This is a genomic window from Pseudaminobacter soli (ex Li et al. 2025) (genome assembly GCF_003012705.1).
GTDB classification, from domain to species: Bacteria; Pseudomonadota; Alphaproteobacteria; order Rhizobiales; family Rhizobiaceae; genus Pseudaminobacter; species Pseudaminobacter soli.
Window position 1 is genome coordinate 447,543 of sequence record NZ_PXYL01000001.1, and the last position, 115,343, is coordinate 562,885.

Consider the following 115,343-nt stretch of genomic DNA (forward strand, 5'->3'; position numbering starts at 1 on the left):
CGACATCATCGTCTGGCCCGAGCATCGCGGGCAGGGGCTTGGCCGCAAGCTGGTCAGTGCGTTCCTCGATCATCCGGACCTCGGCGGCATCCTGCATTGGGGCCTGTCAACATCGGACGCCCATGGCGTCTATGAAAAGCTCGGCTTCGTCAGGTCGACCGACGGGCAGTATATGCGCCTGTCGCGCACGCCATCGCCCTGACCGGATTACGTCGATCTAAAGTTCTCATTGCTAATTTGTTGCAGCTTTACCGCACCGTTTGATCCAAAGCGGCTTTCTCGGCCTGGCCGGCTTGGCGAACACAATTGCCTATTCTATAAGCAACTTCCCGCGTTTCCCCGCTTCGGGAGGGCACGAATGGCAGAATTTGACATCGTTATGCGAGGTTCCGAGGCCTAGCTCTCAAGCAGGGTGCCGAAGAGGTTTGTCCTCATTCGGCCAAGCTTTGGGTTAGGTCTGCTGCCTCGGTCGCCGCCGGAAACATTCTGGACCGGTCGCCAAATTCGTTTTCGTACCGCGCATCTCCCGGTCGGCTTTGCCGTCCTTTCGCGGTGTTTCCATAACTGACTTCTTATTGGGATCGGGCGGCTCTTTGCCCCCGAATGACATTATGGCTCGTTTTCGTATCGACTGGCGCGGCGGGGCTTTCCGCAGCGTCTTCGGCTTCACTGCCAAACATTGGCGTCGCCAGCCCGTTCGGCTGACGGTGATCGGCATTGCAGTGCTTCTGTCGACCATGGCCGACGTTTTGACGCCGCTTTATTCCGGGCGGCTGGTCGATGCTGTCGCCTCCGGCGCGGCAAGCGACGTCGTGGCCTGGAATGCTGCGCTCTCGGCCTTCTTCACGCTCTTGGCGCTGGCGCTGGGCGCGATCGTCATGCGCTACGTCACCTTCATGGGTATCGTGAAGCTGACGCTCGACATGATGTCCGACATCGCGTCCGATGCCTTCTTCCGCATCCAGCGCTTTTCGACCGACTGGCACGCGAATGCCTTTGCTGGCTCGACCGTGCGCAAGGTGACGCGCGGCATGTGGGCGCTCGACCTCTTGAACGACACGATCCTGATCGCTCTTCTGCCGTCGCTGGTGATGCTGGTCGGCTCCACCGTTCTGCTGGCCTGGTACTGGCCGATGATGGGTCTGATCGTGGCGGTCGGCTCGCTGCTCTACATCGCGCTCACAGTGTCGCTGTCGCTTGCCTATGTCGCGCCGGCGGCGAGCCTCGCCAACCGCTGGGACACCAAGCTCGGCGGCGCGCTGGCCGATGCGGTGAGCTGCAACTCCGTCGTCAAGGCTTTCGGCGCCGAGCATCGCGAGGATGCTATCCTGTCGAAGGTCCTGGGCAAGTGGCAGCATCGCACCGACCGCACCTGGTCGCGCGGAACGATCAACGGCACAGCACAGGGCGTGACGCTGATTGTCCTGCGCGCTGCGGTCATCGGCTTTGCGCTGCTGCTATGGGCGAATGGTCAGGCGAGCGCCGGCGACATCGCCTTCGTGCTGACCTCGTTCTTCGTGCTGCAGGGCTATCTGCGCGACGTCGGCATGCATGTGCGCAACCTGCAGCGCTCGGTCAACGACATGGAGGAACTGGTCGACATCCACGGCCAACCCCTGGGCATCGAGGACAAGCCGCATGCGAGGCCGATCGAGATCACCGATGGCGATATCAAGTTCGACAAGGTGACCTTCCACTATGGCAGCCACCATTCGCCGCTCTATCGCGACTTCTCCGTCACGATCAAAGCGGGCGAGCGGGTGGGGCTGGTCGGGCACTCGGGTTCCGGCAAGACGACCTTCGTCAAGCTCATCCAGCGGCTCTACGATGTCAGCGGCGGGCGTGTCCTGATCGACGGGCAGGACATCTCGCAGGCGCGGCAGGCCTCGCTGCGTTCGCAGATCGCCATCGTGCAGCAGGAGCCCATCCTGTTCCACCGATCGCTGGCCGAGAACATCGCCTATGCGCGGCCCGGCGCCACGCAGGCGGAGATCGAGAAGGCGGCGAAGCTTGCCAGCGCGCACGACTTCATCACCCGCCTGCCGAAGGGCTACGGCACGCTTGTGGGCGAGCGCGGCGTAAAGCTGTCGGGCGGCGAGCGTCAGCGTGTGGCGATCGCCCGTGCCTTCCTGGCCGACGCACCGATCCTGATCCTCGACGAGGCAACCTCGAGCCTGGATTCGGAATCGGAGGTGCTGATCCAGCAGGCGATGGAGCGGCTGATGGTCGGGCGCACCACGCTCGTCATCGCGCACCGGCTTTCGACCGTGCAGGCGCTCGACCGGCTTCTGGTGTTCGATCGCGGCCGCATCGTGGAAGAGGGCGACCATGCTGCTCTCATCCGGCTGAACAACGGCATCTATCGCCGTCTGTTCGAGCGGCAGGCGCTGGAACTGACGAAGGGGCTTGTCTGAAAAGAGTATCATGGGCCACGCTTGGCCGTGGCCCATGACCCGCATGGCAGCCTTGCCAATATCATAAGCATCCGTTAACCGGTGCAAATGACCGTAACTGTACGCTTCGCTCCGTCGCCGACAGGCCGCATCCACATCGGCAATGCGCGCACCGCGCTGTTCAACTGGCTGTTTGCCATGAAGAATGGCGGCCGCTTCGTCCAACGCTTCGACGACACCGACATCGCGCGTTCGAAGCAGGAATATGCCGACGCCATCCTCTATGACCTGCACTGGCTGGGCATTTTCCCGGATGCCACCGAAATTCAGTCGCGTCGCTTCGGCCGCTATGACGAAGTCACGGAATGGATGAAGGCAGCCGGGCTGCTTTACGCCTGCTACGAGACGCAGGAAGAGCTCGAACTGCGCCGCAAGATCCGCCTGTCGCGAAAACTGCCGCCAGTCTATGGCCGTGAGGCGCTGAAGCTGACGCCTGAGGAGCGCGAGGCTCTGGAGGCCGAAGGCCGCAAGCCGCACTGGCGCTTCCTGCTGCCCAATTTCAAGCACGACCCGTTCGACACCGAACGCACCGAGATCCATTGGAACGATCTCGTGCGCGGCGAGGAGACCGTCGATCTCGCTTCGCTCTCAGACCCGGTTCTGGTGCGTGAGGACGGGACCTATCTCTACACGCTGCCTTCGGTGGTCGACGATATCGACATGGGCATCACCCATATCATCCGTGGCGACGACCACGTCACCAACACCGGCGTGCAGATCGCGCTGTTCCGCGCCCTTGGCGCCGAGGCGCCGATCTTCGGTCACCACAACATGCTGACCACGAGCGGAGGCGAGGGGCTGTCGAAGCGCACTGGTGCGCTGTCGATTTCTGGCTTGCGCGAATCCGGCATCGAGCCGATGGCGGTCGCCTCGCTGGCGGTGCTGATCGGCTCATCCGAAAACGTCGCCGCCATGCCGAGCATGTCGGAGCTCGCTTCCCATTTCGATCCGGCAGCGACGTCCAAGTCGGCGTCGAAATTCGATCCGGACGAACTCATCGTCCTCAACCGCACGCTGCTTCACAAGATGCCGTTCGAGCAGGCCCAGGACCGGCTTTCGGCTCTCGGCGTTTCCGGCGATCAGGCTGAGGCCTTCTGGCTCGCCGTGCGCGGCAACCTCGACAAGCTGGCGGATGCCGCAGGCTGGTGGCGAATCGTGCGCCAGGGGCCGGAGCAGACGGATGAACTGTCCGAACAGGATGCGGAATTCGTCCGTGAGGCGCTGGAACTTCTGCCCGAAGAACCCTGGGATCGCGAAACCTGGAAGTCGTGGACCAATGCGGTGAAGGAAGCCACCGGCCGAAAGGGCAAGGCCCTTTTCATGCCGCTGCGCCTGGCTCTTACTGGCCTGGCTTCCGGCCCGGAGCTCGCAGATCTATTGCCCCTTCTGGGTCGGGAAGGAACACTGGCCCGACGACCCTGACCTTGCGGTTGGGGTCGAGATCGCGCTCGACCGGCGGCTGGCGTGTCGCGGTAGAACTGGCCGTCTCGACTTTAGTGGGCGCTGCGGGCGGCTCCGGCTTCACGATCGATGATGAATGGGTCCGATCGGATCCCGTCGCCGGGCTATCGGCTCGCGGGGGATTGCCGGCGATGATTTCGTAATCGGAAGGCTGGCCCGTATTGTCGACCGGATCCAGCGACTGTCGTTCGATCGCCTGATTGTCGTCGAGCGAGGCGGTGTTGCCTTGTTCGCCAGCAAGATCCACGTCGCTCTGCTCGCTGACCGCGGGGTCGCTGAGGATCTGCTCGATCGTGCGTCCGTTTCGGTCAGCGGCTTCGGTGCTGGAATCCAGCGGATAGGAGTCCGTTTGCTCACGGCAGCCATTCGCGTCCAGCGCCGCGATGATTTCTTCCGGCGACCTTGCGGGGGCGACGTAGGCGGCCTGAGCACGCGCCTGTTGCAGGCTGTCGAGATTGCTCTCCATCTTCGCCAGGGTGGCGTTCAGGCTGGCACAGTTTTCCGTGCCGCGGCCAGTCGAGGAAAAGCCACAGCCGGTCACTTGCGCACGATTGCGCAACTTGACGATCTGATCGCGCTGCTTGGCGATCGCAGTGTCGTATTTGGCGGTATTGGGCGCCTGGCGAGGCGCGATGCCAACCAGCTCGGCTTCGAGCTGGTCGCACAGGCGAGCATCGGCAGGGGCTTGCGCGACAGCGGCGAGGACGCCCGAGGAGGTGCCGGCAACGATTGCGATTGCCTTGAGGAACCTTTTCGACCCGGCCGTCATCTTCACTCCGATATCACTTTTGCCCCCCGCCGCGCCGCCTAGCACATGCGGGGTTAACTGCCGATTTACTGAAATCCGGTCTGCAGGATTTCGTTCCGTTTCCCTCAGTCCGGCTTGGCCAGCGTAGCCTGCGCCCTATGCCCGGCTTCGACGACGGCCAGTGCGGTCATGTTGACCACGCCGCGCGACGTCACCGAAGGCGTCAGGATGTGGGCAGGCTGCGCCGTGCCGAGCAGGATCGGGCCGACATGGAGCGCATCCATCATCATCTTGACGGTGTTCAAGGTGATGTTGGCCGCGTCGAGGTTCGGGAAGACGAGAAGATTGGCCTCGCCCTTCAGCGTCGAGTGCGGATAGACCCTCTGCCGCAGGTGCTCCGAGAGGGCCGAATCGGCATGCATTTCGCCGTCGCACTGCAGGTCGGGCGCCACGCGCTTCAGGATCTCGGCTGCCTCGCGCATTTTCACCGCGCTCGGCGCGTCGCGCGAACCGAAATTCGAGAAGGATAGAAGTGCCGCCTTGGGCTCGATGCCGAAGCGGCGGATTTCCTCGGCCGCCAGGATCGTCATTTCGGCGATCTCTTCGGCGGTCGGATCAACCGAGACGTAGGTGTCGGTCAGGAAGATGACGCCACGGCTCGTGATCAGCATGGAAAGCGCTGACAGATCGTGATCGCGAACGCCTTCACGCGCGCCGATGAGCAGCCTCACATTGCGCAGGTGGCGGGCGAATCGCCCTTCAAGCCCGCAGATCATGGCGTCGGCCTCGCCGCGGCGTACCGCCAGGCCCGCGATCACCGTGCTCTCGGTGCGGACCATGGTGCGCGCAGCTTCCTGCGTGATGCCGCGCCGGCCGCCGAGTTCGATCAAAAGCTCGACGTAGTCGCGATAGCGCGGATCGTCCTCGGGATTGATCAGCTCGAAGTCTGTGCCCGGCCGGATGCGCAAGCCGTAGCGGCGCAGGCGCACGTCCACGACATTGGGGCGGCCGATGAGGATCGGCTGGGCGATGCCTTCCTCCAGCACCACCTGCGCCGCGCGCAGCACGCGCTCGTCCTCGCCATCGGCGTAGATGACGCGCTTTGCGCTTGAGGATTTGGCAGAGGAGAACACCGGCTTCATGACGAGGCCGGAGCGGAAGACGAAGCGGTTGAGCCGGTCGAGATAGGCCGGGAAGTCGGTGATCGGGCGCGTGGCGACGCCGCTTTCGCAGGCTGCCTTGGCGACAGCCGGGGCGATGCGCAGGATGAGGCGCGGATCGAACGGCGACGGAATCAGGAAGTCGGGGCCGAAGGTCGGCGTCTCGCCCGAATAGGCTTTTGCGGCGACATCCGAAGGTTCCTCGCGCGCCAGCGAGGCGATCGCGCGGACTGCCGCGAGCTTCATCTCCTCGTTGATTGCGCTTGCGCCGCAATCCAGCGCGCCGCGGAAAATGTAGGGGAAGCAGAGGACGTTGTTGACCTGGTTGGGGAAGTCCGAGCGTCCGGTGCAGATCATGGCGTCGGGACGCGCGGCGCGCGCCACTTCCGGCATGATTTCCGGCACGGGGTTGGCCAGCGCCAGGATCAGCGGCTTTTCGGCCATGTCCTTGAGCAGTTCGGGCCGCAGCACGCCGGCGGCGGAGAGGCCGAGGAACACGTCGGTGCCGCCGATGACGTCGTCCAGCGTCCGCGCATTGGTCTCCTTGACGTAAGGGTCCTTCCAGCGGTCCATCTCCTCGACGCGGCCCTTATAGGCGACGCCATAGCGGTCCGTGACCCAGATGTTCTCGACCTTGGCGCCGAGCGAGACGAGCAGATTGAGGCAAGCCAGCGCCGCTGCACCCGCTCCCGAGGTGACGATCTTGACGTCCTCGATCTTCTTGCCGGCAAGCTCCAGCCCGTTGAGGATGGCGGCGGCGACGATGATGGCGGTGCCATGCTGGTCGTCGTGGAAGACGGGGATCTTCATCCGCGCCTTGAGCTGCTCCTCGACCTCGAAGCATTCCGGCGCCTTGATGTCTTCAAGGTTGATGCCGCCGAAGGTCGGTTCCAGCGCGGCGATGGTCTCGACCATGCGCTCGATTTCTGGCGCCTCGATCTCGATGTCGAACACGTCGATGCCGGCGAATTTCTTGAACAGGACGGCTTTGCCCTCCATCACCGGCTTGGAAGCGAGTGGGCCGATATTGCCGAGGCCGAGAACCGCGGTGCCGTTGGAGATGACGGCCACGAGATTGGCGCGCGCCGTATAGTCGGCTGCGGTCGCCGGCTCGTCGCGGATCGCCAGGCATGGGGCAGCAACGCCGGGCGAATAGGCTAGCGCCAGGTCGCGCTGATTGCCGAGCGGCTTCGTCGCCTGGATCTCGAGTTTTCCCGCAACGGGATATTTGTGGAAGAACAGCGCCGCCTCGTTGAGGTCGGAGCGTGCCGCGTTGTCTTTTTCGGTGTCCATATCAGCCGCTTTATTCCGCATAGGTCGTCAGGGCCTGGCCCTGGACCATGATTTAACACGCAACGCCGCGTTTTCGAGATCGTTCACCGACCGAAAACGCGGGCAATCACCAAGTTTTCGTGATTCCAAATAGTTGGAACCACTAATTCACAAATTGAGTCCGATCTGTGATCGGCTCAGAAAGCGCTCACATAGAGCCCGCCATCCACCGGTATGTTCTGACCGGTAAGATAACCCGCATGCGCCGAGCACAGGAAGGCACAAATCTGGCCGAATTCCTCCGGCGTGCCGAGCCGCTTGGCCGGAATGTCGGCGCTCAGGCGCTCCTTGCGCTCCCGTGCCGCTTCCGGCGTCTCGACCTCGCCGCTGCCGTGCGTGGTGCGCAGGCGGTCGGTGTCCAGCTTGCCGGGCAGCAGGTTGTTGATGGTGACGTTGCGGCTGATGACGGTGCGCGCCACGCCGGCGAGGAACGAGGTGAGGCCCGCTCGTGCGCCCGATGACAGGTCCAGCCCGGGAATCGGCACATAGACCGACAGCGACGTGATGTTGACGATGCGGCCGAAGCCGCGCTCGGCCATGCCGTTGATGACGGCCTGAACAAGCTCGATCGGCGTGATCATGTTGTTGGTGACGCCGTCGATCAATTTCTTGCGATCGAGTTCGCCCAGCGGGCGCGGGGGCGGCCCGCCATTGTTGTTGACGAGGATGTCGGGAGCCGGCGCCGCCGCCAGCAGGGCCTTCTGCACGGCCGGGTCGGCAACGTCGCCCACCACCTCGATGACGTTGACGCCGAAGCGGTCGCGGATTTCCTGGGCGGTCTTCGCCAGGATCGCTTCGTCGCGGCCGTTCACGACCAGATTGCAGCCTGCCTCGGCCAGGGCCATGGCGCATCCGCGCCCGAGCCCCCGGCTCGATGCGCATATGATTGCCGTCTTTCCCCGAATGCCGAGATCCATGATTTGCTTCTCCGATTTGCAGGCCGATAACCTATCCCTTGGCGCGGAAACCGCAACCGTCATACGCCTGTTGCATGAATCTGGGCATAGGCAGCGCAACCGTTAACGGAACGAATGCCATGTCCGGTCAAGCGCCCCGCACATTCCGCACCCTGTTCATTTCGGATGTCCATCTTGGCTCCAAGCCTGCCAAGGCGGAGTTCCTGATCGATTTCCTGCGCCACCACGAGGCCGAGACGATCTATCTCGTCGGCGATATCGTTGACGGCTGGCGGCTGCGTCGCTCCTGGCACTGGCCGCAAACCCACAATGACGTGGTCCAGAAACTGCTGCGGCAGGCGCGCAAGGGCACCAAGATCATCTACATCGCCGGGAATCACGACGAATTCCTGCGAATGTTCCAGGGCACGCATTTCGGCGGCATCGAAGTGGCCGACCGTGCGATCCACGAGGCGGCCGATGGCAAGCGCTATCTGGTCATCCATGGCGACCAGTTCGACGCCATCGTCCACAATGCGCGCTGGCTGGCCTATCTGGGCGACAAGGCCTATGACCTCGCCATCATCGTCAACCGCTTGGTGTCGCGGCTGCGCCGCATGTTCGGCATGCCTTACTGGTCGTTCTCTTCCTGGGCCAAGGTGAAGGTGAAGAAGGCGGTGAACTTCATCGGCGCCTTCCAGGACGTTCTGGCCGAAGAGGCGCGGCGTTCGGCCGTCGATGGCGTGATCTGCGGCCATATCCACCACGCGACGATCGAGGATTTCGGCGACGTGCGCTACGTCAACACCGGCGACTGGGTGGAAAGCTGTACCGCAGTGGTCGAGCATTTCGACGGCACGATGGAAATCCTGTGCTGGCCGCAAGTGCTCGCGACGAACCCGGTTCCGGAGACTGTCTTCGTGCCGACGGTCATCGAAGGGGGTGCCGTCAAGGCGGCATGATGGGCATTCGCCATGAATTGGGAGCCTGCCAATCAGCGCGCCCGCATCGATAGGGCGACGCGTACTGCCTCGGCCGCTCCTGCCGCGCAGCAGCCGGCAGCAAGGCACACACAAAAGCTTGGCGTGCTCGGCACGGTGGATGCGAGGCTTCCAACGGCCGCCCGATCCGGGAATGCCTTGTCGCTGGAGACACCGCGCGTGGCAGTCCAGCCAAATAGGCCCGCGGATTTGCTTTGTTTCCCGGCAATCGGGGGCATGTTAATGGAGCCGTTAGCGCGGCCGGGGATTTTCGCATGAGTCGCGCTCGGACCCGCGCTCCCTCATGCCACTACCGTCGACGCTTTCACCCGACCAGCTCGTCAAGCCGCGCCATTTCGAACTGCGCATATCGCTGATCTTCCTCGCGATCTTTATCCCGCTTGGCGTGCATCTGCCGTACTTCCCGCTCTGGCTTGAGTCGAAGGGTTTCGCGGCCGAGCAGATAGCGCTGATCCTTTCGGCGCCGATGTTCCTGCGCGTGGTCACGACGCCCTTCATCACGGCAATGGCCGATCGGGCGAGGGACCGTGCCAATGTGCTGATCCTGATGGTTGCGGCGGCGCTGTTGCTCTCGGCCGGCTACTTCCTTGAACCGACCTATGTCACCGTTCTGGGCGTTTCGCTGGTGCTGGCGGTGTTCTGGACACCGCAGACGCCGCTGACCGATTCGCTGGCGCTTTCGGGCGTGCGGCGCTTCGGGTCGGTCTATGCGCGGATGCGGATCTGGGGTTCGATCTCGTTTCTGGCAGCCAATCTGGTGGGCGGCGCCGTTCTGGCGGTCTACAGCGCAAATGCCGTGCCGGTCATGATCTCCCTCGGCCTCGTTGGCGCGCTGGCCGTTTCGTTCCTGGCGCCGCGCCTGGGGCGCCCGAGACGCGCTTCGCCGCTGTCGGCCACGGAACTGCAGGAGGAGGCGCCAAAGCTCCTCAACGCCTACTTCCTGTTCTTCGTCATCGGAGCCGGGGTGATCATTTCCAGCCACGGTTTCCTCTATAGTTTCGTCTCGATCTACTGGAAGTCGATCCAACTCAGCGAAACGCTTGTCGGGCTTCTGTGGGCCTGGGCCGTGGTAGCCGAAGTTGGCATGTTCATGATCTTCACGCGCGTCTTCAGCCATATGCGCGCGCCCACGCTTCTGGTCATGGCAGGCCTCGCGGCGATCCTGCGCTGGCTCATGTATCCGCTCATCTGGCCGCTTGGGCTTGGCGCCTTCGGCTTCTTCGTCGCGCAGACGCTGCACGCGTTCTCAACCGGCCTGATCCTGATCGGCGTGCAGAAGATGATCGGCGAAACGGTGGCCGAGGAACGAATGGGCGCGGCGCAGGGAATCGCCTTCTTCGCCAACGGTTTTGCCATGGCCAGCGTGACGCTGATTTCCGGCGCGCTCTACGATCGCCTCGGCGTCGACGGCTTCTTCGTCATGGCGGGCGTGGCGCTGGTCGGCCTGCTCTTCATCGGGCTCGCCGCCCGCTCAGCCCCAAAGCGCCTGCTGGGGCGGCGAGACGAGCGAGCCGTTGTAGACGAGGCCGGGTGAGCGGTCGCGCGCCAGAAGCAGCGGCCCATCCAGATCGACGAACTCGGCATCCTGCGCGAGCAGCACAGCCGGCGCCATCGCCAGCGACGTGCCGACCATGCAGCCGACCATGATCGAGAATCCGAGTTCGCGTGCGCGGTCGCGCAGCAGCAGGGCAGCCGTAAGCCCGCCGGTCTTGTCGAGCTTGATGTTGATCGAGTCGTAGAGCCCAAGCAGCGAGGTGAGGTCCTCGACGCCGTGTCCGCTTTCGTCGGCACAGATCGGCACCGGGTGAGGAATGTTTCGCAAAATGCCGTCCTTGCCGGCGGGCAGGGGCTGTTCGATCAGCGCGATTCCCAGATCCGCCGCCACTGCCATGTTTTCGCGGATGTTCTCGTCGGTCCAACCTTCATTGGCGTCGAGAATGATACGGCTGTTGGGGGCTGCGTCAGCCACAGCCCGGATACGGGCGATGTCGCCGTCGCCGCCGATCTTGACCTTCAGCAAGGGCCGGGACGCGTTTTCGCGAGCCTGCGCGGCCATCGCCTCGGGCGTGCCGAGGGAGAGGGTATAGGCCGTCTCCAGCGGCTTGGGGGCCGAATCAGAAAGGCGCTGCCATGCTGGGGTGCCGGAAATCTTGGCCTCCAGGTCCCAGAGGGCGCAATCGACCGCGTTGCGGGCTGCACCGGCAGGCATCGCGTCCATCAGGGCTTGCCGGTCAAGGCCGGCGGCAATCTTCGGTGCAATCGATTCGATCGCCGCCTGCACGCCCTCCATGGTTTCGCCGTAGCGCTTATAGGGAACGCATTCGCCGCGCCCCGTGTAAACGCCGTCCGAAATCGTGCAAGTTATGACTTCCGCTTCGGTTTTCGAGCCGCGCGAGATCGTGAAGGTACCGGCTATGGGGAACCGCTCAGCATTGACCGAAAGGACACGCGCCATATTTTTCTTCTCCACTCTTCGCTGCTGCTTGGCCGACAAAGTGACAGACCCGATATGACGGGATAAAACAGGCAGCTATGTTGATCAATGCCAACAACAGGCGGCCGAGCACCGCCACCGAGAATCTTCCTCTCGTCACAGAGGTGGAGCGGGATGGCGTGCGTGTCTATGCCCTGTCAGGGGCCTGGATAACCCGCACCGTGGCGCAGGTCGATTTAGAGATGCGGCGACTTGAGACTCGGCACAGCGGCGAAGTGCTGACGCTCGATCTTTCGGGCATAGACAAGATCGATACCGCAGGCGCCTGGCTGATCGACAGGGTCCGGACCGTCAATGAAGGTCACGGCTCGCAGGTCACGCTGCTGGCGCAGAGCCGCGAGGCGTCGATCCTGCTCGACGCGGTTCGCGAAGCATCGCGCCGGGGCGTGGACACGCACCGGCCCAGGGGGCCCAGCTTCCTCATCATGGCGCTCGAAACCATCGGTCGCACAGTCTACACGATCCGCGACGACTTCCTCGCCTCGATGAACATACTGGGCTCGACGATCCGCGGCGCGCAATTGAAGCTCGGGCGCGGGCACGCCATCAACCTGGCTGCTATCTTCAATCAGATCGACCGCATGGGCGTCGGGGCGGTCCCCGTGGTGGTGCTGATGTCCACCATCGTCGGCGCGATCGTGGCCCAGCAGGGCGCCTACCAGCTCCGCTATTTCGGTGCGGACATCTTCGTCGTGGACTTGGTCGGCATCCTGATCCTGCGCGAACTGGGCGTGCTGATGACTGCCATCATGGTGGCAGGCCGATCCGGCAGCGCGATAACGGCCGAGATCGGGTCGATGAAGATGCGCGAGGAAGTGGACGCGCTGAAGGTCATCGGCCTCAACCCGGTGGGCGTCCTGGTGTTCCCGCGACTGGTCGCGCTTGTGATCGCGCTGCCTTGCCTGACGGTTGCCGCCAATTTCGCGGCGTTGGGCGGCGCCATCGTGATTTCCTACTACTATTCGAACATCAGCCCGACGGCATTCGTCGACCGGCTGCGCGTGGGCATCGATCTCAGCACCATCTTCTCCGGACTGATCAAGGCGCCGTTCATGGCGATGATCATCGGCATTCTGGCGTCCGTCGAAGGGCTGAAGGTCGGCGGCAGCGCCGAATCGCTTGGCCGTCATGTGACGGCTTCGGTGGTCAAATCGATCTTCGTGGTCATCATCCTGGATGGCGCCTTCGCCATCTTCTTTGCGTCCATCGGCTTCTAGAGGCGAAGATGACCCAGGACGCCACGATAACCCGGAAGGCAAGCGACACGGCGGACGATTCTGACATCGTGCTTGCCGCCCATAACATCACGGTCGGTTTCGAGGACAACATCGTGCTCGAAAACCTCTCGCTGGATATCCGTCGCGGCGAGATCCTCGGTTTCGTCGGTGCCTCCGGCGCCGGCAAATCAGTGCTGCTCAGGACCGTACTTGGGCTGACCAAGAAGCGCTCGGGCACGATCAAGATATTCGGGCTCGACGTCGACAAGGCCAGCGAGGTCGAGCGCATGCGACTCGACATGCGGCTCGGCGTGCTGTTTCAGCACGGCGCCCTATTTTCGGCGCTAACAGTGCTTGAAAACGTCCAGGTGCCGATGCGGGAGTATCTCGATCTGCCGAAACGGCTGATGGACGAGCTCGCGCTGCTCAAGGTCGAACTTGTCGGCCTGCCGCGGGATGCGGCCCAGAAATTTCCGTCGGAACTGTCGGGCGGCATGATCAAGCGCGCTGCCCTCGCACGCGCGCTTGCGCTCGATCCTGACATCGTCTTCCTCGACGAGCCGACCTCCGGCCTGGACCCGATCGGCGCGGCCGATTTCGACGAACTGGTCGCGAAGCTGCGCGACACTATGGGTTTGACCGTCTACATGGTAACCCATGACCTAGACAGCCTTTTTGCGGTATGCGACCGAATTGCAGTCCTCGGCAAGAAAAGGGTACTGATAGAGGGCACGATTGAAGACATGCTTGCCAGCGAAGAGCCGTGGGTGAAATCTTACTTCCGGGGTAAGCGCGCGCGTCAGATCGACCTGGCCGCAAGGGGATAGAACCAAGCCACGAATGGAAACCAGAGCCAACTACGTCATCGTCGGAATTTTCACTCTCCTAGCGATCCTTTCTGCCTTTGCCTTCGTCTACTGGACGGCGGCAATCGGGGAGCGCGGCGAGACAGCGTTGCTGCGCGTGCGTATCCCGGGATCCGCTGCAGGTCTCGCGCGAGGCAGCGCGGTGCTGTTCAACGGCGTGAAGGTTGGCGATGTGCGTCGCGTTTTCATCGACGTGCAGAATCCCACGGTCGCGATCGCCGATACGGAGATCGATCGTCTGACCCCGATCACCAAGTCGACTACGGCCGATATCGGCATCGCCGGCCTTACCGGCCAGGCCAATATCGAGCTCAAGGGTGGCAATCCGCAGGAAGTGAACCTGTTCGACGAGGCGGAGGCGAATGGCAAAGTCGCAGAGATCACGGCCAATCCGTCTGCGGTGACCAATCTTCTCCAGACCGCGCAAGCGCTGTTCAAGCGGGCCGACAACGTGCTCTCCCAGGTCGAGGGTTTCGTCGGCGAGGTGCGCGAGCCGCTCACCCGCACGGTCGGCAACTTCGAGAAGTTCTCGGAAGCGCTCGGCCACAACGCCGAAGGCGTCGACAAGTTTCTTGCTAATGTGAGCAAGCTGTCGGAAACGCTGGCTGGCGTTTCCGGCAAGATCGAGGGAACGCTTACGGCTGCCGACGAACTTTTGAGGTCCGTCGACAAGGACAAGGTGTCGGAAATCGTCACCAATCTGCAGAAGTTCACCAGCAATCTGAACGAGAACACCAAGGATCTCGACAAGATCATTGCCGGTGTCCAGAAGGCGGTCGGCAACATCAATGGCTTTGCTGAGAAGGGCAGTGACACGCTGACCAAGGTCGACGGTATCCTCAATAGCGTCAATCCCGAGTCCGTGCGCACCACGCTCAACAACTTCCAGGATGCCAGCCGCGACGCGAAGACTGCCGCGGCCGACGTGGCAAAGGTCACCGAGAAAATCGGCAACCGGTCTCACGACATCGACCGTATGATCAGCGATGCGACCGAACTCGCCCACCGACTCAACGCGGCCTCGGTGCGCATCGACGGCATATTGACGAGGGTCGACCAGTTGCTCGGCTCCGGCCAGGCGGGAGGCTTGATGACCGAGGCGAGTGCGACGCTGAAGTCGTTCCGCGAGGTTGCGGACAAGCTCAATGCTCGCATCGACACGATCCTGAACGGGATACAGCAGTTCACCGGGCCCGGCCTGCGTGACGTCGAGGCGTTCGTCCGCGATGGCCGCCGCTCGATCAATCGCATCGAACAGGCCATTACCGACCTGGAGCGCAATCCGCAGCGCATCATTACCGGTGGAGAGGGTACCGTCCGGGAGTATGACGGGCGGGCACGACGTTGACATTGCCGGACGCGCATTCGAAGAAAGTGTTCGTAGCGAAATAGATTTGCCGCCTCTTGGCGGAAGAAGCTGTAATCTTGGGGACGGGATTAGCGGTGAAGACGTTTAAGGTCATGGCAGGCGTTGCGGCTGTCACGCTGACGCTTTCGGGATGCGCGCTGTTCAAAAGCCCGACCCCGCTCGACACCTATGAGTTGTCGGCGCCCTCGGGCACGGCAAAGCAGATGCGAAAGCGCCTGCAGATCCTGATTGCCGAGCCGCCGGCGCTGAAGTCGCTGGACGGCCAGAACATCGTCATCAGGCGTCCGTCCGGCGTCATCGAGTTCCTCAAGGGCGCCCAGTGGTCGGACCGCCTGCCGCGTATCGTGCAGGCGCGCCTTGCCGAAACCTTCCAGCGCTCCGGCGCCTTTGCCGGCGTCGGCCTGCCTGGCGAAGGCCTGGCGATCGACTATCAGGTGATCGCGGAACTGCGCACTTTCGAGGTCCATGTCGACGGCGACCGCAATGCGCATATCGAACTGTTCGTCCGCCTGCTCAACGACCGCAACGGCGAAGTGCGAGCTTCCCGCGATTTCAAGGCCAGCGCGGCCGTGAGCGGTAGCGGCAATGACGCCTATGCGCAGGCGCTCAACCGGGCATTCGAGACGATAGCCTCCGAAATCGTCGAGTGGACGGATTCGGTCATCTGACCGTAGCTGCGCGGTCTTCTGTGGCCGCGCGGTTCTTCTCACTGTTTCATTGAGCTTTTGGCACCGCCTGATGAGGGGCAGGCAGCCGTCCGCTGCGTCGGCCGCTTGGCCGATGACCTGCATCGACCTTTGTCATCCTCCTGATGGATCGGACAAACGGAACCGGTTCAATCCAAACGTAAAGAGCAAAGAAAAAGGCGGGAGAAAACTCCCGCCTTTTTTGTTTTGCCTATGGGCTGCTTGCCTTACCGCAGGCGCCCGCTCGCGTGGGCCAGCATGGTGTAGACCTTGCCGGTGTCGGACGAGAGGTAGGTCTGCGTCATGACGTTGTCGTGGTCATTGCGCGAGACGTCCTTCAGCAGCTTTTCGAAGTCGTCGCAGTAGCGGTCCACCGCGGCGCGGAATTCGCCGTCGGCCTGGAACTTGCGGCGAATCTCGTCGAAAGTCTGCTGGCCCTTGAGGGTGTAGAGCCGGCGCGTGAACACATCGCGCTCGCCACGGCGATAGCGGTTCCACAGCTCGATCGAGGCCTCATGGTCGATCGCGCGAGCGATGTCGACCGAGAGCGAGTTGAGCGATTCGACCACGTGAGCCGGCGAACGGGCGGCGGTTGCCGCGCGGGGCGCCTCGGCAGCCGTCGGCCGTGCGTTCTCGTCGCGCGAGGCGCCGCTCAGCAGATCACGCACCCAGCCGCCGGGCTGCGGGCGGGCATTGCCCTGGGCCCGTGCGGGCGCTGCCGCCGCAGGGCGCTCGACGTCGAGGCTACCGCGTAGCGCGACGTCGCCCGCCGGTGCACGTGGCGCCTGCGGAGCGGGCGAGGGTGCCTGAGCGGGTGCCGGCGCTTCAGTACGCGGCGCGGGTGCACGGGCGGCCGGGGCGTTGTCGCCCACGTCGATCGTGCGGCCGGATTTGGCCACGATCTCGGACAGTTCCTTCAGAGCCTTGATCTGCTCGGTCACGGCGCGGCGCATGGCGGTCGTCGACTGCTTGGCCTCTTCGGGCATGTCGAGCACGCCCTTCTTCAGCTCGGCGCGTGTATCGTCGAGTTCGCTCTTGATCGAGCTTGCCGTGCGGCGCATGTCCTCGGTCGCGTCGGCAAAGCGCTTGGTCGCGGATTCCACCACTTCCGTGATCGCGCCGCGGATCTTGTCGGTCGAGGCGAGGGTGCGGCTTTCGGCCTTTTCCAGAGCCTTGCCGACCAGGTCTTCGAACGACTTCATGACGCGCTCGAGATCTTCCGACTTCTTCACCAGGCCGACCGCGAGGTCTTCCAGCGAGGACTGGCGCTCAAGCGTATGCTCGAGATTGTTCTGGGCAGAGCTCAGAAGTTCGGATGCGCTCGACAGAAGGCGGCTGTGGTCGTCGAAGCGGGTCGCGATGGATGCCACTTCCTTGAGCGTGGTGGACGACATCTCGGTGAGGCGGGTGGCGTTGGAGTCCACCAGCCGGGCCGAGCTTGCAAAGGTCTGCGCAGCCTTCTCGGTCGTCGCGGCAAAGCTCTGCGTGCTGCCGACGAGACGTTCGTCCACATTCGAGAGGTTGGTCGCGGCCTTCTCGATCAGGTCGTTGAGCTGTGCGCTCGACATCGACAGCCGGTCGATAAGGCTGCTGACGCCTTCCGCGAGGTTCGAACGGGCGCCTTCGACTGCCGAAAGCGTTTCGGCGGTGCGGGTGGCGAGTGCGTTGACCAGCGCGGCATTTTCGGTGCGCATGCGCTCGGTGGCGCGCTGCGTTGCCTGCTCCAGGCCGCGCTGCAGGTCGGTGCCGGTCTCGGCGAAGCGATCGACCAGCGGGCGGGCGTTTTCGTCGAGGATCTTGGTGATCTCGGCGGAACGCTCGGCCAGCATCGCGTTGAGTTCGCGGGTGTTGGCGCCGATGGTGCGTGCAGCCTCGTTCGTGCTCTGGCCGATATGCTGGCCCACAGCGGTGAAGGTGTCGGCGATCGTGTTGGCACGCGCGACCAGCTGCGATTCGGCCTGGGCAATATGCTCGCCGAGCTTCTGGCCGACCGAGTCGGCGCTGGCGGCGAGGCGGCTTTCGGCCTGGGTCACATGCTCGTTCACGCGAGCCGCAACGGCATCGACACCCGCCGCAAAGCGCTCGTCGGCACCGGTGAGTGTGTCCTCGATCGCCTTGGCGCGAGCATCAAGCTGCTCGGCGGTCTGCTTGGCGCGGACGATGACCCGCTGCTCGGTTGCGGCAACGGTGCTGGCGATGCCCGAGACATGCGCGCTGATGATCGATGAGCCTTCGGCGACGCGGGCTGCAATGCGCTGGTCCGCGGTTTCGAACACCTGTCCGATCTCTGCGGCACGACCGGCGAGCGAGTCTGCGCTTTCGCTGGCGCGGGCGACGATGCGCTGGTTGGTGTCCTCGAACATCTGGCCGATTTCGGCGGCCCGGCCGGTGAGTGCGTCGGCGCTCTGGTTGATGCGCGCGGCGATCCGCTGGTCCGCGGTTTCGAAGACCTGGCCGATCTGAGCAGCGCGGCCGGAGAGCACTTCGGCGCTTTCGTCGACGCGTGCGGCGATCCGCTGGTCCGCGGCTTCGAAGACCTGGCCGATCTCGGCGGCGCGACCGGAGAGTGCCTCGGCGCTTTCGTTGACGCGGGCGGCGATGCGCTGGTCCGCGGCTTCGAAGACCTGGCCGATTTCGGCAGCACGGCCGGCAAGCGCCTCGGCGCTTTCATTGACGCGAGCTGCAAGGCGTTCGTCGGCGGCCTCGAAGTTGCGGACGATTTCGACGGCACGTGCGCCAAGGGTGGTGGCACCGTCGGCGATGCGCGAGACGAACTGGCGATCGGCGGCATCGAAGATGCTTCCGAGCTCGGCCGCGCGAGCGGCAAGCGCCTCGGCGGATTCGCCGATACGCTGGCCGAGCCGCTGGTCGGCGTCCTCGAAGTTGCGCAGGATGTCGCCTGCACGGACCGCAAGCGAGTTCGCGGTCTCGATGGCGCGCGCAACCAGCTTCTGGTCGGCGTCGTCGAAGGTGCGGACGAGATCGCCGGCACGGGCCGCGATCGCGTTTGCGGTGTCCTCGGCCTGGGCGATAAGCGAACCCGAGGTTTCCTGGGCGCGGGCGGCGAGGCGGCTGTCGGCTTCCTCGAAGGCGCGCGTAATGTCGTCGGCGCGGGCGAGGAGGGCGGCGGATGTCTGTTCGGCGCGCGCGGCGATCTGGCGGTCGGCCTCGCTGAAGGCGCTTCCGGCTGCCTCGTTGAGCGCGGCAGTGACTTCGAGCACCTTTTCGCGCAGTGCGCCGGCAACGACGACAGCGCTGCCTTCAAGCGCCATGCGCACATTGTCGACGCCCAGCGTCAGGGCGCGTTCCATCGTGGTGGTGCGCTCTTCGATGACGCCGGTCTGGCGACGGAAGGCTTCCTCGATCTTCTCGACGTCGGAGGCGAGGGCATCCGAAATGTCGATGCGCTTGTCGGCGATGAGCTGGATGTGCGTCGAAACGGCGTCGTCGATCTCACGGCGGGTTTCCGCCAGCCGGGTGAGGTCGTCGTCGAGCGCGCGGGTCAGCATGTCGCGACCTTCGGACAGCCTGCCGATATGTGCAGCGATGATCTCGTCGACGCCTGAACGGCTGCCGGCGATCTTCTGCATGTCGGCTTCGAGAGCCTGCGAGAGAACCTCGCGGCCTTCGGCGATCTTGGTGACCTGATCGGCGACGAGGCCATCGATCTGTGAGCGCGCGACGGTCAGCTTCTGGAGGTCGGCTTCGAGAGCGCGGCGTAGGATGTCGCGGCCTTCGGCCAGCTTCTCGACCTGGCCAGCCACGAGGCCGTCGATGCCCGAGCGGCTGTCGGCGAGCTTGGCGAGATCCTCTTCGAGGGTGCGGGCCAGCATGGCGCGGCCTTCTTCGAGGCGGCGGCTCTGGCTTGCGATGAGGCCTTCTATGTTGGCGATGTCGGCTTCAAGCGCTCGGGTGAGCACGCCGCGGTTTTCGCCGACCTTCTCGGCCTGACCGGCCACGAGGCCTTCCATGCTGGCGACGTCGGCTTCAAGCGCCTGCGACAGGAGCTTGCGGCCTTCGACGAGCTTGTCGGCCTGGGCCGCGATCAGCCCCTCGATGTTGGCGATGTCGGCTTCGAGGGCGCGGGTCAGCACGTCGCGGCCATGCGCAAGGCGCTCGACCTGGGTGGTGACGACGCCTTCGAGAGTGCCATGGCTCTCGGCCAGCTTGTTCAGATCGTCTTCCAGCGACCTGGTCAGCATGCGGCGGCTCTCGTTGAACTTCTCCGCATGGCGGTTGACCATGTCGTCGATGCTGGCGAGGTCGGCTTCGAGGGCGCGACGCAGGATGTCACGGCCTTCGGCCAGCTTCTCGACCTGTCCGGCAACCAGGCCATCGATGCTCGAGCGGCTCTCAGCCAGCTTGGCAAGGTCGGCCTCGAGGGCGCGCTTCAGGATGTCGCGGCCTTCCGCCAGCTTCTCGACCTGGCCGGCAACCAGGCCGTCGATGCTCGAACGGCTCTCGGCCAGCTTGGCAAGGTCGGCCTCGAGGGCGCGCTTGAGGATGTCGCGGCCTTCGGCGAGCTTCTCGACCTGGCCGGCAACGAGGCCGTCGATGCTGGAGCGGCTGTCGGCGAGCTTGGCGAGGTCGTCTTCGAGGGCGCGCTTGAGGATGTCACGACCCTGGGCAAGCTTCTCGACCTGACCTGCAACGAGGCCGTCGATGCTGGCGCGGCTGTCGGCAAGCTTGGCGAGATCGTCTTCCAGGGCGCGCGTCAGGCGCTCGCGGCCCTGATCGAGCTTTTCGAGCTGCCCGTCGACCAGCTGATCGATGCTCGAACGACCTTCGGCAATCTTGTTGAGGTCGGCTTCGAGGGCACGCGAAAGAACGTCGCGGCCTTCGGCGATCTTCTCGACCTGGCCGGCCACGAGCTTGTCGATGTCGGAGCGGCTGTCGGCGATCTTACCGAGATCGGCCTCAAGGGCACGCGAGAGGATGTTGCGGCCTTCGGCGAGCTTGCCGATGTGGCCGGAGACCATTTCGTCAATGCCGGCCTGGGTTTGGGTCAGCTTCTGCGAGTCTTCGGTCAGCGCGCGGGCAAGGTTTGCACGGCTTTCGGCCAGGCGCTCCAGATGGTCGCCGAGCGAAGCGTCGAGCGTGGCGCGCGTCTCGTTGATCTTGCGCAGATCCTCGTCGAGCGCATGCGAGATCATGGTGCGGCCTTCGGCGAGCTTCAGCACCTGCAGGCTGACGGCTTCGTCGATACCGGCGCGGCTTTCCTCGAACTTGGCGAGGTCCGCATGCAACGACGAGGCGATGCGATCGCTGGTTTCCGCAAACTTTGCGGCATGCGTGTCGATAGCCTCGTCGATGCCCTTGCGGGCCTCCGTAAGCTTCTGCAGGTCGGAGTCGAAGGCACCGGAAACGGTGTGCCGTGCCGCTTCGAGACGGTCGGCGAAGTCGCCGGCGCGGGCCTCGAGCATGGAAGACGTGGACGTGACCATGTCGGCCATCTGCGTGCCGATGCGGGCGCGGCCTTCGTCGATCATGGCCGAAAGGTTCTGATTGCCTTCCGTGAAGGTGGTGGCGATCTCGCGAGCGCGCTCGACCAGCGTTTCGTTGATCTGGCGGGCGCGGGCCTCAAGCGCCGCATTCAGCTTTTGCGTACCGGTATCAAGCGCTTCGGCGCGGATCTGGAACTCGCTGATCAGGGCCTGGCCGCGTTCGGCCAGGGTGCGCTCGATGTCCTTGAGGCTTGTTTCGAAGTCGGCGTTCAGCGTGCGAGCGGCGCCGCCCAGCAGCGACACCATGCCGGCGGTGCGGTCGTCCAGCAGGTCGGACAGCGAACGCGTCATCTGGTCCGTGCTCTGCGTGAGCTTGGCAATACGCGTGTCGAGCAGGCTGGCGAAGGCCTCGCCCGAGGTCGTGATGCGGTCGCCGATTGTATCGAGGCGCTGGTCGATCGACTCGAAGATGGACGAGCCGCTTTCGTTGATGCGGTCGATCAGCGAGTCACCGGAATTGGTGATCGTCATCGACAGGCGGGTCGATGCGTTGAGGATGTTCTGGCGAATGATGTCGCCCGCCGAATCCAGTTCGTCGCGCAGCGTTTCGTGCGCGCCGGCAATCGAGCTGCGCACGCGCTCGGCATGGGTGACGACAGCTTCGCGTTCGCTGCCCAGCCCGTCCACCAGCGCACGGATGCGGGATTCGTTTTCGGAGTAGGAGCGCTCGATCTGGTTCACCTCGGTGTGCACCAGCGTTTCCAGCTCGACGGCGCGGGCAAGCGTGCGCTCGATACCTTCGCCCATGGCGGCGACTTCGCGGCGCACGGCCTGACCGACGGTCATGACGCGATCCTGGGCGAGGTTTTCCGGCTCGGCGAGACGGAAGGCGACTTCGGTCATCGACTGGGCGGCAAGGCGCATGTCCTGCGCCCGCCGAATCATCAGGGCAAAGGCCCAGAAGAGAATGATCGGCGTGATCGTGGCGACGCCGAGCAGGATCAGATAAGGCTGGGCGGCAATCTCCTGGAACGAGCGAATCTGGAACAGAGGCGGCGTGAACAGCGTATTGGCGAGCAGGACGCCGCCGCCGATCCACATGAGCGACAGAACGGCAACCAGCCAATAGATGCCGCTGGACGACCGGCGGTTGATGCTGTGCAGCAGGGCGCGATAGTCCTTCTGCTGGTCATCATTAGCGGCAGCAAAGCCACTGCCGCGGGTGGCGGCCGGTTCGGCTGCTGCTTTTGGCTCCGGCTGATTGGCCGGCTTGGCGGGAGCGGGCTTGGGAGCGGCATTGCGGGCAGCGGCCTGAGCAGCCTTCTCGGCGCGGCTTTCGCGGGCGAGCTCATCGGCTGCCTGCGATATCTGCGCCTCCAGGTCCTGCATCGAGGCGGCGATGTCGAGCTCGTCGGCACCAGCCGCTAGGTCGAAATCCAGCGCGTCCTCAAGTTCCTTAGCGACGTCGGTGTCGATATTCTTGTTTGTCGAGCTATTTTTCGCCATGTCGCCGTTACCCTGTACTCGTGCCGCGAGACCGACAAATTCCGGCCCTTATATGTTCGCGAGCGAGGCTTTTTATGGACTCGTCGTATCGTACTGGCACAGGCGGGTAAAGGAAACTTGAATCCCGACTAATGCGTAAAACTTTAAATATGTGGTTAACAACGGCGTGAAACCGGCGGATTTGCGGACGTTTTCGGGGTTTTGCCCGTTAACCCGTTATCCACATGATTGAAGCAGTTTGACCGCTCATGAGGGCTCTGCCCGAGAAGGTAAAAATGGCACCGCAGGATACCAGCGCCGTCGCATTTTCGATGCCGGGCGGCGAGAGTTGCGATCAAGCACGATCGCGCCCCATCGACCTCATCCACCTTGGCAGGCAGACCATGGGCGACCGCACCCTCGAAGAGGAGGTGCTGGCGCTGTTCGTACACCAGGCGTTGCAGGTGCGCGACCAGATCGTCGGCGCTAGCGTCGACGAGCGTCTGCGCCTCGCCCACGGGCTGAAAGGCTCGGCCCAAGGGGTAGGGGCGTTTGCCATTGCCGACTGTGCCGCCGATATCGAGAAGCAGCCGCATGACGGAACTGTGCTGGAGCGTCTGGCGGCGCTTGTCGACGAGGCGCACGACTTCATCGCGGCGATCAGCCGCTAGCCGATTTTCCCGAAGATGCCGATTGCGTCATTTGAGGACGCTTTTGCGCGGTGTTGACATGCGCGCCGGAGTGATTATCTCGGCTGAGTATTCGTTTTAGGGGCAGTAATGACCAAGCTTTCCTTCGTTGCATTCGATGGCACACGTTTCGACGTAGAGGCCGAGAACGGCTCGACCGTCATGGAGAACGCAATCCGCAATGCCGTGCCTGGCATCGAAGCCGAATGCGGGGGCGCTTGCGCCTGTGCCACGTGCCACGTCTATGTCGATGAGGAGTGGACCGGTATCGTCGGCGAGCCGGAGGCCATGGAAGAAGACATGCTCGACTTCGCCTACGACGTGCGGCCGAACTCGCGGCTGTCGTGCCAGATCAAGGTGCGCGACGAGCTCGACGGCCTGGTCGTGCGGGTTCCTGAGCGACAGGGATAGCCGAACTCCCTTCCATCGACGGGTGCGGTCGGCGATCCTCTATTGAGGATGATATCGGCGATGCATCCGGGGCGGGAGATGGAAAGCGGCAAGACAGATGTATTGATCGTAGGCGCCGGGCCGGTCGCGCTATTCGCGGTGTTCGAGCTCGGCCTGCTCGACATGAAATGTCATCTCGTAGACATACTCGACCGCCCGGGCGGGCAATGCGCCGAACTCTACCCCGAAAAGCCGATCTACGACATTCCGGGCTGGCCGGTGATTTCGGCCCAGGGGCTGGTCGACCAGCTGCTGAAGCAGATCGCACCCTTCAAGCCGACATTCAGCTTCAACCGCATGGTCAGCGGGCTCGAAAAGCTCGATGATGGCGGTTTCCGCGTTACTCTGGACGATGGCGAGACCATCGAGGCCAAGGTCATCGTGATCGCCGCCGGCGGCGGTTCGTTCCAGCCCAAGCGTCCGCCGATCCCGGGCATCGAAGCCTATGAGGGAACGAGCGTCTTCTATTCAGTCAGGCGAATGGAGGCGTTCCGGGGCCAGGATCTGGTGATCGTCGGCGGCGGCGATTCGGCGCTCGACTGGACGCTCAACCTTCAGCCCCTCGCGCGGCGCGTGGCACTGGTGCATCGCCGGCCCGAATTTCGGGCTGCGCCCGACAGCGTCAACAAGATGCTGGCCATGCAGCAGCGTGGCGAGATCGATTTCTGGATCGGTCAGATCGTCCGTCTGACGGGAAACGCTGGCCAGCTGTCTTCCGTGACCGTGAAAGGGCCCGATGGCGAAATAGAAGTCGCCTGCACCCGAATGCTGCCGTTCTTCGGGCTGACCATGAAACTGGGCCCGATCGCGGACTGGGGGCTGGAGCTGCATGAGAACCAGATTCCGGTCGATACCGAAAAGTTCGAGACCTCGACGCCCGGCATCTTCGCCATCGGCGACATCAGTTGGTATCCGGGAAAACTGAAGCTGATCCTCTCGGGCTTTCACGAAGCCGCATTGATGGCGCAGGCGGCCAAGCGGATCGTCAGTCCCGGCGAGCGTGTGGTGTTCCAGTACACCACGTCATCCACGAGCATACATCGGAAGCTTGGAGTGCCTGACTAGGACAGCCGACCGGCGATCAGATCGGCCGATCCATCTTGGCCTTCCGGTGGGAGGTGTGGCCGGCCATCTGTTCCAGGCGATATTGAAGCAGGCGCACGATCCGGCTCTCAAAATTCTTGCCTTCGACGCGGTCGAATTCGGCCTGCGCCTTTTCGTGCTTGGCGAGGACATTGGAGGTGATCGTCTTGGCCTTGTCGGAGACCGCCTCGCAATTTTTCTGGCGTCCCATCGCCTTCAGCGACTGCTCCAGCTCGCGCCCATAGTTCTTGGCGATGACCACATGGCTTTCCTCGTGGCGCTTGATGTCTGACGCAAGCACGTCCCAGACCAGGCGCACGTCGTTGTCCGCCTTGTGCGGGCGGCGCCACTTCGGAAGGATGACCTTGACGCCCACGGTCGTCTTCGCATCGACGATCTGGCAAAAGTCCTTTCCCTGAGTGAAGGCGAGCTGAGTGGTGAACTGCATCTGCGTGGCGCCGGGATGCCTGCTGTTTGAAGCACTCACGTGAGGTCCGCGCTTCGAAAGTTCGGCTTCGATCTCCTCCAGCGTGCTGCCGCCGATGTAGAAGTAGCTGTAGCTCTTCGAGAGAGTCGCCGCTCCGGCCGGTGAGCCAACGCATGCAATCGTGGTTGCTATCAGCATGGCTCGTTTCATCATATTGCCTCTTGAATTAGCTTGAAGTACGGGCGACTTGCGCAACCCTGGTTGTTGCTGCCCGTCGCATCCTCTACGGATGCATAGTTATTTGGGAGCCCGGCTCCGTCCGTAAAGAGCAGTCGACAATGACGACACGATGGCAACTGGCCCACGGGCGCTTTCTCGATATCGGCGACAAGGCGCTGGTGATGGGAATTCTGAACGTAACGCCGGACAGTTTTTCCGATGGCGGACAGTTCATGGATGCGGATCGCGCGATAGAGCAGGCGCGCCGGATGATATCCGAAGGCGCCTCGATCATCGACGTCGGCGGCGAATCGACCCGGCCGGGTGCGACGCCGGTTTCGCCCGGGGAAGAGCAGCGGCGCATCCTGCCGGTCATTGCCGCACTGGCCAAGGCCACCGACATCCTGATCTCGGTCGACACCTATCGCGAGGAGACGGCCCGGCTGGCGGTTGCCGCCGGCGCGCATATCGTCAACGATGTCTGGGGGCTGCAGCGCGAACCGGACATCGCCAGACTGGCGGCCGAAACCGGGGCAGGGCTCGTCATCATGCACACCGGGCGCGAGCGCGAGAAGAACCCGGACGTCATTGCCGACCAGTTCGAATTCTTGGGCAAATCCCTGAAGATCGCGCGGGAAGCCGGCATTGCCGATGCGCAGATCCTGCTCGATCCGGGCTTCGGCTTTGCCAAGGATGCCGAAGAGAACCTGCAACTGATGGCGCGTTTTGACGAGCTGCACGGCTTGGGCTTCCCCTGGCTCGTGGGCACGTCGCGCAAGCGCTTCGTGGGCTATGTCTCGGGCAAGGACTCCGAAGCGCGCGATGCGGCAACCGCTGCGACCAGCGTTGCCCTGCGCCTGAAAGGGGCGGCCCTGTTTCGGGTGCACAATGTCGCAATCAATGCAGACGCGTTGGCGGTGGCAGATGCTATTCTTGCCCGTGAAACCGCCAAGCCAGGCATGTGATTGCCGGTTAGGCCAAATCAGCCAGATTATTCGAGGTGGCGCTTGTCCAATCCCAGCAAAGAGCGCGTCTATTTGAGCCTCGGCGGCAATCTCGGCGAGCCGCAAAAGTCCATGGCCGCGGCGTTGCGCATGATCGATGCGGAGGCGGGCACGTCGGTGGTGGCTGTGTCCTCGCTCTACCGCACGCCGCCCTGGGGCAAGCTCGACCAGCCCGATTTTCTCAATGCGGCCGCTGAACTCGCGACCGAGCTGTCGCCGCGAGAGCTGCTGGAGCTTTGCCTGGAGGCAGAGCGCACGCTCAAGCGTGTGCGCATCGAGCGCTGGGGGCCTCGGCTGATCGACATCGATATCCTGGCCTACGGCGACCGCGTCATTCATGAGGCCGGGCTGGAGGTGCCGCACCCGCGCATGTTCGAGCGGGCCTTCGTGCTGGAGCCGCTGACCGAGATCGCGCCAGATTTCACGTTTGGCGGCGTAAGTGCGTCCGAGCGCCTGCCTCATGTCGACCGCGCGGGCATCGAAAAGCTGCCTTCTGGCCAGGACTGGTGGAAGGAATAGTCCCCACCGTCCTCGCCTCGAGCGCCTCTTGTCAAACCGCATACGCCTCGATTTAGTCGAGACGGTTTTGGCGGCGAAGCTCGGGAGCTGGTCGGATGGCCGAGTCCAAAAGGGTTCTTGGGTCCAAACATGATCTGGCTCGCGCCCGGACGGGCGAGGAGGCCAAGGTCGAGTACGTCGAACTGTTCTTCGACCTGGTATTCGTCTTTGCCGTCACGCAGATCTCCCACACGCTGCTCAAGCACCTGACCGTGCTGGGAGCCTTTCATGCGGCCTTTCTCTTGATGGCCGTCTGGTGGGTGTGGGTCTACACCTCCTGGGTCACCAACTGGATGGATCCCCGCCACGGCCCGGTGAGGCTTCTGCTTTTCGTCCTCATGCTGGCTGGCCTGCTGTTATCCACCTCGATCCCCGAGGCTTTCGACAGTCGCGGCCTGGTCTTTGCGGGGGCCTATGTCTTCATGCAGGTCGGCCGCTCGATCTTCATGCTCTGGGCGCTGCGCCTGCACAACAAGGTGAACTACCTGAATTTCTGGCGCATTACGGCATGGTTGAGCCTGTCCGGCGTATTCTGGATTGCAGGCGCGTTTGCGGAAGGCGAGACCCGCTTTGCAATATGGATCGTTGCCTTGCTCATCGAATACACCGCGCCGGCAGCGGCGTTCTGGACCCCGCGGCTCGGGGCCAGCAAAACCGCCGAATGGGATGTCGAAGGCGGCCACATGGCCGAGCGCAGCGCGCTGTTCATCATCATCGCGCTTGGCGAATCGGTCCTGGTAACCGGGGCAACCTTCGCCGAACTCGAGCTTACGACCGGCGTCATGGTCGCCTTCCTGGCGTCTTTCGGCGCGTCGGTCGCCATGTGGTGGATATATTTCAACATCGGCGCGGAAACCGCCAAGCACCACATCGAAACGTCCAGCGATCCGGGCAGGGTGGCACGCATCGCCTACACTTATTCACCGCTGCTGCTCGTCGCTGGCATCATCGTAACAGCCGTCGGAGACGAACTCACGCTCGCGCATCCCAGCGGCCACCACGCCGACATGGCGAGCATCCTGACGATCGTCGGAGGGCCGGCTCTCTATGTCTTCGGCAATCTCGTCTTCAAACGGATCGCCATGAACATCGTGCCGCTTTCGCACATGATCGGCCTGGCATTGCTGCTTGTGGTCGGGCTGAGCGGGCCGCTTCTCAACCCGATGACGCTGAGCGTGCTGACGACAGTCATCCTGTTCAGCGTCGCCTATTGGGAATACAGGCTGCACAGCAGAAGGCTGGCTGCCAGCCACTGATGTCGTTCACCCGGCAAAGCCACCTGAATCGAGGAAAGCCTGCTCCTCAGGAGTGGTTTCTCGCCCCAGCATCGGGTTTCGATGCGGGAAGCGGCCGAAACGCTGGATGATGTCGCGATGCTCGAGCGCATATTTCATGTACGATTCATCGAGCAACAGGTTGAGCTCGACCGAGCGGTATTGATCCGCAAGGTTTTCCGAGTGCTCGAACGGCAGATACATGAAGACGCGCAGGTCGGGGTCGACCTGTTCGTCGTGCCCGGCTTCGATCGCCTTGGAGGCGAAATGCCGCGCGAGTGGATCGGTGGCATACATATGCGCGCTGCCACGGAAGCAATTGCGGGGAAACTGGTCGAGCAGGATTATCAGCGCGAGCGATCCGTCGGCATGTTCGGACCAATGGTCGAGCTCGCGGCGTGCGGCCGAAAGGTGCAGTTCGCGGAAGTTGTCGTGAAAATGCTCGTCAAAGGCTGCATCCGTGGTGAACCATCTGTCAGGACCTGCCTTGCGCCAGAATTCCACCACTTCGGCAGCATCCCCCTCACACTTGTTCATTTGTCCCTTCCTTCCTCTGCTCCGACGGCCTTGCTCAAAGCCGTTGCCGTTTCCTGATCCATGGCACGGCCAGGGTGCCTTGGCGTCGTCAGCGGTGCCGGCACTGGCGCATTGCCTTTCGGAATATTGCCCTTCATGTAGCCGCGGCCGGCCTGCAGGCCTCCGGCAAGCTGGGCATCGAGCCGCGCGGCATCGCGCTCGCGCACATCCTCGATGATGTCCGCCGCCTCGTCCCGATCCACGCCCAGTGTCTCCAGCGTGCTCTGGCCGAAGACGAGTGCCGATTCGAACGTCTCGCGTATCTGATATTCGACGCCGACCTGGATCAGGTCCATGGCAATGCCGCGGTCGTAGGCGCGTGCCAGCACGGGCACCAGCGGGAACTCGTTGCGCATGTGCTCGGCGATCCTGACCGCCGTTTCGCCCTTGTCGACGCAGATCAGTACGGCACGGGCGCGACCCGCGCCGGCGGTATGCAATATGTCGAGGCGGGTGCCGTCGCCGTAATAAATCTTGAAGCCGAAATTCGCGGCTGCCTGAATCATCTCGACATCGTTGTCGATGATGGTGACGTCTATGCCGCGCAGCAGGAGTGGCTGGCTGGCAATCTGGCCGAAGCGTCCGAAGCCGATGACCAGCACGGAGCCGCTCAGGTCCTCGGCGATGTCGACCCCGTCCAGGCTTTGCTCGGGAGCGGGCATGAAGAAGCGCAGGCATGCCATGGCAAGCGGCGTCAGGATCATCGACAGGATGATGATGGCTGTCAGGATTGCATTTGCCTCGCCGTCGATGATGCCGACGGCCAATGCCGAGGAATAGAGCACGAAGGCAAATTCGCCACCCTGGGCCATTATGACGGCCCGCTCCAGCGCATATTGGTGCGGCGCCCGCATCATGCGGGCAACCAGATAGATGCCGATGCCCTTCACCAGCATGTAGGCGACCACGTAGAAGGCGACCATCCGCCAGTTGGCGGCGACGATCGGTAGATCGAGCGACATGCCGACAGCAAGGAAGAAAAGACCAAGCAGTACGCCGCGGAAGGGCTCGATGTCGGCCTCGAGCTGGTGACGGAAAGTCGATTCGGACAGAAGCACGCCGGCCAGGAACGCGCCCATCGCCATGGACAACCCGCTGAGCTCCATGGTGAGCGCCGAACCGAGCACCACCAGAAGCGCTGCGGCCGTCATCACCTCTCGTGCATGTGAATCAGCGAGGATGCGGAAAAACGGGTTGAGCAGGTAGCGACCGGCAACCACCAGGCCGAGGATCGCGCCGATGCCGATGCCGACCGACAGCAGCCTGTTCGCCCAACCGATGTCTTCATGCACTGCGGGGGCAAGAAAGGCGACCAGCGCCAGCAGTGGCACGATGGCCAAATCTTCCAACAGCAGGATCGAGATGATGCGCTGGCCGCCGGGTGTGGTGAGTTCCCCGCGCTCCTCCAGAATCTGCATGACGACTGCCGTGGAGGTCAGCACGAAGCCGGCGCCGGCGATGAAGGATTGCGTGGCGGGAAAGCCGGTCAAGAGGCCGACGCCGGTCAGCAGCGCGGCGCAAACACCGACCTGCGCGACGCCAAGGCCGAAAATCTGCTTACGCATGCTCCATAGCCGCGTGGGCTGCATTTCGAGGCCGATGATGAACAGGAACATCACCACGCCAAGTTCGGCGACATGGAGGATGGCGGCAGGATCATAAAAAATCCCAACCCCGAAAGGGCCGATGATGACGCCCGCGGCGAGGTAGCCGAGGATCGATCCCAGGCCGAGCCGCCTGAATATGGGAACGGCGATAACGCCAGCGGCAAGCAGCGCCACCACCTGAGTGAGATCGCTGCTGGAAGCCTCTACGGCCATGCTTGTTGTCCTGATCTTGTGCGCCTTTGCGGGCGGGATGGCGAATGCGAGCGATGAAATGCAAGATAGGCGCTTGCACCGCGCGCGAAAAGGCCGGAATGCCAATTGCTTGTGCAGCGGCAAGCGTGGAAAATCGCATGTTTACATCGGCTTGAGGGGCGAGCCTCAGCCAAAGCGGCTTAGGGATGCGTCACAAACAAGAAAGCCGGGCGTTGCCCGGCTTCTGTCGTACAGCCCCAACGAAGGGATTATTTGCGGGCGATGGCGCCCACCGCAGTGCCGTCGACCCGCTTCAGGTTCATGCCGATGACGGGAACCAGCTGATCGTCGACGCGGACGGAAACCGTGACCGTCATCGTGCTGTCGTCGGGGATGCGGGCCTGCATGACGCCCTTCAGCTGGTTGCGGTTGAGCGAGAAAACGACCTTGTGGGCGTCCACGACATTGCCCGCGATGATATCCAGGCCCTTGCCGGCTGCGCCGTCGAGGAACATGCCGCGGTAGCCCTTGTTGCCGCTGTGCTCGACCGTCGCAGACATCTTCTGCGTAAAGACGCCGACCCGGCAGCCGCCATCCAGTGTCATGCCGACCTTGCCAGAGGGAGTGCTGCCGGTGAAGGAGCAGTTGAACTTCGTGCCCTTGTACTTGCCGGCCACGATCTCACCAGGGCCGACCCATTCGCCCTCGACGCTCTCGAAGAATTTTTTGTCGCGCTCGGTGCCGCCACGGATCGCGTCCGCCTTGCTGGCTGTGGTCGATGCAAGCGCCATGACAGGCAGCATGGCAAGCAGGAATGCGCGTTTCATAAGGGAACACCCGGCGACAAACAAAAGGGAGGCATGTTTACGATGTCTTCGGACCATGAACAAGATTGGTTAATGCTTCGCTACGCCGGACGGCAATTGCGGGTCGCGAAAGGGGCAGCCTAGCATCAATCCTGAGCGGCGTCCTTGCCGTTCTGCTTGCGCGCAGCGAAGGAGCTCAGCGCGGCAAGGAAATCGCCCATGCCGGGCCGGCCCAGTGCGGTAAAGGGCAGCGGCCGCACGGTGTCCATGGCGGCAATGCCTATCCTGGCCGTCATCATGCCGTTGACGACACCTTCGCCGAGTTTGGCCGAGAGGCGCGCTGCCAGTCCGTGACCCACAATCTGCTGCACGAAGCTGTCGCCGACGGCGATGGAGCCGGTGACGGCCAGATGCGCCAAAACGCTTCGCGTCAGCCGGAAGAAGCCGAGCGTGCCGGGCCGGCCGCCGTAAAGCTCCGACAGCCTGCGGATCAGCCGGCCGGCCTCGAACACCACATAGGCGATGTCGACCAGTGCGCGGGGGCTGACCGCGGTCACCAGCGAAACGCGCTTCGCTGCGTCGAGCACCAGCACTTTGGCCCGCGCATCGAGCGGCCCTAGGATTTCAGTCTCCGCGAGCTTCACGAGGTCCCTGCCGTCGATGATGTCGTCGCGCAGGTCTGCCAGCATGCGCCGCCCGGCGGCCGTATCGGGTTTTCCGGAAACCAGGGCCGTTAGCTCGTCGACGACGCCGCGCGCAGCTTTCGGGTCGTTGCTGGCGATTGCGCCGAGCGCCCGGTTGCGCAGCTTCTCGACCGAGGCGAGGCGGATCAATGCCAGCATTTCGCGCAGCAGGATGAGCACCAGCGCAACAGCCGCAATCGCCGCCACGCCGGCGGCAAGCCAGCCGAGCCATGGGGCGCGCTCGAACAGGTCGCGGATCAGCCGGTCGATCCACAGGCCGACAGCGAGCGAAACCAGGACGCCAAGTGCGCTGAGAAACACCGCGCCGATCTTCGAACGCCGGCGCGGCGCCGTGGCCGGGGGCGGTTCGGCGACAACGATATCCGGCTCGCCGAAAACGTCGATTTCCGAAGGCGTGACGATTGCCGCCTCTGCCTTCAGCGCGCGGGGCTTTCTCGGCGTCTCCGGGTGCTTTCGCTTGGCGGCCGGTTCGTTGCGTTCAGGCTCCGGTTCCAGCCGAAAGGCTGCGGGTTTGCGAGGCTCTGTCATGCCAGCCGGTCTCCGATCAGGAATTGCAGAGCGCGGTCCAGCCTAATATGGGGCAGGGAAAGGGTGACGCCCTCTGCGGTGCGCTCGAGCTTCGGCGGGCGGAAGCGCACGATGCGGATCGCCGGATCGTTCCGGTCTTGTTGATGGTTTGCATTACCGACCTTGAAAACTGAATCCGCTTTTGCCGGTAAGTCACCGGGAAATATGGCGGTTTCGGTTTCACCGTCAAAAGTCACGCCGCCGATCGTCTCGCCCTTGAGAGGCGTCCCGATGATCACCGGCAGCGTCTCGCGCCCCTGCTTGACGGTGCCTTCGCGCGTGGCGCGCACGGCCGCCATGGCCAGAACATCGACCTCGGCGCCCGACAAATTGGCGCGTGCCGCTGCCCTTTCGGTCAGGCGGCGCACGATGGCCTGCAGGCGATCATGGCTTTCGTGATGCAGGTGGTCGGCCTTGGTGGCTGCCACCAAGATACGGTCGATGCGGCGCGCAAAAAGACCGGTGAGGAGGCTTCCGCGACCTGGTCGGAAACAGGCCAGGATCTCGGTGACGGCGCGTTCCAGGTCCGCCATGGCGCCGGGGCCAGAGTTCAGCGCCTGCATGGCGTCGATCAGCACGATCTGCCGGTCGAGCTTGGCAATGTGCTCGCGGAAGAACGGTTTGACCACATGCGTCTTGTAGGCCTCATAGCGCCGTTCCATCATCGCATGCAGCGAGCCTGGGCGAGGGCGGCTGTCTTCCAGTCCTGGCAGTGGGGCGAAAGTCAGGGCAGGCGATCCGTCGAGGTCGCCCGGCATAAGAAAACGCCCCGGCGGCAGGGTCGACAAGGCCCGTTCGTCGAACTTGCAGGCCTGCAGGTAAGCGGCGAAGCTCTCGAAAAGCCGGCGCGCGGTCATTTCGTCGGCGTCGGCATCGGGGTCTGCGGTGAGCGCGAGCCTGCGCCATTCCTCGGAGAGGTCGACCCGCACCGGCAAAGCCGCCATCTCGAAGGCGTCATGCGAGAATTCTTGATACGACTTGCCCAGAAGCGGCAGGTCAAGCAGCCATTCGCCCGGATAGTCGACGATGTCGACCGACAGCCGGCCGCTCGAGAACATGCGGTTCCAGCCAGAGGCGGATTCATACTCGATCGTCAGCCTCAACTCGGAAATGGCGCGGGTGGAGTCGGGCCACGTGCGGGCATTCACCAGCGCTTCGATATGGTCCTCATATTGAAAGCGCGGCACGGCATCGTCGGGCTGCTCTTCGAGGAGGGCGCGCGAGATGCGTCCGGATTTCTGCGCCTCGAAAAGCGGCAGCCGCCCGCCATGGATGAGATTGTGCACGAAGGCCGAGATGAAGACTGTCTTGCCTGCCCTCGAAAGCCCCGTGACGCCGACACGGACCGTTGGCGAAAAAAGATCGCTCGCCCGGCTCGAAAGCGTGTCCAGCGCAATGCGCGCCTCGTCGGTCAGATTGGTTAGAGACGCCAAAGGCTGCACCCCACTCCATGGATGCCTCCCGATATAGGCAATGGCTTTGCGATTTGAAATGGTTAGGCGGAGGCGGGCGGCCTACAAGCCCGGCGGCATCAGGATGTCTTCAAGATAGCCGGTGCCGGGCACGGCCTCCGACAGATTGCCCGGGAAGCGGAGAACGGCAAGGCCGGAGGTGGGAAAGCCGGCATGCAGGGTTGCCCGCGCGTCTTCGTCGCCCTGGGGCGCCAGGGCAAGGGCAAGGTCTTCCATCATCGGGTTGTGGCCGATGACGAGCAGTGCGCTGACATTGCCGGATTTGCGGATGATCGAGAGATAGCCGGAGGCATCCTCGCGGTAGAGGTCGTCGAAATAAAGCACACGCCCGGTGTCGGTGTTGGCGGCGATGCCTTCCAGCGTCTGGCGGGCCCGGACGGCGTTGGAACAAAGGGTCAGCTCTGGAATGTATCCGTGCGCCTGCATCGCAATGCCGGTCGCCTCGGCGTCGGTAATCCCTGCTGCATCGAGCGGCCGGTCGAAGTCGCGCATCCCCGGCAGGGCCCACGCGGCCTTTGCGTGCCTGAGAAGAAAAAGTCTGCTCACCGCGCCAACCCTCTCCCTTGGAACGGCAAACTGCACTACCGATCCTGAAAGACGGTTTAGTGGCCGCAAAGACTTCGCGCAACTGAGCTTGCGGGCATCTGGGTGTGCGCCAAGCTACAAAGTTCGGAGACTTGCAGGACTTAGTGAACTGCTCTGCCGCTGGTCGCTGACAATTGCTTGAGCGATGTCGATTGCGCTTGTGTGCTCCGCGGACGGTGAATATATAGGCGCAAAAATTGGAATGACGGGTAATGGGGTGAGTCGAATGAACGATCTCGTTGATGCCGCTTACGTTCCCTCGGAGGATGAGCCGTTCATGAATGAACGGCAGAAAGCATACTTCCGCCAGAAGCTCCTTGCATGGAAGAATGACATTCTTCGCGAGGCGCGTGAGACCCTCGAAATTCTCCAGCAGGAAAACGCCAACCATCCCGATCTTGCAGACCGGGCATCTTCCGAAACCGACCGAGCCATCGAGCTTCGCGCACGTGACAGACAGAGGAAGCTGATCTCCAAGATCGATTCGGCCCTTCAGCGCATTGATGAAGGCACCTACGGTTTCTGTGAGGAAACGGGTGAGCCGATCTCGCTGAAGCGCCTGGACGCAAGGCCGATCGCCACCCTGTCCATCGAGGCGCAGGAACGGCACGAGCGCCGGGAAAAGGTCTATCGCGACGACTGAGCTTCGTCGCGCTGAATGGCGAAAAAGGCGGCCGAGGCCGCCTTTTTTATTGCCTGCATTTGTCTCGCCGCCGCACGCAGGCTCTCAGCGATGCGTGCATATTGCTGCACGAAATTCCGCGCGTTCGGGCCTTTCTACGAAAGGCGCGAGGTTCCGATTACCGCTTCTGGTTGGAAAGCTCACCCAGAAGCTTGGTCATCTCGTCGTCCAGCGAAACCTCGGGCGCGCTGGGTTCGGGCTGAGCCGGCGTTTCTTCCAGCGAAATCTCGAGTTCGCGCAGGAGCGAGTCGTCTACCTCATCGCGTTGCGGAGAAGGAACGATGGGAGCGGGCGCCTGCTGCACCGGCGGAGTCGAGATGACGGGCTCCTGGCGCACCGGCGCGGTCGCGGCGGGCCCCACGGGCATCCTCGGCTCGGGCCGCGGAGCGGAAACCGGAGCGGGGGCAGGCCTTGGTGCCGCCATGGGTGCGGGTTGCTGGGGAACTGCGGCAGGGATCGGCTGCTGGACGGGCATGGGCCGTGGCGCCGGCTCAGGCGCGCGCGGCTGCGGCGCCGGGCGCGGCGCGGGCTGTGGCTCGAGGGCGCGAGGCCGTGCAGGGGGCTCGTGATTGAGTTCGCCGGCCAGCGAGGGACGCCGCTGCTGGTTCAGCCTGATGTCCTGCTCGACCACGACATCGGTCGGCCCGCCGATAAGCAGCAGATGCTCGACATCGTCGCGTCGTACGAGAACGAGCCGCCTATGGCTGTCGACCGCCGCGGCATCCATGACGGCAAGGCGCGTCTTGCGATTGCGGCCCCCGGAGACGAAGGTCCCGAATGTCAGGCTGCGGAACAGCTTGATGATGACAAGGACGATGACGAGCAGGATGAGCGCCGCGAACGTCCAAAGGAGTGCTGCGGTGTATCCCGGTCCTGCAACGCTATCCAACCATTCCATCTTCAAGTTCCCCGGCTCTTTTTCTGTACTGCGCGCGACACTAAACCTTTGACCGCGATATTCGCAAGTTGCACTCACGCTTCATAAACGACGGAAATTTGCCCAGCTATGCCGAGCCCGGTTTTTCTCGGAACTTTTTCAGGCTAGGCCTATGCGCATCTGACAGAATGTGATTCAACCGTTTCGGTGTCAGGGCACCGTGGAACCGGGGAATTTAGGCAAAAGACGCATGGCCAAGGAAACGCGCGGCGATTTTTATCCCGTACCGATCGTCGACCAGCGCACGCGCCCGGGCGCGATCACGCGTCTTGTCATTTTCATTGTGGTGCTGACGGTTGCTGCGATCGTGTTCGGCATTTTCCGCGAGCGCCTGGGCGATCCGTTCTTGCTGGGCATGCTCGGCGTGCTGGCGATGATCGGCGTTGGCTATCTCTTTGCCACTGCGATCGGCTTCGTGCAGATCGCGCCGCGCTCCACCGCCGATGAGCTTTCCAAGGCCTTTGTCGATTCGATGTCGCAGGGGCTGGTCGTTACCGACACCAAGGGCCGCGTCGTCTATGCCAACCGGGCCTATGCCGACATGACCGGCGCGAACACGGTTGCTGACGTCAAGACTGTCGAGGGGCTGCTGTCGGATGTTCCGGAAGCTGCGCCCACGATCTATCGGGTCGCCTCGGGCCTGCGTGACGGGCAGGCCGGCGACGGCGAGTTTCGCCTGTCGCAGTCGGTGCGCCCGGGCGCTGAGCCGGGTGCCCGCTGGTATCGCGTGCGCGGCCGCGCCTTCAATGTTCCGGGGCAGCGGCAGCCGCTGCTCTCCTGGCAACTGGCCGACATTTCCAAGGAGCGGGCCGAGCAGGAGCGCTTCTTCCTCGACCTGCAGAAGGCCATTGATCATCTCGATCATGCGCCGGCCGGCTTCTTCTCCGCCGATCAGGAAGGGCGCGTCACTTATATCAATGCGACGCTGGCCGAATGGCTGGGAATCGATCTTGCCAGCTTCACGCCCGGTGCCATCACCCTCCGGGAGATCATCGCAGGCGACGGCATGGCGCTTATCCGTTCGGTCAAGGCCGATCCCGGCACGACGCGCAACGCCATTATCGACCTCGACCTGGCAACGGTCACGGGCGAGGCGCTGCCGGTGCGCTTCATGCACCGCGTGGCGGCCAGCCGCGAGGGCATCAGCGGCCCCAGTCGCACCATCGTGCTCAATCGCACGCAAGGCGAGGACGCTTCCGCCGACCTGAGGGCTGCGGAGGTTCGGTTCACCCGCTTCTTCAACTCGACGCCCATGGCGATTGCGGGTGTGGATCAGGATGGCCGCATCCTGCGCACCAATGCGCCGTTCCTGTCCTTGTTCTCTTCGGTGGTGGATCGCGACGCCGTCGACCGCCGCGTGCGGCTCGAATCGGTCGTCCATGAGCGCGATCGCTCGGCATTGGCTGCGGCCCTGGAGAAGGCCCGCCAGCGTCAGGCCGATATCGAGCCAATCGAGACCGTGCTGCCGAACAATGAGGAGCGACACCTGCGCTTCTACGTCAATGCCATCGCCGACGGCGCCGGTGGCGAGGGTGCGGAAGAGGCGGCGATCGTCTACGCCGTCGAGACCACCGAGCAGAAGGCGCTCGAAAGCCAGATGGCCCAGAGCCAGAAAATGCAGGCGGTTGGGCAGCTTGCGGGCGGCATCGCGCACGATTTCAACAATGTGCTGACCGCCATCATCATGTCGTCGGATCTGCTGCTGACCAACCACCGGCCGTCGGATCCTTCCTTCCCCGACATCATGAACATCAAGCAGAACGCCAACCGCGCCGCCTCGCTGGTGCGTCAGCTGCTGGCCTTCTCGCGCAAGCAGACGCTGCGGCCGGAAGTGCTGAACCTGACGGACGTGCTGGCGGATCTGCGCATGCTGCTTGCCCGCCTCGTCGGCAATCTGGTCAAGCTGAAGGTCGACCATGGGCGCGATCTCTGGCCGGTGAAGGCCGATGTGGGTCAGTTCGAGCAGGTCATCGTCAACCTTACGGTTAATGCCCGCGATGCCATGCCGGACGGTGGCGAGCTGACCGTCCGAACGAAGAATGTGGGCGCGGACGAGAGCGCGGCCTTTGCGTATCGCGAACTCGTGCCGGCGGACTATGTCCTGGTCGAGGTGGAAGACACTGGCACCGGCATTCCGGCGGACATCATGAAGAAGGTGTTCGAGCCGTTCTTCACCACAAAGGAAGTGGGCAAGGGCACCGGTCTTGGCTTGTCTATGGTCTATGGTATCGTCAAGCAGACGGGCGGTTTCATCTACTGCGATTCCGAGGTTGGCAGGGGCACGGTCTTCCGCATCTTCCTGCCGCGCCACATCGCCGAAGCGAAGCCGGTCCTGGAGCTGGTGGCGGGGCAGCCTGCTGCGGCCGCCGAAGCGGGCGGCGCGCCGGTTGCGAAAGCCCCCGAAGTCTCGCGCGATCTCTCCGGCTCGGCGACGGTTCTGCTCGTTGAGGACGAGGATGCCGTGCGTATGGGCGGCGTTCGTGCGCTGACGTCTCGCGGCTATACCGTGCACGAGGCGTCGTCCGGCGTGGAGGCGCTGGAGGTCTATCGCGAGCTGGACGGCAAGGTCGACATCGTCGTGTCCGATGTGGTCATGCCGGAGATGGATGGCCCGACCTTGCTTGGCGAGCTGCGCAAGCTGCAGCCCGATATCAAGTTCATCTTCGTGTCCGGCTATGCGGAGGACGCATTCGCCAAGAATCTGCCGGCCGACGCACAGTTCGGCTTCCTGCCGAAACCGTTCTCGCTCAAGCAGCTTGCCACCGTCGTGAAGGAAGTGCTGGAAAAATAACGGCCGCACGCTACTTCGTCGCGGATCGGCCGCCAGTTTGCCCGGCCTTGCGCAATGGTGAGGCGGCATCCTATCTATCGGAAGAAACTTATAATCGCTGATTCTGCCGTTGGGCGCCGGAATCCAATCCTGACAAAGGGACTGTTTATGAAGAACCCCGTGGAAACCGCAATGAACCTCGTGCCGATGGTCGTTGAACAGACCAATCGCGGCGAGCGCGCCTATGACATTTTCTCGCGGCTTCTCAAAGAGCGCATCATCTTCATCACCGGCCCGGTGGAAGACGGCATGGCCACGCTGGTCTGCGCGCAGCTGCTGTTCCTCGAGGCGGAAAATCCGAAGAAGGAGATTTCGCTCTACATCAACTCGCCGGGCGGCGTCGTCACCTCCGGCATGGCGATCTACGACACGATGCAGTTCATCAAGCCGGCGGTTTCGACGCTCTGCATCGGCCAGGCTGCCTCCATGGGCTCGCTGCTGCTTTGCGCCGGTCATAAGGACATGCGCTTTGCCACGCCGAATGCGCGCATCATGGTGCACCAGCCTTCGGGCGGCTTCCAGGGCCAGGCATCGGACATCGAGCGCCACGCCCAGGACATCATCAAGCTGAAGCGCCGGCTGAACGAGGTCTACGTCAAGCACACCGGCAAGGACTATGAAACGATCGAGCGCACGCTCGACCGCGATCATTTCATGTCGGCCGACGAAGCCCAGGCATTCGGCCTGATCGACAAGGTCATCACCTCCCGCGACGTGATCGAGGCGCCGGAGCCCGTTCTGACGAAGTGACGGTTTTTGTGGCCGGTGCTGTGGGTATGACGCATTTTTGACTCAGCTTGCGGCATTTCGGTCACAATTTACTGTTTCCTCGACGGGGACCGCGACCTACGTTAAATCTATGTTGAGCTTCGACGGCTTAGCTTTCAGCGGGGCGTCACGAGTGATTTGCATTCCCTTCCGTCGCAAGATGTGCGGAAATTAATGCAGGTGCCAGGACGTTGGCAGGCGGTTTCCGCCAAGAATAGCTTTTGGGTTCAGCCAGAATACCGGCCGAGCAGCACTGAAAGGACTTGGATAACATGAGCAAGGTCAGCAACGGCGGCGATTCCAAGAACACGCTCTACTGTTCGTTCTGCGGCAAGAGCCAGCACGAAGTACGCAAGCTGATCGCCGGTCCGACGGTTTTCATCTGCGACGAGTGCGTCGAGCTGTGCATGGACATCATCCGCGAGGAGAACAAAACCTCGATGGTGAAGTCGCGCGAAGGCGTGCCGACGCCGCAGGAGATCCTCAAGGTTCTGGACGATTATGTGATCGGCCAGCCTTACGCGAAGCGCGTTCTGTCGGTGGCCGTTCATAACCACTACAAGCGCCTGGCGCATGCGTCGAAGAACAACGACGTCGAACTGGCGAAGTCGAACATCCTGCTGATCGGCCCCACCGGCTGCGGCAAGACGCTGCTGGCGCAGACGCTCGCCCGCATCATCGACGTGCCGTTCACCATGGCCGACGCCACGACGCTCACCGAAGCGGGTTATGTCGGCGAGGATGTCGAGAACATCATCCTGAAGCTGCTTCAGGCCGCCGACTACAATGTCGAGCGTGCGCAGCGCGGCATCGTCTACATCGACGAAATCGACAAGATTTCGCGCAAGTCCGACAATCCGTCGATCACCCGCGACGTGTCGGGTGAGGGCGTGCAGCAGGCACTGTTGAAGATCATGGAAGGCACGGTCGCTTCCGTGCCGCCGCAGGGCGGCCGCAAGCATCCGCAGCAGGAGTTCCTGCAGGTGGATACGGCCAACATCCTGTTCATCTGCGGCGGCGCCTTCGCGGGCCTCGACAAGATCATTTCGGACCGCGGCCGCAAGACCTCGATCGGTTTTGGTGCGTTGGTGGCATCGCCGGAGGATCGTCGCACGGGCGAGCTCTTCCGTCAGGTCGAGCCGGAAGATTTGCTGAAGTTCGGCCTGATCCCCGAATTCGTCGGCCGTCTGCCGGTTCTGGCGACGCTTGAGGATCTCGACGAGCCTGCGCTGATCCAGATCCTGACCGAGCCGAAGAACGCTCTGGTCAAGCAGTATCAGCGCCTGTTCGAGATGGAGAATGTCGGACTGACGTTCCATGAGAACGCGCTCTCGGCCATCGCCAAGCGCGCCATCGAGCGCAAGACCGGCGCTCGCGGCCTGCGTTCGATCATGGAAGCGATCCTGCTCGACACCATGTTCGAGCTGCCTGCGCTCGAAGGCGTGCAGGAAGTCGTGATCTCCGAGGAAGTGGTGACCGGCAGTGCCCGGCCGCTCTACATCTATTCGGAGCAGAAGGAAAAGAAGGGCAACGTCAGCGCCTGACCGCTGATTTGATCCTGAACAGTCGAACGGCGCCGAAAAGGCGCCGTTTTCCTGTAGTAAGGCCTTGTATCGACAAGGAAAGATCGTCCGAGACCATTCAAAGATCGTGCACGGTTTCGTGCTTGCCCTTGATCTTTGTTAGCCGTGCATCCAACTAACAGCATTGAAGGCCGTGTCTGCATTCCGTGCTGAAGCCCCGGTGTGAAACGGTGGTAGGCGGAACGGTGCACGGCCGTTAATATGAGATTCGTGGCTGGCCAATGTGCGGCTGCGAAATGAAAGGTTGGAAAATGGCCAAAACAACAAGGTCTTCCGGCGATGGTGTCTTCGCAGTTCTACCACTGCGCGACATCGTTGTGTTTCCGCACATGATCGTGCCGCTCTTCGTGGGGCGCGAGAAGTCCATTAAGGCGCTGGAAGAGGTAATGGGCGCGGAGAAGCAGATCCTGCTCGCGACCCAGAAAAATGCTGCCGACGACGATCCGGAGCCGGATGCCATCTATGAGATCGGCACGCTCGCGAACGTCCTGCAGCTTCTGAAGCTGCCGGATGGCACGGTGAAGGTATTGGTCGAGGGTGCAACGCGCGCCCAGATCACCAGTTTCACCGATCGCGCAGAGTTCCATGAGGCCAACGCCGTCGTGCTCACCGAGCCGGTGGAAGAGGAGATCGAGATCGAGGCGCTTGCCCGCTCGGTCGTGGCCGACTTCGAAAACTACGTGAAGCTGAACAAGAAGATTTCGCCTGAGGTGGTCGGTGCGGCCAGCCAGATCGACGACTATTCCAAGCTCGCCGATACGGTTGCCTCGCATCTCGCGATCAAGATCCCCGAGAAGCAGGAAATGCTCGGCACCCTTTCGGTGCGCGAGCGGCTCGAGAAGGCCATGGGCTTCATGGAAGCCGAGATTTCCGTTCTGCAGGTGGAGAAGCGCATCCGCAGCCGCGTCAAGCGGCAGATGGAGAAGACGCAGCGCGAGTACTACCTCAACGAGCAGATGAAGGCGATCCAGAAGGAGCTCGGCGAGGGCGAGGATGGCCGCGACGAGGCCGCCGAACTCGAGGCGCGCATCAAGAAGACGAAGCTTTCCAAGGAGGCCCGCGAAAAGGCGGATGCCGAACTGAAGAAGCTGCGTTCGATGTCGCCGATGTCGGCCGAGTCCACGGTTGTCCGCAACTATCTCGACTGGCTGCTGTCGATCCCGTGGGGCAAGAACTCCAAGGTCAAGCATGACCTGAAGCTCGCCCAGGAGGTGCTGGACCACGACCACTACGGTCTCGACAAGGTCAAGGACCGCATCGTCGAGTATCTGGCCGTCCAGAGCCGGCAGAAGAAGCTGAAGGGTCCGATCCTGTGCCTCGTCGGCCCTCCCGGCGTCGGCAAGACCTCGCTCGGCAAGTCGATCGCCAAGGCGACCGGCCGTGAGTTCGTGCGCATGGCGCTCGGCGGCGTCCGTGACGAGGCCGAGATCCGCGGTCACCGCAGGACCTATATCGGCTCGATGCCCGGCAAGGTCATCCAGTCGATGAAGAAGGCCAAGAAGTCCAATCCGCTCTTCCTGCTCGACGAGATCGACAAGATGGGCCAGGACTTCCGTGGTGATCCGTCGTCGGCGCTGCTCGAGGTGCTGGATCCGGAACAGAACTCGTCCTTCATGGATCACTACCTGGAGGTCGAATACGATCTGTCGAGCGTCATGTTCGTGACGACCGCAAATACGCTGAACATCCCTGCGCCCCTTATGGACCGCATGGAGATCATCCGTATCGCCGGTTACACGGAAGACGAGAAGGTCGAGATCGCCAAGCGGCATCTGCTGTCCAAGGTGGTTCGCGATCACGCGCTGCAGCCGAAAGAGTTCTCGGTCAGCGAGGACGCTATCCGCGCGGTCATCCAGACCTACACGCGGGAAGCCGGCGTCCGTAGCCTGGAGCGCGAGTTGATGAAGCTCGGGCGCAAGGCCGTGACCGAGATCATCCGGACTAAGAAGAAGTCGATCAAGGTCACGTCCGAAAACCTCTCGGACTATCTCGGCGTGCCGCGCTTCCGCTTCGGCCAGGTTGAGGCGGACGATCAGGTCGGTGTCGTCACCGGTCTCGCTTGGACCGAGGTCGGCGGCGAGTTGCTGACGATCGAAGGCGTCATGATGCCCGGCAAGGGCAGGATGACCGTCACCGGCAACCTGCGTGACGTGATGAAGGAGTCGATCTCCGCTGCTGCCTCCTATGTCCGCAGCCGGGCCATCGATTTCGGCATCGAGCCTCCGCTGTTCGACAAGCGCGACATCCACGTGCACGTGCCGGAAGGCGCGACGCCGAAGGATGGTCCGTCGGCCGGCACGGCGATGGCAACGGCAATCGTCTCGGTTCTGACCGGCATTCCGGTACGGGCCGATGTGGCGATGACCGGCGAGATCACGCTGCGCGGCAGGGTGTTGCCGATCGGCGGCCTCAAGGAGAAGCTGCTTGCGGCTCTTCGCGGCGGGATCAAGAAGGTGCTGATCCCGGAAGAAAACGCCAAGGATCTGGCGGAGATTCCGGACAATGTGAAGAGCGGCATGGAGATCATTCCGGTCAGCCGGGTCGGTGAAGTGCTGCGCCACGCGCTGGTGCGGATGCCCGAGCCGATCGAATGGGTCGAGCCCGTGGAAACCCCGGCTTCCAAGGCGGAAGCGGTGGACGAGGCGGGCAAGTCACTCGCTCATTGAGCGCCGCAAGCTCCAATTGTGGCAAGAATGTAGAAAGCCGGGCCTCGCGCCCGGCTTTTTCGTTGAAAAACCGCGGAAAACCAAGGGATTTCGGTGTTTTCTGACTTGGTTGAGCCGCAGGTTCTTTCTAAAGTCCGAGCCCTGCCGGTTGAGTCTATTGTCCCGGTTTTCTCATGGAAGGAAGTTTTTATGAACAAGAACGAATTGGTGTCTGCTGTCGCGGAAGCTGCGAAGCTCTCCAAGGCCGACGCACAGTCCGCCGTTGAAGCGGTGTTCTCCGTCATCACCGGCGAATTGAAGAGTGGCGGCGACGTTCGTCTCGTCGGCTTCGGAAATTTCTCCGTGTCTAAACGGGCTGCTTCGACCGGTCGTAACCCGCAGACCGGCGCGGAAGTGCAGATTCCTGCCCGCACGGTGCCGAAGTTCACCGCCGGCAAGGGCCTCAAGGACGCCGTCAACTAAGTTGACGACGACCGACGTTGACCGAAAGGCCGGGCCACGCGCCCGGCTTTTCTTTTTGGAACTCTTGCATATGCGGTGCGAGTGGACCGGCGTATCGGAATTCTGCGACTACCAGCCATAGCCGCGTGGGCAATGTGCGACATAGCGGTTGCCGTAGCGGTCGCGGTAGAAGCAGCGGCCCCGCTCGCTTGCGCGGCCGATAAGGGCGCCGGCCGTCGCACCGATGGCACCGCCTACCAAGGCGCCGCCGACGTCGTTGGAAACGGCTCCTCCAATGGCAGCACCCGTTGCGCCGCCGACGAAAGCTCCGCGTTCCGTCGGGGTGCAGCCGGCCAGTGCTGCCACTGCTGCAACTGCAATCAAAGTATTGCGCATAACTATGCTCCCTCTGTGCGATCAATTGGCGATCAACAGTTTGGGAGGCGATTTGTTCCACTTTTGCCCGGCGCCGGCCGGGATGTGAGACGTCTCAGCGGCGGAAATTGGCCGAAAGAACAAGGCTTTCGTACAAGTGGTGGCTTCGCCATCACGTATGGCGACGCCACCGAGGCGAAAGTTGAGAACCCCGGAGACGGCTCTTTTCGCGTCAGACCGTGAGCCCCGCGAGGTTCATCACGAAGCGGAAGGCGAGCGCCACCAGCCCCAGGCTAAGCACGCTCGCAGCCCAGATCAGGATCAGCCAGCCGATCCGCTTCGGCCAGCTGGGCAGGGAGGATGGCGCGGCCATCAGTGGTAGCCTTCTCCGACCTTCACCTTGCCGCGGAAGACGTAATAGGACCACGCGGTGTAGGCGAGGATGATGGGAATGATGAACAGCGCGCCCACCAGCGTGAAGCCCATGCTCTGCGGCGGAGCTGCCGCCGCGCGGATCGAGATGTCCGGCGGGATGATGTTCGGCCACAGGCTGATGCCGAGCCCGCTATAGCCCAGGAACAGCAGGAACAGGGCCAGCAAAAACGGCCCCGCATGCGGCTCGCCCTGCAGGCTGCGCAGGATCAGCCACGTGCTGATCAGAACCAGCACCGGCACCGGCGAGAACAGGACGATGTTGGGGAAGCTGAACCACCGCTCGGCGATCGCCGGATGGGCGAATGGCGTCCATAGGCTGACGATGCCGATGACCACCAGCAAAAGCAGCGTGATCGGCCTGGCAAGCGTCACCATGCGTGCCTGCAGCGCGCCTTCGGTCTTGATGATCAGCCAGGTGCTGCCGAGCAGCGAATAGGCGACGAGCAGCCCGACGCCGGTGAACAGGCTGAACGGTGTGATCCAGTCGAGCGTGCCGCCGGCATAGGCGTTGTTCTCGACTGCAAAGCCGTTGAGGAAGGCGCCCAGCGACACGCCCTGGAAGAAGGTGGCGATATAGGAGCCCCAGGCAAAGGCCTGGTCCCAGAATGCCCGGTGGTGCGGGTCGGCCTTGAAGCGGAATTCGAAGGCGACGCCACGCCAGATGAGCCCCAGCAGCATCAGCACCAGCGGCAAATAGAGCGCGCTGAGGATGATCGAATAGGCAAGCGGGAAGGCGGCCATGAGTGCTGCGCCGCCCAGCACGAGCCAGGTCTCGTTGCCGTCCCAGACGGGCGCCACGGTGTTGACCATCACGTCGCGGTCCTCGCGGTTGCGCACGAAGGGGAACAGGATGCCGATGCCAAGATCAAAACCATCCATGACGACATACATCATGAGGCCGAAGGCGATGATGACGGCCCAGACTACGGGAAGGTCGATGCCCATGGTGTCAGCCTTTCGTGTGGCGGTTGGTCGGCACGAACAGTTCCATCTGGTCCGGTGCGGCCGAAAGCGGGCGGGACGGCCGGCCGGCGACGTATTCGTCCTCCGTCGGCTCGTGGTCCTCGGGGCCCTTGGCGACCAGCTTCAGCATGTAGCGGGTGCCGATGCCAAAGACGATGAAATAGACCACGACGAACGCGATGAGCGTGGAGCTCATGGCCAGTGCCGAATGGTTCGAGACGCCATCCTTGGTACGCATCACGCCATAGACGACCCAGGGCTGGCGGCCGATCTCGGTGGTGAACCAGCCCGCGAGAAGGGCGATCAGGCCTGTGGGGCCCATCAGCGTGGCAAAGCGCAGGAATTGCCTGGACTGGTACAGGTGGCCTTTCCAGCGCAGCCAGAGCGCCCAGAGGCCGAGCACCAGCATCAACACGCCGAGCCCCACCATGACGCGGAAGCTCCAGAACACCACGGTCGAATTCGGCCGGTCTTCCGGGGCGAATTCCTTGAGGCCGGGGAACTGGCCGCTCCATGTGTGGGTCAGGATGATGCTGCCCAAGCGCGGCACCTGCAGCGCATAGAGCGTTTCTTCCTTTTTCATGTCGGGCCAGCCGAACAGGGTGAGCGGCACGGGCTCGCCCGGCTTGTTCTCCCAATGACCTTCCACGGCGGCGATCTTGGCTGGCTGGTATTTCAGCGTGTTGAGGCCATGCAGGTCGCCGATGAATATCTGCACCGGCGCCGAGAACAGCAGCATCCACATGGCCATGGAAAGCATGGTGCGCACGCGGTCATTGTCATTGCCGCGCAGAAGGTGCCAGGCGGCCGACGCGCCGACGAAAAGCGCCGTCGCCAGATAGGCGGCAACGGTCATATGGGCGAGGCGATAGGGGAAGGAGGGGTTCAGCACGACCTCCAGCCAGTTCACCGGCACCACCACGCCATTGACGATTTCGAATCCCTGCGGGGTCTGCATCCAGCTGTTGGAGGCGAGGATCCAGGTGGCCGAGATCAGCGTGCCCGCCGCCACCATTATAGTGGAGAAGAAGTGCAGGCCCGGCCCGACCTTGTTCCAGCCGAAAAGCATCACACCCAGGAAACCGGCCTCGAGGAAGAAGGCGGTCAGCACCTCATAAGCGAGCAGGGGACCCGTGACGCTGCCGGCGAAGGAGGAAAAATAACTCCAGTTGGTGCCGAACTGGTAAGCCATGACCAGGCCCGAGACGACCCCCATGGCGAAATTGACGGCAAAGATCTTCGACCAGAAAAGGTAGAGGTCGCGATAGACGGTATCGCGCTTCCACAGCCAGAGCCCTTCCAGCACCACGAGATAGCTCGCCATGCCGATGGTGATCGCCGGGAAGATGATGTGGAAGGAGACGGTGAAGCCAAACTGAATGCGGGCCAGTTCAAGCGCTGTCAGGCCGAACATCGAATCTCTCCTAAATGCACAGCCGCTAATTGCGGCTTGCTGCCGGGTAACGAACGCAAATCAGCCTTCGGCGATCCCGATCAGCATCAAATATGTGCATCTTGATCCTCTGCACGGAGAAAGTCGACGCGGGTGGTGCTGGACATTTTGACCAACGGATCGGCCTCAGCCGCTGATTCCAGGGCAAAGGTTCGTCCGTGCGGCAGTCCGACACAGATGAGGCTCGTCAGGCCGCGGGCCTGGGAGGCCTGCGCTTCGGAGGGAGGTTCTTGCGTACCGCAGGAGCGGTAAACATCAAAGGCGAGGGCGGCCGAAGTCGCTCGACGGAAGGAACTGATTTTATGGGGATCCGGCACTAAGCCTTTGGAAAGAATGGCGCGAGTGACGGGGCTCGAACCCGCGACCTCCGGCGTGACAGGCCGGCACTCTAACCGACTGAGCTACACCCGCGCTTCTGACGTGGGGCAGTTCGTCCCGCGTCGATGGCGTGGGATTACGGTGTTCGCGTGAGACTGTCAACACGCCTCAGCCGCTTATTCCAACGCGAAAGATTCAGCCGTGCGGCGGTGCGGCGCCGGCTTATCCCGGAGGGCTTCGGGCTTGGGTGGACTTGCGCTTCGGAGGGAGGTTTTTGCGTGCCGCGGGTGCGACCAATATCAGAGGCGTAGAGCGGCAGAACCAGCTCGGCGGAAGGATCTGATTTTTGGAGAGCCGGCGCTAAGCCTTTGAAAAGAATGGCGCGAGTGACGGGGCTCGAACCCGCGACCTCCGGCGTGACAGGCCGGCACTCTAACCGACTGAGCTACACCCGCGCTTCTGACGTGGGGCAGTTCGTCCCGCGTCGATGGGCGTGGAATTACGGTGTTCGGGTGGGAGTGTCAACACCCGATCGCACCAAAAGAACATGCGCCGGATGTTTTTTTGTGAGACGGCTATGAGAGCGCCGGAAACGGCGGACATCTCGTCATGGCGACGAATTTTCCTTGCGGTTCGGAAGCGAACCGCTTAAACAGCGCCTCGCGTGGGGGCGATTAGCTCAGTTGGTAGAGCGCTTCGTTTACACCGAAGATGTCGGGAGTTCGAGTCTCTCATCGCCCACCATTTTTTCTAAGAATTTCATACACATACAAGGTCGCTTCGGCGGCCTTTATTTTTGCCGCCGTAAAAGCCCGCTGAGCCTGAGGCGGTTTTCGTGGTGGCCGCGAATCCTGAAAATGAAAAGCCATAGCCGGAGCAGATCGGTCTTGAGCCGTTCCTCGGCCTTGTCGCGAATTACCCGATTTCTGAATCGGTTTTGCACGTGATCTTTGCAAGAAGCCGCTACGACGACCCTCGCCCCCTTGCGAACCGTTTGTTAGGTCGATGACGTCATTGTTAAGCATGCTGGATGCAGCCGGCCGACGCGGCCTTGCCAGTGCTGTCCGGCTGGTTGGTGCCGTGGACGCGGCTATAAATGCCCTTGCCGTCCATTCTGAAAGCGGTCATCCGAACGGCACGATAGGGATGTTAGCCGTTACGGGCGCCAAGACCCTGGTTGGTTGGCGGCATCGGCCTCGTTCGCGAGAACATGGATCGAGAACCAGCCGTCGCTATCTGTCCAGACACTGATGGGCCGCCAACCGGCCTCACGCGCGAGCGCCCGAAAGGCGTCCACGGTATATTTATAGCTGTTCTCCGTGTGGATCGTCTCGCCTTCCGCGAAATCAAACGAGTAGCCGTCGATCGACACGCGCTGAGCTGCGCGGCTTACGAGATGCATCTCGATGCGCGAGTGCCTGCGGTCGAAAGACGCCCGATGCTCGAATGAATCGAGATCGAAATTGCCGTCGAGCTCCCGGTTGATACGGGCAAGCAGGTTGAGGTTGAAACGGGCGGTCACACCGGCAGCGTCGTTATAGGCGGCGTGGAGGACGGCCTCGTTCTTTACGAGGTCAACCCCGACGACCATCACCGCGTCCGTGCCGAGGCTCTGGCCGGCATGATGAAGAAAACCAGCGGCGTCCAGCGGCTCGAAATTGCCGATCGTGGAACCGGGAAAGAAGCCGACCCGCGGCATCGTGCGAACGCTCGCCGGCAGGTCGAAGGCTCTCGTGAAGTCGGCGGCGACCGGCAGCACATTCAGGGACGGAAATTCGAGTCGCAAGGCTTCGGCCTGTTCCTGCAGAAACTCGGCGGCGATATCGACGGGCACATAGGTAGAGAGCTCTCTTGCCGCACGCAGGACAATGCGCGTCTTGGCACTCGAACCGTTACCGAATTCAACGAGCGCCCTGCCTGCCGGCAACAGCTTGGCGATTGCCTCGGCGTTCTCGGCGAGGATGCCGCGCTCCACTCGGGTCGGGTAATACTCCGGGAGCTGCGTGATCTCCTCGAAAAGACGCGAGCCGGCCATGTCATAAAAGTATTTCGAGGGGATGCGCTTCGGCCTTGCCTGGAGGCCCGCCATGACATCGGCCGCGAAATCGAAGCTCGCCCCGCCCTCCATTTCGGCAGGGCGGGCTTTTTGTACAGGGGCAGCCATCAGTGCCGCCTTGTCGGGATGATCGACGAGGCGCAGCCCGGTGAATTGCCAGCGCGCCTGGGGGACGAAGAAGTTGCGATAGCTATTTCGGGCGTGCCCTTCCGGCGTGGCAAGCGAACTGCCGCGCAGCACCATCTGGTTGACCATGAACTTGCCGTTATATTCGCCGAGTGCACCGGGCGCCGCACCGTAGCCGGGGTAGGGCAGATAGGCGCTGCGCGTCCACTGCCACACCTGGCCGAAGGCATCGTCGAGCATACCGCTCCGCGCCGCCACCTCCCATTCCGCTTCGCTCGGGAGATGCTTGCCGGCCCAGCGGGCAAATGCGTCAGCTTCATAATAGCTGATGTGGCAGACCGGCAGGTCGGGATCGACGGGCTCGAGACCGGCGAACGTCAATCTGAAACGGGCGCCGTCTACCTCGCGCCAATAGCCAGGCGCCTTCCACCCCTCCGTCTGGACCGTCGCCCAGCCGTCGGAGAGCCAGAGCGTCGGCGTCTCGTAGCCGCCATCGGCCATGAAGTGCATCCACTCACCATTCGTGACAAGCTGACGGGCGATCCGCACCGGACCGACCAGCACCCGATGCGCAGGACCTTCATTGTCATAGGAAAAGCCGTCGCCGCCGTATCCGATTGTGTGAACTCCTTCCGCGAGTTCGGCGAACGCGCTGACCTTGCCCGCAGTCACAGGCCAGCGCCAGCCGGAATCATATGTGGGCAGCACGGGATTTTGCGCGAAGGCATGCAGGATGTCGGTCAGCATCAGTTCCTGATGCTGCTGCTCATGATGAAGCCCGATCTCCAGAATCGGATGTACCGTTGCAAACAACTCATCGTCGGCCGCGGTGATGAGGGCGCGGACAGCCGCGTCGACATGCTGTCGGTAAGCGGTGACCCTCTCGACATCCGGCCGGGTGATTAGTCCTCGTCTCGGCCGCTCGTGACGCGGCCCGGCGCTGACGTAATAGGAATTGAACAGGAAGGGGAAGCGCTCATCGAAAACGCGGTAGTTTGCCGAGTATGGCACGAGCAGAAACTGCTCGAAGAACCAGGTGACATGGGCGCGATGCCACTTGATCGGACTTGCATCGGGCATGGACTGAACGACTTGGTCCTCGGCGGAAAGCGGCGCGGCGCGCCGCTCGGTCTCGCCCCGAACGGCCTCATAGGCTGCCAGCCAGGCGGCGCGCGACGCGGACGCTGACAGCTGCAGGATGGGCGCCGATGTGCCCGGTGGATCGGATCTCTTCAGTGCGCGAGACGTGGGGGCAGACATCAACACCTCCGAGCCGGACGAACGCTTCGGTGGTCAGCGGGATTACCATGGCTCCCGACAACATCTTGTCAGGAGATAGGCCGCCGGGCCGGTGTACGCGGCCACGCCAGCGGGATTATATTAGGGCAGCCGGCCAATCTGTCAGCACTATGGCCGTTCCCCTCACGAGAGCGTGAGAGGTCAGGTGATTTGCCCTAAAGGTTGGCGCCGCCATGGCGATCCTCGCCCGCGCGCGGGGTCGTCGCTCACAATGCGCATGCCGATTCCCCTGACATGACCGACAGTTCTGTCAGAGCTAAACTACATTTGCGAATGACCCATTTTTGCCAATGCACGGCTCGCCTAGCTCTCCGGGGTGGGCGGTACCGTCATGAAGCGCCTCGGGAACATCCGGTTCCGGGGAACCTTTCTATTCGCGATGCGTTCGCTTGGGACGTCCGATTTAGGACCAGCCCTCACGGTCATCGCGCAGAGGCCCATCTTCCCCACGATCATCGCAGGCCTTGTCCGATCGGACAGTTTCCGTTGGAGAAGGACAATGAAACGCTATCTCTCAACACTTGCATGTTCGGGGATGCTGACCATTGGGGCGCTGTTGGGATTCTCAGCGTCAGCGATGGCCGTTCCAGCCTCCATTCCAAACATGGCTCCGAAAGTAGCTGCGACCGACGAGGCGTTCCGTACGCCTCCAGCGCAACCGACGACCGATGGCACCATTTGGAATCTCACCTGCACCGCTGGAAGTTGCGACCAGGGTGGCCTGCAGTCGGCCGTTCTGTTGCGCAAGCCCGGAGATATTGGCGGTAGCGTGCAGCTTATCCGCGGCGGCGATAGCGGCGGCGGCGATCGTGCCACCTACCTGCGTGGCGGCGGCCGGTACGGTATCGGCGGAGCCGGCTGGCGCGGCAATACTTGGCGTGGCGGCCGGTACGGTATCGGTGGCGTCGGCTGGCGCGGCAACTACTGGCGTGGCGGCCGGTACGGTATCGGTGGTGTCGGCTGGCGTGGCAACTACTGGCGTGGCGGCTGGCACGGCATCGGTCGCGTCGGCTGGCGCGGCAACTATTGGCGTGGCGGCTGGCGCGGTATCCGTCCCGTCGGCTGGCGCGGCAACTACTGGCGCGGCGGCTTCCACGGCTTCGGTGGCAGCGGTGCCATCCACAGCTTTGGCGGCGGCGGCGGCTTCTACGGCATGGGTGGCCCCAACTACACTGGCGGCTGGTACGGCATCGGTACCGGCTGGGGCAACAATTACTGGAACAACAACTGGAACAACAACTGGGGCAGTGGCTTCTTTGGCTTTGGCGCGCCGCTCTTCGGCGCGACCACTACCTATGCGGCGGCGCCGGTTGCGGCGACCCCGGTGCTGACGACTGCGCATGTCGCCTGGTGCTTCGGTCGCTATCGGTCGTATAGCGCTGCCTCCAACACATTCCAGCCCAGGTTTGGACCGCGTGTTCAATGCGTTTCGCCCTTCTGATGTACGGGCTTGACGGTTCAACGGAATAAAGGCGGCGCCGCTTGCGGCGCCGCTTCCTTTAGGCCCTCTACTTTTTTACTTCCATTACGTTTCGGATGTGCTCGACCGCTTGTCCGGCTTGCCAGCTTTGGTGACTTCAGATGCAACACGGCGCAAATCACGGTGCAGTGGCCGGACGCCTCTCAGATCCGTTGCCGGCCTCCCTTAGATCGTAAGCTGCCGCCCTGCCTCATCGACCCGGGAAGCGTACGCGGCTATTTGGGGGTTAAGGTTCCGGGGGGCTCGGCAGGAGTGTGAATGGTCGACATGGCCGGCCTTGCCACGTCGACGCTTGCTGCCTTTGCGCTGCTGGGCAGGATCGTTGGGCAAGCGGAGGGCGGTCGATCTCAAACCTGGGTGAAGCTCACAGGTTCGGCAACTGAGGCGAAAACTTGCCCCAGCGACTGAAAGCATATCCACCCATCGGCTAAGCGCTTATCAACAGTCCCCAAAATTGCGGGTGTCGACCGTCGGGCGAGACCGCCCTTCGCCGCCTACCTGGCGGCCTTGGCCAGAGGCGTGTCGGACTCGTTCTGGCGGATCGCTTCGGCCAGATCGTTGACCGTCCTGAGATAGTGTTCGCGCAAGAGCGCGACTGCCTTGTCAGCATCTCGCTCGAGCGTCGCCTGCGCAAGCGCGCTGTGCTCGGCCTGGACGTCGCGTCCTGCCGGAAGTGCTGCAGTCAGCAGAATCGGAATGCGATAGCGCTCGGTCGCGACATAGAGGCGTTCGACGAATTCAAGCGTCCAGGGCGAGTTGCAAGCGGCGAGCAGCGCGCGGTGGAAGGCATGGTGTCGTGCCTCCAGCTCCCAGATGTCCGCTTCGGGGCCCGTGCGGCCTGCCTGGAGGTTGAGAGCGTAGAGGGCCGAGACGATTCCCGCTTCCCAGGAATCATCGCCAAGCCGGATCGAAGCGCGCAGCGCTTCCGTCTCGATCAGGATGCGCAGCGACGTCGCGTCGTGCAACTCGTCCAGCGAAAGCGGCGCGACTCTGAAGCCGCGCAGCGACTCGGCCGTAACCAGCCGTTCGGCTTGCAGGCGGTTCAGTGCCTCGCGGAGCGGAGAAAAACCCATGTCGTAGCGTTCGCTCAGATCGGCAAGGCGCAGCGGGCGCCCCGGCGCAAGCTCGCCCCGGATGATGTCGTGACGCAAAGCGTCATAGGCTTTTTCGGCAAGAGTCATGCGGCTTTCCTCTGCTCCTGGAATTATCCCATAGCCCGGCCTGTCGGCAAATCCAAAGATTTTCGAAAATTATTGTTGCTATCGAAAAGCCGTTGCCCCATTTTTCCGGCAACGGGAACAGCGGAACGGGAGGGCCGCATGGCAAAGCCGCGTGAGAATCATCGCGAGGATGTCGCCGGGCGGGCGAATGTCGAGGATACGCCCGAGCTTCTGGCTTACTATGACGAGTTGGACCGCTTCAGCGCCGGTGCGCTGTGGACGGTGGCGAACAAGATCGAGCCCTGGGAGCCGAAATCGCAATCGGTGCCGGTGATCTGGCGCTACCGCGACCTGCGCGAGCACGTTTTGCGCTCGATGGAGTTGGTGACGCCGGAAAAGGCGGGGCGGCGAGTCATCTATCTGAACAACCCCGGCCGCAGCGACGTGGCAGCTGCCGTGGGCTGGCTATACGCCGGGCTTCAGGTGATGAACCCGGGCGAGGTGGCGAGTGCCCACCGCCATTCGGCATCGGCTATCCGCTTCATCATGGAGGGCTCGGGCGCCTATACGGTCGTCGACGGCCACAAGATGACGCTGGGCGCGAACGATTTCGTGCTGACACCGAACGGCACCTGGCACGAGCATGGGGTCGAGGCGACGGGCAGCCCTTGCATCTGGCAGGACGGGCTGGACATCCCCTTCGTCAATGCGATGGAGGCCAACTTCTACGAGGTTCATCCGGACCTCCGGCAGGCCGTCGGCTACGAGGTCGACGACATGACCAAGACCTGGGGCAATCCGGGCCTGAAGCCGATGGGGCAGAGCTGGAGCAAGGGCTACAGCCCGATGTTCAAATACGAATGGCTGCCGACATACGAGTCGCTGCTGAAATATGCGAGCTGCACCGAAGGCTCGCCCTTCGACGGCGTGCTGATGGAATATGTGAACCCGGTCACGCAAGGGCCGGTGATGCAGACCATGGGCGCGAGCATGCAGATGCTGCGCCCCGGCGAGCATACCAAGGCGCACCGCCACACCGGCAGCGGGCTTTACCATGTCGCCAAGGGCAGCGGCCATTCGATCATCAACGGCAAGCGCTACGACTGGCAGGAGCATGACATCTTCTGCGTGCCCTCCTGGGCGTGGCACGAACATGTCAACGGCTCGGACCGGGATGACGCCTGCCTCTTCTGCCTTTCGGACCTGCCGGTAATGCGGGCGCTTGGTCTCTATCGCGAGCAGGCTTTTGCCGAGAACGGCGGCTTCCAGCCGCCACTTTAAAGGAAAGACATATGAAACTTGTGACTTATCGCGCCTCGGTCGAGGCTGCGGCGCGGCTCGGCGTGATCGTCGACGATCTGGTGGTGGATGTGGCGGAACTGGCCGCGACGCAGGGCGAGGATCTGCCCGATACGATGCTGGAGTTGATCGATGCCGGCCGGCCAGGGCTCGAGACACTGCGCGACTGCCTGGATCGGGCCGAAGGGCGGTTTCCGGCTGGCACGGCCACAGCGCTCGCCAATGTAAGGCTGCTGGCGCCGATCCCGCGGCCGCGCAAGAACATTTTTGGCATCGGGCTCAACTATGTCGAGCATGTCGCTGAAAGCGCGAAGACGCTGGATACGTCGAAGGACCTGCCGAAGCAGCCGGTGATTTTTTCAAAGCCGCCGACGACGGTGATCGGACCGGGCGAGGGCATCGAGCATAACAAGAAGATCACCCAGCAGCTCGACTGGGAGGTGGAGCTGGCGGTGATCATCGGCACCACCGCACGGCGGGTGCGCAAGGAAGACGCGCTCCGTCATGTGTTCGGCTATTCGGTGATGATCGACGTCTCAGCCCGCGACAACCGCCGCGCCGGCCAGTGGATTTTCTCCAAGGGCCAGGACACCTACGCCCCCTTCGGCCCCTGCATCGTCACCGCCGACGAGATCCCTGATCCGCAGGTTCTCGACCTCTGGTTGACGGTGAACGGGGTGGAAAAGCAGCGGTCGAACACGCGCCACATGCTGTTCAAAGTGGACGACCTGATCTCCGACATTTCGTCCGGCATCACGCTGGAGCCGGGCGACATCATCGCCAGCGGAACCCCGGAAGGCGTGGGCGCCGGGCGCAATCCGCAGGAATGGATGTGGCCGGGCGATGTGGTCGTCGCCTGCGTGGAAGCTATCGGCACGCTCCGGCACCCGGTGGTGGACGCCACGCCGCAATAAGGCCTGAACATTGATATGGCCGCCGCGCGCTTGCGTGGCGGGATCTTGCATGGGCTTGCGCTTCTTTCCGGAGGCGCAGGCCCTATGCGTAGCTATTCGCGAGGTTTGATGCGCTTCGATCTGGAAGAGGTCGGCACCCAGAATGCCTACAAGCTTCTGGCGGCCACGGTGATGCCCCGGCCAATCGCCTGGGTGGTGACGCAGGACGCCGAAGGCCGACTCAACGCCGCGCCCTACAGCTTCTTCAACGTGATGGGATCGGCGCCGCCGACGATCGCACTCGGAATTATGGGCGACCCCGAACCGGGTTTTAAGGACACGGCCCGCAACATCCTCGATACCGGTGAGTTCGTGGTGAACCTGGTGCCCGAGCGGCTGGTGCGGGCAATGAATGTCACCGCCGTCGATGCGCCGCGCGGCGTGAACGAGCTCGCGCTAGCGAACCTGGCCACGGAGCCCTCGGCTCGTGTCAGGCCGCCCCGAATCGCCGAAAGCCCGGTCGCCTTCGAATGCGTCTCGCTGTCCTCGGTCGTCACAGGTCCTGCGCAGGTGGTGGTCATCGGGCGGGTGCTCACCGTGCACGTCGCTGACGACTGCGTACTGAACCCTGAACGCGCCCATATCGATACGCCCAAGCTCGATCTCGTCGCCCGGTCCTATGGCAGCGATTATGTGCGCAGCCGCGACACCTTCAGCCTGGCGCGCCCGACATGGCGGGAATGGTCGGATCACCACGACACGGGATCATCGAATAATCCATAATCTTCGAAAATCCCGATTGACAACATCGCTGAAAGCAGGAAACTTAACTCCCAAGTAAAGAAATTCACTTGCCCTACGGGGAAGTGTCAAGGGGGGAGTTGCGATGCTGCAAGAGCGCATCGAAGGGCGGTGGCTTGATTGCTTCCGCCGCGTCTTCAGGCTGAACGGAATCGGCCAAGGCACCAAGGTTGCCATCTTGTCCGAAACGCAGTCGCGGCCGGTGCTGGTGCATCTGTCCGACCTGGCGCTGCACGATCTCGGCGCCGAATACTGCATGATCCAGATGCCCACTCCGCGCCAGACCGCGCCGGTGCCGGTGAAATCGACCGGAACCTCATGGGCGATCCAGCACAACCGCGCGGTCATCGAGGCGTTGAAGCGCGTCGAAGTGATCGTGGACTGCACCGTTGAAGGGCTGATCCACGCTCCCGAATGGCCGGAGATCGAGGAGGCGGGCAACACGCGTCTTCTGGTGGTCTGCAACGAGCATCCGGAAATCCTCGAGCGCACCGAGCCGACGGCGGAGCTTGGCCCGAAGGTGGCGCTGGGTGTCCAGATGCTGCGCGAGGCGAGCGAAATGCGTGTCACCTCGGCCGCCGGCACCGATCTCGTCATCGATCTGCGCGGCGCGCCCTGCGGCGGCACGCCCGGCTTCGGCACCCAGCCCGGCGCGGTGGCGCACTGGCCGGGCGGGCTGTGCCTGGCTTTCCCCGGTCAGAACGCCGTCAACGGCCGCATCGTCATGGACGTCGGCGACATGAACCTGACGTTCAAGAGCACGCTCACCAGCCGCATCGATTTCACGGTCGAGAACGACTTCGTCACCGCCATCAAGGGCGACGGCATCGATGCCATCCATTTCCGCGAATACATGGAGGCCTGGGACGACCGCAACGCCTACGGCATGAGCCATGTCGGCTGGGGCATGAACCCGCGTGCCCGGTGGGTCTCGGCGGCAATGTACGACAAGCGCGACATGCAGGCGGTCGAGTTCCGCGCACTGGCGGGGTCGTTCCTGTGGTCCACGGGGGCCAACCAATATGCCGGGCGCTACACGCTCGGCCATTTCGACCTGCCGATGCGCAACTGCACCATCGCACTGGACAATAAGATCGTCGTCAAGAACGGCGTCCTGCAAGGGGAGCTGGCGCTCTGACGCCTTCGGAGAAATAGCATGAGCGAAATTGCCGATTACTACGACCTGTCCCGCATCCGGCCGGAGGTCCAGAACGTCCTCAACCGGGTGAACGAACTGGGCCGCGAGCGCTTTGCCGGTCGCGCCAAGGCGGTCGACGACGACGCCTCCTTCCCGGTCGAAAACTACAGGGATCTCGCTGATGAAGGCTTTTTGGGCCTTTGCATCCCCGAGGAATTCGGCGGCTGGGGCTTTTCGATGTCGGAATACGCCATGGTCGGCGCCGAGATCGGAAAATATTGCGGTGCCACCGCGCTGACCTTCAACATGCACAACTCGTCCATGGCCTGGTCGCGCTTCATGTTCGACATGCCGAACCTGACGCCGGAGGAGAAGGCCACCTTCGCCCCGCTGCGCGAGCGCCAGTTCCGCCGCGCCGTCGCCAAGAAGGCGATCTTCTCGCAGCCGATTTCCGAGGGCGGCCAGAACTGGACCTCAAAACCCAACCAGACCCAGTGCCGCAAGGTCGAGGGCGGCTGGAAGATCAACGGTTTCAAGAAGTTCGCCTCGCTGGCGGGCTATTGCGATTACTACACGATCGTCTGCACCGAGGTGTTCGAAGGCCAGGAGCCGCGCCACGAGGACACGATGCTCTTCGTCGTCCACAAGGACACGCCGGGCCTCAGCGTGAAGGGCGAGTGGGACCCCCTCGGCATGCGCGGCACCAACAGCCGCGACCTGATCCTGAAGGATGTCTTCGTCACCGCTGACGACCTTCTGATGCCGCGCGGCATCTTCAACAAGACGCTGCCCAACTGGCCGCACATGATGATCACGCTGTCGCCCACCTATATGGGCGTGGCGCAGGGCGCCTATGACTTCATGGTGGACTACCTGAAGGGCAAGATCCCCGGCCAACCGCCGATCGACCGGCGCATGTACGCCACCAAGCGCATCGCCGTCGGCAAGATGTATGCGCGCCTCGCCAACATGCGCGCGCTCTGGTGGCAGGCTTTTGGCGAAGCCAAGGGCTTTCCCACCAAGGCCGAAGTCCTGCGCATGTATGCGGCGCAGTACAATGTCATGGAGGGCGCTGCCGAGATGACCTCGATGGCGATCCGCACCTGCGGCGGCCAGTCGATGCTGCGCTCGCTGCCGCTGGAGCGCATGTATCGCGACAGCCGCTGCGGCGCGCTGATGCTGCCCTTCACTTCGGAGATCATGGAGGACTATCTCGGCGTGCTCGCCCTCTACGAGATGGACGAGCTCGACCACGCTCCCGGCGACGAGGGCGGTGCCCGCAACTCGCTGTGGCGGGGCGATGCCGGCAGCGGCGCTCGCGCGGTCCGGTAGCTCCCATGCCGCTCGACCAAGTCCAGGTCATCGGTCATTGCCCAGCCTCTCCCGAGGCGGTCTGGGCAATTGCCGGCGACTTTTGCGGGCACTGGCATCCGGGCATCGTCGCGATCCGCGAGGAGCGCGATGAACGCGGATCGCTGATCCGCGCCTTCACCGTCCACGGCGAAGACACGCTTTACCGCGAGCAGCTCACCTGGTTCAGCGACAGCGACAGGTCGCTCGGCTACACGCATCTGGACGGCATCGCCGGCATCGAGCGTTACGACGCCCGTATGACCGTCTCCGCCGGCGAGGGCGGCGGCAGCGTCATCGAATGGACCGCCACGGTGGAGGCACCGGATGCGGTGCGGGCCGCGGCGGTCTGTGCAGGCACCAGGCCCGTCTTTGAGGCCGGCATCGCAGCGCTTTCGGAGCGTGCGCAACTCGGCGCGGCGACCATCCAAGAGGGGCCGCCCGAGCCGGTGGCCACAGAGGATTTCAGCTTCGGCGAACAGCCTCGGTTGTCCCTGACCGTGACGCCGCCAAGAGATGGGCCGCTTTGCCTGTTCCTGCACGGCATCGGCGGGGCGCGCTGGAACTGGCGGGCGCAACTTGCCGCCGCGGGCAATGTGATGCGCGCGGCCGCGGTCGATTTGCGAGGATATGGCGGCAGCACGTTGGGCGCGAACCAGTCCACAATTGACGATTATTGCGCTGACATCCTGCGTATTCGCGACGCCCTCGGTGCCGACAAGCTGGTTCTGGTGGGCCTGTCCTACGGCTCCTGGATCGCCACCTCCTTTGCCATGCGCCATCCCGAACTGCTGGCGGGGCTCGTCCTTTCGGGCGGCTGCACCGGCATGTCGGAGGCAGGGCCGGAGGAGCGGGAAGCTTTCCGCGTCAGCCGCGAAGTGCCGCTCGATGCCGGCCAGACACCGGCGGATTTCGCGCCGGCGGTGGTGAAAGTACTGGCTGGACCGAATGCCTCGGATGAGGTGAAGAGGCAGCTCTTCGACTCGATGGCCGCGATCCCGGCCCAGACCTACCGCGATGCGCTGGTTTGTTTCACCAACCCGCCCGAGCGGTTCGACTTTTCGCGGCTGACCATGCCGGTGCTGATGACGACGGGCGAACACGATCGGCTAGCATCGCCCGCCGAAATCCGGGGCGTTGCGGGCCGCATATTGGCTGAGGCGCCAATGGCCGACGTGCGCTACGAGACCATCGCAGATGCGGGCCACGTCTGCAATGTCGAGCAGCCCGAAGCCTACAGCCGCATCCTTCTGGATTTCCTGAGAAAGCTTCCGCAATGACCGCTCTTCCGCGCCGCCAGCAGAACCGAATTGAACGCGAGCGGCGCATTCTGGAGGCTGCGCTGAAGGTCTTTTCCGAGACCGGCTATTCCGGCGCGACGATGGATGCCGTGGCCATCGAGGCGGGCCTGTCGAAGCCGACGCTCTACCAGTATTTCGCGTCCAAGGAAGCGCTCTTCTCGGCAATGATGCTGGGCGAGCGCGACCAGATGCTGGAGTTCTTCCAGCATCCCTCCGGCAAGGGCATTGTGGCCGATCTCCACGGCTTTGCCTGGGACTATGCCGATACGGTGATGCGCCCCGACCTCCTGTCGCTCGCGCGCCTGATCATCGGCGAGGTGCAGCGTTTCCCCGAAATCGGCCGCGCCTATCAGGAATCCGGTCCCGACCGTCTTCTGCGCGGGATCATGGACTATCTGGAAGGCCGCAGGGCTGCCGGACAGCTCGCCTTCGAGGATGCGGAACTGGCCGCGCAGGACCTTTGGGGCCTGATCCTTTCGGCCCCGCGAACCCAGGCTCTTTACATGCCCGACCATCTCCCCAACCGCGCGGAGGTCGCGCGATATCTGAACAACGGCCTCAGGGTATTCCTAAAAGCCTATTCGACCCGGCCAGAGGAGGATCTGGCCAAATTAGAGGCGCTGATAAGCGCCCACTCCCTTCAGCAGGTGGAACATGACGATTGACGACTACCTGGCCGATCCGGCCAGCCGATTTGCCACGGTCGCGATGACCGACACCAACGGGCTTCTACGCGGGCAGATGGTTTCCGTGGGTAGCCTGAAAGGGATCGCGAAAAGCGGCATGGGCATGTCGCCGGTGACCCTGGCGCTGGACCCCACAGATGTGGTTCAGACGATCCCCGGCGTCTCCGACGGCAGCTCCGACTTCCACGACGACCCGCTGGTCGTCGACCCCGCTACCATTCGTCGTCTGCCATGGTCGAAGCCAGGGCACGACCTGCTAGTGCTCTCCAACTATTCCGGCGATACGGCCGAACTCTGCCCGCGCTCAATCCTCAAGCGCGTGCTCGACCGCGTGGCCAAGGCCGGATACCTGCCACGCTACGGCATGGAGCTCGAATACACGTTGTTCGACGAGACGCCGGAAAGCGCGCGCGCCAAGGGCTATCGCAATCTCAAGACCGCGACCCAGCACAACAGCCACGACCTGGTGCTCTATCAAGTCGAGCAGACGGAATGGTACGAAGCAGTTGCCGCAATGTGCGAGCCGCTGCGCATCGACCTAGCCAAGATGCATGAGGAGATCGGCGGCGGCTTCCTCGAAGCCTGCATCGCCGCTGGGGAGGGGCTTGAGCCCGCCGACCAACTGGTGCTCCTGAAGAATTTTCTGCGCGCCCTGGCCCAGAGGCAGGGCAAGTGCGTCACCTTCATGCCACGCTGGACAGAAGCGGCTGACAGTCAGTCGATCCATGTCCATGTCTCGTTGAAGAACCGAGAAGGCAACTCGATCTTCCACGACTCTTCGCAGAAGAACGCCGTGTCGCAGACCTTCCGCCACTTCATCGGCGGCCTGCAGACCTATATCGGCGACCTTACACTCCTCTTCCAACCGACGGTCAATTCCTACCGCCGCTTCGCGCCGGGAACATTCGCGCCTCCCGGCCTGACCTGGGGTTTTGAGAACCGCACGACCTGCTTCCGCATCGTCGGCCACGATGCCGGCTCGCTGCGCGTAGAAAACCGGCTGCCGGGCGCGGACACCAACCCCTACCTTACTGTCGCCGCCACGGTGGCGGCAGGCGTGGCCGGTATTCTGGAACAGATCGAACCCGAGCCAGAGACCATCGGCAACGGATACACGCAGGAGGCGCCCCGCGATTTCGCGCGCTCCATGCCCGAGGCGATCGACCGGCTGCGTCAATCGGAATTCGCGAAGGACTGGTTTGGACCGCGTTTCGTCGAAGCTTTCACCTCCACCCGCGAAAGCCAGCACAACGAATTCCGCCGCAAGGTTCCCGATGTGGAACTGGAACGCTTCTTCGATCTGGGGTGAACCAAGATGGATGTAGACCTGCGCGCCCGTTTTCTGGAAGGCATGAGCCGCGCCGCCACCTTCGTGGCAGTCGCCACGACCGATGGCGAAGCTGGCCGCTACGGGGTGACGATCAGTTCGCTCACCTCGGTTTCGGCCGATGGTGACCAGCCCTCGCTGCTGGCCTGCATCCACCAGCTCAGCCCGGCCGCGCCGGCCATACTGAAGAACCGGGCGTTCTGCGCGAACCTTCTGCAGGAGGACCAGCAGGACGTATCGGACCTCTTTGCCGGTCGTATCGGGGCAGGCGAGCATGCAGCTCGTTTCGACCGGGCGGCCTGGGTGCCGAGCCCGCTGGGCCAGCCGATGATCGACGGGGCGACGGCGGCGTTCGAGTGCCGCGTGGCGACGTCGCTTCTATGGGAGACCCATCACATCATCGTCGGGCGCGTCACGTCCGTGCGGCTTTCGGAAAGCCCGGCGGCGCTGCTCTATGGCCAGCGCACCTATCGGCGCGCCGTGCGACTGCCCCCCGGCAACTGAGGAGCTTTCAAAACATCACGGGCAGTCGGCGGCAAGACCGGCGCCAACAAATCAAAGAGAGAGGAACGACAACTATGACAGATATAACGGGAGTAGGAGCGGGGGTCGGTACAAACCAGCTCCGCAAGAATTCGCTCGGCCTGATCGCCGTGACATTCATGGTGATTTCGGCCGCTGCGCCACTGACCGGCGTGGCGGGCGCAATGCCGCTGGCCTTCATGCTGGGCAACGGCGCCGGCATTCCGGCCACGTTCATTTTCGTGACCCTCGTCATGCTGGCTTTCGCGGTCGGCTATGTCGCGATGTCGCGGCACGTCACCAATGCAGGCGCCTTCTACGCCTATGCCGCGCGCGGCCTGGGCGGTCGTGCTGCCGGCGCGGTAGCGATCACGGCGCTGGTCGCTTACAACGCCATGCAGTTCGGCCTGATCGGCCTTTTCGGCGGCATCGCGTCCGGCGTCTTCGCTGATTTCGGCCTGACGCTGCCCTGGTGGGGATGGAGCCTGATGGCCATAGCGCTAGTCGGCTTCCTCGGCTACCGGCAGGTGGACCTGTCGGCCAAGGTGCTCGTCTTCGTGGTGGCGCTGGAATATCTGGTCGTGCTGATCGTCGACTTCGCCATTCTAGGCAAGGGCGGTGCCGGCGGTCTGTCGTTCAATCTCTTCGACACGAACGCCATGTTCTCGGGCTCGCTGACGGCGGCGATTCTGTTCTGCCTGGGCTGCTTCATCGGCTTCGAGGCGACGACCATCTATGCCGAGGAGGCGCGCGAGCCGGAAAAGACCATTCCGCGCGCCACCTATCTCTCGGTGCTGATGATCGGCATTTTCTTCGTTTTCACGACCTGGCTGATGATCGTGGGCGTGGGTGCCGACAAGCTGGTGCCGACGATACAGGGCCTCCCCGACCCGTCGATGTTCTTCTTCGACCTTGCCGGCCAATATGTCGGCGGCCCGGTGCCGGCGATCGCGGGCATCCTTCTGGTGTCGAGCCTGTTCGCAGCCCTTTCGGCCTTCCACAACTACATCGCGCGCTACAGCTATGTGGCGGGGCGCGAAGGGCTTTTGCCGGCTGCCTTCGGCCGCACGCATGACGCCCACCAGAGCCCGCATATCGGCTCCGTGGTCCAGACCATCGGCGCGCTCATCGTTCTGGCATTCTTTGCCGGTCTGGGGCTCGACCCGGTGCTGAACATGTTCACCTGGATCAGCCAGGTCGGCACGCTGGGCGTGCTCGGCATGATGACCGTCACCTCTGTTTCGGTGATCGTCTTCTTCCGCCGGCACGGCGTTGCGGGTTCGCCGCTGTCCACCCTGATCCTGCCCCTGGTTTCAGGGGTGATCATGGCGGCGCTGTTCGTCTACATCTTCATGAACTTCGGCGATCTGACCGGCACCACCGGTGGCGCGCTCGGCATCATCCTGCCGTCGCTGATCCCGGCTGCCGCTGTGGTTGGCTACTTTCTGGCACGGCGACTGGAAAAGACCAATCCGGCACGCTTCGCCCGGATGGGCCACAACCACGTCTGATCTGCTGCACTAATGCCTAGGCCCCCGGCGCGGAGATTTCCGCGCCGTTTTTCTAGTGCCCGCCACCACCGGCAGCCCCTTCGGGCGGCTTGCGGATGACCATGGTGAAGAGTGCCAGGGAGGCAAACAGCATGGTCAGCAGATAGAAGACGTCCATGAAGGACATCAGCGCCGCCTGCTGGTGCACCATGCCGGAAAGTTTTGAAAGCGCGAGCCTGGATGCGTCGAGGCCGCCATGCGCCTCGAAATTCAGCGTCATGTTTCGGAGCTTGGTGTTCGCCTCCGCGCTGCCCCACTGCACATGCTCGGCGAGACGGGCATAGTGGAAATCGTTGCGGTGCGTCAGCACCGTGTTGATGATGGCGAGCCCGACAGCGCCGCCGAGATTGCGGGTCAGGTTGAACAGGCCCGACGCATTCTTCAGCCGTTCCGGCGGCAGCGTGCCCAGCGCGATGTTGTTGATCGGCACCATGCACAGCATCATCGAAGTGCCGCGCAGGATTTGCGGCAGGAACAGCTCCCAGAAATCCCAATCGGCGGTCAGATGCGTCATCCGCCAGGTGCCGGCGGCAAATCCCAGGAAGCCGATCATCATCATCAGGCGCGGGTCCATCTTGCGCGACAGGATGCCGGAGATGGGCGCCGTGGCGAACATCGCCAGACCCGAGACGAACAGCGCCTCGCCGATCATCATGGAATCGTAGCCACGGATGCGGCCGAGATAGACCGGATAGAGATAGGTTAGCCCGTAGAGGCCGATGCCGATGACGAAGGAGAACAGCGAGCCGAAGGCGAAGTTGACGTTGCTGAAGGCCTTCAAATCGACGATCGGCTCTTCCGCGGTGAAGGCACGCCAAAAGAACATCACCGCGCCGACCACCATCACGATCGTGAAGATGAACACGGTCTGGTCCTGCATCCAGTCGTTAGTCGGGCCTTCCTCCAGCACATATTCGAGCGAGCCGAGGAAAGCCGCCATGCCGGCCAAGCCCCACCAGTCGAACTTCTTCATGAGGGAGTGATCCGGCTTGTCGAAATCGATCAACGCCCAGGCCGCGGCCGCGACCAGAATGCCCGGAACGACATTGACCAGGAACAGCCAGTGCCAGGACATTGCGTGGCTGATGTAGCCGCCGACCGTCGGCCCGATGGTGGGCGCCAGCGTTGCCACCAGGCCAATCATCGGCGACACGACTGCGCGGCGCGAGGGCGGAAAGATGGTGAAGGCAGCGGCGAAGACGCTGGGAATCATGCCGCCGCCGATAAAACCCTGGATCGCCCGGTAGACGATCATCTGGTCGATATTGGTGGCCGTGGCCGCCAAGGCGCTTGCCGCAGTGAAACCGGCCGCGGCAGCGGTGAACAAGACCCGTGTCGACAGCATTCGCGACAGGAAGCCAGACAGCGGGATCATGATGACCTCCGCGATCAGGTAGGAGGTCTGCACCCAGGGGATTTCGTCGGAACTGGCGCTCAGGCCCGCCTGGATCTCGGACAGTGAAGCCGAGACGATCTGGATGTCCAAAATGGCCATGAACATGCCGAACACCATCGCCAGGAAGGCGATGATGCGTCGTGCCTCGATGTGGTCCGAAGGCGCGGCTCCGGCTGTCGCGGCGGTGCTCGACATGATGACGGTCCCCCGGCGGTGCCGTTGCTAGAGTGCCGGGCCCGTGCGGCTGTCCACGTCCACGACGACGCTCAGGCCGGCGCGCAGTTTGCCGCTGTTCAGCACATCGGCTGGCACATCGATGCGCACCGGCACGCGCTGGACCACCTTCGTGAAGTTGCCGGTGGCGTTTTCCGGCGGCAGCAGCGAGAACACCGCGCCCGAGGCCGGCGCGAGCGAGGAAACCGCTCCCTCGAACTCCTGGGCGTCCATGGCGTCGACCTTGATCTTGACCTTCTGGCCGGGCAGCAGCTTGGCAAGCTGCGTCTCCTTGAAGTTGGCGACGATGTAGAGCTTATCCATCGGCACGACCACGGCGAGTTTCTGGCCGGGATTGACGAGGTCGCCCTGTTCGACGGACCGGTTGCCGACGACGCCGTCATAAGGCGCGCGCAGGACGGTGAAGGAGAGGTCGCGCTCGGCCTTGTCCTTCGAAAGCTTCAACGAATCCAGCGTGCTGGCCGTCTCTGCCTTCTGGGCCTCCAGCACGCCGATATTGGCTTGGGCCGCTGCGATCTGCGCATCGGCGCCGGCAACGGCTGCATTGGCCTGCACGGCAGCGCTGTGGGCGTCGTCCAGCTGGGCCTGCGTCGAGACATTGGTCTTGAGCAGTTGGGCAATGCGGTCCTCGGTGCGGGCAGCGTTTGTGGCGGCAGCCTTGGCCGCGCCCTTCTGCGCCTCGGCCTGCAACAGAGAGGCCCTGGCGGCCGTCGTCTGGGCGTCAATGCGGTCGAGCGTCTTGGCCAAGGTGGCGATCTGTGCCTCGGTCTGGGCGAGGGCGATCCTGTAGTCGCCATCGTCCACGACCAAGAGCGGGTCCCCCGCCTTTACATGCTGGTTGTCGGCGACCTTAACCTCGGCGACATAGCCGGAAATCTTGGGCGAAACGAACGCCATGTCGGCCTGGACATAGGCGTCGTCGGTGGAGATCATGAAACGGCCGTCGGCCCAGTAGTCGTAGCCATACCAGGCACCCGTGCCGAGCAGGGCGACGGCAATGGTTGGCAGCAGGAACGAGCGCGGCGAGCGCTTGCGCTTTGCGGGAGCAGGCGCAACTCCGGGGTCGGCCGGGCGAGGGGCCTCGATCGTCGGCGCCGTCTTGGCATGCGGGAACGGATGCACTTCGGCTTCGGTCGACGCGGACGAAGAAGACATGGTGTATCTCTTATGTGATTGAACTGAACCGTTCGGTTTGGCGTTGACTTAACGTGGCGGAACGAGCATATCAAGAGTAAATCGAACCGATTGGTTCGAAATATTTTTGGGGTTTGAAATGACTGAGCTAGCTACCGGATCGGCAGCCAAGCAGGAAAAGCGACAGCGCCCTGCGGCCGGTCACGACCCCGCAAAACGCCAGCAGATCATCGATGGCGCGCGGCGCGTCTTCATGAACATGGGCTTCGACGCCGCCTCCATGAACGACATCACCCGCGAGGCGGGCGTGTCCAAAGGTACGATCTACGTCTACTTCGCCAGCAAGGAAGAGCTTTTCGAGGCGCTGATCGAGGTGGAGCGCTGCGCCATCTTCAAGAATCTCTATGAGACGCTGGGGCAGGCCGACGACCTGCGCGCCACGCTTGAAAATTTCGGCATTGCACTGTCGGTCAAGATCACGTCGGAGAAGGTCGTCCTTGCGCAGCGCATCGTGATCGGCGCTTCCGAGAGGATCCCCGAACTTGGCAGGCGCTTTTATGAGCGCGGCCCGAAGCTCGGGCATGACCGCGTCGCGGCTTTTCTCGAGACAATGGTCGAGCGTGGCCTGCTGGAGATTCCGGACATCCACCTTGCCGCCTACCAGTTCACGGATCTTTGCACGGCCGGGCTTTTCAGGCAGTGCATGTTCGCCTACCGCACCGAAACCCCGACGCAAGCCGAAATCGAATATATTGTGAAGGCCGGAGTGGATGTATTCCTGAAAGCCTACGGCGCCGGCAAGCTGGCAGCGCAGGAGCGCGAGCGAGCCAAGAGCGGCTGACGCCGTGACCTGGCGTGTCCCGGTCTTTGCTCGATGATCACATTGCGCAAAAGCCGAGCGACTGTAACCAAAACGGCTTTCGATTCAGCGAGTTGTGATGTCAATTAGGACATCACTGCCGCATATCCATTGATTCGACCTGAAGGTGAAGATGGGGTTCGACAGGACGGCCCTTTAGCCTTTGGGAGGAGCGCTTTGGACTTTGTTGCCTTGCGAGCGGCGCGGGAATACGCGGCAGAGGATTGCTTTCCAACCAAAGTGATTGACGTGCTGCTCCTTGTTTGAGCGGCCGATTGTCTTTTCGGAATGTGATTTCCAGGTCAGCGATTGAGCGAATTTGGGCGGCTCGGAAAAGAGTCGCCAACAGAGAATTGCGAATGTTTTTGAATAGATTTTTTGTTGAATTCTTAAATTACTTCGGTTCGGCGGCGCGAGTATTTTCAACGTCGGCTGCGTATCAGTCGGTGACGTCCTTGCGGGCGCGTTGCACGCCGGCTTTGCATCGAATTCGTTTCTTATTGTTGACCGTCTTCTTGCAGCTTGGGTTGGGAGTGCCAGCTGCGTATGCGCTGTCGCCAGCATGTACCTCGCTTAGTTCGCTCGACACCACCTCGTATACCGATACCTTTCTTGCAGGTTCATTCGACAGTGGCGAATCGGTGACGGTGTCCTACACCGACGATGGCGGCGATGACGCCAACAACCCGATTTCTGCTGACCACGTATTGGTCCAGGATGCTGATTTTTCCGACGCCTATGGCTACAACTATGACAGTAGCAAGAGGAAGGTTGGCCTGCATTCCTTGGCTGTTACGTCGAGCCAGCTTACCTCCACCGGCCTGAGCCTTAATATCAAGACAGGAACCCATATCGGCACGGTGTCAATTCGCTGCACGGGTTCGGTCTCGGCTCCCTCCATCACCGCGCAGCCGTCCAGCTCCACCATCAGCGCCGGCGCGAACACGATCTTCAGTGTGACCGCTTCGAACGCCACGGGCTACCAGTGGCAGGTCGATCAAGGCGCCGGCTTCACCAATATCACCAACGGCGCTCCCTATTCTGGCGCGACCGCGTCGACGCTAACGATCACTGGCGCGACCGCCGGCATGAACGGCTATCTGTATCGCGTTATCGTTAGCGGCTCGACCGCGCCTGTCGCCACCTCGAACACAGCCGCGCTGACCGTTAATGCAGCCCCCGTGCCGACGATCACCGCGGCCAGCCCGAACTCGGGCAGCACCGCCGGTGGCACGACCGTCACGCTCACAGGAACGAACCTGACGGGCGCGACCGCCGTTACCTTCGGTGGCACGGCGGCGACTGGCGTCACCGTCAACAGCGCCACCCAAATCACGGCCACCACACCGGCCCACGCCGCTGGCGCTGTCAATGTCGTCGTGACCACCCCTGGCGGCAGCGCTACGTTGTCGAATGGTTATACCTACGTTGTTCCCGCGCCGATTGCTGGCGCGGTCTCCGCAACGGTCGACGCGAACTCTTCCGGCAATCCGATCACCCTCAGCCTAAGCGGCGGGCCGGCGACCTCCGTTGCAGTCGCCACCCAAGCCACTCACGGCACGGCGACCGCTTCCGGCACGTCGATCACATATACGCCGACGGCCAACTATGCCGGCGCCGACACCTTCACCTACACGGCAACCAATGCCGGCGGCACCAGTTCGCCCGCTACCGTGAGCATCACCGTCAATGCCATTGTGCCCGGTTCCCCGCTGATTGGTTCAGCCACCGCCGGCAATGCACAGGCGAGCGTTTCCTTCACGGCACCGGCGAGCAATGGTGGCTCGGCGATCACCAACTACACCGTGACCTCCAATCCTGACGGCATCACTGCAACAGGCGCGGCTAGCCCGATTACTGTCACCGGCCTCACCAACGGCACCGCCTATACCTTCACCGTCACCGCGACCAACGCCGTCGGAACCGGCAGTGCCTCTGCCGCATCCAATGCCGTCACCCCGACGGGCACGCCGACGCTCACCGCGACCAGCCCCAACACCGGCACGACTGCGGGCGGCACGATCGTCACGCTCACGGGATCGAACCTGACAGGCGCAACCGCCGTTACCTTCGGCGGGACGGCGGCGACCGGCTTCACCGTCAACAGCGCCACCCAAATCACGGCCACCACACCGGCCCACGCCGCTGGCGCTGTCAATGTCAGCGTGACTACTCTCGGTGGCAGCGCGACGCTGACGAATGGTTATATCTACGCACCGACAATTACGCTGTCGCCCTCCGCCGATGGGTTGACGGGCGCGACGGCCGGTGCGGCCTATAGCCAGACGATTACGGCATCGGGCGGCACCGCACCCTACGCCTATGCCATCACATCCGGCTCGCTGCCGTCCGGACTGACCCTCAGCGCTGCAGGGGTTATCTCTGGCACGCCGAGAGAGGCCGGACCCTTCAATTTCACCATCACGGCCACAGACGCTGGGAGCTCGACGGGCTCGCAGGCCTACGGCCTGTATGTTTCAGGGCCCACGTTTTCGGTTTCTCCGACATCGCTGCCGTCACCCACTATTGATGTGGCGTATTCCCAGACGATATTGTTCTCGGGTGGCACCGCCCCTTACGCTTATGCCTTTACCGGCACACTTCCGACGGGCCTTTCGCTAAATGCCACCACCGGCGAGCTCTCGGGCACGCCAACTGCCGGGGGAACCTTCGAATTCTCCATTGTGGCCAAAGACAGTACGACGGGTAGTGGTAGTCCGTATTATGCAAGCGGAACATACACAGTCGTGGTCGATGCCGTTGCGCCAACGCTCAGTTCGGTCAGTCCGAGCTCAGGCAACATCGCGGGCGGCACGGCCGTCGTGCTCACGGGATCGAACCTGACGGGCGCAACCGCCGTTACCTTCGGCGGGACGGCGGCGACCGGCTTCACCGTCAACAGCGCCACCCAAATCACGGCCACCACACCGGCCCACTCGGTTGGCGCTGTCGATGTCGTCGTGATCACGTCGGGCGGCGCCGCGACGCGGACGAATGGTTATACCTACGCGCAATCGAGCGACGCTACTCTCTTCAATCTCACGATCAGCAGCGGTACGCTTTCGCCGTCCTTTGCATCCGGCACCGACAGCTACACGGCTTCCGTTGCAAACGGCGTCTCCTCCGTCAGCGTCACGCCGACAGTGAGCGAGAGCCACGCCACGGTCGTTGTGAATGGCAGCGCTGCCACCTCGGGTAGCCCAAGTTCGATCCCGCTCAACGTCGGCGACACCACGATCACGATTTTGGTGACCGCCCAGGACGGTAGCACCAAGACCTACACGCTCGAGGTCACCCGTGCAGAGGCCGCGCCGATCGCCGACAACTTCCAGACAATGGTTGCCGCAAATTCTTCCGGCAACCCGATCACCCTCAGCCTAAGCGGCGGGGCGGCGACCTCGGTGGCCGTCGCCACCCAAGCCAACCATGGCACGGCGACGGCTTCGGGCACGACCATCAGCTACACGCCAGCGGCCGGCTATTCCGGCTCCGACAGCTTCACCTACACGGCTAGCAATGAGTCCGGCACCTCTGCGCCGGCTACGGTGACGATCACGGTCACCGCGCCAACCCTGTCGTTCACGCCGTATTCCGGCGCGCTAGCAAGCGGCGTGGTGGGCACAGCCTACAGTCAGGCCGTGACTGCCTCCGGCGGAGTTGGGCCTTACACTTACGTGGTAATTGGCTCACTGCCGGCCAATCTGTCGCTGAACTCCTCGACCGGTGTGATCTCCGGCACGCCGACTGCAACGGGCAATGCCAGCTTTATGCTACAGGCGACGGATAGATACGGCTATTCAGTTGCTGCGACCTACTCGATTGACATTGGAGCGGCCGCGCCAACGGTCATTTCGCTCCGCCCGAACTCGGGCAGCACCGCCGGCGGCACGACGGTTACGCTCATGGGATCGGACCTGGCTGGCGCGACCGCAGTTTCCTTCGGCGGAACGCCGGCGACGAGCTTCACCGTTATCGGCAACGCTCTGATCACTGCCACCACACCGGCTCATGCCGCTGGGAAAGTCGATGTCGTCGTTACCACTCCTGGCGGCACCGTAACGATGGTGACTGCTTATACCTACACTGTACCGGCGTTGGCATTGTCTCCCGCTTCTGGAGCCTTGACCAGCGGCACGACGGGCGTCGCCTATGCGGGCGTGACGATCTCGGCTTCTGGCGGCACGGCTCCCTACAGCTATGCCGTCACCTCCGGTTCGCTGCCGGCCGGGCTGGCGCTCGGCAGTGCAGGGGATATCTCCGGCACGCCGACGACGACCGAAAGCGCCAGATTCACCGTCACCGTCACCGACGCCAACGGCACGGCGGGATCGGCCAGCTACACGCTGGCGGTAGCGACGGGCAGCCCAACGGTGGAAGACAAGACGGTACCGGCGGGCACGACGCCAGCGGATGTACGGCTTGACGCCGGCGCCACTGGCGGGCCGTTCGACGGTGCCGAGCTGGTCTCGGTGGAGCCGGCCAATGCCGGCCGGGCCGAGATCACCTGGGGCGACTATGCCGCGGCCGGCCCAGTCACCCCGGTCGGCTGGTATCTGAAGTTCACGCCCAATCCCGCCTATTCGGGGCAGGTGCGCGTCCGGTTCCGCCTGACCAACGCGCTCGGCAGCTCCAACACCGGCACCGTGACCTATACGCTCGGCTTCGACGAGGCCGAGGTGAAGCAGGACATCGACACCCGGGTGCGCGGCTTCGTGCAGACGAGGCAGAATATGATCGCCTCGACCATCGAGGTTCCGGGCCTCATGGAGCGCCGCCGCATGCAAACGGCGAGCGATCCCGTCGCGGCGCGGATGTCGTCCTCGGCCGACGGCGTCACCCTCGGCTTCGGCACCAGCCTGGCGCAGATGCAGGCGGCACGCGACGGCGCTGACGGCGCCACCACCGCACTCTCCTTGCCCTTCAACGTCTGGGTCGACGGCACCTTGCTGGCCCATAACCGCAAGGAGAATGGCGGCAAGTGGGGCAGCTTCGGCATGGTCTCGCTCGGCGCCGACTATCTCTTGTCGGAAAAGGCGCTGGTCGGCCTGTCCTTCCACTACGACCGGATGACAGATCCGACTGACGCGGACGCCAAGCTGACCGGCAATGGCTGGCTGGCCGGACCCTATGCCTCGTTCGAGATCGGCAAGAACGTGTTCTGGGACGCGAGCCTGCTCTATGGCGGTTCGTCGAACGACATTGGCACCGAGTTCTGGGACGGCAGCTTCGACACAAGGCGCTGGCTGTTCGACAGCGCGATCAAGGGGCAGTGGCAGCTCGACGACGTCACCGTGCTGACGCCAAAACTGCGGGCGGTCTACTTCTCCGAAAGGGTCGAGGACTATGCGGTCCGCAACGGCGCCGGCGATACGATCGAGCTCGACGGTTTCGCGCAGGAGCAACTGCGCGTCAGCCTCGGGGCCGAAATCGCGCGCTCCTTCACGCTGGCGGACGGCTCGACGCTGACGCCGAAGCTCGGCGCCACTGCCGGCTACTCCGGCCTCGACGGTTCGGGCCTGTTCGGCTCGGTCTCGACCGGCCTGTCGCTGCAAGCGGTGAATGGCTGGTCCGTCGACGGCGGACTGCTCTTCAACATCGAGCGCCACGGCGAAAAATCCGTCGGCGCGAAGGCAGGTGTAAGCTCGCGATTCTGATCGACTTGAAAGGCCGCCTGCGGCCCGTCCTCCCGAGGACGGGCACCGTAAGCGCGGTCGGGCGTTATCCGATCGAGATAAGTCAGGACCGGAGTTGTGTCATGACTGCGCAGAAGGAAAAATATTGGTCTGCCGAGGTCACAGCACATAGCAATGCGCTCGATCTCGAGCCGGGCGTCTTCGATTTGGATGACCCGCGGCAGATCGCCCAATCGCTGAAGCGTTCAGCCGAGGCCAGCACCCACCGCAAGGCGGGACCGTTCCAGTCGGCCATGTCGATGTTGAATTTCTACATCAACCGGGCAGGGCGGAACCTGTCGCCGGAGCGCAAAGAGGTGCTCGAAGCGGCCAAGGACGAATTGCGAAAGGCGTTCGGCAAGGAGCGGATGTAATCATCTCAGCGGCTTGATGCCCCGAGTATTTCGTCCCGTAGCCACGCCTTGACGGTCGCCACGTCGGGCAGGATGTGTCGTGCGGCCGTCTCGGCCTTGGGGCGTACCCGGATCGAAACGCCGTCCAGCCGGTTGACCAATTCGAAGCCGCTTTCGTCGGACGTGTCGTCACCTATGAAGATCGGCCGCCTGCCAGAAAATGGCTCCAGTGCCAGGAAGCGGCGGATCGCGGCGCTTTTCATGGCTTGCAGGGGGATGAGCTCGAGCCCGGCTTCGCCGACGACGACGCGGTATTCGGCCGAAAGACGCGGCAGGGCCAATTCCGCTGCCTTTTGCACGGCTGCAAGGGCATCGGGTGCCGCTCTTGTATGGATTGCCAGCACCGGCCCCTTGCGCTCGAAATAGACACCGACTGTGGAGCCGAACTCCGCTTCCATTTCCGTGGCCAGTGCCGCAATGTCCGCAGGCTCGGTAGCTTCGACTACGGGTCCGTTCTGGCTAAGACGATGCTCCAGGCCGTAAAGACCGGCAGCGCACAGCCGGAGCGGTGCAAAAAGCCTGTCGATCGCGGCGATCGAGCGGCCGCTGACGAAGGCCAACGCCCCATCGAGGCGGGCTTCGAGGGCGGCCAGCAGATCCAGCAATTCCCCGTCGACCGACACGGAATCGGGATGGTCCGCGTGTTCCAGAAGCGTGCCGTCTATATCGAGGAAAAGTGCATGCGGTCCGGGCTGCAGGCGTGGCGACTGGAAGCCTGATCCGGTCACCGCAGCGCTCCCTTTTTCTTCCCCATCAGCGGCACGACATTGGTCGACGTTTCGGCCCTCGCGGCAGGTTCGGTAGCTTCATAGGCTTCGTTGCGCTTGCGCAGACGTGCGGCATCCAGGAGCATGCTGCCGGCCCAGCGGTAGACATTGTTGCTGCGCACCACCTCGCGCATGCGGCGCATGCGATCCCGTTGCTCCTCTGCAGGCATGTTGAGGCCGCGCAACAGGGCCTCGCCCACAGCGCTTGGATCGTAGGGGTTGACGATCAGTGCATCGAGAAGCTCGCGCGAAGCACCGGCAAAGGTGCTGAGTATCAGGACGCCTTGCTCGTCGTCGCGGGTTGCCACGAATTCCTTGGCGACAAGGTTCATGCCATCGTGCAGGCTGCTGACCACGCAGATGTCGGCAGCGCGGTAGACCCGGCAGATATCTTCCTGGTTGTGATATTCATCAAGCAGGATGATGGGCTTGTACCGGTCGTTCCCGTAGCGCCGGTTGAATTCGTCGACATAGTCGAGGCACTGCCGGTGCAGTTGCTGATAAGCGGCCAAGGTGCCTCGGCTGGGTGCCGCGATCTGCAGGAACACCAGGCGCCCAACCCAATCCGGATTTTTTTGGAAGAACTGGTCCAGCGCCATGAAGCGATCGAGAATGCCCTTGGTGTAGTCCAGCCGCTCGACACCCGCGCAGAGCCACATGTCTTCTGCAAGGCCGTATTTTTCGAATATCTGCCGGCGGCATTCGGATGCCTTGGGCTGGTTTTGGAAGCCGACCGGAGGCCACTCGATCGAGATCGGGTAGGGGTGAACCAGCGTCGTGCTGCCGCGATAGGTGATCGAAGGGTCTTCCCGCTCGATGCGGCTTTCGAGGAAGCGGTCGACGCTCTCCGTGAAATTGTTGCAGTGGAACTGGATGTGGAAGCCGATGATCGAGCTGCCGAGCAGGCCGTCCAGGATCTTTTCGCGCCACGGGCAGATGCTGAACACCTCGGAGTTCGGCCAAGGTATGTGCCAGAAGGTGATGATGGTCGCATCCGGCAGGCGCTGGCGGATCATCCGCGGCAGCAGGGCAAAGTGGTAGTCCTGCACGAGCACGATCGGCCGCTCGTTCCGCGCTTCCTCCACCACGACATCGGCGAACTTCTGGTTCACCGCCTGGTACATTTCGAAATCCGAGGCGCGGAATATCGGCCGCGTGAAGGCAATGTGGCAGAGCGGCCAAAGGCCGTCATTGGCAAAGCCACAATAATAGCCCTGCAGCTCCTCATCGCTCAGCCAGACCCGGCGCAGCATGTAGCTCGGCCTGTCCGGCGGCACCTGGACGCGGTCGTTGTCGTCGACGGTCAAACGGTCGGCGGAGCCGCCGCCATAGGCGATCCAGGTTCCCGAGCAAGTGCGGGTGACCGGCTCCAGCGCCGACACCAGGCCGCTGGCCGGAACCAGGAGCTTCACCTTTCCGTCGACGAGGTTGTGGATGTAGGGCTCGCGGTTCGAAACGACGATCACCTGGGCATCCGGCAGTTCGCTTGCCAGAAGCTGGCGCAGCGTTTCCGGCGACCAGTTGACGAGAACGTCGTCGGCCGCCCTGCCGTTCTTTTCGAACTCATGCAGCAGCTTGGAGGCCTGGTCGAGGTTGGGTGGGTCGTTGGCAGCGGCGGGCGCCGAACGGGTCGAGCGCAGCCGCCACCATAGAAAGGCGGCCAGAACGACTGCCGAGACGGACAGCAGAAGGCTGACGGCCAGAACCGCCAGCACATTGATGTCGAGGCTGAGCAGATTGGATTGGGCGTTCATCTCCTTCGTCCTCCTGGGCGGAAGAGCGTGCCGGCAAGACGGTGTGGCCCGCAGCGGGGGCGAAGCCGGCGCAGTCACAAAGCGGTAGGCCGATCCTCAGGGAAAGCCCGGAGGCTCGACGAAGCGCTATGTGACGATGGTTCCGAACGCCGCGCAGCCGCTAGGGTTCCGCAATTTTTGCAGGTAGGACGAATAGGTGCCGCGCTAAGAGCGCATGATGACGGGCGTGGGACTGTGATCGTAGGTCTGTAGATCGGCGATCACCCGATCGCCGAAGCGCTGGAATGTCAGGTCGTACACCGCCTTACCAACGCCGAGATGGCGAACGGTGAGGCTGTCGATACCGATCGGCAGCATTGAGTTTTCGATCTGCACTTCGCCGCGCCAACCGTCGATCTGCACGCCCAGGCATGCCTGCAGGAGCATGAAAACGGCACCGGAAGACCAGGCTTGCGGCAGGCAGGCCACCGGATAGGCAATCGGCGCCTCGCCGACCGCACGCCCGAAGCCGCAGAACAGCTCCGGCAGCCGCATGTCGAAATGCACCGCCGCCTCGAAGGTGTTGCTCAACAGCCGGACGACGTGTTCGCGATAACCATAGCGCGCCAGGCCCGCCGCACAGATCGCAGTGTCATGCGGCCAGATCGAGCCGTTGTGATAAGACATCGGGTTGAAGAAGATCTCATCCTCGGCCAGCGTTCGAATGCCCCAGCCGGTGTGGAACGGCGCCGACAGCAGCTGCTCAGCGACATGGTGGGCTCGATCCGCCGCAGGCAGCCCGGTAGAGAGTAGATGGCCGACATTCGAGGTCCGCACGCGGGTTGGTTCGTTGTCGCCATCGATCGCCATGGCGTAGAACTTGCGGTCCTCCATCCAGAACCGGTTCTCGACGGCCTGCCGCATCTTTTCCGCGCGCGCTTTCCAGGCTTCTGCGCGCAGCACATCGCCACGCCTGCTTGCCAGGGACGCCAAGCGGTTATAGGCGGCAAAGGCGTAGCCCTGTACCTCCACTAGGGCAATCGGCCCGTTGGGAACGCGACCGTCCTCGTGAAAGACCGAGTCGTAGCTGTCTTTCCAGCCCTGGTTGGTGAGGCCGGTGTCGGCCGCGCGTTGGTAGGTGATAAAGCCGTTCGGGTCGCGGTCGATCGCACGATCCATCCATTCGGCTGCGGCCTGGATCGACGGCCACAGCTGGTCGATGAATTCCATGTCGCCTGTACGGTCGGCATAGGCGCAGGCGAGATACACATAGAGCGGTGTGGTATCGACCCCGCCGTAATATCGGCCGAAGGGGAGTTCCTTCAGGATAGCCATCTCGCCCTTGCGGGTCTCGTGCATGATCTTGCCGGGCTCGGCATCGCTGAAGGGCGAGATTTCCGTGGCCTGATGTTGCGCGAGGAATGCAAGCACGCCGCGCGCGAGCCTGGGATCCACCCAGAGCATCTGCAGGGCCGAGATAACTCCGTCACGCCCGAAGGCGGTGGAGAACCATGGAATGCCCGCATAGGGGTAGGGGCCCGTCGCAAGGTCGGTGGTGAGCAGGGCGATGTCAGCGCGGGCGCGCGCTATCCAGTCGTTGAACACGCGGCCGGAGCTGTGGATCGTCGCGCCATGGCGCCTCTTGGAGCGCATCACGAAGCGTGCACGCGCCGCCGCTGCGCGAAAGCGCATTCGATTTGGGGATGTTGGGCCCCTTCCGATCTCGACGAACAATGTCTCGCGCACGCGCCTTGGCAGGCGGAGCACGAACTCGGCATGGTTTGCCCTGAGGTGCGTCGGAATCTGGGAAAACGAAATCGTCGCCTCGCGAACCACATCGTCCAGGCCGTGATAGCGCATGGTCACGCTGTCGCCGAACGGTTGCGCCTCGAAGGCCAGGCCGCGACGGCTGCGTTGCGAACCGCGCACTTCGAACATGTCGCGGAAATCGGCCTCGAAATGCAGCTTCAGCGGCAACTCGACTTCGCTTTCGCCGTAGTTGGACAGCGCGATGCGCTCATACATCCGGTCGTTCCAGATCAGCCGCGTGCGCTCGATATGGATGATGCCCTGCCGGGTTCTCCCGCCTTCACCGGAGGGCAGCGGCAGGTTGGTAAGGTTCGTCCGAAACAGGACGTTGTCCTGGCTCAGCGATGCGCCAAGCAATGATGGCGGCCGGTCGCCGATGGTGAGGCGGTAAAGGGAGAGTATCCTGGTGTCGTCAAGAAACAGGCCGTCGCCGCCGCCATGGATGTCGCCATAGGAGTCCGCGACGACGAAGCAATCGCCGTGCTTGAGCGCATACTGGCGCGCCGGTTCCCTTGGCGCTTCTTCGTCCAGTGACGCCAATGCTATTGCCGGGTCCAGCTGTCTTTCATCGAGTTGTGTCATGGCTTACCTCGTCCGAGCCTAACGCAGGATGAGGCCAAAATTGGACTGCCTGACATATCCGATTCAGCTGGCAACCTGACTTGCGCGGCTGCGGGACATGTCGAGCAATCGTGCGTATACCCTCATATAGTCACTTGTCATCCGCGAGACCGAAAAGCGGCGTTCGAAAACGGCGCGGACCCGGTCGCGGTCGAGTTCCCCGAGCTTCGCTACGGCCTGGACCGCGTCATCCACCGAGTTGACGACGAAGCCGGTCACGCCTTGGTCGACGACTTCAGGCAAGGCGCCGTTGTCCCAAGCGACGACTGGCGTTCCGAAAGCCATGGCCTCGATGGCGACGAGGCCGAACGGTTCCGGCCAGTCGATGGGGAAGATCAGGGCTGCGGCATTACCCAGGAACGCTTGCTTCTCGGCCTCGCCGATCTCACCGAGATATTCCACCTGCTGCCCGTCTATCAGCGGCTCGACCGTCTCGCGGAAATAGGTGCGGTCATCGTCCCCGATCTTGGCGGCCATCTTCAACCTCATGCCGGTGCGACGGGCGATTTCGATGGCCCTGTCGGGTCGCTTGTCGCGGGAAAGCCGGCCTAAGAAAGCGAGATAGCCGGCGTCGACGCTCATCTCCTCCAGCGGACGGTAGATATCGAGCGGCATGCCGTGATGAATCGTGCCCACCCAGTTGGCCTCCTCGAGCGGCCGCCGCTGGCTGTGCGAGATCGAGACCATCGGGAAAGACGGCCACCGGCGATAGGCGGGCTGCAGGTCCCTGTAATCGAGGCGCCCGTGGGGCGTCGTAACGGTGCGTTCCGGCATGTGCTCGAAGAACGGGAAATGCAGGAAGTGGCTGAGATGGAAATGCAGGATGTCGAACTCGCCGGCGCGGCGGCGCACTTCATCCAGCATGGAATAGTGAGCAGCGGTGGCCGACTTCAGAGGGTGAGGATCAAGCCGCAGAGCTTGATCGCGAACCGCGGCCAGGCGCGCGCTTGTCTTGGAGTCGGCACTGGAGAACAAGGTGACCTCGTGCCCCATCCGCACCAGCTCATCGACGAGATAGCAGATGATGCGTTCGGTTCCGCCGTAGAACTTCGGGGGCACGGATTCATAAAGCGGAGCGATGTGGGCAATTCTCATGAACGCATTCCGGTAAGCATCGACAGGCGTGCAACGCTCCAGCCAAGCGCTTGTTGCATCGGAAATTTTCGGCGGTCCAGATTTTCAGTCACAGCGTGAAAGCTGCATGAGGGGAAATGCCTGTCAGGCCTATGTCGCTTCTTCGCGATTAAATACCTGACATCGCGGATGTAAATCACCGATCATTTCTACTGGTATTTCATGAAGTCGCGTCAGGAATATTGCTTTCCAATTTAAGGTATAATTTCAATATTGTGGAATTGTACCTATCAAAATTTGGCGTTTATCCTGATTTGTTATTGTCTGCCCCGCCCGGTAAAAATACTTTTGCGATACTTTCTTCAAAATTTGAGTTTCGCGGAAACCGAAAAGTTATTTTTCGACGGATCCATTCAGCGAAAGGAACGGGAAATGAAGAAGATTCTCTCGACCGCCATTGTGCTTTTTGCCACGACGGCTCTTGCCATCGCGGGGGGCAACATGGGTGGTGGCACCGGCGGCAGCGGTAATGGCAACGGTAACGGCAACGGCAACGCCGGGAGCAACAACGGCAACGGCAACGGCAACAGCAATACCGGGTCGAACAACGGCAACGGCAACGGCAACAGCAATACCGGGTCGAATAACGGTAGCGGCAACGGAAACAGCAATTCCGGAAACAACAACGGTAACGGAAACGGAAACAGCAATTCCGGGTCGAATAACGGCAACGGCAACGGCAACAACAACTCGGGCAACAACAACGGCAATGGCAACGGCAACAACAACAAGGTGCCGAAGTCCGGTGGCGGCCACCATCATCATAAGAACCATAAGTCCGGCTACTGATGCCGATTTGTGAATAGGCGGATCGCCGGCGCTCCATGGCGTCGGCCCGCATTAACGACTCCTTGACCAAGGGCTGCCATAGTCCAGCTTCTACGGTTGTGTATTGAGTACCGTGGCGGTCAACCGCCCAGGCAATAGCCCGCCATCCCCCAAGGGATTGGCGGGCTTCTGGTTTTAAGGAGGCCGCAAGCGGCCGCGCCGGCGAGCCGCGGTGTTTCTCAAAGCCGGATGATTCCCGACATATAGCCGCCAGCTTTGTTGCGAATGCTTCGTTCCATCGAGGTGCGCGTTGAATTAGTTTCGGGCTTCCGCGGCAGAAACGAGCGATTCGATGGAACGGACAGTTTATGTGAACGGCGATTACGTCCCCGAGCGTGAGGCCAAGATATCGGTCTTCGACAGGGGCTTTCTCTTTGCCGACGGTGTCTATGAGGTCACCTCGGTCCTGAACGGCAAGCTGGTCGATTTCGCCGGTCATATGCGCCGACTGCGCCGCTCGCTGGACGAGCTTCAAATGCGAATGCCGTGCTCCGAGGAAGAGTTGCTGCAAATCCACCGCAAGCTGGTGGAGGTCAATGCGGTGGCTGAGGGCCTCGTCTATATGCAGATCACGCGCGGCGCTGCCGATCGCGATTTCACCTATCCGGAATCGGCCACGCCGACGCTGGTTCTGTTCACGCAAGCCCGCCCCGTGATCGCAAGCCCGGTGGCCGAGCGGGGCGCGCGCGTCGTCACCGTCGAGGATCTGCGCTGGGGCAGGCGCGACATCAAGACGGTGCAGCTTCTCTATCCGTCCATGGCCAAGATGATTGCCAAGGGGCAGGGCGTCGATGACGCCTGGCTGGTGCAGGACGGCAAGATCACCGAAGGCACGTCCAACAACACCTATATCGTCACCGCGGACGGCACGATCGTGACACGGGATCTGTCGCACGACATTCTTCCCGGCATCACGCGCGCAGCGGTGCTGAACTGCGTGCGCGAGCTGCAGATGAAGGTGGAGGAGCGCGCCTTTTCAGTCGAGGAAGCGCTCTCCGCGCGCGAGGCCTTCTCGACCTCCGCGACCGGCTTCGTCTGCCCGGTGGTGGAGATCGACGGCACCGTGTTGGGCGACGGCAAGCCAGGTCCGGTGGCGCGGCGGCTGCGTCAGATCTATATCGAGGAAAGCCTCAAAAGCGCGATTTGACGGTTGGATCGCGGCGCTATCGAGTTTCACAGATAGCGCCCGATCTCCTTGCCTAGCTTGAGAAACCGCAGCGGGTTCACGGCTTCGCCATTCTGGCGAACCTCATAGTGAAGATGAGGACCGGTAGAGCGCCCGGTGGTGCCCACTTCGCCGACGACATCACCGAGGGAGACCTTTTGGCCTTCCTTGACGTCGATCCTGCTCAGATGGGCATAGCGTGTGGAAAAGCCGAAACCATGGTCGATCTCGACCATGCGCCCATAGCCGCCGTTCCATCCGGCCTTCACGACCGTTCCCGGCGCGGTTGCCCGCGCAGTGGAACCCGAAGGAGCGCGAAAGTCCATTCCCGAATGCAGGGCCGGCATGCCCAGAATAGGGTCCGTGCGCACGCCGAAAGTGCTGGAAACCGGACGCCCGGGGGCAGGGTTGGCTATCGGCAGACGACGCGCCGTTTCCTTCATCTTGTCCAGCCGATCCAGGCTTTCGTCGAGTTCCTGGACCTTGGCGTCGAACATGTGCGGATTGTCGAGGGCAATCAGCGGGCCGCCGACATCGCTCTTGCCATAGTCAGAATCGACCTTCACGCCGGAGGCCTCCAGCGCTTCGGAGATGGTGTCGGCCGTCTGGTAGGCGTTTTCGGTCAACGAATCTATTCGAGCGATTTGATCGCTTTCGATCGTCTTCAGCGACTGTTTTATCGAGGCGAAGAGCTTGTCGGCGTGGTCGGCCGCCGTTTCGCTCTCCTGCGGGCTTTTGAGCAAAGACCAGAAGGCGCTTGATTTCGTTGGCGCCGTGGCGGCGAAGGCTGATGCCAGACTTGGCGCCGACGTGCCGTCGTCCGACAGGCTTGCGCGGATTTCGGGCTTGATGTCAGGTGGCGTCGCCGCGCTTGCTTGAGGTGTTTCGGCCGCGGCGGCACGGTCGAGCAGCGGGGCAAGGCGGCCGTGACGGCTGCTGAGCTGCGCCTGCTGTTCAAGCAGTTCACTGACCTTGGTTTCGACGAGTTGCTGGTCGAGCAGCTGTCGGCTCGTGATGCGGTCGACCTGCGCACGCAGGGCGGAAATGCGGTCCTCATAGGCCTGCTGCAGGCGCGCCTGGCGCGCAGCCATCGCGCCGATGAGATCGTCGCGCAGGACCAGATAGGAGGTCGCGAGCAGATAGCCGATGACGATGGTCGCCAGCGTCGAGCCCAGGAAAGCCATTATCCAGGGCCGCACGGTGAAGTGCCTGATTTCATCGCCGCGCGCGATGATGACGGTGTGCGGTTCCTTGCGCCTGCCGAAACCAGTCGTCTGACCAGGGTGTTTCACGGGTTCGAACTTTCACAGCTGCGAAGCAACGACTGTCCCGATTACACATTGTTAGGGTTAATAAAGCTTTGCCTTGCCGACGGCCGGCTGGAACATTCGTGAGAAAGAACGGCAATACAAACAAAACGCCCGCCGATCACAGCGGCGGGCGGGTCGTGAAGGGGAGGTGGCTGGACCCTGGGCCCTATAGCGCGCGGGCGGCTTCCAGAACTTGCTGGGCGTGTCCGGGAACCTTCACCTTGCGCCAGATCCGCGCGATCCGTCCGTCGGGTCCGATCAGGAAGGTGCTGCGCTCGACGCCCATATATTTGCGGCCATACATGCTCTTTTCGACCCAGACGCCATAGTCTTCGAGGGTCTTTCGCTCTTCATCCGCAACCAGATCCACTGCCAGCTCATGTTTCGCCTTGAATTTGTCATGGCTCTTTATACTGTCGGGGGAAATGCCGACCACGACTGTACCGGCCCTCTCGAACTCCGCCTTTAGTGCCGAGAAATCAATCGCTTCGGCCGTGCACCCGCTCGTGTCGTCCTTGGGGTAGAAGTAAAGCGCGACCTTCCGTCCGCTAAGGGCGGAAAGTGACAACGCGCCGCCCCCGTCGCGCGGAAGATCGAAATCTGGAGCCTTCTGTCCGGTCTCTAGTTCGGTCATATGAATGCCCTTGTTTAAGGTTACGCGCGAAGCGCCAGAGATATAATGTTGTTCGCGGATTCGTCCACGGCTGAATGATGCAACCGGAGTCCGTGTGCAGCACGAGCTACCCAAACACCAGAAGATACGTTTTCGACGTGACGAGATCGCGGATCTCGGCGCCTATCCATCGGCAATAAAGCACCATTTCACCAGCCGGCATAAGCGCTTGGGGCGGCGCGCCGGAAAGATGGCGCTGTGGGCGTTGATCTCCACGGCGGCAGTGGTGGGGCTGGTTGCCGTCCTGCTCTATCTGGTCGGCCTATCCGGCATCGGCACGGGCCCATTACGCGGGGAAGCCGAACGGGCGATTTCCGCATTTGCCGGCGTCGATGTCGCCGCCTCCCTGGGGCCGGCCAGCCTGTCGATCGACGGCTCGCGGCTCATCGCGCTCGGCGTGGACGATGTCAGCATCAAGACGAAGCAGGGAATACCCATTGTGGAAGCGGGCATGGTCCGCTTCGGCCTTCGCTTCGTGCCCCTCCTGAGCGGCAATGTCCGGCTTGGCAGCGTGAAGATTTCGAATGCTCGGATCAATGCCGGCGCAATGCCTATGGCTGCGCAGGGCGACTGGACGGCAATCCTCCGGAACGATCGGGGCCTGATCGATGCGGACAAGGTGACCAAGGCAATCTTCGCCGAGGTCCACCGCGCCTTCGATGCATTGCAGATTGGCTCCACCCGGCAGATCGAACTGGAAAAGGTGGAATTCGTCCTTCCCGAGGACGGACATGTCCGCATCGTGCGTATCGACTACGCGCAGTTCAAGGTGGTCGGAGGCGGCGAACTGATCTTCTCTGCCGATCTCGATATCGACGGCCGGAAACTGCAACTTGCGGGGACTTCGTCGCGGGACGAGGTCTCCAAACGCATCAGCGCGCTGCAGATCACGGCCAATAGTGCGAGCGGAGCGCCTTCGTGGCCGGCGAGCGCGCCACCGGAAGACGCAAATTCGCTTGGTGACCTGGATCTGGAGATTTCCGGACAGGAAGGGATAGGCACGGATGCCGACACGCTGAAGGCGGCGCTGACCCTTGGCAATTCCACGGTCAACCTGGGCAAGGACGGCACGTTCACGGGTGGGGTCGATCTCAATGCCACCTTGCTCGCCGGCTCCGACAAGCTGGAGATCGACCGGCTTCGCGTGACGAGCGGGCGGAGCAACCTCGAATTCAACGGAGCGGTCGGCCCGCGCCCGGCGAACGGCGAGCCCGGCGACAAGCCCGTCTATCGCTACGAACTCGTCAGCACCAGCACGACGGCTGCGCCGGTCGATTCGCCCGAGCCGGCGCTAGACTTCCTTGCGCGGATCGTCGGAACCTTCGACGGCGATAGCAAGCTGCTGGCCGCCAATGTAATTGGCATCAACAGTGGTGAGGGCGAGGCAATCGGAGAGGCGTCGCTTGATCTGAGCGGCGGCACGCCGGGCATATCCCTGGCGCTCAACGTGCACGACATGCCGGTCGCGCATGTCAAACAGCTCTGGCCCTGGTTTGCCGCCAAAGGCGCACGACACTGGGTCATGGACCATCTTTTCGGCGGGCGGGTTGTCGACGGCAGGATCGACTTCAAGGTCCCGCCCGACCGGCTTGGCAATGGCATCCCGCTGACCGCTGACGAAGTGTCGGGGCGCTTCCAGGTGGAAGGTGCGCGCTTCGACACGACCGGCGTCATTCCGCCCGTCCGCGATGCCATAGGCAAGGTCCAGTTCCACGGCAACGACGTCGACATCTCGCTGTCCTCGGGAACCGTCTATCTGACCAGTGGCCGCAGCGTCGAAGCCAGCAACGGAACGCTGCGGATCGAGCACGCCAACCGGCCGCCGCTGATCGGCATGCTGGACATGAATGTTGCGGGCGACGCCGCGGCCATTACCGAACTGGCAACCTACGAGCCGATCAATGCGATGCGCTTCGTGGGCATGAAGCCCGAAGAGTTCGCCGGCAAGGTCACCGGCAACGTCAAGGCCGACATCCCCCTGCAAAAGGGCATAGACACGGATCGTCTCGACTGGCGTGTCGTGCTCGACTACGAGGGATTGTCTCTGGCAAAGCCATTCGACAACCAGAAGATTACCGATGCCAATGGCAGCATCACGATCGAGCCGAACAAGGCGGTCATCGATGCCGCCGCCAAGCTCAACGGCGTGCCGGCCGAAATTGCGATGGTCGAGCCGCTGGGCAAGGACGGCCCGGCGCGCCAGCGCAAGATCCAGCTTTCGCTCGACGAGAAGGCGCGCGCGACACTCGCGCCGGGGCTGTCGTCGCTGATCTCGGGCACGGTGAAGGTCAACCTCGACGCCGGCGCCGACGGCAAGCAGAAGGTGAGCGCCGATCTGACCAACGTCCAGCTCGACGTGCCATGGGCAGGCTGGACGAAGGGGGCGGGCATTCCGGCAAGTCTCAGCTTCTTGCTGGAGAAGTCGAAGGATGTCTCGACGCTTTCGGATTTCAAGCTAGAGGGCAAATCCTTCGCCATCGATGGCGCGGTGACATTGGCCAATGGCAATCTCTCCTCGGCGCGCTTCGACACCGTCCAGCTCAATCGTGACGACGACGTCGTGCTCTCGATCAAGCGGATGGGGAAGGGGTATCAAGTGGACATCATCGGCAACTCGCTCGATGCGCGTCCGCTGATCAAGCAGTTCACCTCCGGTGTCGGCGAGGGCGACAAGCCCACCAGCAGCAGCACCCCCATTTCCGTCAATCTGGACGTCAAATCGCTTGCGGGATTCGGCGGCGAGCAGCTTTCCAACGTTCTGCTCAGCTACAGCGGCGCAAACTCCCAGATCGATGGGCTACGCGTGACCGCAACCACGGGGGCGGGCGGTGCCGTATCGGTGACCAATTCATCAGATGGCGGTCAGCATAGCCTGCAGATGCAGTCGTCCGACGCCGGTGCGCTGCTCCGCTTCCTCAACATCTACGACCATATGCAGGGCGGTTCCATCAAGCTGGCCCTGTCGGGCAATGGCGGCGGGCCGATGCGCGGCAAGGTCGATGCCAGCGATTTCTGGGTCGTCAACGAGCCCAAGCTGGCCTCCATCGTTTCGACCACGCCGCCCGGTGACAAGCGCAGCTTGAACGAAGCCGTCAAAAGCGAGATCGACACGTCACGCGTCCAGTTCGAGCGTGGCTCGGCGCAGATCGAGAAGGGCCCCGGCTATCTGAAGATCGGCAACGGCGTGCTGCGCGGACCTCTGATCGGCACAACCTTCCAGGGCACGCTCTATGACGAGTACGGCAACATGTCGATGACCGGCACTTTCATGCCGGCCTATGGCCTGAACCGGATCTTTGGCGAGATCCCGATTGTCGGCGCCATTCTCGGCAATGGCCGCGATCGCGGGCTGATCGGCGTGACCTACAAGCTCAACGGCAACGCCAAGACGCCGAATCTGCAGATCAACCCGCTGTCGGTGATTGCGCCGGGCATTTTCCGCTCGATCTTCGAGTTCCAGTAATCCGCCGATCGCTCGATCCGGCGGCGGCAAAACCCTCTGGACTCGAAAAGCCCGCCGACGCGATGCGCCGACGGGCTTTTTCTAATGTATCTGGCTATCCGGCTGGACGTCAGGCCGGCCGGACCAGAATGTGCTTCTTCTTGCCGAGCGAGAGCTTGACCACGTCATCGGCGGTCAAATCGGCGGCGTTGACGGCGCGGCGCTCGTCAGACACCGGCTCGTCGTTGACGCGGACGGCGCCGCCCTGCACGTGGCGGCGGGCTTCGCCGTTGGACGTGGCAAGGCCGGCGCGGACGAGGAGCGACAGCAGGCCGATGCCCGCCTGGAGCTCGTCCTTGCCGATTTCGACGGTCGGCAGCGTGTCGGCGAAAGCGCCTTCCTCGAACGTCTTGCGCGCGGTTTCGGCCGCCTGCTCAGCGGCCTCTCGGCCATGCAGCAACGCCGTCACTTCGGTGGCGAGCACCTTCTTGGCGTCGTTGATTTCCGAGCCGCCGAGCTTGCCCAGCCGTGCGATCTCATCCATCGGCAGGGTGGTGTAGAGTTTTAGGAAGCGCTCGACATCGGCGTCTTCGGTGTTGCGCCAGTACTGCCAGAAGTCATAGGCCGAGAGCATGTCGGCATTCAGCCAGACTGCGCCATTCAGCGACTTGCCCATCTTCGCGCCCGACGAGGTCGTCAGCAGCGGCGAGGTCAGCGCATAGAGCTGCTGCGTGCCCATGCGGTGGCCGAGGTCGATGCCGTTGACGATGTTGCCCCACTGGTCGGAGCCGCCCATCTGCAGGCGCACGCCGTAGCGCTTGCTGAGCTCCACGAAGTCGTAGGCCTGCAGGATCATGTAGTTGAATTCGAGGAACGACAGCGAGTGCTCGCGGTCGAGGCGCAGCTTCACCGAATCGAAGCTCAGCATGCGGTTGACCGAGAAGTGCTGGCCGACATCGCGCAGGAATTCGAGATAGTTCAGCGGGCGCAGCCAGTCGGCATTGTTGACCATCAGCGCGTCGCGCGGGCCGTCGCCAAAGTTCAGGTAGTTGGAGAACACCTTCTTGATGCTGTCGATGTTCTGCTGGATAGTATCCACCGTCATCAACTTGCGGGCCTCGTCCTTGAAGGACGGATCGCCCACCATGCCGGTGCCGCCGCCCATCAAAGCGACCGGCCGATGCCCGGTCTGCTGCATCCAATACAGCATCATGATCTGGATCAGGCCGCCTGCATGCAGGCTCGGCGCCGTCGGGTCGAAGCCGATATACGCCGAAACCGTTTCCGTCGCGAAAAGCTTGTCGAGGCCGGCGTCATCAGAGGTCTGATGGACGAAACCGCGCTCGGAAAGGATGCGCAGGAAGTCGGATTTGAAGGCGGACATATCTTTCTTTTCCCGAGACAGAAGCCACGCATGTCGAGAAGGCGCGGCAAGACAGCTGCCGTTTAGCATCCGGCAGCCAAGAATCACAAGGACAGGGAGCCAAATGACGGCAATTCAGTTGAGTGCCGTGCTTATAGGCCGATGAGTTGAGCGATCGGTAGGGAATTTCGTGACAGGCTATTCGTTTTCGAGCCCGCCATAGGACCGGACCAGCTTTGCCATCTCGTCGGCCGAGGCAGAGTCTTCGGCATCGAGCCCGCCAGCCACGCCGACGCGGTCGGCGACTGGGCGATTCTGGCTGACCTTCCACTTGCCCGATATTTCGGTGATCTCGATTTCGAAGCCGATGATGCCCTTGAGCTGCGACTGGACATAGCTCTCGGGCGCGTCTGTCACCGCCCATGGCGCCGGGCGTCCAGCCTCGTGGGTAGCGGTCAGTTCCGACACTTGTCTGGCGATCCAGGAGGTGTCGTCAATCACCCGAGCCCGGCCGCGCACCTGTACCATTGCGTAATTCCAGGTAGGCACGACTTTTCCGGTCTCGCGCTTGGTCTCGTACCAGGAGGGCGTCACATAGGTGTCGACGCCCTGGAAGACGACCAGAACCTGCGCATCCGGATTTTCGGCGATCTGGCGCCACTGGCCGTTGGCCTTGGCCATATGCGCCCGCAGCTTGCCGTGAGGCCCGAATTCCGCATCCAGCAAAAACGGCACGGCATTGGCTGTGATGCCAGCTTCCGCGCCGTTCGAGATGAGCAGGCCGAGCGGATGCGCGCGTATGAGGGCGTGCAGCACGTCCAGCCGCGTCTCGATGAAATGAGGGGGCTGGTACATGGCTGCTGTTCCTCTATCGGGTTACCGGAGACGCTTCGGGCGCGGGTCGGCCAGTTCGCCCGCCAGACGGCGGTCGAGATATTCGGCGCATTCTTCGATCAGCATCTCGCTGTGATTGGCGAAGAAGTGGTTGGCGCCGGCCAGGGTCTTCTGGGTGATGGTAATGCCCTTCTGCGTGTGCAGCTTGTCGACCAGGCCCTGCACATCCTTGGGCGGAGCCACCTTGTCGGCGTCGCCGTGGATGATAAGGCCGGAGGACGGGCAGGGCGCCAGGAACGAGAAGTCGTAGGTGTTTGGCTGCGGCGCGACCGAGATAAAGCCTTCGATCTCCGGGCGGCGCATCAGGAGCTGCATGCCGATCCATGCGCCGAAGGAGTAACCCGCCACCCAGCAGGACTTGGAATCGGGATGCAGAGCCTGGATCCAGTCGAGCGCAGCGGCGGCGTCGGAGAGCTCGCCCGTGCCATGGTCGAATTCGCCCTGGCTGCGGCCGATGCCGCGGAAATTGAAGCGCAGGGTGGTAAAATTCCGCTTCTGGAACATATAGAAGAGGTCGTAGACGATCTTGTTGTTCATCGTGCCTCCGAACTGCGGGTGCGGATGCAGGATGATGGCGATCGGCGCGTTCTTCTCTTTCGACGGCTGGTAGCGGCCTTCCAGACGACCCGCCGGTCCGGCGAAAATGACCTCAGGCATATATGACTCCACTTGACTCGCGCAAAACTTGACTGCCACCCGAAACAATTCTTTTCGCTGGCCTTGACGCGCGGTAGGCGTCTTCCTACAAGCTAGTTTAGAACTGTTCAAAACTCGATGGCTCGCCACGAGTTTGGCAAAGCGGGTAGATAGGACGTCTGGCCTTGTAATTTCAAGGAAATAACGTTTAGACCGCCCGAATATGAGCTAAGAGGACAAATCGAGCCCAAATGGCCGCCTCCCGCGCCTATCTCGATTACAATGCAAGCGCTCCGCTGCTGCCGTCAGTGCGTGAGGCGATGCTTGCTGCGCTGGATTCTTCGGCCAATGCTTCCTCCGTTCACAGCGAGGGGCGCGCCGCGCGCCGCATTATTGAAGCCGCGCGTCGGGACGTTGCCGCGCTGGTGGGCGGCAAGGCGGAGCACGTCGTGTTCACCTCGGGCGCGACCGAAGCTGCGACGACGTTGCTCACGCCCGACTGGCAGATGGGACGCTCGCCGCTGCGCATGGGCAAGGTCTATGTCAGTGCTGCCGACCACCCCTGTGTGCTGAACGGCGGCCGTTTTGGTGCGGAGAACACGGTGCGGATCGGTGTGGACGCCGATGGCATTGTCGACCTCGACGCGCTGGCCGCAGCTTTGGCTGCGCATGACAAGGCCGAAGGCCTGCCCTTGGTGGCAATCCATGCCGCCAACAACGAGACCGGCGTGATCCAACCGCTCGAAGAGATCGGCAGGATCGTGAAGGCGGCCGGCGGCGTCTTCGTGGCCGATGCCGTACAGGCCGCAGGGCGGATTCCGCTCGATGTTTCAGCTGGTTATGTCGATTATCTGATCCTGTCGTCGCACAAGATCGGCGGCCCGCAAGGCGCCGGCGCATTCGTGGCCTGCTCGGACCTGATGATGCCCAAGCCACTGATCGTCGGTGGCGGCCAGGAAAAGGGTTTTAGGGCCGGCACGGAAAACCTTCCTGCGATCGCCGGATTCGGCGCTGCTGCAAGGCAGGCACTGGCGGCGCTCCCGCACATGGATGAGGTCCGCGCGCTGCGTGACGAGATCGAGGCTTCGATCCTGTCGCTGGCGCCGGATGCGGAAATCTTTGGGCGAAGGGTCGAGCGCCTTGCCAATACGATTTTCTTCGCTATTCCCGGCATCAAGTCGGAGACGGCGCAGATTGGTTTCGATCTCGCGAGCGTTGCCCTTTCGGCAGGCTCGGCCTGCTCGTCGGGCAAGGTCGGTCCCAGCCATGTGCTGAAGGCGATGGGCCATGACAGGCCGGAGGGAGCCTTGCGGGTTTCCATCGGCCCGGCCACCACGCGAGCCGAGATCGCGCAGTTTACAGCGGCGCTGTCGGGCCTTCTGGCCCGGCGTGCCGGAAAGCCGCAAGCCGCGTAAGCGACTTGCAAACCGGTCCCTGGACCAAGGAGTCGGTGTGTCTTGGGAGCGCCTGCGGCGCTTCGGCGGGTGAATTCCCGGCCAAGATACACTATATGGAACTTACGCCGCACTGCGGTGCCATAGTTTGAAAACTGTCGGGCCTTGACCCCGGCGTGGATGGAGAACGCTTATGCCTGCTGTGCAGGATACGATCGATCGGGTCCGCAAGATCGATGTCGACCAGTATAAATATGGATTCGAGACCGAGATCGAAACCGACAAGGCCCCAAAGGGCCTGAACGAAGACATTATCCGTTTCATTTCCGCCAAGAAGAACGAGCCGGATTGGATGCTCGAATGGCGTCTGGGCGCTTTCCGCCGCTGGCTGACGCTCGAGGAGCCCACCTGGGCGCGCGTCGAATATCCGAAGATCGACTTCCAGGACATCCACTACTACGCGGCGCCGAAGAACCAGTCGGGTCCGAAGTCGCTGGACGAGGTCGATCCGGAACTGCTGAAGGTCTATGAGAAGCTCGGCATTCCGCTGCGCGAGCAGGAAATCCTTGCCGGCGTCCAGAAGGAGCAGCCGGGCGAGTTCGAGGAAGCGGGCGACAACGTCTACAAGTCCGGCCGCGTCGCGGTCGACGCCGTGTTCGACTCGGTCTCGGTCGTCACCACTTTCAAGGAAGAGCTGGCCAAGGCCGGCGTGATCTTCTGCTCGATCTCCGAGGCCATCCGCGAGCATCCAGAACTGGTGAAGAAGTATCTCGGCACCGTGGTTCCCACGACCGACAACTTCTACGCCACGCTGAATTCGGCGGTGTTCACCGACGGCTCCTTCGTGTTCGTGCCCAAGGGCGTTCGCTGCCCGATGGAGCTTTCGACCTATTTCCGCATCAACGAGAAGAACACCGGCCAGTTCGAGCGCACGCTGATCATCGCCGAAGAGGGGGCTTATGTCTCCTATCTGGAAGGCTGCACGGCCCCGCAGCGCGACGAGAACCAGCTTCACGCCGCCGTGGTCGAGCTGATCGCGCTGGACGATGCCGAGATCAAGTATTCGACGGTGCAGAACTGGTACCCGGGCGACGCCCAGGGCAAGGGCGGCATCTACAACTTCGTCACCAAGCGTGGCGACTGCCGCGGCAAGAACTCGAAGATTTCCTGGACGCAGGTCGAAACCGGTTCGGCGATCACCTGGAAGTATCCGAGCTGCATCCTGCGCGGCGACAACAGCCAGGGCAATTTCTATTCGATCGCAGTGTCGAACGGCTACCAGCAGGTCGATAGCGGTACCAAGATGATCCATCTCGGCAAGAACACCAAAAGCCGGATCATCTCCAAGGGCATCGCCGCCGGCTTCTCGCAGAACACCTATCGCGGGCAGGTTTCGGCACACCGCAAGGCAACGAACGCGCGCAATTTCACCAACTGCGACTCGCTGCTGATCGGCGACCAGTGCGGCGCGCACACCGTGCCCTACATGGAGGCCAAGAACTCCTCTGCCAAGTTCGAGCACGAGGCGACCACCTCCAAGATTTCGGACGACCAGAAGTTTTATGTCATGCAGCGCGGCATTCCCGAGGAAGAGGCGATCGCGCTGATCGTGAACGGCTTCGTTAAGGAAGTCATCCAGGAGTTGCCGATGGAGTTCGCCGTCGAGGCGCAGAAGCTCATCGGCATCAGCCTCGAGGGATCGGTCGGCTGACCGGAATTGCGAATTCAGGAAGAAGAAAAAGATGCTTGAAATCAAGAACCTGCATGCCCGCGTTGCCGAAACCGGCGTCGAGATTATCCGTGGGCTGAATCTCACCGTTCAGGACGGCGAGGTTGCCGCCATCATGGGCCCGAACGGTTCGGGCAAGTCGACCCTTTCCTATGTGCTCGCGGGCCGCGAGGACTATGAAGTTACCGAGGGTGAGATTCTTTATAACGGCCAGTCGATCCTCGAGATGGATCCGGCCGAGCGCGCTGCGTCGGGCATCTTCCTGGCCTTCCAGTATCCGATGGAGATACCGGGCGTGGCCACGATGGAGTTCCTGAAGGTGGCGATGAACGCCCAGCGCAAGGCGCGTGGCGAGGATCCGCTGTCGATCCCCGATCTCATGAAGCGCGTGAAGCACGCTGCCGGCGAACTCAGCATGGACCTCGGCATGCTGAAGCGCCCGCTCAATGTCGGCTTCTCCGGCGGCGAGAAGAAGCGCGCCGAAATCCTGCAGATGAAGCTTCTGGAGCCAAAGCTCTGCGTGCTCGACGAGACCGATTCCGGCCTCGACATCGATGCGCTGAAGATCGTGGCCGACGGCGTGAACCAGCTGCGTTCGCCCGACCGCTCAATCGTGGTCATCACCCACTACCAGCGCCTGCTCGACTACATCGTGCCGGATTCGGTGCATGTGCTCTACAAGGGCCAGGTCATCAAGTCGGGCGACAAGTCGCTCGCCTATGAGCTGGAAGAAAACGGCTATGCCGGGATCATCGAAGAGGCCGCGTGAGGGGAGCCATGAACGTCCAGATACAACCTCCGCGGACACCGGCCGAGGCGGCGTTGATCGACGCCTTCGGCGAGCGGCTGTCTCTCCTGCCGGGCAACGGCGAGGTGACGCTAAAGCGTGATGCGGCAATCGAGGCCATCAAGGCCGGCCTGCCGACGCGCCGTGTCGAAGCCTGGCATTACACGGACCTGCGCCGTCTGCTGACCGCTGTTCCGCCTTTCGACGCTACGGCGGCGGCCACGCCGGTCGCTCCGCTCATCGAAGGATCTCCGGTACTGGCGTTGCTCAACGGCACTGCCAGCAAGGCGGCCGCAATCGAGGGCGTCACGGTGTCGGCTGTCTCCGAAAAGCTCGGTGACGGCACCTATGCCCCGGCGCTGGGCCCCCAGGACGCAGACGACGCCATCGGCGCGCTGAACAGCGCTTTTGTAGCCGACGGCTGGCTGCTGAACATCGCTGACGGCACCGTGCTGGAGAAGCCGATCGAGCTGCAGAACGTGCAGGCCGGCGGCCAAGTCCATGCGCGGTTCGCCGTGAAGGTGGGCGCGGGCGTGACCGCTACCATCGTCGAGCGCCAGACAGGCACTGGCTCCGCGCTCGTCTCGTCGGTCGACAATCTGGTGGTCGGCGAGGGCTCCAACATCACCTGGGTGATCGTGCAGGAGCAGCCGGATACGGCGACCCATCTCGGCCAGTTCAATGCCTGGATCGGCAAGGACGCCAAGCTTACGCTGTTCGTCATGAATACCGGCGGCAAGCTGGTGCGGCAGGAAATCCGCGTCGTCACCAAGGGCCAGGGTTCGGACTTCCAGTTGCGCGGCGTCAACCTTCTGGCCGGCGACACGCACACGGACGTGACCATGGTGCTCGACCACGCCGTGCCGCACACCGGCTCGCGCGAGATCGTGCGCAACGTCGTCACCGACAAGGCGAACGGCGTGTTCCAGGGCCGCATCAACGTGCACCAGATCGCGCAGAAGACCGATGCGCGCATGGCATGCAACACGCTGCTGCTTTCGGACGAGGGCGAGTTCTCGACCAAGCCGGAACTCGAAATCTTCGCCGACGACGTGCAGTGCGGCCACGGCGCCACCGTCACCGAGATCGACCGCAACCATCTGTTCTACCTGATGGCGCGCGGCATCGACGAGAAGACGGCGCGCGGCCTTCTGGTCAAGGCATTCGTTGCCGAGGTGATCGAGGAACTGGAAGACGAGCCGGTGGTGGACGCGCTGGAAGCGCTTCTCCATAACTGGTTCCAGACGCACGGGTGAACCATGAATGCACCGGCGAATATCGTTGGGGGGTTTGATGTCGAGGCCGTTCGGCGCGACTTCCCCATCCTGTCGCGCGAGGTCTATGGCAAGCCGCTCGTCTATCTGGACAGCGGCGCCTCGGCGCAGAAGCCGCAGGCCATGCTGGATGCGGTCAACCATGCCTACACCAACGAATACGCCAATGTGCATCGCGGCCTGCATTTCCTCTCCAATGCCGCGACGGACGCGTATGAAAAGGCGCGCGAGACGGTTCGGCGCTTCCTGAATGCCGGGAGCGCCGAGGAGATCATCTTCACCAAGTCGACCACGGAGGCGATCAACACGGTCGCCTACGGCTTCGGCATGCCGAATATCGGCGAGGGCGACGAGATCGTACTCTCGATCATGGAGCACCACTCCAACATCGTGCCCTGGCATTTCATCCGCGAACGGCAGGGCGCCAAGCTGGTCTGGGTGCCGGTGGATGACCAGGGCGCGTTCCACATCGAGGAATTCGAGAAGCGTCTCACCGACCGCACCAAGCTGGTTGCGATCACCCACATGTCCAACGTTCTGGGCACGGTCACGCCGATCAAGGAGATCGTGCGCATCGCCCATGAGCGGGGCATTCCTGTTCTCGTCGACGGCAGCCAGGCGGCGGTTCACATGCCGATCGACGTGCGCGATCTCGACGCCGACTTCTACGTCTTCACCGGCCACAAGGTCTATGGACCGAGCGGCATCGGGGTGCTCTACGGCAAGCGCGAGTTTCTGGAGCGCATGCGCCCCTTCCAGGGCGGCGGCGAGATGATCCTCGAAGTGACCGAGGACAACATCACCTACAATGAGCCGCCGCACCGCTTCGAGGCGGGAACGCCGCCCATCGTGCAGGCGATCGGCCTCGGCGCGTCGCTCGACTACATGGAAAAGATCGGCCGCGAGGCGATTGCCGGGCATGAGGCCGACCTGAAGAACTACGCGCATGAACGCCTGCGCGCCATCAACTCGCTGCGCATCTTCGGCGATGCTCCGGGCAAGGGCGCCATCGTGTCGTTCGAGCTTCAGGGCATCCATGCGCATGACGTGTCGATGGTCATCGACCGGCAGGGCGTTGCGGTGCGCGCCGGCACCCATTGCGCGCAGCCGCTGTTGAAACGGTTCGGCGTAACCTCCACATGCAGGGCATCTTTCGGCATGTACAATACCCGGGCCGAGATTGATGTTCTGGCCGAAGCGCTTGAAAAGGCGCGCAAATTCTTCGGATGACGACGATGGACGATATGAGCGCTGCAGTCGAGAAACCTGCCGGGGAAGAGGGCGCCGGGTCGGCTTCGGCCATTCCCGCCGAGGAACTGGCACGTCTGACCGACGATATCATCTCGGCGCTGAAGACGGTCTACGACCCGGAAATCCCGGCCGACATCTACGAACTGGGCCTCGTCTACAAGATCGACATCGAGGACGACCGTTCGGTGAAGATCGACATGACCCTCACCGCCCCAGGCTGCCCCGTGGCGGGCGAAATGCCGGGCTGGGTGCAGAATGCCGTGGGTGCCGTCGAAGGTGTTTCGGGCGTCGAGGTCAACATGACCTTCGATCCGCCATGGACGCCTGACCGTATGTCGGAAGAGGCTCAGGTGGCCGTCGGGTGGTATTGATCGCCGCTTGCATGAAGCGCGAATCTTCACCATCCTGACCACATCAATATCCGGCAGGCCTTTAACCTGCCTGGCATGGAGACAGAAGAATGGGACGCTTTGCCGTCATCACCATGACCGAACGGGCCGCCGCCCGGGTCAACGAGATCGTTGAAGCCCGCGAGAACGCCAAGGGCATCCGCCTGGGCGTCAAGAAGGGCGGCTGCGCGGGCATGGAATATACGGTCGATCTGGTGACCGAGCCGAACTCCAAGGACGACCATATCGAGCGTGACGGCGCCCATGTCTATGTCGCGCCGGAGGCGGCTTTGTTCCTGCTCGGCACGGAGATGGACTTCGAGGTGACGACGCTGCGCACCGGCTTCACCTTCCGCAACCCGAACCAGAGTTCGGCCTGCGGCTGCGGCGAGTCGGTCGAGCTGAAGCCTGCCGACCTCAAGGCGCTAGCCGACGCGCGCGCCGGCGCTGCCTGACGGTCACTCCACCCAAAGCCCCTGCCGTTTGTGCCACCCGGCGATGGATTCGAGCGGGTACAACTCGAATGTGAGATCGCCGGGCCGGACGTCCGGCTCCACCCACGACGCCTTGTATTTCAGCATCAGATGCACGCGCTGCGGCGGCTTCGGCAATTCGCTGTCGATCACCGAGGCGAAAGGATGCACCAGTTCCGGCCAGTTCGGATCGTAGAGCCACAGCGCCGAGCCGCATTCACGGCAGAAGCGGCGCTCGCCGCTCGAAACTTCTGGCGTCGGCCGCTCCTCGTCGCAGATGGTCGCGCGGTAGAGGCCGAGATGCTTTTCGCCCTTCACCTTCAGCGTGTCCGAAATGGCGGCCAGATTGATCGTGTAGCCTCCGCCGCCCTCCTGCTTGCGACAGATTGAGCAATAGCAGAGTTGGTAGGGCACGGGCGTATGGCTTTGCACCTCGAAGCTGACAGCCCCGCAACTGCATGAACCCTTGAGCAGCATCGGCATCGGTGCTTTCCTCTTCCGGTTGGTTCGCTCACGCCGAATCTAGGGGAGTTGCACGATGACGGAAGCCGATATCGCCGACCTGTTTGCCGGTCTTGGCCCGGTCAGCGTGCGAAAAATGTTCGGCGGCAAGGGCATCTATTTCAACGGCGTCATCTTCGCCCTCGAGCTGCGCGGCGAGCTGATGCTCAAGGCCGATGCCGAGAGCGCGCCCGATTTCGAGGCCGCCGGATGCACGCAGTGGACATACACCGGTTCGCGGCACGGCAAGACGGTTGCGATGCCCTATTGGTCCGTGCCGGACGGCGCCATCGACGATCCGGAGGAAATGGCGATCTGGGCCCGCAAGGCCTATGAGGCTGGCCTGCGCGCCGAAAAGTAGGCGAGGGCGGAGGCCGCCGCCGGCCAGGCTCCGGCGCCTGCCTGCATTGGGCTGGTCCGAACCTGTGGGCTGGTGTATCTTTAAATTCTAATATGTCTGCCTGTACGGGCAGGCTTTGCGACCGACCGGCGACAGGCGACGAGCCGGTTTTTGGGTGTGCATAGGCTTTTGGACGCCTGAAAAATCCTCGCCATCCGTTTCGCCGCGCCGGTTGCCGGAGATGCGAAAGGAGACGGATATGGGCATTGCGCTGACGATGCAGGAATATCTGGAAGACAACCATGTCGCCTACGACGTGGCGCGGCATGGCAAGACCGGCTCGTCGGCGATGACCGCCCAGGCGAGCCATGTACCAGGCAACTCACTTGCCAAGGGCGTGGTGCTTAGATGGGACAGCAGCTATCTGCTGGCCGTGGTACCGGCCTCGACGCATGTCGACCTCGAAAGCGTTCGCAAGCTGGTGGGCGAGCGGGTGGAGCTTGCCTCCGAGGAGGAAGCAAGCACGCTGTTCCCCGATTGCGAAACCGGTGCGGTACCGATCTTCGGCGCGCCGTATCGCCTCGCTTGCGTGGTCGACGACCAGTTGGAGAGCCACGGCGACATCTACTTCGAGGGCGGCGACCATCGCACGCTGGTGCATGTGACGGGCGACGGCTTCCAACGGCTGATGTATGGCATGCCGCATGGCAGGATCAGCTCGTAGGATCGTCTCGAACCACGATATGAAAGGGGCCGGCAGATCGCCGGCCCCTCTTTTCTGCGAGATTGATACTTCAAAACCACACATGACCGGTACGTGGTTAACGGATTGAGGATCGACGCACTTGCGGGCTGGCCCGCGCTCTGATTCCTTGAGATTGTCCGCCGAATGAACTGATTCTCCGGTCCTGCTGCGTTTTTGCTCCGCGATGGACCGGCAGGGACAGGATCGAAGGCCACAGCCCAAGGAACAAGACCAAGAAATGACCACGCCCAAGAAGCCCGAAATCTCCGAAATGAGGCCGCGTCTGACCGTCATCGGCGTCGGCGGTGGCGGCGGCAATGCTGTCAACAACATGATCGCTGAAGGCTTGCAGGGCACCGAATTCATCGTCGCCAATACGGATGCGCAGGCGCTGACCATGTCCAAGGCGCCGCGGCTGATCCAGCTCGGCACGCATGTCACCGAGGGTCTTGGCGCTGGCTCGATGCCGGAGATCGGCTGTGCGGCCGCCGAAGAGTCGATCGACGAGATCATGGACCACCTGAACGGCACGCATATGTGCTTCGTCACCGCCGGCATGGGCGGCGGCACCGGCACGGGCGCAGCACCCGTGGTGGCGCGCGCGGCGCGCGAAGCCGGCATGCTGACGGTCGCGGTCGTGACCAAGCCGTTCGACTTCGAAGGCCGCCGGCGCCTGCAGGTTGCCGAGCGCGGTATCGAGCTTCTCCGCCAGTGCGCGGATACCGTCATCGTCATCCCCAACCAGAACCTGTTCCGCGTGGCGAGCGCCAAGACGACGCTGGCTGACGCCTTCGTCACTGCCGACCGCGTTCTCTATTCCGGCGTTTCCTGCATCACGGACCTCATCGTGAAGGAAGGCCTGATCAATCTCGACTTCGCCGACGTGAAGACGGTGATGAAGGACATGGGCCGTGCCATGATGGGTACCGGCGAGGCTTCGGGTGAGGGGCGCGCCAAGGCCGCCGCCGAAGCGGCAATCGCCAACCCGCTGCTCGACGAGGAATCGATGCGCGGTGCCAAGGGCGTGCTGGTCTCGATCTCGGGCGGCATGGACATGACGCTGTTCGAGGTGGACGAGGCGGCGACCCGCATCCGCGAAGAGGTCGATGACGACGCCAACATCATCGTCGGTTCGATCTTCGACCGCAATCTCGAGGGCAAGTTCAAGGTCTCGGTCGTCGCCACTGGCCTGGAAGGCCAGATGAGCCGGCAGCCGTTCTGACGAAAAAAGTGCCCGCTCAGCCCGTGATGTGGAAACGGGCGGGCACCACGTCGGGCTCGACCTCGCCGAATTCGACGGTGACGACGGTCGCCCCGGCCGGCCCGATCCACAGGCGCTCGAGCATATCTGCTATGGCGCCCTCTGAGCCGACCAGAAGCGCCACGACCGAGCCGTCGGGATCGTTGCGCACCCAGCCTGTCAGGCCGAGCCTTTCGGCCTCGCGCAGCGTCCACATGCGAAAGCTGACGCCCTGCACGCGGCCGGTCACTTGTGCCATTACCGCCTTGCGATGCTTTTCCAACGGTGCCTCCAGCGGCTTTCTGTGAAATCTGGAGCGCGACGTAGCAAGGGCAACAGCGATTGCAAGTGCCTTAGTCAGCGGGGAGCGCAGTTGGCGGCGCGACCTGCGCGGCAAGGCGGATGAGTTCGGTCTGCCGGGAAACACCTGTTTTCGCGAAGATGTTGTCGAGATGCGATCTGGCCGTCGTGACGGCTATGCGAAGATCGGCCGCGGTCTCGCCGAGTGTTCGTCCGATCAGCAGATTTGCCAGCACCCGCGTTTCGGATGGCGTCAGCCCATAGGCTGCGGCCAGTATCTCGGCCGTGTCGCGCTCGCTTGGTCCGGCGCCGACGAACACCGCCGCCACCGCCGCCGGCTGCAGGTGCGCACGCATATCGCTGCCGGTCATTGGCAACACATGTGCGAACACCGGGGGCGAGTTCATTTGGCTCAGGCTTATTGCAAGGCCCGTCCTGCCGATGCGCGTCTCATCCCGCGCAGCAAGGCCAATGGCCTTTCGCAGTTCCCGGCTGGCTGCAGGTTCCCTTGTCGACAGGACCCCGTGCACGTCCTCGATTGGGCCGTCATTGCGCAGAGAGTGTTGCGCGGACCGATTGGCGTGGAGAATTCTGCCGCGCTCGTCGGTGAGGATGACGCTGCATTTCAGCGCATCGAGCGCATCGGCCATTTGGGTCCGTTCGATCGTGCGTATTTCCAGCACATCGCTTATCGTCACCGCGCGTCGCAGATGCGGCAGGAGAAATTGGCCGATCTCCATCTCCCGCCCGGTGATGACGCCCTGCCGCTCGTTCCGGCCTATGCCCACCTCCGCAAGATGCGTTGGCGTATGGATGAGGAGGCAATGCATGACATCCACCAGGCCTTGCGGCTTGAGGCATTCAACGTAGTAGGGTGAGGTCACCAGATAGTCGCGGGACAGGACCCGGGAGGTAACGTAAGGCTCGTCCACGTTCGTTTGAAGGGCGAGCCACTCGGTCAGCCTGGCATTGATCTCGGGCGCATGCCTGTTGGTCTTCTGCTCGAGCAGGTAAGGGTCCCAGCCGGCCGCGCGGTTGATCAGGAAGCGCCCCTGGCGAAGGGTCGCTCAGGGACAGGGCAGCGGTGGAGGCGTTCAGCACATCGGCTATCTGGGCGAGGGTCAGTTCCCAGCGCGACGGGTCGAGAGCGCAGTCGTAGATCGAGCCGATCAGCGCGGATATGGCATTTCGTGAAAGAGCCTCCATGGCTGTGCACTCCCTCTGAGCGATGTTCCTCCGTCACTTCCGATGCAGAGCCCATGCCTCCGCCCGAAGCGAAGTTCTCCTGCAATTGCAGGATGTGCAAGTTGAAATCGCATGGACTTCTTCCTGGCGAGGCGAGCGTCGGCACCCTGACGGGGCCTGAATTGAGGGTGTGTTCAGCGCGCAACAGTAGCGCGCCGCGCCATAAAAGTTTTCGCGAAACACAATGGACAAAACTATTTTGGCAATGAAGACTAGATGTAGGCCAATATTGGAGATGTCTGCATGTCGTACCTCGATTTGCCCGCTCTTGAAGCTACTCCAGTAAGCACTGACCCGTTTCCTCATGTGGTCGTGCCCAAATTCGTCCAGTCCAAAAAACTCCCGGAGGTGATTGCGGACTTCCCGAAAGTTCCCGGCCCGGGGTCTCATCCGCCCAGCGAGCTTTCGATCAAGGGCGGTTTCAAGAACGTCGTCGACGAGTTGCTGGGCGACGGTTTCCGCACTGCGGTCGAACGCAAGTTCGGCGTCGACCTTGCCGGCAAGCCGACCATGTACACGGTGCGCGGCTATACCCGTCAGAAGGACGGCGGCATCCACACAGACAGCAAGACCAAGATCGTCACGGTGCTGCTTTACCTCAACGAGGCTTGGGACCCGGACGGCGGCAGGTTGCGGCTTTTGAGGAACGGCACCGACCTCGAGGACTACGCCGTGGAAATCCCGCCCACCGAGGGCAACATGCTGATCTTCCTGCGGTCGGATTCATCCTGGCATGGCCATAAGCCCTTCGCCGGCCGCCGCCGCGCCATCCAGCTCAACTGGGTGACCACGCAGGAAGTCGCCGACAAGGAACAAGCCCGCCACCGCTTTTCCACGCGGATCAAAAAGCTGACTTCGCTGGTGACCGGGCGAGGGGCGTGAGGCACCAGACGACCCGTCTCAGCCAAAGGACCTGCATAGCCCCTCTTGCAAATTCGGCCCGGTCTTGCGACCGGGCCGAATTCGTTTGGATATCCAAGCTAAGTCGTCAGTCAGCAGCAGCTGAGCTGAGCCAGAATTTCCTCAGCTGCAGCCGCTCGTGCTTCCGCAGGTGTCGCACTTCTCACAAGTGCCGTTGCGGACCATCGTAAAATTCTGGCACTCCGAGCACATGTTGCCGGTGTAGCCCTGCATGATCGCGCGGCTGCGGCGTTCGGCGGCCTTGGCCTTGGCGTCGGCCACTTCCTGGGCAGCGGCGTCGGTGAACAGGGCCGAAGTGGCGTCCTCGCGGACTTCCTCGGCCAGTTCCTTCGCCCGCTCCTCATAGTCGCGCTTGAAGGCGGTGGCCTCTTCGGCGAGCTCCGAAGTCACGGGCTTGAGCGCCGTCACCGTGCCCGACGAGATCGAACGCACATTCGAACCCGAATAGGCGGTCGGCGCGGTCTTGGCCGGCTGGCCGGCGGGAGCGCCGGCAAAACCCTTCGGCTCGGAGCCGGCAACGCCGGACACCACCTTCAGCGGCGCGCCGCGGGTCAGGCCCTTGGATACGGCCTGTGCCCGACCCTCATTGATGCCACGGCCGAGCGCGGTGTTGGAAAAATCCGACGTGTCGACATGAGCGAGGTCGTTGCGGCCGAGATAGGACACGGCCAACTCACGGAACACATAGTCGAGGATCGACGTGGCGTTCTTGATCGCGTCATTACCGATGACCATGCCGGCCGGCTCGAACTTGGTGAAGGTGAAGGCCTCCACATATTCGTCGAGCGGCACGCCGTACTGCAGGCCGAGCGAGATGGCGATGGCGAAATTGTTCATCATCGCGCGGAAGGCAGCACCTTCCTTGTGCATGTCGATGAAGATCTCGCCCAGGCGCCCGTCGTCGAACTCGCCGGTGCGCAGATACACCTTGTGGCCGCCGATAACGGCCTTCTGCGTGTAGCCCTTGCGGCGGTTCGGCAGTTTTTCGCGGTCGCGCACCACCTTCTCGATGACGCGCTCGATGATCTTCTCGGCAACGGTGACGGCCTGCGCGGCGGCAGGGGCGGCAACCAGCGCCTCGACGGCGTCCTCGGCTTCCTCTTCGTCGTCCTGGATCAGCGAGGCGTTGAGCGGCTGGCTGAGCTTGGAGCCGTCGCGGTAGAGCGCATTGGCCTTCAGCGCCAGCTTCCAGGAGAGCATATAGGCGTTCTTGCAGTCCTCGACCGTCGCCTCATTGGGCATGTTGATGGTCTTGGAGATGGCGCCCGAGATGAAGGGCTGGGCAGCCGCCATCATGCGGATGTGGCTTTCCACCGACAGGTAGCGCTTGCCGATCTTGCCGCACGGATTGGCGCAGTCGAACACCGGATAGTGCTCGGCCTTGAGGAAGGGCGCGCCTTCCAGCGTCATCGCACCGCAGACATGGATGTTGGCGGCCTCGATGTCCTTCTTGGAGAAGCCGAGAGCCGGCAGCATCTCGAAGGAGAAGTCGTTGAGCTGCTCGTCGGTGAGGCCGAGCGACTGCTTGCAGAAGTCCTCGCCCAGCGTCCACTTGTTGAACACGAACTTGATGTCGAAGGCGCTCTTGAGAGCCGAGTTCAGCGCCTCGATCTTCTCGTCGGTGAAACCCTTGGCCTTCAGCGTCGAGGGGTTCACGCCCGGCGCCTGGTTGAGGTTGCCGTGGCCGACGGCATAGGCCTCGATCTCTGCGATCTGGCTTTCCGAATAGCCCAGCGTGCGCAGGGCTTCCGGCACGGCGCGGTTGATGATCTTGAAGTAGCCGCCGCCGGCAAGCTTCTTGAACTTCACCAGGGCGAAGTCGGGCTCGATGCCGGTGGTGTCGCAGTCCATGACGAGGCCGATCGTGCCCGTGGGCGCGATAACGGTGGCCTGCGCGTTGCGATAGCCGTGCTTTTCGCCGAGCTCGATGGCGCGGTCCCAGGCGGCCTGGGCGTGGCTGATCAGCTCGGCCTGCGGGCAGTCCTCGGCAATCAGACCCACCGGGTTGACCGACAGCTTCTCATAGCCCTGGTTTTCGCCATAGGCGGCGCGGCGGTGGTTGCGCATCACGCGCAGCATGTTTTCGGCGTTGCGCTCATAGTCGGCGAAGGCGCCGAGCTCGCCGGCCATCTCGGCCGAGGTGGCATAGGCCACGCCGGTCATGATCGCGGTCAGCGCGCCGCAGATGGCGCGGCCTTCCTTCGAGTCATAGGGAATGCCGGAGGTCATCAGCAGGCCGCCGATATTGGCGTAGCCGAGGCCGAGCGTGCGGTATTCGTAGGAAAGCTTGGCGATTTCCTTGGACGGGAACTGCGCCATCATCACCGAGATTTCGAGCACCATGGTCCACAGGCGCGTGGTGTGCTCATAGGCTGCGATGTCGATGTCGCCATTGGCCTGCCGGTACGGCAGCAGGTTGATGGAGGCGAGGTTGCAGGCCGTGTCGTCGAGGAACATGTATTCCGAGCACGGGTTCGAGCCGCGGATCGGGCCGGCTGCCGGCGAGGTGTGCCAGTCGTTCATCGTGGTGTTGAAGTGCAGGCCCGGATCGGCCGAGGCCCAGGCGGCGTAGCCGATCTTCTCCCACAGGTCGCGCGCCTTCAGCGTCTTTAGCACCTTGCCGTCCTTGCGGGCGGTCAGGTGCCAGTCGCCATCGTTCTCCACGGCGCGCAGGAAGTCGTCCTTCAGCGAGATCGAGTTGTTCGAGTTCTGGCCGGAGACGGTCAGATAGGCTTCCGAATCCCAATCCGTGTCGTAGGTCTGGAAGTCGAGCGCGTTGTAGCCCTGGCGCGCGAACTGGATGACGCGCTGGACGTAGTTTTCCGGCACCGAGTTCTTCTTGGCGGCGCGGATCTCGCGCTTCAGCGCGGTGTTGATGGCGGGGTCGAAGCAGTCGTCGTCCTGGCCTTCGCAGTTCACGCAAGCGGCCATGATCTTGGTCAGGTGCTGCTTGACGATCTTGGAGCCGGTGACGAGCGCCGCAACCTTCTGCTCTTCCTTGACCTTCCAGTCGATGAAGGCCTCGATGTCCGGATGGTCGGCATCGACGATGACCATCTTGGCGGCGCGGCGGGTGGTGCCGCCCGACTTGATGGCGCCCGCAGCGCGGTCGCCGATCTTGAGGAAGCTCATCAGGCCCGACGACTTGCCGCCGCCCGAAAGCTTTTCGCCTTCGCCGCGCAGCATGGAGAAGTTGGAGCCGGTGCCCGAGCCATACTTGAACAGGCGCGCCTCGCGCACCCACAGGTCCATGATGCCGCCCTCGTTGACGAGGTCGTCACCGACCGACTGGATGAAGCAGGCATGCGGCTGCGGGTGTTCGTAGGCCGACTTGGACTTGGTCAGCTTGCCGGTAAAGGGGTCGACGTAATAGTGGCCCTGGCCGGGGCCGTCGATGCCATAGGCCCAGTGCAGGCCGGTGTTGAACCACTGCGGCGAGTTCGGCGCCACGCGCTGGGTGGCAAGCATGTAGGAGAGTTCATCTTTGAAGGCGAGGGCGTCGGCTTCGGAGTCGAAATAGCCGCCCTTCCAGCCCCAGTAGGTCCAGGTGCCGGCGAGACGGTCGAAAACCTGGCGAGCGTCGCGCTCGGAGCCGTAGCGCTCGTTTTCCGGCAGCGCCGCCAGCGCGTCCTCGTCGGGCACGGAGCGCCACAGGAAGGAGGGGACGTCGTTCTCCTCGACCTTCTTCAGGCGAGCGGGCACACCGGCCTTGCGGAAATACTTTTGGGCGAGGATGTCGGCCGCGACCTGGCTGAACTGCGCGGGCACGTCGATGTCTTCGAGCCGGAAGACGATCGAACCGTCCGGGTTCTTGATTTCGCTCACCGCTTTGCGGAATTCGATCTCCGCGTAAGCCGATTGTCCGTCCTTGGTGAAACGACGCTCGATGCGCATGGGTTCGTCCTCAAGTCCCTATATCTAGCGCCTATCCATTGGAAACCGTCGCAGTTTCCATATGTAGGCGCGTGCCCTTCAAAATCCCACCCGGACCTGTACGGTCCGGCCCCGATTCTCGCGCCAGCCGGAGGCGCCTAAACCGTCGTTGCCGTGACGGTTGGCGACCCTTTGAGCGACTGGCCCGAAGGTCCTTTTCCAACAGCTTGGTTGTGAGTCCCTGTGCGGGAGATTTCACATTACCTGGTGCTGCATGGTGGCCGCAAACACTAAATATAGTGCTAACAACTTATTTCTTCCAGCATCATGCTGGACCTACACGGCAAAAAAATCCCGCAAAAAATCCATGCGTTTGCCTGCCGTCGAAACGGGCAAAACCGCCAGAACGCGTGGATATTCGGGATTGAGAGACCGGCTAGAGAAATCCGCCGGCCGCGCCCTGAACAAGAGCACGTGGCCCATATGAGACGACTCGGATTTCGTCGTCAAGGGCTCGTTTCTGTAACTTTTATGACCCCAATATCTTGTGTGTCAGATGTGTGGATAATGGGGACAGGAGCTGTCTGAAAGCTCTTGCCTGTGAACGATTTCGTTCAGGGGCTTGATCGCCGACTTCCGGTGTCTGTAGCCGATCGCGGCTAATGGTCCTTGTGGAACGGCCGGGCGGAGACGAAGGTCAGGAAAAAGCACCGAGCACGGCATAGACCAGTGCGCCCAGAAGGCCCGAGGCGGGCACGGTGGTGGCCCAGGCCGTCACGATCGTGGTCAGATGGGCGCGCCGCACCAGCTTGCGCCGATTGAGCTCCTCGGCCGAGGGCAGCTTGCGCGGGTCTTCGTCCGAGTCGTCCTCGTCGGCAAGGTCGTCCTCGGTCAATCCGCGCTTGGTGCGCTTACGCTCCAGCTTGCGCTGCAAATAGGCGCGGCGGTGCGCGGAGTGGGCGATGTACCACTCGCGAAACACGCCGACGCCGAACACCGCGCCGACGGCGATATGGGTCGAACTGACCGGCAGGCCGAACCAGGACGCGGCAATCACGATGATCGACACGGCGAGTGCCACCGAATAGGCCCGCATGGGATTGAGCTTGGTGATCTCGCTGCCGACGATGCGGACCAGCTTCGGCCCGTAAAGCAGCAGACCGCAGGAGATGCCGAGCGCACCGATCAGCATCACCCAGAACGGAATGTCGACGATATTGGTCACCTGGCCGATCTTGGCCGCATGGACGATCGCTGCCAGCGGCCCCACCGCATTGGCGACGTCGTTTGCGCCATGCGCGAAGGAGAGCAGCGCGGCCGAGCCGATCAGTGGCAGGCGGAAGAGGGCACGCAGCGAGCGGTTGCGGTTCGGCATGCCTTGCGACTGCAGCAGCACCGAACGATTGGAGATCGCCCAGGCCGCGATGAAGGTTGCGACGCCGATCAGCGTCGTCGTCGGCAAGCCGAGATGCAGGCCGAGCCTTGTCACCAGATAGGTGGCGAAGGAGCCGACCATCAGCGCCGTCAGCACCGGAACCCAGCGCCGCGCGGCGGCGATCTTGTCGTCCTGATAGATGATGGCCGTCTTGATGAAGGCCTGGAAGATGATGGCGACGCCTGCACCGAGGGCAGGGGTTACGATCCATGAGGTTGCGATCGTTGCCATCGATAGCCAGTTGATGGCGTCGAGACCGGCAGCGGCGGCGGCCGCGCCCACGACGCCGCCCACAATGGCGTGGGTGGTCGAGATCGGTGCGCCGACCCAGGTGGAAAAATTGATCCAGAGCGCCGAGGACACAAGTGCTGCAAGCATCAGGCGGATCAGCACTGACGGATCGACAAAAACCTCGGGCCGGATGATTTCGCTGGAAATGGTGGCGACCACCGTGTCGCCGGCGATGAGGGCGCCCATGACCTCGAAGATGGCCGCCAGCACCAGCGCGCTGACCATCGTAATGGCCCTGGCTCCGACGGCCGCGCCGACATTGTTGGCGACGTCGTTGGCGCCGATGTTCATGGCCATGTAGGCGGCAAGCCCGGCGGCGACGATAACGACCAGCGCGCGCGGCTCGCCGAGCGCGTAGATCGAGGCCGCCGCAGCCGCCAGCAGCAGGAAAACCAGCGCCAGGCCCGGCGCAGTCAAGCCACGCAGCACGAATCCGGTCGCCTCCTCGATGTTGGCGAGTCGGCCGAGATCCTTGTCGAGTGTGTGCTTACTGCGCGAAGTACGGTTCATTGGAGCGTCCGTACCTGTCGGCAGCTGCCTAACGCAAGATTAGGGGGGAATACTCTGCCTGCTGGCTTGTACATGGTCGGCAGGCTAGGGGTTTCAGGCGGCGTTTTTAAGAGAGCGCTGGCCGAAGCGCTTGATGAGTTCGCCGAGATCCGGTTCGCGCACCAGACCGGCCGCCCGAGAGGCAGGGAACCATTCGCGCCGGCGCTGGCCCTTTTCCCGCCATTTCGACTTGATCTCGGTGACTTCCATGGGGAACACCAGCACCTCGCAGCGCCGCGGCAGGCCGGACGGCTGCACTTTGCCGTAGAAATAGCGGCCGATGTCCATTTGAGCCATCGTGCCGGAGATGCCGGCTTCCTCGGCCGCCTCGCGCGCCGCGGATTCGAAGAGCTGCTCACCGCCTTCCGGCCATCCCTTGGGCAGAACCCAGCGGCCGGTATCGCGGCTGGTGATCAGCATGATCTCCACTACACCCTCACGAAGACGCCAGGGCAGCGCGGCCACCTGCACACGACTGGGCATTGCCCCGAAGAGGCGCCGGATCCGCTCAGCGATGCGGTTGCGTGTGGTGTGGCTGATGAACATTGCTGCGCGCTCTCTCTGCGATCTCCGATTCGTTTGCCGTCTCATTAATATTATGGGTAATTATGTGTAATAAAAGTCAAAAACCTGCGCATCCTGATCAATTTCAGGTGCCTCGCAAGGCTGGTGACTGTCGGGAGCTTTCGGCTGATTGCTCCCGATCATATGGGATTTGTCTGTCCGGAAAATCAACCGAAGCAGGGAGACCGGCGGCCGTCAGCCGGCGTGGTCTTCCGCGATGGGCTTCTGATAGGTGAAGCCCAAATCCCAGGGGAAGTATATCCAGGTATCCTGTGACACCTCTGTGACAAAGGTGTCGACCAGCGGCCGGCCCTTGGGTTTTGCATAGACTGTGGCGAAATGCGCCTTGGGCATCATGGCCCGGACGATCGCTGCCGTCTTGCCGGTGTCGGTCAGGTCGTCGATGATCAGCGTGCCTTCGCCGTCGTCCTCAAGCAGGGCCGGGTTCACGTCCTTGAGCACCTTCAGCTGCCCCTGCGAGACGTAGTCATGGTAGGATGCGACGCAGACGGTCTCGATCAGGCGGATGCCGAGTTCGCGCGAAATGATCGCCGCCGGCACGAGGCCGCCTCGGGTAATGCAGACGATCGCCTTCCACTGGCCGTTCACGCCGGAAAGCCGCCAGGCAAGCGCGCGGGCGTCACGGTGGAACTGATCCCAGGATACGGGAAATGCTTTTTCGGGAAGGGACATGGGGCTCGGCACTCCGATGGCGCGCTCGACACGCGCGAAGATTGGGGAATGCGGGCGCAATTAGCCGGAAAGACTGCCGTTTGGCAAGCCTTTCCGCCATTTTGGTGTGTGTCGAATGACATAGGGTTAGCGACGAGCATGGAGGTCGCCGGAAATCGCATTGCTCGACTCGGAGTAGGGCTGTTGCGCATACCCCGTTCAGAAGCGACTCGTTCCCCTGCGCCCGGTCAGCGCGACATGAAAGTCGCTACCGGCATGGATTGCAGGACGGTGCGCGTGATGCCCCCGAACAGCAGCTGGCGCAACCAGGAATGGCTGTAGGCGCCAAGAACGAGAAGATCCGTGTCGGTGCCCGCGATGCGTGCCTGCAAAATATGATCGACCGAGCGCCCCCGCGAGGATTCGGCAACCACGCTCACGTTCACCCCGTGCCTGGAAAGCGCTGTGGCGATTTCGGCGCCCGAGGCCTCGGCATCCTGCTCGACATCTTCGGGCGGGTCGATGACGAAGACCTCCGTGTGCTCCGCTTCCAGCATCAGCGGCAATGCGTCGAAGGCCGCCCGCGCCGCCTCGCGGCTGCCGTTCCATGCCAGCAATACGCGCCGGAAGCTGCCGTCATGCGCCGGCCCGGCGTGCGGCACGATCAGCACCGGCCGGCCGGATTCGAACAAAAGTGCGTCGACATCGGCCGTGGCCGTGGATTCGGCATGCGGGTTGCGCTGTGCGGCAATGACCAGATCGGCGCAGCGCGCGCTCGAAATTCCGGAGTGCGCGCTGTCGCCTGAAAAACTTTCCAGGCTGCGCCATTCGAAGGAAAGGCCCGCGCCGCGCAGGCGGCCGCGGAACATCGCCTGCAAGGCGTCGGCACGCTCCTTGTTGAGCTCGGCCGTGGTCTGCAGGAACTCCGTATCGGGAAAGCCGACCGCCGACGTATATGCCACCGGCAGCGCCTCGGCATGGACGCCGATCAGATGGCTGTCGTAACGCGCGGCGAGCGGGAGGGCGCAATCGAGCACCCGCTCGGCGTCGTCCTTGCTTTGGATGATGGCGACGATCGTCTTGAACGACATAGGCGGCCTCCGTGGTGGCGCTGGCAGGATCCCTGCACGGCGCACTTTATCACCAACCGGAGGGTTCCGCACGAAACGTCGCGTGACACCCCGTCAGGCTTCAGTCGGGTTTGGCGCTGGCCTCGACAATGCCGGCGACCATGGCCGCTACCTCGGCGCGGGCAGCTTCCAACGCCTCGGGCGAACGGGCGCGCACCACCAGTTCGGTCCAGAACGAACCGTCGAGATATTTCGGGTAGGAACCGATGATCGTGTCGGGGTGCCGCTTCTGGATCTCGGCCAGCGGGCCGCCGATCGTGCCTTCGCCGAACGGGCATTCCACCGAGACCGACAACAGCTTGGTGCCGGTCTTGAGGGTTGGCACCACATTGTCGAGCATGGCCTGGAAGATCGCGGGCACGCCGGCCATCACATAGACGTTGCCGATATGGAAACCGGGCGCCATGGAGACGGGGTTGTCGATGTGCTCGGCGCCGAGCGGCATGCGGGCCATGCGCTTGCGCGCCTCGGTGAACTCCATGCCGCGGCTGGCGTAGTTGGCTTCCATCATCGCATAGGCCTTGGCGTCGTATTCGCACGGCACGCCGAATGCCTTGGAGATCGAGTCGGCGGTGATGTCGTCATGCGTGGGGCCGATGCCGCCGGTGGTGAACACGTAGGTGTAGCGCGCCCTGAGCGCATTGACGGCCGCGACGATCTCGTCCTCCTCGTCGGGGACGATGCGCACTTCCTTCAGGTCGATGCCGATCGCCGTCATGATGTCGGCGAGGTGGCCGATATTGCGGTCCTTGGTGCGGCCCGACAGGATTTCGTCGCCGATGATGACCATTGCTGCGGTGACGATGTCGACCATGGCGCTGCTCCCGAAATTGACTGAATTGGTGAGATAGCCCGGCACGCAGCGGTGGGCAATGGTGCGCAAACAGTGAACGAACTGTCGGCAACTTGAAGATTTTCAATGAACGATCCAGCCATTACATCGATGACCACAAGGCGGGAGACGAGCCGCCTCCGATCTTTTCCGACTGAAGGAGTTTTACGATGGCAAAGGTTCTGGTGCTCTACTATTCGAGCTGGGGTCACATGGAGCAGATGGCAAAGGCCGCTGCCGAGGGCGCACGCGAAGCCGGCGCGGAGGTAACGATCAAGCGCGTTCCCGAACTGGTGCCCGAAGCTGTTGCCAAGGCCGCCTACTACAAGCTCGACCAGGTGGCACCGGTCGCCGATCCGCTCGAACTCGAGAACTACGACGCCATCATCATCGGCACCGCGACCCGCTATGGCACCATGGCCGCGCAGATGAAGAACTTCCTCGACCAGACCGGCCCGCTCTGGGCGCGCGGCGCGCTTCTCAACAAGGTCGGTTCGGTGATGGTCTCGACCGCCACCCAGCACGGCGGTGCGGAACTGGCGCTGATCAACGCCCAGATCCACCTGCAGCACCACGGCATGGTCATCGTGCCGCTGTCCTATGCCTATCAGGGCCAGATGGGCAACGACGTCGTCCGCGGCGGCGCGCCCTATGGCATGACCACGACCTCGGACGGCGACGGTTCGCGTCAGCCTTCGGCGCAGGAGCTGGAAGGCGCGCACTTCCAGGGCAAGCGCGTGGCCGAGATCGCTGCCAGGCTGCACGGCTAGTCTTTTCGCATCTTGCGAAATCAAAACGGGCGGTTCCTTGCGGAGCCGCCCGTTTCCTTTTCCAGTTGCGACTGGAGAAAACCTATTTGATTCAGACGTCTATCAGGCTTTTTGAGTCCATTGCCGCATCAAGGATTCGCCGCGCTGCAGCTGTGGAGCAGGCTGGAACTCATGGCCCAGGGTGGCTGCGGCGCGCCACGGCCAGCGCGGGTCGACAATCATCGGGCGGGCAAGGGCGATGATGTCGGCCTTGTCCTCGCGGATGATGCTGTCTGCCTGGTGCGGATCGTCGATCATGCCGACGGCGCGCGTTGCAATGCCCGCGCCTTCGCGCACGGCGGTTGCCAGATGCACCTGGTAGCCCGGTCCGGTCGGGATCTTCTGGAGCGGCGAGTTGCCGCCGCTGGAGCAGCAGATATAGACCAGCCCGGCCTCCTTGTAGGCGCGCGCGACCTCGACCGCCTCTTCGACGGTGAAGCCGCCTTCGACCCAATCGGTGACCGACATCCGCGCGCCCATCATCAGGTCGGGGGCAGCTTTGCGTACGGCATGGGCCACGGCTAGGGGGAAGCGCATGCGATTCTCCAGCGAGCCGCCCCATTTGTCGGTGCGCTTGTTGGAGAGCGGCGACAGGAACTGGTGCAGCAGATAGCCATGTGCCGAATGGAGCTCGATGAAATCGAAGCCGACCCGGACAGCGCGGCGCGCGGATTCCGCAAACAGGGTGACGATGCGGTCGATGCCGGCCTCGTCGAGTTCGTGCGGCACCTGCCAGCCTTCGGCGAAGGCGATCGGCGAGGCCGAAACGATCGGCCAGGTGTCTTCCGGACCGAGCGCATTGCCGCCTTCCCATGGCCGGCGATTCGCCGCCTTGCGGCCGGCATGCGCGAGCTGCACGCCGAACTTCGTGCCGGGATGGGCGACGCGGCGAGCGGCGTCCAGCGTGCGCTTGGCGGCCGCCTCGTTGTCGTCCGAATAGAGGCCGAGGCAGCCATGCGTGATGCGGCCGCGCCGCTCCACGTCGGTCATCTCGACGGTCACCATGCCGGCGCCCGACATGGCCAGATTCATCCAGTGTTGCAGATGCCAGTCGGTAGCCGAGCCGTCCTCGGCGGAATACTGGCACATCGGCGCAACGGCGATGCGGTTGGGAAATTCGAGGTTGCCGAGGGTGATGGGGGTGAATAGGTCGGTGGTCATGCCAACTCCTGAGACTGGCAGGCAACGGGCGGGAGGAGAAGCCGGCGCTGCCCGCTTTGAGAAAATAGTGCGGACGTGATCATACTTCGCC

General features: G+C 62.9%; 91 protein-coding genes and 3 tRNA genes (1 of these 94 only partly in view). 52 read left to right on the plus strand and 42 right to left on the minus strand.

Annotated elements, in window-relative coordinates; translation table 11 throughout:
* The 3 genes from C7I85_RS02160 to gltX all read left to right on the plus strand — a co-directional run.
* Positions 1 to 202: the final stretch of a GNAT family N-acetyltransferase gene (locus C7I85_RS02160; protein ID WP_106722297.1), read on the plus strand. Its footprint begins 212 nt before the window's first position; the window shows 202 of its 414 coding nt (coding positions 213-414); the start codon falls outside the window, past its left edge; its stop codon occupies positions 200 to 202.
* Positions 203 to 611: 409 nt separating this feature from the next.
* Complete coding sequence (locus C7I85_RS02165) at positions 612 to 2,414, plus strand: ABC transporter ATP-binding protein (protein WP_106722298.1); 1,803 nt, start codon at positions 612 to 614, stop codon at positions 2,412 to 2,414.
* An 87-nt stretch (positions 2,415 to 2,501) separates the two neighbouring features.
* Complete coding sequence (gene gltX / locus C7I85_RS02170) at positions 2,502 to 3,875, plus strand: glutamate--tRNA ligase (RefSeq protein WP_106722299.1); 1,374 nt, start codon at positions 2,502 to 2,504, stop codon at positions 3,873 to 3,875.
* Here the strand turns inward: gltX and C7I85_RS02175 are convergent.
* From C7I85_RS02175 to C7I85_RS02185, 3 genes are all read right to left on the minus strand, one after another.
* A complete protein-coding gene (locus tag C7I85_RS02175; protein WP_106722300.1) occupies positions 3,793 to 4,683 on the minus strand; it encodes a hypothetical protein in 891 nt (296 codons plus the stop codon). The two genes, gltX and C7I85_RS02175, sit on opposite strands and share 83 nt — an antisense overlap.
* A gap of 104 nt (positions 4,684 to 4,787) precedes the next feature.
* On the minus strand, positions 4,788 to 7,115 hold the full coding sequence (locus C7I85_RS02180) for an NADP-dependent malic enzyme (RefSeq protein ID WP_106722301.1): 2,328 nt from the start codon (positions 7,113 to 7,115) through the stop codon (positions 4,788 to 4,790).
* A gap of 176 nt (positions 7,116 to 7,291) precedes the next feature.
* Positions 7,292 to 8,071, minus strand: a complete 780-nt coding sequence (locus C7I85_RS02185) for an SDR family oxidoreductase (protein WP_106722302.1) — start codon at positions 8,069 to 8,071, stop codon at positions 7,292 to 7,294.
* 119 nt (positions 8,072 to 8,190) lie between these two features.
* Between C7I85_RS02185 and C7I85_RS02190 the strand changes: the two genes are divergently transcribed.
* Both C7I85_RS02190 and C7I85_RS02195 read left to right on the plus strand, forming a co-directional pair.
* A complete protein-coding gene (locus C7I85_RS02190) occupies positions 8,191 to 9,012 on the plus strand; it encodes a UDP-2,3-diacylglucosamine diphosphatase (protein ID WP_106722589.1) in 822 nt (273 codons plus the stop codon).
* 322 nt (positions 9,013 to 9,334) lie between these two features.
* Positions 9,335 to 10,585, plus strand: coding sequence for an MFS transporter (locus tag C7I85_RS02195; protein WP_106722303.1), 1,251 nt, complete (start codon positions 9,335 to 9,337; stop codon positions 10,583 to 10,585).
* Here the strand turns inward: C7I85_RS02195 and dgcA are convergent.
* Complete coding sequence (dgcA, locus tag C7I85_RS02200) at positions 10,523 to 11,506, minus strand: N-acetyl-D-Glu racemase DgcA (RefSeq protein ID WP_106722304.1); 984 nt, start codon at positions 11,504 to 11,506, stop codon at positions 10,523 to 10,525. The two genes, C7I85_RS02195 and dgcA, sit on opposite strands and share 63 nt — an antisense overlap.
* A 77-nt stretch (positions 11,507 to 11,583) precedes the next feature.
* Between dgcA and C7I85_RS02205 the strand changes: the two genes are divergently transcribed.
* From C7I85_RS02205 to C7I85_RS02220, 4 genes are all read left to right on the plus strand, one after another.
* A complete protein-coding gene (locus C7I85_RS02205; protein ID WP_106722305.1) occupies positions 11,584 to 12,762 on the plus strand; it encodes an MlaE family ABC transporter permease in 1,179 nt (392 codons plus the stop codon).
* Between the two features lie 8 nt (positions 12,763 to 12,770).
* The gene (locus C7I85_RS02210) at positions 12,771 to 13,589 is read left to right on the plus strand and encodes an ABC transporter ATP-binding protein (RefSeq protein WP_106722306.1); all 819 of its coding nucleotides are present in this window, start codon (positions 12,771 to 12,773) and stop codon (positions 13,587 to 13,589) included.
* A 13-nt stretch (positions 13,590 to 13,602) separates the two neighbouring features.
* Positions 13,603 to 14,976 carry an MlaD family protein gene (locus C7I85_RS02215; RefSeq protein ID WP_106722307.1) on the plus strand — a complete coding sequence of 458 codons (1,374 nt, stop codon included), beginning with the start codon at positions 13,603 to 13,605 and terminating at the stop codon, positions 14,974 to 14,976.
* A gap of 95 nt (positions 14,977 to 15,071) precedes the next feature.
* Positions 15,072 to 15,665, plus strand: coding sequence for an ABC-type transport auxiliary lipoprotein family protein (locus tag C7I85_RS02220; protein ID WP_428832802.1), 594 nt, complete (start codon positions 15,072 to 15,074; stop codon positions 15,663 to 15,665).
* A 245-nt stretch (positions 15,666 to 15,910) separates the two neighbouring features.
* Here the strand turns inward: C7I85_RS02220 and C7I85_RS02225 are convergent, their stop codons facing one another.
* Entirely contained in the window at positions 15,911 to 22,633 is a 6,723-nt protein-coding gene (locus tag C7I85_RS02225) for a kinesin (RefSeq protein WP_106722309.1), read from the minus strand.
* Between the two features lie 275 nt (positions 22,634 to 22,908).
* On the opposite strand from C7I85_RS02225, the gene C7I85_RS02230 reads away from it, so the two are divergent.
* The 3 genes from C7I85_RS02230 (at position 22,909) to C7I85_RS02240 (ending at position 24,816) form a co-directional block, all read left to right on the plus strand.
* The gene (locus C7I85_RS02230; protein WP_106722310.1) at positions 22,909 to 23,283 is read left to right on the plus strand and encodes an Hpt domain-containing protein; all 375 of its coding nucleotides are present in this window, start codon (positions 22,909 to 22,911) and stop codon (positions 23,281 to 23,283) included.
* Between the two features lie 108 nt (positions 23,284 to 23,391).
* Positions 23,392 to 23,712 (plus strand): 2Fe-2S iron-sulfur cluster-binding protein, encoded by a 321-nt coding sequence (locus tag C7I85_RS02235; RefSeq protein WP_106722311.1) that lies wholly within the window; start codon positions 23,392 to 23,394, stop codon positions 23,710 to 23,712.
* Positions 23,713 to 23,790: 78 nt separating this feature from the next.
* Complete coding sequence (locus C7I85_RS02240; RefSeq protein ID WP_106722312.1) at positions 23,791 to 24,816, plus strand: NAD(P)/FAD-dependent oxidoreductase; 1,026 nt, start codon at positions 23,791 to 23,793, stop codon at positions 24,814 to 24,816.
* A 16-nt stretch (positions 24,817 to 24,832) separates the two neighbouring features.
* Here the strand turns inward: C7I85_RS02240 and C7I85_RS02245 are convergent, their stop codons facing one another.
* Complete coding sequence (locus C7I85_RS02245; RefSeq protein WP_245444757.1) at positions 24,833 to 25,459, minus strand: DUF922 domain-containing Zn-dependent protease; 627 nt, start codon at positions 25,457 to 25,459, stop codon at positions 24,833 to 24,835.
* 140 nt (positions 25,460 to 25,599) lie between these two features.
* On the opposite strand from C7I85_RS02245, the gene folP reads away from it, so the two are divergent.
* From folP to C7I85_RS02260, 3 genes are all read left to right on the plus strand, one after another.
* A complete protein-coding gene (folP, locus tag C7I85_RS02250) occupies positions 25,600 to 26,445 on the plus strand; it encodes a dihydropteroate synthase (protein WP_106722314.1) in 846 nt (281 codons plus the stop codon).
* Between the two features lie 42 nt (positions 26,446 to 26,487).
* Entirely contained in the window at positions 26,488 to 27,003 is a 516-nt protein-coding gene (folK, locus tag C7I85_RS02255; RefSeq protein WP_106722315.1) for a 2-amino-4-hydroxy-6-hydroxymethyldihydropteridine diphosphokinase, read from the plus strand.
* 95 nt (positions 27,004 to 27,098) lie between these two features.
* Entirely contained in the window at positions 27,099 to 28,298 is a 1,200-nt protein-coding gene (locus C7I85_RS02260; RefSeq protein WP_106722316.1) for a low temperature requirement protein A, read from the plus strand.
* Positions 28,299 to 28,304: 6 nt separating this feature from the next.
* Here the strand turns inward: C7I85_RS02260 and C7I85_RS02265 are convergent, their stop codons facing one another.
* From C7I85_RS02265 to C7I85_RS02290, 6 genes are all read right to left on the minus strand, one after another.
* On the minus strand, positions 28,305 to 28,853 hold the full coding sequence (locus C7I85_RS02265; RefSeq protein WP_106722317.1) for a DUF924 family protein: 549 nt from the start codon (positions 28,851 to 28,853) through the stop codon (positions 28,305 to 28,307).
* Positions 28,850 to 30,712, minus strand: coding sequence for a monovalent cation:proton antiporter-2 (CPA2) family protein (locus tag C7I85_RS02270; RefSeq protein ID WP_106722318.1), 1,863 nt, complete (start codon positions 30,710 to 30,712; stop codon positions 28,850 to 28,852). Before C7I85_RS02270 ends, C7I85_RS02265 begins: the two co-directional genes overlap by 4 nt.
* 248 nt (positions 30,713 to 30,960) lie before the next feature.
* Positions 30,961 to 31,518, minus strand: coding sequence for a hypothetical protein (locus C7I85_RS02275; protein WP_106722319.1), 558 nt, complete (start codon positions 31,516 to 31,518; stop codon positions 30,961 to 30,963).
* A gap of 125 nt (positions 31,519 to 31,643) precedes the next feature.
* Positions 31,644 to 32,729 carry a YcjF family protein gene (locus C7I85_RS02280; protein ID WP_106722320.1) on the minus strand — a complete coding sequence of 362 codons (1,086 nt, stop codon included), beginning with the start codon at positions 32,727 to 32,729 and terminating at the stop codon, positions 31,644 to 31,646.
* Entirely contained in the window at positions 32,726 to 34,201 is a 1,476-nt protein-coding gene (locus C7I85_RS02285; RefSeq protein WP_106722321.1) for a YcjX family protein, read from the minus strand. The genes C7I85_RS02280 and C7I85_RS02285 overlap by 4 nt, the downstream gene beginning before the upstream one ends.
* Positions 34,202 to 34,282: 81 nt before the next feature.
* A complete protein-coding gene (locus C7I85_RS02290) occupies positions 34,283 to 34,786 on the minus strand; it encodes a SixA phosphatase family protein (RefSeq protein ID WP_106722322.1) in 504 nt (167 codons plus the stop codon).
* A 265-nt stretch (positions 34,787 to 35,051) separates the two neighbouring features.
* On the opposite strand from C7I85_RS02290, the gene dksA reads away from it, so the two are divergent.
* Positions 35,052 to 35,468, plus strand: a complete 417-nt coding sequence (gene dksA, locus C7I85_RS02295; RefSeq protein WP_106722323.1) for an RNA polymerase-binding protein DksA — start codon at positions 35,052 to 35,054, stop codon at positions 35,466 to 35,468.
* Positions 35,469 to 35,625: 157 nt separating this feature from the next.
* Here dksA and C7I85_RS02300 read toward each other — a convergent pair whose 3' ends face one another.
* Positions 35,626 to 36,405, minus strand: coding sequence for a flagellar biosynthetic protein FliO (locus C7I85_RS02300; protein ID WP_106722324.1), 780 nt, complete (start codon positions 36,403 to 36,405; stop codon positions 35,626 to 35,628).
* A gap of 229 nt (positions 36,406 to 36,634) precedes the next feature.
* On the opposite strand from C7I85_RS02300, the gene cckA reads away from it, so the two are divergent.
* The 5 genes from cckA to hupB all read left to right on the plus strand — a co-directional run bounded on the left by cckA (position 36,635) and on the right by hupB (position 44,753).
* Complete coding sequence (gene cckA, locus C7I85_RS02305) at positions 36,635 to 39,235, plus strand: cell cycle histidine kinase CckA (protein ID WP_106722325.1); 2,601 nt, start codon at positions 36,635 to 36,637, stop codon at positions 39,233 to 39,235.
* 147 nt (positions 39,236 to 39,382) lie between these two features.
* The gene (clpP, locus tag C7I85_RS02310; protein WP_106722326.1) at positions 39,383 to 40,024 is read left to right on the plus strand and encodes an ATP-dependent Clp endopeptidase proteolytic subunit ClpP; all 642 of its coding nucleotides are present in this window, start codon (positions 39,383 to 39,385) and stop codon (positions 40,022 to 40,024) included.
* Positions 40,025 to 40,314: 290 nt separating this feature from the next.
* Entirely contained in the window at positions 40,315 to 41,586 is a 1,272-nt protein-coding gene (gene clpX, locus C7I85_RS02315; protein WP_106722327.1) for an ATP-dependent Clp protease ATP-binding subunit ClpX, read from the plus strand.
* A 290-nt stretch (positions 41,587 to 41,876) separates the two neighbouring features.
* Positions 41,877 to 44,291: an endopeptidase La gene (gene lon / locus C7I85_RS02320; protein WP_106722328.1), complete on the plus strand. Its 2,415-nt coding sequence runs from the start codon at positions 41,877 to 41,879 to the stop codon at positions 44,289 to 44,291.
* A gap of 189 nt (positions 44,292 to 44,480) precedes the next feature.
* Positions 44,481 to 44,753 carry a DNA-binding protein HupB gene (gene hupB / locus C7I85_RS02325; RefSeq protein ID WP_106722329.1) on the plus strand — a complete coding sequence of 91 codons (273 nt, stop codon included), beginning with the start codon at positions 44,481 to 44,483 and terminating at the stop codon, positions 44,751 to 44,753.
* A 108-nt stretch (positions 44,754 to 44,861) separates the two neighbouring features.
* Here the strand turns inward: hupB and C7I85_RS02330 are convergent, their stop codons facing one another.
* The 6 genes from C7I85_RS02330 to C7I85_RS02355 all read right to left on the minus strand — a co-directional run bounded on the left by C7I85_RS02330 (position 44,862) and on the right by C7I85_RS02355 (position 48,731).
* Positions 44,862 to 45,128, minus strand: a complete 267-nt coding sequence (locus C7I85_RS02330; protein WP_106722330.1) for a glycine zipper domain-containing protein — start codon at positions 45,126 to 45,128, stop codon at positions 44,862 to 44,864.
* Positions 45,129 to 45,339: 211 nt separating this feature from the next.
* On the minus strand, positions 45,340 to 45,480 hold the full coding sequence (locus tag C7I85_RS02335) for a DUF2474 domain-containing protein (protein ID WP_106722331.1): 141 nt from the start codon (positions 45,478 to 45,480) through the stop codon (positions 45,340 to 45,342).
* Entirely contained in the window at positions 45,480 to 46,487 is a 1,008-nt protein-coding gene (cydB, locus tag C7I85_RS02340) for a cytochrome d ubiquinol oxidase subunit II (protein WP_106722332.1), read from the minus strand. Before cydB ends, C7I85_RS02335 begins: the two co-directional genes overlap by 1 nt.
* 4 nt (positions 46,488 to 46,491) lie before the next feature.
* Positions 46,492 to 47,919: a cytochrome ubiquinol oxidase subunit I gene (locus C7I85_RS02345; protein ID WP_106722333.1), complete on the minus strand. Its 1,428-nt coding sequence runs from the start codon at positions 47,917 to 47,919 to the stop codon at positions 46,492 to 46,494.
* Between the two features lie 373 nt (positions 47,920 to 48,292).
* Positions 48,293 to 48,369 (minus strand) — tRNA-Asp (locus C7I85_RS02350).
* Positions 48,370 to 48,654: 285 nt separating this feature from the next.
* Positions 48,655 to 48,731, minus strand: a tRNA-Asp gene (locus C7I85_RS02355).
* Between the two features lie 213 nt (positions 48,732 to 48,944).
* Here C7I85_RS02355 and C7I85_RS02360 point away from each other — a divergent pair.
* Positions 48,945 to 49,020 (plus strand) — tRNA-Val (locus tag C7I85_RS02360).
* Positions 49,021 to 49,432: 412 nt separating this feature from the next.
* On the opposite strand, the gene egtB is transcribed toward C7I85_RS02360, so the two are convergent.
* Positions 49,433 to 51,718, minus strand: a complete 2,286-nt coding sequence (gene egtB / locus C7I85_RS32225; protein WP_106722334.1) for an ergothioneine biosynthesis protein EgtB — start codon at positions 51,716 to 51,718, stop codon at positions 49,433 to 49,435.
* 538 nt (positions 51,719 to 52,256) lie between these two features.
* Between egtB and C7I85_RS31520 the strand changes: the two genes are divergently transcribed.
* Both C7I85_RS31520 and C7I85_RS30865 read left to right on the plus strand, forming a co-directional pair.
* A complete protein-coding gene (locus C7I85_RS31520; protein ID WP_245444759.1) occupies positions 52,257 to 53,198 on the plus strand; it encodes a BA14K family protein in 942 nt (313 codons plus the stop codon).
* Positions 53,199 to 53,495: 297 nt separating this feature from the next.
* Entirely contained in the window at positions 53,496 to 53,645 is a 150-nt protein-coding gene (locus tag C7I85_RS30865) for a hypothetical protein (RefSeq protein WP_181257054.1), read from the plus strand.
* Between the two features lie 86 nt (positions 53,646 to 53,731).
* Here the strand turns inward: C7I85_RS30865 and C7I85_RS02375 are convergent, their stop codons facing one another.
* Positions 53,732 to 54,418, minus strand: coding sequence for a GntR family transcriptional regulator (locus C7I85_RS02375; protein ID WP_106722335.1), 687 nt, complete (start codon positions 54,416 to 54,418; stop codon positions 53,732 to 53,734).
* A 138-nt stretch (positions 54,419 to 54,556) separates the two neighbouring features.
* Here C7I85_RS02375 and C7I85_RS02380 point away from each other — a divergent pair, with 138 nt between their 5' ends.
* From C7I85_RS02380 to C7I85_RS02425, 10 genes are all read left to right on the plus strand, one after another.
* On the plus strand, positions 54,557 to 55,678 hold the full coding sequence (locus tag C7I85_RS02380; protein WP_106722336.1) for a cupin domain-containing protein: 1,122 nt from the start codon (positions 54,557 to 54,559) through the stop codon (positions 55,676 to 55,678).
* An 11-nt stretch (positions 55,679 to 55,689) separates the two neighbouring features.
* Positions 55,690 to 56,610, plus strand: coding sequence for a fumarylacetoacetate hydrolase family protein (locus tag C7I85_RS02385; protein ID WP_106722337.1), 921 nt, complete (start codon positions 55,690 to 55,692; stop codon positions 56,608 to 56,610).
* A gap of 84 nt (positions 56,611 to 56,694) precedes the next feature.
* Positions 56,695 to 57,372, plus strand: coding sequence for a flavin reductase family protein (locus tag C7I85_RS02390; protein ID WP_245444760.1), 678 nt, complete (start codon positions 56,695 to 56,697; stop codon positions 57,370 to 57,372).
* A 103-nt stretch (positions 57,373 to 57,475) separates the two neighbouring features.
* Positions 57,476 to 58,528, plus strand: a complete 1,053-nt coding sequence (locus C7I85_RS02395) for a peptidase M29 (protein WP_106722338.1) — start codon at positions 57,476 to 57,478, stop codon at positions 58,526 to 58,528.
* A gap of 18 nt (positions 58,529 to 58,546) precedes the next feature.
* Positions 58,547 to 59,860, plus strand: a complete 1,314-nt coding sequence (locus C7I85_RS02400; RefSeq protein ID WP_106722339.1) for an acyl-CoA dehydrogenase family protein — start codon at positions 58,547 to 58,549, stop codon at positions 59,858 to 59,860.
* Between the two features lie 5 nt (positions 59,861 to 59,865).
* Positions 59,866 to 61,158, plus strand: a complete 1,293-nt coding sequence (locus tag C7I85_RS02405; protein WP_106722340.1) for an alpha/beta fold hydrolase — start codon at positions 59,866 to 59,868, stop codon at positions 61,156 to 61,158.
* The gene (locus tag C7I85_RS02410) at positions 61,155 to 61,844 is read left to right on the plus strand and encodes a TetR/AcrR family transcriptional regulator (RefSeq protein ID WP_106722341.1); all 690 of its coding nucleotides are present in this window, start codon (positions 61,155 to 61,157) and stop codon (positions 61,842 to 61,844) included. Before C7I85_RS02405 ends, C7I85_RS02410 begins: the two co-directional genes overlap by 4 nt.
* Positions 61,834 to 63,174: a glutamine synthetase family protein gene (locus C7I85_RS02415; RefSeq protein WP_106722342.1), complete on the plus strand. Its 1,341-nt coding sequence runs from the start codon at positions 61,834 to 61,836 to the stop codon at positions 63,172 to 63,174. Before C7I85_RS02410 ends, C7I85_RS02415 begins: the two co-directional genes overlap by 11 nt.
* A 6-nt stretch (positions 63,175 to 63,180) precedes the next feature.
* Positions 63,181 to 63,696: a flavin reductase family protein gene (locus C7I85_RS02420; RefSeq protein WP_106722343.1), complete on the plus strand. Its 516-nt coding sequence runs from the start codon at positions 63,181 to 63,183 to the stop codon at positions 63,694 to 63,696.
* Between the two features lie 74 nt (positions 63,697 to 63,770).
* A complete protein-coding gene (locus C7I85_RS02425) occupies positions 63,771 to 65,225 on the plus strand; it encodes an APC family permease (protein WP_106722344.1) in 1,455 nt (484 codons plus the stop codon).
* Positions 65,226 to 65,277: 52 nt separating this feature from the next.
* Here C7I85_RS02425 and C7I85_RS02430 read toward each other — a convergent pair whose 3' ends face one another.
* Complete coding sequence (locus tag C7I85_RS02430) at positions 65,278 to 66,855, minus strand: DHA2 family efflux MFS transporter permease subunit (protein WP_106722345.1); 1,578 nt, start codon at positions 66,853 to 66,855, stop codon at positions 65,278 to 65,280.
* Positions 66,856 to 66,882: 27 nt separating this feature from the next.
* On the minus strand, positions 66,883 to 68,049 hold the full coding sequence (locus tag C7I85_RS02435) for an HlyD family secretion protein (protein ID WP_106722346.1): 1,167 nt from the start codon (positions 68,047 to 68,049) through the stop codon (positions 66,883 to 66,885).
* A gap of 118 nt (positions 68,050 to 68,167) precedes the next feature.
* On the opposite strand from C7I85_RS02435, the gene C7I85_RS02440 reads away from it, so the two are divergent.
* From C7I85_RS02440 to C7I85_RS02450, 3 genes are all read left to right on the plus strand, one after another.
* Positions 68,168 to 68,869, plus strand: a complete 702-nt coding sequence (locus tag C7I85_RS02440) for a TetR/AcrR family transcriptional regulator (protein ID WP_106722347.1) — start codon at positions 68,168 to 68,170, stop codon at positions 68,867 to 68,869.
* A 659-nt stretch (positions 68,870 to 69,528) separates the two neighbouring features.
* Entirely contained in the window at positions 69,529 to 74,541 is a 5,013-nt protein-coding gene (locus C7I85_RS02445) for an IPT/TIG domain-containing protein (protein WP_181257055.1), read from the plus strand.
* Positions 74,542 to 74,642: 101 nt separating this feature from the next.
* Positions 74,643 to 74,933 carry a DUF3175 domain-containing protein gene (locus C7I85_RS02450; RefSeq protein WP_106722349.1) on the plus strand — a complete coding sequence of 97 codons (291 nt, stop codon included), beginning with the start codon at positions 74,643 to 74,645 and terminating at the stop codon, positions 74,931 to 74,933.
* A gap of 5 nt (positions 74,934 to 74,938) precedes the next feature.
* On the opposite strand, the gene otsB is transcribed toward C7I85_RS02450, so the two are convergent.
* The 4 genes from otsB to C7I85_RS02470 all read right to left on the minus strand — a co-directional run bounded on the left by otsB (position 74,939) and on the right by C7I85_RS02470 (position 80,997).
* Positions 74,939 to 75,700: a trehalose-phosphatase gene (gene otsB, locus C7I85_RS02455; RefSeq protein WP_106722350.1), complete on the minus strand. Its 762-nt coding sequence runs from the start codon at positions 75,698 to 75,700 to the stop codon at positions 74,939 to 74,941.
* Positions 75,697 to 77,493: an alpha,alpha-trehalose-phosphate synthase (UDP-forming) gene (locus C7I85_RS02460; RefSeq protein ID WP_106722351.1), complete on the minus strand. Its 1,797-nt coding sequence runs from the start codon at positions 77,491 to 77,493 to the stop codon at positions 75,697 to 75,699. The genes otsB and C7I85_RS02460 overlap by 4 nt, the downstream gene beginning before the upstream one ends.
* Before the next feature lie 204 nt (positions 77,494 to 77,697).
* Positions 77,698 to 79,863, minus strand: a complete 2,166-nt coding sequence (locus C7I85_RS02465) for an amylo-alpha-1,6-glucosidase (protein WP_106722352.1) — start codon at positions 79,861 to 79,863, stop codon at positions 77,698 to 77,700.
* 63 nt (positions 79,864 to 79,926) lie between these two features.
* A complete protein-coding gene (locus C7I85_RS02470; RefSeq protein WP_106722353.1) occupies positions 79,927 to 80,997 on the minus strand; it encodes a glycosyltransferase family 4 protein in 1,071 nt (356 codons plus the stop codon).
* 327 nt (positions 80,998 to 81,324) lie between these two features.
* Here C7I85_RS02470 and C7I85_RS30480 point away from each other — a divergent pair, with 327 nt between their 5' ends.
* Positions 81,325 to 81,825 (plus strand): hypothetical protein, encoded by a 501-nt coding sequence (locus tag C7I85_RS30480; RefSeq protein ID WP_181257056.1) that lies wholly within the window; start codon positions 81,325 to 81,327, stop codon positions 81,823 to 81,825.
* A 331-nt stretch (positions 81,826 to 82,156) separates the two neighbouring features.
* The gene (locus tag C7I85_RS02480) at positions 82,157 to 83,011 is read left to right on the plus strand and encodes a D-amino-acid transaminase (RefSeq protein ID WP_106722355.1); all 855 of its coding nucleotides are present in this window, start codon (positions 82,157 to 82,159) and stop codon (positions 83,009 to 83,011) included.
* 26 nt (positions 83,012 to 83,037) lie between these two features.
* Here the strand turns inward: C7I85_RS02480 and C7I85_RS02485 are convergent, their stop codons facing one another.
* Entirely contained in the window at positions 83,038 to 84,321 is a 1,284-nt protein-coding gene (locus tag C7I85_RS02485; RefSeq protein WP_106722356.1) for a peptidoglycan DD-metalloendopeptidase family protein, read from the minus strand.
* A gap of 184 nt (positions 84,322 to 84,505) precedes the next feature.
* On the minus strand, positions 84,506 to 84,973 hold the full coding sequence (locus C7I85_RS02490) for a peroxiredoxin (RefSeq protein ID WP_106722357.1): 468 nt from the start codon (positions 84,971 to 84,973) through the stop codon (positions 84,506 to 84,508).
* Positions 84,974 to 85,067: 94 nt separating this feature from the next.
* Between C7I85_RS02490 and C7I85_RS02495 the strand changes: the two genes are divergently transcribed.
* Positions 85,068 to 88,475 carry a DUF3971 domain-containing protein gene (locus tag C7I85_RS02495; protein ID WP_106722358.1) on the plus strand — a complete coding sequence of 1,136 codons (3,408 nt, stop codon included), beginning with the start codon at positions 85,068 to 85,070 and terminating at the stop codon, positions 88,473 to 88,475.
* Between the two features lie 109 nt (positions 88,476 to 88,584).
* On the opposite strand, the gene tyrS is transcribed toward C7I85_RS02495, so the two are convergent.
* The 3 genes from tyrS to C7I85_RS02510 form a co-directional block, all read right to left on the minus strand.
* Positions 88,585 to 89,838: a tyrosine--tRNA ligase gene (gene tyrS, locus C7I85_RS02500; protein WP_106722359.1), complete on the minus strand. Its 1,254-nt coding sequence runs from the start codon at positions 89,836 to 89,838 to the stop codon at positions 88,585 to 88,587.
* Between the two features lie 177 nt (positions 89,839 to 90,015).
* Positions 90,016 to 90,672: an FMN-binding negative transcriptional regulator gene (locus C7I85_RS02505; protein ID WP_106722360.1), complete on the minus strand. Its 657-nt coding sequence runs from the start codon at positions 90,670 to 90,672 to the stop codon at positions 90,016 to 90,018.
* A 21-nt stretch (positions 90,673 to 90,693) separates the two neighbouring features.
* Positions 90,694 to 91,368: an alpha/beta hydrolase gene (locus tag C7I85_RS02510; RefSeq protein ID WP_106722361.1), complete on the minus strand. Its 675-nt coding sequence runs from the start codon at positions 91,366 to 91,368 to the stop codon at positions 90,694 to 90,696.
* A 230-nt stretch (positions 91,369 to 91,598) separates the two neighbouring features.
* On the opposite strand from C7I85_RS02510, the gene C7I85_RS02515 reads away from it, so the two are divergent.
* The 7 genes from C7I85_RS02515 (at position 91,599) to sufA (ending at position 98,626) form a co-directional block, all read left to right on the plus strand.
* Entirely contained in the window at positions 91,599 to 92,762 is a 1,164-nt protein-coding gene (locus C7I85_RS02515; protein ID WP_106722362.1) for a cysteine desulfurase family protein, read from the plus strand.
* Positions 92,763 to 92,934: 172 nt separating this feature from the next.
* The gene (sufB, locus tag C7I85_RS02520; protein WP_106722363.1) at positions 92,935 to 94,452 is read left to right on the plus strand and encodes a Fe-S cluster assembly protein SufB; all 1,518 of its coding nucleotides are present in this window, start codon (positions 92,935 to 92,937) and stop codon (positions 94,450 to 94,452) included.
* A gap of 31 nt (positions 94,453 to 94,483) precedes the next feature.
* A complete protein-coding gene (gene sufC / locus C7I85_RS02525) occupies positions 94,484 to 95,239 on the plus strand; it encodes a Fe-S cluster assembly ATPase SufC (protein WP_106722364.1) in 756 nt (251 codons plus the stop codon).
* Positions 95,240 to 95,247: 8 nt separating this feature from the next.
* Positions 95,248 to 96,513 (plus strand): Fe-S cluster assembly protein SufD, encoded by a 1,266-nt coding sequence (gene sufD, locus C7I85_RS02530; RefSeq protein ID WP_106722365.1) that lies wholly within the window; start codon positions 95,248 to 95,250, stop codon positions 96,511 to 96,513.
* 3 nt (positions 96,514 to 96,516) lie between these two features.
* Positions 96,517 to 97,761: a cysteine desulfurase gene (locus tag C7I85_RS02535; RefSeq protein ID WP_106722366.1), complete on the plus strand. Its 1,245-nt coding sequence runs from the start codon at positions 96,517 to 96,519 to the stop codon at positions 97,759 to 97,761.
* Positions 97,762 to 97,766: 5 nt separating this feature from the next.
* Positions 97,767 to 98,153: an SUF system Fe-S cluster assembly protein gene (locus C7I85_RS02540; protein ID WP_106722592.1), complete on the plus strand. Its 387-nt coding sequence runs from the start codon at positions 97,767 to 97,769 to the stop codon at positions 98,151 to 98,153.
* 89 nt (positions 98,154 to 98,242) lie between these two features.
* On the plus strand, positions 98,243 to 98,626 hold the full coding sequence (gene sufA / locus C7I85_RS02545) for a Fe-S cluster assembly scaffold SufA (RefSeq protein ID WP_106722367.1): 384 nt from the start codon (positions 98,243 to 98,245) through the stop codon (positions 98,624 to 98,626).
* A gap of 3 nt (positions 98,627 to 98,629) precedes the next feature.
* Here the strand turns inward: sufA and C7I85_RS02550 are convergent, their stop codons facing one another.
* On the minus strand, positions 98,630 to 99,127 hold the full coding sequence (locus tag C7I85_RS02550) for a GFA family protein (RefSeq protein ID WP_106722368.1): 498 nt from the start codon (positions 99,125 to 99,127) through the stop codon (positions 98,630 to 98,632).
* A gap of 55 nt (positions 99,128 to 99,182) precedes the next feature.
* On the opposite strand from C7I85_RS02550, the gene C7I85_RS02555 reads away from it, so the two are divergent.
* The 3 genes from C7I85_RS02555 (at position 99,183) to ftsZ (ending at position 101,452) form a co-directional block, all read left to right on the plus strand.
* Complete coding sequence (locus C7I85_RS02555) at positions 99,183 to 99,506, plus strand: TfoX/Sxy family protein (RefSeq protein ID WP_106722369.1); 324 nt, start codon at positions 99,183 to 99,185, stop codon at positions 99,504 to 99,506.
* A 238-nt stretch (positions 99,507 to 99,744) separates the two neighbouring features.
* Entirely contained in the window at positions 99,745 to 100,209 is a 465-nt protein-coding gene (locus C7I85_RS02560) for an aminoacyl-tRNA deacylase (protein WP_106722370.1), read from the plus strand.
* A gap of 259 nt (positions 100,210 to 100,468) precedes the next feature.
* Positions 100,469 to 101,452 (plus strand): cell division protein FtsZ, encoded by a 984-nt coding sequence (gene ftsZ / locus C7I85_RS02565; protein WP_106722371.1) that lies wholly within the window; start codon positions 100,469 to 100,471, stop codon positions 101,450 to 101,452.
* Between the two features lie 16 nt (positions 101,453 to 101,468).
* On the opposite strand, the gene C7I85_RS02570 is transcribed toward ftsZ, so the two are convergent.
* Both C7I85_RS02570 and C7I85_RS02575 read right to left on the minus strand, forming a co-directional pair.
* Positions 101,469 to 101,753, minus strand: coding sequence for an acylphosphatase (locus C7I85_RS02570; RefSeq protein WP_106722372.1), 285 nt, complete (start codon positions 101,751 to 101,753; stop codon positions 101,469 to 101,471).
* Positions 101,754 to 101,823: 70 nt separating this feature from the next.
* Positions 101,824 to 102,702 (minus strand): helix-turn-helix transcriptional regulator, encoded by an 879-nt coding sequence (locus C7I85_RS02575; protein ID WP_106722373.1) that lies wholly within the window; start codon positions 102,700 to 102,702, stop codon positions 101,824 to 101,826.
* Between the two features lie 556 nt (positions 102,703 to 103,258).
* Here C7I85_RS02575 and C7I85_RS02580 point away from each other — a divergent pair.
* A complete protein-coding gene (locus C7I85_RS02580) occupies positions 103,259 to 103,897 on the plus strand; it encodes a 2OG-Fe(II) oxygenase (RefSeq protein ID WP_106722374.1) in 639 nt (212 codons plus the stop codon).
* 141 nt (positions 103,898 to 104,038) lie between these two features.
* Here the strand turns inward: C7I85_RS02580 and C7I85_RS02585 are convergent, their stop codons facing one another.
* From C7I85_RS02585 to C7I85_RS02610, 6 genes are all read right to left on the minus strand, one after another.
* Complete coding sequence (locus tag C7I85_RS02585) at positions 104,039 to 107,830, minus strand: vitamin B12-dependent ribonucleotide reductase (protein ID WP_106722375.1); 3,792 nt, start codon at positions 107,828 to 107,830, stop codon at positions 104,039 to 104,041.
* Between the two features lie 676 nt (positions 107,831 to 108,506).
* Positions 108,507 to 110,045, minus strand: coding sequence for an inorganic phosphate transporter (locus tag C7I85_RS02590; protein WP_106722376.1), 1,539 nt, complete (start codon positions 110,043 to 110,045; stop codon positions 108,507 to 108,509).
* Positions 110,046 to 110,138: 93 nt separating this feature from the next.
* Positions 110,139 to 110,630: an NUDIX hydrolase gene (locus C7I85_RS02595; protein WP_106722377.1), complete on the minus strand. Its 492-nt coding sequence runs from the start codon at positions 110,628 to 110,630 to the stop codon at positions 110,139 to 110,141.
* Positions 110,631 to 110,843: 213 nt separating this feature from the next.
* Positions 110,844 to 111,341 carry a xanthine phosphoribosyltransferase gene (gpt, locus tag C7I85_RS02600; RefSeq protein ID WP_106722593.1) on the minus strand — a complete coding sequence of 166 codons (498 nt, stop codon included), beginning with the start codon at positions 111,339 to 111,341 and terminating at the stop codon, positions 110,844 to 110,846.
* Positions 111,342 to 111,568: 227 nt separating this feature from the next.
* On the minus strand, positions 111,569 to 112,411 hold the full coding sequence (locus C7I85_RS02605; protein ID WP_106722378.1) for a universal stress protein: 843 nt from the start codon (positions 112,409 to 112,411) through the stop codon (positions 111,569 to 111,571).
* A gap of 100 nt (positions 112,412 to 112,511) precedes the next feature.
* Positions 112,512 to 113,264, minus strand: coding sequence for a competence/damage-inducible protein A (locus C7I85_RS02610; protein WP_106722594.1), 753 nt, complete (start codon positions 113,262 to 113,264; stop codon positions 112,512 to 112,514).
* A 188-nt stretch (positions 113,265 to 113,452) separates the two neighbouring features.
* On the opposite strand from C7I85_RS02610, the gene wrbA reads away from it, so the two are divergent.
* Complete coding sequence (gene wrbA / locus C7I85_RS02615) at positions 113,453 to 114,052, plus strand: NAD(P)H:quinone oxidoreductase type IV (RefSeq protein WP_106722379.1); 600 nt, start codon at positions 113,453 to 113,455, stop codon at positions 114,050 to 114,052.
* Between the two features lie 102 nt (positions 114,053 to 114,154).
* Here the strand turns inward: wrbA and C7I85_RS02620 are convergent, their stop codons facing one another.
* A complete protein-coding gene (locus C7I85_RS02620) occupies positions 114,155 to 115,252 on the minus strand; it encodes an NADH:flavin oxidoreductase/NADH oxidase (RefSeq protein ID WP_106722380.1) in 1,098 nt (365 codons plus the stop codon).
* Positions 115,253 to 115,343: the final 91 nt, after the last annotated feature.

What these genes read in the sequence shown, in the direction of transcription:
- C7I85_RS02165 (WP_106722298.1), top strand. Translation starts at nt 612, where the DNA reads ATGGCTCGTTTTCGTATCGACTGGCGCGGCGGGGCTTTCCGCAGCGTC.
- gltX (WP_106722299.1), top strand. Translation starts at nt 2,502, where the DNA reads ATGACCGTAACTGTACGCTTCGCTCCGTCGCCGACAGGCCGCATCCAC.
- C7I85_RS02175 (WP_106722300.1), bottom strand. Translation starts at nt 4,683, where the DNA reads ATGACGGCCGGGTCGAAAAGGTTCCTCAAGGCAATCGCAATCGTTGCC.
- C7I85_RS02180 (WP_106722301.1), bottom strand. Translation starts at nt 7,115, where the DNA reads ATGGACACCGAAAAAGACAACGCGGCACGCTCCGACCTCAACGAGGCG.
- C7I85_RS02185 (WP_106722302.1), bottom strand. Translation starts at nt 8,071, where the DNA reads ATGGATCTCGGCATTCGGGGAAAGACGGCAATCATATGCGCATCGAGC.
- C7I85_RS02190 (WP_106722589.1), top strand. Translation starts at nt 8,191, where the DNA reads ATGTCCGGTCAAGCGCCCCGCACATTCCGCACCCTGTTCATTTCGGAT.
- C7I85_RS02195 (WP_106722303.1), top strand. Translation starts at nt 9,335, where the DNA reads ATGCCACTACCGTCGACGCTTTCACCCGACCAGCTCGTCAAGCCGCGC.
- dgcA (WP_106722304.1), bottom strand. Translation starts at nt 11,506, where the DNA reads ATGGCGCGTGTCCTTTCGGTCAATGCTGAGCGGTTCCCCATAGCCGGT.
- C7I85_RS02205 (WP_106722305.1), top strand. Translation starts at nt 11,584, where the DNA reads ATGTTGATCAATGCCAACAACAGGCGGCCGAGCACCGCCACCGAGAAT.
- C7I85_RS02210 (WP_106722306.1), top strand. Translation starts at nt 12,771, where the DNA reads ATGACCCAGGACGCCACGATAACCCGGAAGGCAAGCGACACGGCGGAC.
- C7I85_RS02215 (WP_106722307.1), top strand. Translation starts at nt 13,603, where the DNA reads ATGGAAACCAGAGCCAACTACGTCATCGTCGGAATTTTCACTCTCCTA.
- C7I85_RS02225 (WP_106722309.1), bottom strand. Translation starts at nt 22,633, where the DNA reads ATGGCGAAAAATAGCTCGACAAACAAGAATATCGACACCGACGTCGCT.
- C7I85_RS02230 (WP_106722310.1), top strand. Translation starts at nt 22,909, where the DNA reads ATGGCACCGCAGGATACCAGCGCCGTCGCATTTTCGATGCCGGGCGGC.
- C7I85_RS02235 (WP_106722311.1), top strand. Translation starts at nt 23,392, where the DNA reads ATGACCAAGCTTTCCTTCGTTGCATTCGATGGCACACGTTTCGACGTA.
- C7I85_RS02240 (WP_106722312.1), top strand. Translation starts at nt 23,791, where the DNA reads ATGGAAAGCGGCAAGACAGATGTATTGATCGTAGGCGCCGGGCCGGTC.
- C7I85_RS02245 (WP_245444757.1), bottom strand. Translation starts at nt 25,459, where the DNA reads ATGCTGATAGCAACCACGATTGCATGCGTTGGCTCACCGGCCGGAGCG.
- folP (WP_106722314.1), top strand. Translation starts at nt 25,600, where the DNA reads ATGACGACACGATGGCAACTGGCCCACGGGCGCTTTCTCGATATCGGC.
- C7I85_RS02260 (WP_106722316.1), top strand. Translation starts at nt 27,099, where the DNA reads ATGGCCGAGTCCAAAAGGGTTCTTGGGTCCAAACATGATCTGGCTCGC.
- C7I85_RS02265 (WP_106722317.1), bottom strand. Translation starts at nt 28,853, where the DNA reads ATGAACAAGTGTGAGGGGGATGCTGCCGAAGTGGTGGAATTCTGGCGC.
- C7I85_RS02270 (WP_106722318.1), bottom strand. Translation starts at nt 30,712, where the DNA reads ATGGCCGTAGAGGCTTCCAGCAGCGATCTCACTCAGGTGGTGGCGCTG.
- C7I85_RS02275 (WP_106722319.1), bottom strand. Translation starts at nt 31,518, where the DNA reads ATGAAACGCGCATTCCTGCTTGCCATGCTGCCTGTCATGGCGCTTGCA.
- C7I85_RS02280 (WP_106722320.1), bottom strand. Translation starts at nt 32,729, where the DNA reads ATGACAGAGCCTCGCAAACCCGCAGCCTTTCGGCTGGAACCGGAGCCT.
- dksA (WP_106722323.1), top strand. Translation starts at nt 35,052, where the DNA reads ATGAACGATCTCGTTGATGCCGCTTACGTTCCCTCGGAGGATGAGCCG.
- C7I85_RS02300 (WP_106722324.1), bottom strand. Translation starts at nt 36,405, where the DNA reads ATGGAATGGTTGGATAGCGTTGCAGGACCGGGATACACCGCAGCACTC.
- cckA (WP_106722325.1), top strand. Translation starts at nt 36,635, where the DNA reads ATGGCCAAGGAAACGCGCGGCGATTTTTATCCCGTACCGATCGTCGAC.
- clpP (WP_106722326.1), top strand. Translation starts at nt 39,383, where the DNA reads ATGAAGAACCCCGTGGAAACCGCAATGAACCTCGTGCCGATGGTCGTT.
- clpX (WP_106722327.1), top strand. Translation starts at nt 40,315, where the DNA reads ATGAGCAAGGTCAGCAACGGCGGCGATTCCAAGAACACGCTCTACTGT.
- lon (WP_106722328.1), top strand. Translation starts at nt 41,877, where the DNA reads ATGGCCAAAACAACAAGGTCTTCCGGCGATGGTGTCTTCGCAGTTCTA.
- hupB (WP_106722329.1), top strand. Translation starts at nt 44,481, where the DNA reads ATGAACAAGAACGAATTGGTGTCTGCTGTCGCGGAAGCTGCGAAGCTC.
- C7I85_RS02330 (WP_106722330.1), bottom strand. Translation starts at nt 45,128, where the DNA reads ATGCGCAATACTTTGATTGCAGTTGCAGCAGTGGCAGCACTGGCCGGC.
- C7I85_RS02335 (WP_106722331.1), bottom strand. Translation starts at nt 45,480, where the DNA reads ATGGCCGCGCCATCCTCCCTGCCCAGCTGGCCGAAGCGGATCGGCTGG.
- cydB (WP_106722332.1), bottom strand. Translation starts at nt 46,487, where the DNA reads ATGGGCATCGACCTTCCCGTAGTCTGGGCCGTCATCATCGCCTTCGGC.
- C7I85_RS02345 (WP_106722333.1), bottom strand. Translation starts at nt 47,919, where the DNA reads ATGTTCGGCCTGACAGCGCTTGAACTGGCCCGCATTCAGTTTGGCTTC.
- egtB (WP_106722334.1), bottom strand. Translation starts at nt 51,718, where the DNA reads ATGTCTGCCCCCACGTCTCGCGCACTGAAGAGATCCGATCCACCGGGC.
- C7I85_RS31520 (WP_245444759.1), top strand. Translation starts at nt 52,257, where the DNA reads ATGAAACGCTATCTCTCAACACTTGCATGTTCGGGGATGCTGACCATT.
- C7I85_RS30865 (WP_181257054.1), top strand. Translation starts at nt 53,496, where the DNA reads ATGGTCGACATGGCCGGCCTTGCCACGTCGACGCTTGCTGCCTTTGCG.
- C7I85_RS02375 (WP_106722335.1), bottom strand. Translation starts at nt 54,418, where the DNA reads ATGACTCTTGCCGAAAAAGCCTATGACGCTTTGCGTCACGACATCATC.
- C7I85_RS02380 (WP_106722336.1), top strand. Translation starts at nt 54,557, where the DNA reads ATGGCAAAGCCGCGTGAGAATCATCGCGAGGATGTCGCCGGGCGGGCG.
- C7I85_RS02385 (WP_106722337.1), top strand. Translation starts at nt 55,690, where the DNA reads ATGAAACTTGTGACTTATCGCGCCTCGGTCGAGGCTGCGGCGCGGCTC.
- C7I85_RS02390 (WP_245444760.1), top strand. Translation starts at nt 56,695, where the DNA reads ATGCGTAGCTATTCGCGAGGTTTGATGCGCTTCGATCTGGAAGAGGTC.
- C7I85_RS02395 (WP_106722338.1), top strand. Translation starts at nt 57,476, where the DNA reads ATGCTGCAAGAGCGCATCGAAGGGCGGTGGCTTGATTGCTTCCGCCGC.
- C7I85_RS02400 (WP_106722339.1), top strand. Translation starts at nt 58,547, where the DNA reads ATGAGCGAAATTGCCGATTACTACGACCTGTCCCGCATCCGGCCGGAG.
- C7I85_RS02405 (WP_106722340.1), top strand. Translation starts at nt 59,866, where the DNA reads ATGCCGCTCGACCAAGTCCAGGTCATCGGTCATTGCCCAGCCTCTCCC.
- C7I85_RS02410 (WP_106722341.1), top strand. Translation starts at nt 61,155, where the DNA reads ATGACCGCTCTTCCGCGCCGCCAGCAGAACCGAATTGAACGCGAGCGG.
- C7I85_RS02415 (WP_106722342.1), top strand. Translation starts at nt 61,834, where the DNA reads ATGACGATTGACGACTACCTGGCCGATCCGGCCAGCCGATTTGCCACG.
- C7I85_RS02420 (WP_106722343.1), top strand. Translation starts at nt 63,181, where the DNA reads ATGGATGTAGACCTGCGCGCCCGTTTTCTGGAAGGCATGAGCCGCGCC.
- C7I85_RS02425 (WP_106722344.1), top strand. Translation starts at nt 63,771, where the DNA reads ATGACAGATATAACGGGAGTAGGAGCGGGGGTCGGTACAAACCAGCTC.
- C7I85_RS02430 (WP_106722345.1), bottom strand. Translation starts at nt 66,855, where the DNA reads ATGTCGAGCACCGCCGCGACAGCCGGAGCCGCGCCTTCGGACCACATC.
- C7I85_RS02435 (WP_106722346.1), bottom strand. Translation starts at nt 68,049, where the DNA reads ATGTCTTCTTCGTCCGCGTCGACCGAAGCCGAAGTGCATCCGTTCCCG.
- C7I85_RS02440 (WP_106722347.1), top strand. Translation starts at nt 68,168, where the DNA reads ATGACTGAGCTAGCTACCGGATCGGCAGCCAAGCAGGAAAAGCGACAG.
- C7I85_RS02450 (WP_106722349.1), top strand. Translation starts at nt 74,643, where the DNA reads ATGACTGCGCAGAAGGAAAAATATTGGTCTGCCGAGGTCACAGCACAT.
- C7I85_RS02460 (WP_106722351.1), bottom strand. Translation starts at nt 77,493, where the DNA reads ATGAACGCCCAATCCAATCTGCTCAGCCTCGACATCAATGTGCTGGCG.
- C7I85_RS02465 (WP_106722352.1), bottom strand. Translation starts at nt 79,863, where the DNA reads ATGACACAACTCGATGAAAGACAGCTGGACCCGGCAATAGCATTGGCG.
- C7I85_RS02470 (WP_106722353.1), bottom strand. Translation starts at nt 80,997, where the DNA reads ATGAGAATTGCCCACATCGCTCCGCTTTATGAATCCGTGCCCCCGAAG.
- C7I85_RS02480 (WP_106722355.1), top strand. Translation starts at nt 82,157, where the DNA reads ATGGAACGGACAGTTTATGTGAACGGCGATTACGTCCCCGAGCGTGAG.
- C7I85_RS02490 (WP_106722357.1), bottom strand. Translation starts at nt 84,973, where the DNA reads ATGACCGAACTAGAGACCGGACAGAAGGCTCCAGATTTCGATCTTCCG.
- tyrS (WP_106722359.1), bottom strand. Translation starts at nt 89,838, where the DNA reads ATGTCCGCCTTCAAATCCGACTTCCTGCGCATCCTTTCCGAGCGCGGT.
- C7I85_RS02505 (WP_106722360.1), bottom strand. Translation starts at nt 90,672, where the DNA reads ATGTACCAGCCCCCTCATTTCATCGAGACGCGGCTGGACGTGCTGCAC.
- C7I85_RS02510 (WP_106722361.1), bottom strand. Translation starts at nt 91,368, where the DNA reads ATGCCTGAGGTCATTTTCGCCGGACCGGCGGGTCGTCTGGAAGGCCGC.
- C7I85_RS02515 (WP_106722362.1), top strand. Translation starts at nt 91,599, where the DNA reads ATGGCCGCCTCCCGCGCCTATCTCGATTACAATGCAAGCGCTCCGCTG.
- sufB (WP_106722363.1), top strand. Translation starts at nt 92,935, where the DNA reads ATGCCTGCTGTGCAGGATACGATCGATCGGGTCCGCAAGATCGATGTC.
- sufC (WP_106722364.1), top strand. Translation starts at nt 94,484, where the DNA reads ATGCTTGAAATCAAGAACCTGCATGCCCGCGTTGCCGAAACCGGCGTC.
- sufD (WP_106722365.1), top strand. Translation starts at nt 95,248, where the DNA reads ATGAACGTCCAGATACAACCTCCGCGGACACCGGCCGAGGCGGCGTTG.
- C7I85_RS02535 (WP_106722366.1), top strand. Translation starts at nt 96,517, where the DNA reads ATGAATGCACCGGCGAATATCGTTGGGGGGTTTGATGTCGAGGCCGTT.
- C7I85_RS02540 (WP_106722592.1), top strand. Translation starts at nt 97,767, where the DNA reads ATGGACGATATGAGCGCTGCAGTCGAGAAACCTGCCGGGGAAGAGGGC.
- sufA (WP_106722367.1), top strand. Translation starts at nt 98,243, where the DNA reads ATGGGACGCTTTGCCGTCATCACCATGACCGAACGGGCCGCCGCCCGG.
- C7I85_RS02550 (WP_106722368.1), bottom strand. Translation starts at nt 99,127, where the DNA reads ATGCCGATGCTGCTCAAGGGTTCATGCAGTTGCGGGGCTGTCAGCTTC.
- C7I85_RS02555 (WP_106722369.1), top strand. Translation starts at nt 99,183, where the DNA reads ATGACGGAAGCCGATATCGCCGACCTGTTTGCCGGTCTTGGCCCGGTC.
- C7I85_RS02560 (WP_106722370.1), top strand. Translation starts at nt 99,745, where the DNA reads ATGGGCATTGCGCTGACGATGCAGGAATATCTGGAAGACAACCATGTC.
- ftsZ (WP_106722371.1), top strand. Translation starts at nt 100,469, where the DNA reads ATGACCACGCCCAAGAAGCCCGAAATCTCCGAAATGAGGCCGCGTCTG.
- C7I85_RS02580 (WP_106722374.1), top strand. Translation starts at nt 103,259, where the DNA reads ATGTCGTACCTCGATTTGCCCGCTCTTGAAGCTACTCCAGTAAGCACT.
- C7I85_RS02585 (WP_106722375.1), bottom strand. Translation starts at nt 107,830, where the DNA reads ATGCGCATCGAGCGTCGTTTCACCAAGGACGGACAATCGGCTTACGCG.
- C7I85_RS02590 (WP_106722376.1), bottom strand. Translation starts at nt 110,045, where the DNA reads ATGAACCGTACTTCGCGCAGTAAGCACACACTCGACAAGGATCTCGGC.
- C7I85_RS02595 (WP_106722377.1), bottom strand. Translation starts at nt 110,630, where the DNA reads ATGTTCATCAGCCACACCACACGCAACCGCATCGCTGAGCGGATCCGG.
- gpt (WP_106722593.1), bottom strand. Translation starts at nt 111,341, where the DNA reads ATGTCCCTTCCCGAAAAAGCATTTCCCGTATCCTGGGATCAGTTCCAC.
- C7I85_RS02605 (WP_106722378.1), bottom strand. Translation starts at nt 112,411, where the DNA reads ATGTCGTTCAAGACGATCGTCGCCATCATCCAAAGCAAGGACGACGCC.
- C7I85_RS02610 (WP_106722594.1), bottom strand. Translation starts at nt 113,264, where the DNA reads ATGGTCGACATCGTCACCGCAGCAATGGTCATCATCGGCGACGAAATC.
- wrbA (WP_106722379.1), top strand. Translation starts at nt 113,453, where the DNA reads ATGGCAAAGGTTCTGGTGCTCTACTATTCGAGCTGGGGTCACATGGAG.
- C7I85_RS02620 (WP_106722380.1), bottom strand. Translation starts at nt 115,252, where the DNA reads ATGACCACCGACCTATTCACCCCCATCACCCTCGGCAACCTCGAATTT.